Origin of the sequence: Algivirga pacifica, from assembly GCF_039543525.1 — a bacterium.
Classification (GTDB): domain Bacteria; phylum Bacteroidota; class Bacteroidia; order Cytophagales; family Flammeovirgaceae; genus Algivirga; species Algivirga pacifica.
The window spans coordinates 57672-173014 of the sequence record NZ_BAABJX010000024.1; the positions used below are offsets into that span (position 1 = coordinate 57672).

The following is a 115343-nucleotide window of genomic DNA, read 5'->3' on the forward strand; positions in this document are numbered from 1 at the left end:
CAGAAAGTGGTGCTGTATGGCTAGACCCAGAAAAAACTTCTCCATACAAGTTCTACCAGTTCTGGTTGAACGTATCTGATGAGGATGCAGAGAAGTATATCAAGATCTTTACCTTCAAAAGCCGTGAAGAGATTGAAGCACTGATCACAGAGCACAAAGAAGCGCCACACTTAAGAGTACTTCAAAAAGCCTTGGCTGAGGATATCACCGAGCGTGTACACAGCAAAGAGGACTTGGATATGGCGATCAAAGCTTCTTCTATCTTGTTTGGCAAGAAAGTAACGGAAGAGCTGAAAGCAATCGACGAGCGTACACTATTGCAAGTGTTTGAAGGAGTACCTCAAGTAGAAATTGCTAAGGATGCTTTAGCTGAGATGGATGCCATTGAACTGCTTTCTTCTGCTACAGAAGGAATGGTATTCCCTTCAAAAGGAGAGGCAAGAAAAATGATCAAAGGTGGCGGAGTAAGTGTCAACAAAGAGAAAATTGCTGACGACGCTATGGCCAAGGACTTTGAGCTTCTGCAAGGAAAATACATCTTGGCTCAGAAAGGGAAGAAAAACTACTTCCTGATTAAGGCCATTTAATTTTTAGGGTAGAATAATTAAGGTTAAATATTTATCCGTCATACTACTAACTGGCTTTGTTGAATCGTTGAATCGTTGAATTTCACCTTTGGTGAGTTGATTCGAGTTGAACTGTTGATTGAGATCTTACTAAAATAGTCAAACAACAATTCAACTCGAATCAACGATTCAACGAGTGAAGTTCAATTCAACGATTCAACAGAGCTAATTAGTAGTATGACGGTTATTTATTCAACCTTAATAACTTTACACTACCTTCTAACCTCAGCAGGTTGCTCAGCCACTTTTAGTGACTTATCTTTTTTAGATCGACTCACCATAAATATACCTATAATCACTACCAATGCCCCTAGTAGTTGAATAATACTTAAACGTTCTCCCAAAAAGATTGCCGATAAAGTAATAGTCGATACAGGACCTATACCTGCAATAATGGACATATTAGAAGCCCCCAAACGCTGTATTGCTTCTGAGATAATATAAGATGGAATTACTGTACAGAAAATACCCATTAATACCCCATATAAGTATACAGGTAACGGTAGATCAAATAAATGTTTGACATCCGCAACAAAGGCATTATGGATAATGACACAGATACAAGCCACAATCATGGCATAGGTCGTGAATGATATACTGCCAATTCGCTTAATCAACTCACCACTTCCCACCAAGTAAGAAGCATAAGTAAATGCGCTCAGAAAAATAAGTCCTGTTCCAAACCAGAAATTCTGGTTTTGGGTAAGGTCCAAATGCTCACTGAAGATAATAAACATCCCTAAGTAGGTAATGACAATCGCCATGGCCTGATAAGGATGAATACGCTGCTTAAGAAAGAGCGCAGAAAGGATCACTACAATGGTTGGATAGACAAACAAGATCAGGCGCTCCAAACTGGCAGAAATATATTTCAACCCCATGAAATCCAGATAAGAAGCCAGATAATACCCTATACAACCCAACAAAACAAGATGAAGATAGTCCACTGGACGAATAGACGTATTAGAGATAGAGTGCTTTTTTCTCTGTTGATACAAGCCTACAAGCGCATAGAGCGGTAATGCGGAAAGCATTCGGATAAGGAGCAAACTGATAGAAGAAACCTCATATTGGTAAGCCAACTTGATAAAGACCGCTTTGGCTGAAAAAAGAATTGCACCACTTAAGGCAAGGAAAATACCACTCGTACGTAACTTGGACAGTTTTTGGTTCATTTGTTTGTTATTAAAATAGAAGGGAATTATATAAATAAAAAAACCTCCTGAGCAGTATTATTAAACTACTCAGGAGGTCTTTTTATCCGGTAAATACCGATAGAAATTTATTGCATACCTCTCCTGAGTACTGTAGTACGTGACCATAGCAGTGATTTCAGGATAAGGACAATATTTCTGATCCTTGTATTCATAAAAGGAAGGTAGATATAATAATTTAATGACAATGAATTAGTTCAGTATTTTTTACTATAAAATCCTACTTATTTACGACTTCTAATAGTATTGGTATTTTCTTCTTTTCCCTCGTTTATACTCATACCATTGCCCTATAGGCTCATCATGATCATAATGCCCTTCGTACTGTAACTGTCCCTTAGGAGTATAGAATCTCCATAATCCTTGTCTTTTCCCTTCAAAAAACTTTCCCTCTTGTTCGGGTGTACCTTTTTCAGTCGCGAAGTACCAAGAACCGTGTGGCACACCATGTTGGTAGTGCCCTTTTTTTTCTATACTTCCATTAGCATAATAAAATATCCATTCTCCTTCATAGACTCCCTGTACATAGCGCCCTTTTTTGTGTAAACGACCATTGGAATGGTAGTAAATAGCTTCTCCATGCAATAGGTCATTTTGCCAGTATTCTATACTCTTAAGCTGTTGATTGGGATAATAGTAACGAACTTCTCCATGCAATTGATCATTCTTATAGGGCAGTTGTGCATTAATTTCTCCACTCGGGTAAAAATATTGCCATGTACCAATTTGCTTAGTCTCTACCAGAAGTCCTTTGGCTTTCAGCTCTCCCGCTTCATAATAAATATAGGTACTGTCCTGTGCCGATAGCCCCAATGAACTTAATAGAAAGAAAAATAGAACAATGATAGATGTTGAGAAGATCTGCATAGAAGGCGGTTATCGGTTATCGGTTATCGGTTATCGGTTATCGGTTATCGGTTATCGGTTATCGGTTATCGGTTATCGGTTATCGGTTATCGGTTATCGGTTATCGGTTATCGGTTATCGGTTATCGGTTAAGAAAGTTATTTACCCCTAAATGACCTACAATACCCTAAGGGCATTTTTTCAATATTTTTTTAAACGATAAGCAATAACCGATAAACCAACAAGACTACTCATAGTCCTCATCAGAGTCTTCAATAATATCTATATCAGAAATCAGTACTTTTTTAGCGATAGCTTGTCCTGTAAGCGTTGCCGCTAATCCGCCCATTGCGGTTTCTTTATAACGATCTTCCATACTGGCACCTACCTCAGCCATAGCATCTACGCATTCATCTACTGGAATAACGCCTCCTACACCTGCCAAAGCAATCTGTGCAGAAGAGTTGGCAATGGCTGCCGCACTAGCATTACGCACAACGCAAGGTACCTCTACCAAGCCTGCAACAGGATCACAAACCAAGCCAAGCATACATTGAATAGTAATGGCTACTGCATTAAATATCTGTTCAATACTTCCCCCTAAACAATAAACAATAGCCGCAGAGGACATGGCTGCAGCCGTACCGGTCTCCGCCTGACATCCACCAACAGCACCAGCTATTCCTGATTTCTTTTCCATGATCAAAGCCACTCCCGCAGCAACCAACATACTCTCTGTCATCGTACGGTCATCAATTCCATGAAGTTCTTGTAAAGTGACCAATACTCCCGGCATAATTCCTGAAGCTCCTGCCGTAGGTGCTGCCACCACCCTGCCCATACAAGAATTTACCTCCTTAGCTGCCAATGCACGGCTAATCAATTTCTGGAACTCAGGAGACAGTACGGTTATATTACTATTGTATACTTTCTTTCCGCCATTATTGATCATCCCTGAACGAGAGCTCATATCTTGTGTCAATCCGGTTTGAACGGCTTCTTTCATGATCTCATAAGCATGCAACAGTTGATGAAAAATTTCATCCTCCGTACGGTTGCGCTCACTCATTTCATAAGTGACAACAGGTTGGAAAATAGGAATCTGCTGCTGTTCACAGCATTGTACCCACTCCTGAAACGATTCAAATAAGATGTTACTCATACTGGTTAGTAGTTCAAGTTTCCCTAGCGATGTGTTGGCACAGGGAAAACCTATCAATTTTTGATTAGTCTATTTGTGTTTACCTACCATAAGACGACTGTCGCTATGGTTGTTATATGTGTTTTGTACTTGAATGGCAATATAGATAATTCTTTTAATCCAATTTACATTCTAGTCAAAAGCTTATTGGCCAATTGATTATCTTAACAATAGCTGTAAACTCAACTGTAGGCGATCACGTGGGAAGCTTCAGACGAAGGGCGACCACATGGGTTCGCCCCTACCTTTTACCTTTTACCTTTTACCTTTTACCTTTTTTTATCCTTATCTTTGGGTAATGCTATTTTTTGAGAAGATAAACCAATTAATAGCCTTTGTAGTTGGTACTTAGATTAATAAGAATATATACCTTATGCTAACAGACTTCGCATTTTTATTATTGTTCCTTTTAGGTGGAGCAGGGTTTGTACTGATGACCTTTACGGTATCCAGACTACTGCGCCCGGATCGTCCCAATGAAGAAAAAGTCACAACCTACGAAAGTGGAGAAGACCCTATCGGCAGTGCTTGGGGACGTTTCAATATTCGTTTTTATGTGATTGCCTTGGTATTTCTACTCTTTGAAGTAGAGATCGCTTTTCTTTTCCCATGGGCTACTGTTTTTGGACAAGAAAAATTAATCGAGGAGACAAATGGTCTTTGGGGCTGGTTTGCCTTGGCTGAGGTTTTCATCTTTGTCCTAATTCTAATTTTAGGACTCGCCTATGTATGGAAGAAAGGCTTTTTGGACTGGGTCAAGCCAGAACAGAAGCAATCGGACTATCAATCCAAAATTCCTGCTTCGGCTTATAAGAAGTTTATGGAATAGTCATTGGACGATCATAAAAGGCTTCTACGTGACTTAAAATAGTGGATGACCACAAGAATCATCCCTACCTTAATTTTAAATGACGGACGACCACAAGGGGCGTCCCTACCTTATACCTCCACCATGCTTCGTTCATTTTTTATTCTATTGTCTGTCATCGTCCTAAGCTGGGCTTGTACTCCTCAAAACGAACTGGTTTCGGGGGATGAAGACTTGCGTTTGAGCTTTTCTCAGGACACCGTTTTTTTTGACACCCTCTTTACCTCTTTACCGAGTACTACCCAACGTTTTAGGATCATCAACCCTAATGAAGGGGCCGTCAATATTGACCGTATCAGTCTTTCTGAAAACTCAGGAGTGTTCTCTATGATCATACACGGAAAAGAGGGGAATACTTTGGAGGATATTTATCTTAGAGGAGGAGATAGTCTTATGGTATTAGTAGAAGCCCGCATTTCTGCTTCCGAGGAAACCTTACCTTTTGTGATAGAGGAACAAGTCGTGGTGGAAGCCAATGGGCACAACAATACCTTATGGTTGCAAGCATGGGGACAAAATGCTTATTTCCACCGTATGGGTGAACGAATTTCATCAGCCGAAATATGGGCAGCAGACCGCCCACATGTAGTGATGGACTCCTTATTTATTGAAGAGACCGGAGCGTTGACTATAGAAAAAGGAAGCAAGATCTACTTCAACAATGATGCTTATATGCTCATTAGAGGCTCCTTAAATGTGGAGGGTACACCACAAGACACGGTGACGTTTCAGCACATCAGAAGAGAAGAAGATTATGATACGATTGCTGGACAATGGCTAGGACTTTACTTTACACCTTCCAGTAAGAATAATCGTATCAGTGGAGCCTACATCAAAAATGCTTACGATGGGGTCTATGTATGGTCCGATGAAATCCCTGAGACTCCTGCTATGATTATTGAGAATACCACCATAGAGAATATGGCCTCCTCAGGAGTGTTTTTAGCAGGCACTTATGCTAAGATTCATAATAGCATTATCAACAACTGTATCGGTTATGTACTAGCTTGTGCCTCTGGAGGGAAATATGAACTGATTCACAATACTATCGCCAACTATAATCACAGCTTTAGAATTGAGCAGCCTACCGTAGGATTTTCTAGTGCTTTTGTTCCCGGACGACAAGAAGATCCTTCTGTACGCTTAGATGATCTCTCCGTAAAGATGGAGAATAATATTATATGGGGTGATTTTGAAGAGATGATTATCCTAATTGAGGCTACCGATTACGGCTTCGATTTTGACGTCAATAACAATATCCTGCGTACTTCTGCAGACAATATTTTTGGAACAGAAAACTTTTATGAGTCTGACCCCGGATTTTATTACCTCCCCTTTGAACAGCAATTCTTCCTGGCGGAAGATGCTTTTGCTAGAGATAAGGGACTTCCTACTGAATTAACAACAGACCGCAGCGGAGAAGTAAGGGATAAAAAGCCTGATTTAGGTGCTTTGGAGTGGCGAATGCTGGAGGAGTAAATTGCTTTGTTCATGATGTTTAGTTGAGGTGGTGTAATATATATCCAAAACAACTAAACATTATGAACGAGCGAAGCTCAATTAAACATTATGAACAAAAGCTATTTTGTTTGCTCATTGATCGCAATAATCAAAGAAGCGATGGCCTTACTTCTTTCGGGTTCACCCAATTGAATCAAACGTTTACTTTCTGCTTTTAAGAACACTTGCTCTGCCAACTCTACAGCAAAAAGATTCTGTTGTTGCCTAACGATTCTAGTTGCTTGTTCTTGATATACTTTCAACATATCAGAAGCAATCTCTGGGGCATAGGAGAGATGTTTCAAGCGAGCATCTGTAATAATAACTCCATGGGCTGCTAGCTTGTCTCCCAATTGCTTTTGCAAAATATTAGCCAGGGCTTGTGTATTGCCTTTCATACTAATCTCTTGTTGATTCCCCATATTGTCAAAAACATAGGTTTCAGCCAATACTCTAAGAATGATATTAGTACTGCTTTCTACTTGTTGGGAAAGATCTTCTACCTCAAAAACAGCTTTAGCGGTATCTCCTATTTTCCAGGTTACGGAAGCCGACACATCTATCGGTAATCCTTTTTTATCATATACCCTAAGGATATCCCCATGAAAAACGCGCTCTTTCATAGAAATACTCTTACGTTGCATAAAAGGATTTGTCCAGTAAAAGCCTTCTTGAAGCACCGTTCCTTTATACTCGCCTAAGAACAATAATAAACGAGCCTCTCCGGGTTGTACTACCATATATCCACGGAAGTATACAAAAAAAGCCAAAAGCAATAACACGCCTGTTCCATCAAAAAAACCAGGGAGTGTTTGCCAGTCTCCTGCCAGAAAAAAAAAGCTTACCACAAGAATACCTGCCTGTAGCATAGCCGCAATCAGCCCTGCTTTTGGGTTCTCTACTTTTTCAATGATCATAGTATTTGCTAAAGTAACAAGGAAAATCGACCAACTGGTATTGAGTCTAAACACTAAGTTTTCTGATAAATATAAAGGTACTACTTCCAAATGGATAAAGGAGGAAGGATAAAGGAATAGAAGCTTTTACAAAATGATTATTTATCCTTCCTTCTTCCTTAAAAGTAGTCCTGACTTATAAGTTTACTTAGTAATCAATCCTCCAGTGTATTCCTCTTATTTGTTGAATTGATTCATGGTATGGGCAATTCCTATCGTACAGAAGGATAAGACCATATCCGCTGATTTATCAATATGTGTGCCTAAATCAATTTGTTCATCCGCCGTAAAAGCCCCCAATACATAATCTACTTGTCTTCCCGTAGGATAATCATTTCCAATTCCGAAGCGCAAACGAGGATATTTATTGGACCCCAGAACTTTCTCAATATCTTTTAGTCCATTATGCCCTGCACTAGATCCTTTTGGACGCATACGTAACGTTCCATAAGGCAAGGCCAAATCATCGACAATCACCAACATATTTTCTGGCTTTATCTTTAGCTCTCTTAACCAATGCCCTGCAGCCTTACCACTAAGGTTCATATAAGTGGTCGGCTTAATGAGATGAATCGTACGGCCTTTATGCTTTATCTCTGTAGAAAAAGCCAAGCGATCTGTTTTCCATGTTGCTCCAAACTTCTCCGCCAATGCGTCCAATACCATAAACCCAATGTTATGACGTGTATCCGCATATTCAGGGCCTATATTACCCAACCCTACAATCAAGTACTTCATAAAATTTGACTTCTCTTATAACAATAGAAGGTGAAAATATATTTAAATATATCGAAACTTCGTTCATCTTAAAAGACAAAAATACATATGAATATCCAAAAATTTATCCCTTTGCTGTCGATCATTTTCACATTCTTCTTTTCGACCTGTTCAGGAGCCGTAGGCAGCTATCCAACATCCACTCCTGTAGATCACTCTTCCTGGAGCAGACTCCTTCAAAAACATGTCCAGGAAAATGGTCGTATCAACTATGAAGGATTTAAAGAAGATGAGCAAGCCTTTCAGGAGTATCTAGACCTTCTCCGAGAAAACCATCCTAATCCTGAAACATGGAATGAAGCAGAACAGCTTGCCTATTGGCTTAATGCCTACAATGCTTTCACCATTGAACTCATCCTCAAAAACTACCCCTTGAAAAGCATCAAGGATATTAACACAGTCAATATTCCTTTCGTACATTCTCCCTGGACTATCAAGTTTATTGAGATTCAAGGAAAAAAATATAGTTTAGACAATATTGAACATGATTTCTTACGTAAAGAATTCGAGGAACCACGCATACATTTTGCCATTGTCTGTGCTTCTATTTCCTGCCCAAATCTGAGGCGTGAGGCTTATACTGCGCAGCAAATCAATCAGCAACTTCAGGAGGAAGCCATTGCATTTATTAATGATCCTTCTAAAAATAAAATTGGTAAAAACGAAGTACAGCTCTCCAAAGTATTTAGTTGGTTCAAAGGAGATTTTACTAAAAATGGGAGCTTGATCAACTTTATTAACCAATACAGTAAAATAAAAATCGAAGAGGGGGCAGAAATCGATTATCTGGATTATAATTGGGCCTTAAATGAATAAATGACCTAGGTTTTATACATTTCAAAGAATCCCCTTTATTTGATCAAGATTTCATTCTGAAACACGGAATGCCTTTCCACAAAGAGCGTCTTGGCACAATATTTAAGGTAAAGTATACTAAAAACCTCACCCTTTCAGTTAATTACCATAAGGGTAAGTCCCTTGATTTACTTACCCTTAAGGCTTTAAGAACCGCGAACTTTTATATATTTTTGCTGCTCAGCCGACAATGGAAATTGTTGCCAAACAAGATAAAGCTTTATGAAACATATCAATTATATTCTTTTTTCACTGACATTTGGCCTATTGTCTTCTACCTTATCCTTGGGTCAAGAAGTCTCGTCTTCTTCTTATGAAGAGGAGACTAACCAACATAGCATTAACCCGATTGAGAACTATCAGGTAATGTCTACCGTATCTCTTTGGATACGTATGAACCTGAGAGCTCCCGGTAATGAAGGCTTTTTCACCGAAGATTATGAGTTATCAAAAGTGATCATTGATGCAGTAAAAAACGATCGTATTTTACCTTATAAGGATGACTCCTTTAAAGAACGTATGAGTAAAGAGGAATTCTTCGCTAAACTACGTATACCTCAGACAGAGTTGGAAAACGATATTGCCAATCAAGCCTCTAATGACATTTTCAATAATGGAACTGCTCTTGCTTTAGAAGAAGAAGATAGCCTTTATGGCCCTCGCAATGTCTATTTAGTGGATGTGAAAATTGAAAGAAAGTTTGATCGTCAAAGAAGCTCCATGTACAATGATATCTTAGGGATGACTTTGATTATTCCTGCTACTGAAACAGGAGAAAGACAAGTAAATATTCCTGTGGGAGCTTTCTCTTACCGAGAGCTATACGAACAAGTTTTCCATCAAAAAAGAAATGGGGCACTTCAGGACAATCCTGAGGCAATCTGGTTCAACAACCGAAACCCTGCTCAAAATCAAAATCTGGGAGATGCCTTCGCTCTAAATTTCTATCAAGGAAGATTATTGAAGTACAGAAGTCCACGTACTGGAGAAATGGTCGATATAGAGGCTGGTGCTAAAGGATACTCTAAAGGTGAGCAAATCAAAGCATGGTTAATTGATCAAGAAAATTTCTTATGGGAATGGTAATCCATAAATTCCCAATTATTAAAATATATCCGTAAATCCTGAGAAGCATCCGCTTTTCAGGATTTTTTTATGGAACATATTTTTTAATTTCCCGTGATCAATTATAAAGAATATGTGTTCTTCCATTAGGTCGAGAATCATATAACGCTTTAGGCTCGTCGTCTTGTCTTATGTTTGCTTATCGCTTATCGTTTATCGTTTAATTATTATTGAGTACTAAACAATAAGCGACGACAAGACTTATTTGAATGCCTATATATGATCACCTACTCTGCTTTCAACGTTTTTAAACTATAAATCACTGTATCATGATACATAAACATCCTCCACTACTCCTGGCTACTCTATGCTGCTTTATACTCCCCTTACATAGCTTCTCCCAATCTTTTTTTATTCAAAGTAATGCACCCTATGTACACTTGGAGGATAGTCTGGTACTAAACCATTTGCAACAGGATAGTTTGTATGCCGTAACGTTCCATAACCGATTCCTCCCTGCCTTACCACCAATGACGACTAGAAGTGCCTCTCAAAATGAGTTTCTGGGAATCGATACCGTTTACAAGATTCCATCCAATGAATGGGTTTATATGTCGAGAGAGGGATTAGTTTTTTTTCAAGAAGATACTGCTGGCATTACAGGAAAAGGAATTATGGTCGTCTCTCCAGACTTTCCTAAATATCGACAGTATGAGGACTTAATCAAGCCTCTACGTTACCTTTCTACCAATAAGGAATGGAATACGCTAGAAATCTCAGGAAGTCCTAAAACAGCCTTCGAGCAGTTTTGGTTGAAAGTGGGACAAACCCCAGACAATGCCAGCGAGCTTATCCGCAGTTTCTACCGAAGAGTAACCTATGCCAACGAAACCTTTAGTACTTACAAAGAAGGATGGAAGACAGATATGGGAATGATTTATATTGTCTTCGGAAAACCAGATCGTATTGAAGACAACGGTACAGAAATCACGTGGCATTATACCAATTCTCCTTACCGAGAAAAAGTGGATTTTTTATTTATAAAAAGGAATAACATTTTCACTGAACATCACTATCAGCTACAAAGAAATAAAGATTACATAAAGCCCTGGAATGAAGCAATCAGGCAATGGCGTATTGGCAATCCACCTTTAGAATAAATATCGTCACCTGTCTCAGATAAAATGTGAAAGTACAAGCAGAAGTCCGTACCTTTGCAAAAAATATGACTACTCATGGAATACAAAAATAAAAAGAGACGATTCAACCAGCCCCCAAGAAAAAAATACTCTTCCAACGAAATGATCTACGGTATTCAACCGGTGTTGGAAGCGCTGGATGCAGGCAAGGAATTTGATAAAATTCTGGTGCTTAGAGAAACGTCCAACGAGCAGTTGGCCGAAATTACTAAGATTGCCAACACACTCAATGTACCTATCTCAAGGGTACCTGAAGAAAAATTAAATCGCATTACAGGAAAAAACCATCAAGGTGTCATTGGATTTATTTCTGCAATACAGTTTGCCTCTTTGGATAATATCATTTCTGAAACGTATCAGGAAGGAAAAATCCCATTTATTCTAGTACTGGATAGAGTAACCGATGTTCGTAACTTCGGAGCGATTGCCCGTACAGCAGAATGTGCCGGAATGCAAGCTGTTGTGATCCCTGCCAAAGGAGCTGCACAAATTGGTAGTGATGCCATGCGTTCTTCTGCAGGAGCATTAAACCATATTTCTGTATGCCGTACAGAAAGCCTGAATCAAACCATCACCTACCTACAGGAGTCTGGACTACAAGTGGTCGGATGTTCCGAAAAAGGAGGCGACACCATTTATGATGTGGACTATACCGTACCAACGGCCATCGTGATGGGTTCGGAGGAAGATGGTATTTCTGACGATATTATCAAACAAGCTGATACTCTGGCCAAGATTCCAATGGGAGGAAAAGTAAGCTCTCTTAACGTATCTGTAGCTGCCGGTATTATTATTTTTGAAGCATTACGACAAAAAAATAGCTGATACAATCGCTGTTTATGAAAAAAATTCTCATTCTAAGGTTCTCTTCCATAGGAGATATCGTACTGACTACTCCTGTGGTAAGAGCCTTGAAAACACAATTGGAAGCCGAAGTCCACTATGTTACTAAAGCCAGTTACAAAGGACTTCTGGAACATAACCCTTATATAGACAAAGTACACTGCCTGGAGGGAAGCCTTAACACATTGGTTAAAGCACTCAAGGAGGAACACTTTGACTATATCATTGATCTACACCACAACCTTCGTACTCGGATCATCAAATGGCGATTGGATGTGCGCTCCTTTTCTTTTGATAAAATCAATCTGGAAAAATGGCTTTATGTCAACCTTAAAGTTGACCGTATGCCCAACGTGCATATTGTAGACCGCTATATGGATACAGCGGCTCCCTTAGGGATAAAAGCCGATAATCTAGGTCTAGATTATTTTATTCCAGAAAAAGATGAAGTAGAAATGGAATGGCTCCCCGAAGCATTTCGGGAAAAATTTGTCGTTTATGGTATTGGGGGACAACATAACACTAAGAAATTGCCTCTCGATAAGATGATTGAACTTTGCGATAAAATCCATCATCCTATCGTGTTATTAGGAGGTCCTGAGGATAAAGAAACAGGAGACGAGCTTATGGATTTTTTCAGTCCAGAAAAGGGAGACCCTTCTTTCAATGAGGGACTTGAGAAGTTGAAAAAAAATAAGTTGATCTTTAACGGATGTGGTAAGTTTAACCTTAATCAGTCTGCCTCTTTGATCAAGCAGTCTTATGCTGTCTTTACCCACGATACCGGGGTAATGCATATCGCGGCAGCTTTTAAGAAACGTATTTTTTCTATTTGGGGAAATACTACTCCTAAGCTGGGTATGTATCCTTATCGTACACAGTTCACGATCTTTGAACGCAATGATCTATCTTGTAGACCTTGCTCTAAAATTGGGTATGACAAATGCCCTAAGGGACACTTTAAGTGTATGAAAGAGCAGGAGTTTGACTTTTACCTGCCTTAATTGTCGTTGAATCGTTGAATTTCACCTTCGGTAAGTTGAATTGAGCTTCGCTCGTTGATTCGAGTTGATATGTTGTATGAGTATAAATATATCCATCAACAGTTCAGCTCAAATCAACGAGTGAAGCTTGCTGCTGAAATTCGAGACGCCGTGTAACGGATTCAACAAATATTGCTATACAAAATTGACGAATATCCAGTACGTCAAGATACTTAAGATAATGACAAAGGACAGACGCATAATGATAGAGCTTCTGTCTTGTGAACGACTTCTGTTTGACGAGAAGCGAATACGCTCACGAATCCCCTCCATCAGCTCCTCACTCTTTTCTCCTTTTAATAAAGCCTCATATTCTTTTTTCTTCTGCTCCCTGCGCTCCTTTGCTTCATCATAGTACATGGGCTCATAGTCAAAGTGCCTATTATCAGGCAGTCTGAACATAAATTTAAATTTTCTCATGGGTGTATATCTTTATATCACTATTCACAAAGATAACAAATTATCATGAATTGGTTACACCGTGCCTTGATGCTAAATAGCCCTCACCTCTTTTTACTTTTATTTAGATATGTTGCTTAATTTTTTTTAAGTTTAATAACAAGCCTAAAATTGACTCCAAGACCTCATTACCTCTGTAACAAGAAGCCCCTTGTGCAGTTAGGTAATTAGTATAACCTATTTTTATCTGTACATTTCATAATTGATACGATACACCCATGACCCTTGGTAGATATCCCGTATACCTGATCCTTATTGCCTGTATAGGCATTTCTTCTCGTATAGCAGCACAGGAATCCTCCTCTGCATGGGTTGATACTACCCTTGCGAATATGTCTTTGGAAGAAAAAATCGCACAATTACTTATCGTACCTATTCAGACAGGGCAAGACGCTCAAACTTTTCGTGTTGAACGACTTATCGAAAAGTATGGTGTTGGGGGGGTCGTATTTCAGGATATAGAAAATGTTCATACCGATAGTATTCACCTTCTTCAAAATAAATCCACTATACCACTATTTATAGGACTAGATCCTATCAAAGGAATTCTTAACCGGAAGCATAAACCTTTTAATTACCCCAAATCCATTACGCTAGGAGCCATAGGAAGCAACCAAGCGATCTACCAATTAGGAGAAGCGATTGCAGAAGAGCACCAAGAATTACTTATTAATTTTAGTACTATTAATCTGGATAATAATATTCACAAAGATAATCCACATACTACTTGGGGAGATATCAAGGAGCTTATTGTTTCCAAAGGGAGTGCTTTTATTAGAGGTATACAACGTCGAAATGTTGCCGGTTGCTTAAAATACTTTCCCAAGTCAACTTCCAATCCCTTCTCTGCCGAACATCAAGATAAACTCTTTATCTATCGCAACTTGATTGCCGATAGTATCTCCTTACTGATGAGTGAGTACACCATAAAAGACCTACAAAGCAAGCAAGGGCAAACCACTATTCCACTAGTTGCGGGACATCATAATCCATTACAATTCTTAAGGGACTCTGCCAACTATGAAGGACTCTTTATGGCTAACCTGACGTCTCTCAATCCCTTAGTACAGTATCAATATGCCGGAAGTTCTGCCATACAAACCTTGAAAGATGGATTTAATATGGTGATCACTCCTTATGACATTCCAAGAGTTATTTTTGATATCAAACAAGCCATCAATGTAGGACAACTCTCTGAGTCGGTGATTGATCAAAGCGTACGAAAAATTTTATTGGTCAAAGAAAAAAAGATTATCGCACTTCCGGAGCGATCTCCTATTTATTATACAGAAAACCAAAAAGAAGCACTCGTACAACAAATTTATGAACAGAGTACGACTGTTATTCACGCTCAGGATAGCATCCTTCCATTCCTAAAAGTCAATCAACAAAAGGTTGCTGTTATCTCATTAGGGAATGATGATCCTAAAAACCCATTCTATCAGTATACCCAACATTATATTGAAGCAGAACATTTTCCACTATCTACTCAAAATATTTCCACGGCAGCAGTCAATGATTTGTATAATAAAACCAAAACATTCAACGCCGTTATCGTTGGTATATTTACCGACAGTAACAGTCCTATTGACCGTTACGGAGTAAGTTATGCCTCAGTCCAATTACTCAAAAAGCTCAGGGCAAGCAATACCAGGGTGATCACCGTGCTATTTGGTTCTCCTATGGGACTACAATATCTGGACTTTTGTGATAATCTTATTTGTGCCTATGAAACCTCTCCTATTGCACAACGCGTAGTGCCTCAAATTATATTTGGGGCCGTTGAGAGTACTGGACGATTACCAATCAACATCAGTACTACTATAAAAGGAGGGGTAGGAATACAAACCAATTCCCTACAGCGTATCAGCTATGGATTGCCAGAGATGAGCGGTATGGATAGCGAATACCTAAAAAAAGTAGATAGTCTCATAGAGCAATCTATCATACAAGAAGCTTTCCCAGGATGTCAGATTGTCGCTATACATCATGGACGGATGGTTTTCAATAAAGCTTATGGGCATCTCACCTATAGTAAGAATAAAGCAATCACGACAGAGACCCTTTATGATATCGCTTCTGTCACCAAGGTAGCCGCGACGGTCCAAGGGCTCATGTACTTGACCTCAAAAAATAAGTTTAATATCTATAATAACCTCGGGTATTATCTTCCTTCTCTTAGAGGAACGGATAAGTCATCCTTGAGAATCAAAAATATACTAACACACTGTTCGGCACTTAAAGGTGGGTACTTTTTCTGGGGACATGTGATGGATATCAACACGCGTTTATTCAATGATAATTATCTTGTCGATAAAGCGAAAGAGGGATATAATGTACAGGTCTCCCCCAATCTTTTTGCCAATGACAGCATTAAAGACTATATGTGGGATTGGCTAAAAGAAAGTAGTCTATCCAGAAGAAGACGATACCGAGGAGGACGTTATTCCTATCGCTACAGTGACCTGGGTTATTACTTCTTTCAACGTATTATCGAAAAGCAAACTGGTCAGCCATTAGATCAATTTCTGGAAGATAGTATCTATGCCCCCATGGGCTTACGTTCCTTAGGATACTTACCTTATCTCCGAAAAAAAGGCAGAGATATTGCGCCTACAGAATTAGACTTCCGCTACCGACAGGAACTCGTTACGGATGGCTTTGTTCATGATCCTTCTGCAGCCCTAATGGGAGGAGTGGCCGGACATGCAGGACTATTTAGTACAGCCCATGATTTAGGTATTCTGATGCAAATGAACTTGCAAAATGGTCGTTATGGAGGTAAAGAGTTTTTTACAGAAAAAACCCTTAATACCTTCAATAATCGTCCCTATAAAATGTACCGTAATCGACGAGGCTATGGTTGGGACAAACCTAACCCCTGGAAAAAAAGCGAAAGCCCTACTTCTCCAAAAGCCTCCACCTATACCTTTGGACATACAGGCTACACGGGTACTTGCGCCTGGGCTGATCCTAAAAATGAATTGGTCTATGTGTTCTTATGCAATAGGGTCTACCCTTATGCCAATAACCGGACGTTGATTGATCTAGATTTGAGGTCGGAGATACAAGGTATCTTTTATGAAGCTATTGAGGAGGTTGAATCGTTGAATCGTTGAATTTCACCTTTGGTGAGTTGATTCGAGTTGATTTGTTTACAGAACTCTCTCACAGTGTTAAATTGAACTTTGCTTGTTCATGCTGTTTAGTTGAAAAAATAACATATACTCCTCACCATTCGGTGAGTATTGGGAGTTGATTAGTTCAGACAGCTTGCACTGTCTATTGACACATAACTGATAACCTTTTTTTAATCATGAAAAATAAGTCCTTAAAATCAAGCTTGCAGACAGCCCTTAAAAATAGTATTAGTACACCTGATAATAATCGCACAACATTACCTTTGGGGTTTAGCCTTTCGAAAGCCCAGCTGCATCAGCTCAAAAAACTGGCAGATAAACAACAAAGAAGCCTGAACGAGGTCATCGATGAGGCTATTGGATTTTATCTCGAATTTCAAGTAGAGCTAGAAGATGAAGCGTTTATTGATAATGTTTAGCTGTTTTATTTTTTCAACTAAACACCATGAACGAGCGAAGCTCAATTAAACATTATGAACTCCATGAACAAACAACTTCTTATACTATCCTTCTTCTGTTGGCTTCCTGTACTAGGGTGGGGGCAAGCCAATACCTACGCCCTTATCCCTTCTCAACAAATTACCGTTACCCAAAAAGAGGATACCCAATTATCTCAAGCTTGGGCAGGAGGACTTAATGCTGTATACTTTCAAAGTATGGATCTTAATGAAGATGGGATGGAAGACCTTGTAGGTTTTGATAAGTCAGCCGGTCGATTATCCATTTTTATAAAAAAAGAAAATACTTTTCAATATAGCCCTGAGTATACGACTCTATTTCCGGAGTTTCTTTACTGGTTTGCCTTGGTCGATTACAACTGTGACGGACACAAAGACTTATTTACCGGAGACAATAATACTGTATATCTTTATCCCAATACTTCAAGTGAAAATCTGAGCCTTTTTGGTGAACGCATCAAACTGGAAACCACAAACTCTTTGGGGAATCCTACTTCCCTAAGAATACCTATTACGGACATTCCTTCCTTTACCGATATCGATGGAGATGGCGATATTGACGTTTTTACTTATGACAGCAATGGGAATATTCAATGGCATAAGAATTTTAGTATGGAAGAAAATAATGACTGTCAGCAAATACTATTGGCATTGGAAGACCGACAATGGGGAAACATACGGGAATGTGGAGATTGTGCTACCTTTTTATTTTCAGAGGAAGAAACCTGTGAGGGAAATAGTAATCTGCGCCCTGCCCATGCCGGAGGTAGTCTTTTGTTGGCAGATCTCAATCAAAATGGTGTTCGGGACCTGGTTAGTAGCGAAGTGGAATGTACAACCCTATTTCCTTTCTTAAACGAAGGGACTACGGAGATGCCTCAATTCTCAATGCTTAATGAAGAAGTATTCTCTGAAAATAGCAATAAGGTAGACTTGGTATTTCCTTCCTTATCGGCTATTAAACTGGATAACAAAATAACGCTTCTAGGAAGCAGTAACCTTTTTGTCGATGATCTTTATGCTATTGACTTCTCCCATTCTAGCTATCAATACGAATTATCAGAGAACAATACCTATACCTTGAAGTCGACTTCTTTTCTTCAAGAAGAAATGATTGATATAGGTGCTTTTTCTACGCTCAGTACGGCTGATATAGATAAAGACGGAGATACTGATCTATTAATAGGGCAACGTGGACAGAGTGAACGAGCAGCACAACTTTTTCTCTTTGAGAATATAGGAACAGACATCGCTCCTGAGTTCACTTTACAATCAGAGAACTACCTGAATCTATCTTCCCTTGAGCTGTACGACTTAACACCTCAATGGGCCGACCTCGATCAGGATGGACTTCTAGATTTACTCTTTTTGGGTAGGGATACACCATTTTCCTCCCAAACACAAGTCTATTACCTTCCTCAAACCTCTGAAGGTTGGAACCTTGACAACCTACAAACACTGGATATCCGCCTCTTTCCCCAGAGTACTTTAAACTTACAGGATATTAATGGAGATCAGCTACTGGATATTCTCTCTGGTGATTTCAATGGCACCCTCCATACCTATATTAACCAAGGAAACCTGAGTTTTGAAAAGCAATCCACTCCTTTTTTGGGGATTAATGATTTTCAGAATCGTTACCCTTCCATCTTATTGCTAGATTTTAATGAAGATGGGAAAGAGGATTTACTTTTGGGAGGAAACGATGGGAAACTAAAAATAGCTTACGACTATAAAAACCAAGAGACCCCAATTTTTCAGGAAGAACTCATGTATAATCCTCAAAGTGCACAGCTATATCCCTCTAGACTAGGCAGGCATTTAAGTCTTGCTCCTTTAGGGAATTTTATACTATCAGGAAGTGCTGCTGGAGGTATATTATTGTTTGAGAAAGGACTATTTGAGGTAACTGCTACGATAGAAGAAAAACAACCGACTACTCCGATTACCCTATACCCTAATCCAGCACAGGAATACCTCAAAATTGCTAATCAAGCCACGACTCCTGCTACTATTCGCATGATACAGGCAGATGGTCGACATAAAGCGACATGGCAAGTACCCGCCAATCAAACTAAAACGTTTGATATTTCCTCTTGGGGTAAAGGGGGTTACTTTTGTATGGTGGAAGTAGGAGGGGAGGTTTACAGGCAAAAAATTATTATAAAGTAGGTATTTATATGTATTGAATACAAACAGCGATACATAAAATGAAAATTTCTAGTGTCCTCTTTTAAAATAGAGTTGTCCTCTTGAAAAGAGGATTTATAAATACCATACGAATGAGGAAACTATTAACTTTTTGCAGCTTTATTTTTTTAATTACTTCCTGTGCTGACACTCCTTCTTCCATTATAAAGAAAGTAGAAGGAAAGTGGACTTTAGTCTCCGTAGAAGAGACAGATAATAACAATGGCATTCTCCTTAAAGGAGGTGAGTTTGACTTCTCTCAGCCTTGTGAAATAGAAAAGGATACCTTCACACAGTGCTCAGGGGAGATCATCACTTCTACAGGAAATAGAATAAGCTTTATCTATAATATAGCCATGGGTAGTGGGAAGAATAAGGATGTGATCAACTTTTATACGGAGGAATTCAGCGATGATAAACAGTTTACTTTAGCCCTGCACGGAAGTGGAGAAATCGAACACCTAGATGAAGAAGAGTTTACCTTTTACTCCCATGCGTATACCGCTATTCATGATTCTACCATTTTGAGCACAAATACATTTCCAGTAAAAATTACATTACAGAGACAGTAATTATTAGCCCGCTAGCTCAATCATACTTTTTTTATACAAACAAAATCAACCATGAAACTGACAAATATTCTTTTCGTAACTGCGTTAATAAGCTTTTTAATATCAGGCTGCAATCAAAATGAGCAACAAGTAATGGCCGATAAGACCCAGGGAAAGTGGGTTGTCGATAAAATAGAAGGAAGTACTTCCAACACTGGTTTGGAAGGTACACATTTTATATTTGAACCTTGTGATACAGATCCTTCCAGTACTACCGATTGTGATGGACTGTTTGTGGATAAGGATGAACAGGAGTATCCGTTTATATTTAGTGTTGTACCAATTGGTAATGCTTCGATTAATATGGAATTATATTACGGAGAAGCAAGTATATCAGACGGGACAGGAAATTCCCTCACTGGAGCCGGAGATGTCTTACTCCTTGAAGAGGATGACTTTGTATTTCAGACATATCACAATACTGGATTGATAACGATTTACTTAAAGCGTATTAATTAATTGGTTAAGCGTTTAAGAGCTTACCATATCATCAGTATCTCTATCGGAAAACCTGAAAAGAACCTTCCCGTTATCTTTATTCCATTGAAAAAGTATATTTTTGCCCCTATATATTTGATCAAAATCAGGGGCAAAATACACTATGGACATTAAAGACTTTATAGAAGCACACCTACAAGACGATCCTACACAGTTAATGCTACAAGCCAGCCGCTACCCCGATATTCCAATGGCTTACGTAGTCACACAAATACAAGGAAGACAGAAAGCCAAGGAAAAACTCCCTTCCTGGTACGACAATACGGCCTTAGAATACCCTGTAAAACTCTCTATGGAGCAATGTTCTTCAGAAGCCACTGGACTCTATAAAGCTTCCTTAATAAAAGGAAAACAGGGTATTGACTTAACCGGAGGCTTTGGGGTAGATACCTATTTCTTCTCTCAAAAATTTGAGTCTTTTGCTTATGTGGAACGACAAGAGGAGCTAGCTGAACTGGTCAAAAAAAACATGGAGGTCCTTGATGTAGGAAATGTCAACATACATGCACAGGATGGGGTTACTTATTTAAAAAATATTTCTGAGAGAGTTGACTTTATCTACTTAGACCCTGCCCGTAGAGATGAGTTCAATGAAAAAGTAGTAAGGATCGAAGAATGTGAGCCTAATATCAAGGAACTACAAGACTCACTCGTGGAAAAAGGGAAAGAGGTGATGATCAAACTCTCTCCTATGTTGGATATCAAGCAAACCATTCAAACGATTCCTTATATCCGGGAAGTACAAGTAGTCAGTGTCCAGAATGAATGTAAGGAGATCTTGTTATTACTCTCTAAAGAACTCCCTGAGGAACCCGCTATTGTCAGTATTAATATCTCAAAAGATGGTCGTAACCTCCAACGCTTTTCTTTCTTGTACTCGGAAGAGGAATATGCTGCCTCTACCTATGCTGAAAAAGCGGAAACTTATATCTATGAACCTAACGTGGCTATTCTAAAAGCAGGAGGGTATAAAACAATCGGGAATCAATACGGCTTAAAAAAACTTCACCCTAACAGTCATCTATATACCTCTGAAACTTTAATAGAAGATTTTCCGGGAAGAATATTCGAATGTGTCCAGCAATTTGGATTTGGTAAGAAAGAGATTAAAAAACATCTCAGTATGAAGAAGGCAAATATTACCGTGCGTAATTTTCCGTTAACGGTAGCGCAGATCCGAAAGAAAACTGGATTGCAGGATGGGGGAGAGGTCTACCTTTTTGCAACTACGGATATCAAGAATCAGAAAACCATACTTAAGTGTATTAAAAGTAAAAGGTAAAAAGTAATAGGTAAAAGGTAAAACCTCAAAACACCTATTACCTTTTACCTATTACCTATTACTTTTTCAACTGAATTGCTAGTTCCTTCAATTGCTCATCACCAGCTGGAGATGGCGCATCGATCATTACATCTCTACCAGAGGTGTTTTTAGGGAAAGCAATAAAGTCACGGATAGAGTCTACACCACCGAATAGTGCGCAAAGACGATCAAATCCGAAAGCGATACCACCGTGAGGAGGTGCTCCGTATTCGAACGCATCCAATAGGAAGCCGAATTGTGCCTTCGCCTCTTCTGGAGTGAATCCTAGTGCATCGAACATCTGAGACTGCTCTGTCTTATCGTGGATACGGATAGAACCACCACCAACTTCCACACCGTTGATCACCATATCATAAGCGTTTGCTCTTGCCTCCTGAGGGGCTGAAACCAGTTTCTCGCTGTCTTCTGGCAACGCTGAGGTGAATGGGTGGTGCATTGCGTGATAATGCCCTGTTTCCTCGTCTTTCTCCAATAGCGGGAAGTTTACAACCCATAGCGTAGAGAAAGTATTACGATCTCTCAAGCCTAGACGCTCTCCCATTTCCAAACGAAGCTCACACATCGCTTTACGTGTGTGATCCAAATCACCTGACAATACCAACAACAAGTCACCTGCTTTTGCTCCGGCTTTGTCAGCCCATGCTTTCAGGTCTTCTTGTGAGTAGAACTTATCAACAGAAGACTTAAAGCTACCGTCTGCGTTACATTTCACATATACCAAGCCTTTAGCGCCAATCTGAGGGCGTTTTACCCAGTCTGTCAATTGGTCTAGTTGCTTACGGGTGTAGTCTGCACAACCTGCTGCATTGATCGCCAATACTACTTCTGCGCTATCAAATACCTTGAAGCCTTTGTTCTGAGCGACATCATTCAGCTCCACAAACTTCATTTCAAAACGCGTATCAGGCTTATCAGAACCATAGTATTTCATGGCATCTGCATAGTCCAGATGAGGGAATTCTGTTAGGTCTACCCCTTTTACTGTTTTGAACAGGTGCTTGATCAACCCTTCAAACATCGCTAGGATATCGTCACGCTCAACGAAAGCCATCTCACAGTCAATCTGTGTAAACTCAGGCTGGCGGTCTGCACGAAGGTCCTCATCACGGAAACACTTTACAATTTGGAAGTAACGGTCCATACCGGCTACCATCAACAATTGCTTAAATGTCTGTGGCGACTGTGGCAATGCATAGAACTGCCCTGGGTTCATACGAGAAGGTACCAAGAAGTCACGAGCTCCTTCTGGCGTAGACTTGATCAATACTGGTGTTTCTACCTCTACAAATTGCTCATCACTCAAGTAGTTTCTGATCTCTCTAGCTACCTTGGCTCTTAGCTCCAGCTTTTCCCTTACAGGGTTACGACGGATATCCAGGTAACGATATTTCATACGAAGGTCTTCTCCTCCGTCTGTTTCGTCCTCAATCTTGAATGGAGGTACCTTAGACGCATTCAAAATCGTCAAGTCCGATAGTTTCACCTCAATTTCTCCTGTTGGGATATTCGGGTTTTTAGCAGTACGCTCTACTACAGTACCTGTAGCCTTGATGACATACTCCCTTCCTAGCTCACGCGCTTTTTCTGCTGTATCCGCATCGTTTTCGATCAAAAGCTGCGTAATACCAAAACGATCTCGAACATCAATCCAGATCAAACCACCTTTATCTCTTACGGTTTGTACCCAGCCACTCAAGGTTACTGTTTCTCCAATATGCTGGCTACGTAGTTCACCACACGTATGAGTTCTATGCATAATTTTCCTGTTACTTGTTGTTAGTGATTAGTGATGGTGATTAGTGTAAGTGATCAGTGCAAGTTAGACTCTTTACACCTGACGCTTATACCAACCCCTAAACACAGTAAATATAAGAACATGCAATTCGTAATTCGCAATCGCAAGCCAAAAAAAAAGTCCTGACTGTTGATACAATCAGGACTGATACTTAGTGCGGGTGGAGGGACTCGAACCCCCACGCCTCACGGCGCTAGAACCTAAATCTAGTGCGTCTACCAATTTCGCCACACCCGCGGTTCTGAATAATAAATGTCAAGCGGAAATAGAGCCAACGATGAGATTTGAACTCACGACCTCTTCCTTACCAAGGAAACGCTCTACCCCTGAGCTACGTCGGCCTTACTAAGTGCGGATGGAGGGACTCGAACCCCCACGCCTCACGGCGCTAGAACCTAAATCTAGTGCGTCTACCAATTTCGCCACATCCGCTTCATTCTTGACGTTTATCGTTCAGAAGCGAGTGCAAAGGTATGCACTTTCAGGAAACCTGCAATAGTATTTTCATTTTTTTTCAAAGAAAAATGATAACCCCTTGAAAAACAAATAGAAAGTTTTTAGCCATTTTTTGTCCGCTTGAGCCATTCCTGCCAAATATCAGAAGAAAAGAAAACGGGATAGTCTTCCGGAGGGCATAAAACTTCCGGTTCCACCGATAATTTTTCCGCTAGCACTAATAAGTTTTCTAGAAAAAATTTATGCTTTCCTCTCAAATAGTAACAGTCAAGCAATAATAATTCAGCTTCTGTCATCTCATTCTTCTCCTCTATAATCACTTTACAAAGCTTCTCTGCTTTTTTCAAGTCTCCTTTCGTAGCATAGCATTCTGCCTTCTTATACATCAAAAAAGCATCTCCCCCTATATATTCTTCCAGTATTTCCAATTCTTTAATGGCAGCATCCATCAGTCCTCTTGCTTTATAGACATCTGTCATCACCAAATGTACCCCTGGACTTTGAGGATATTTATCTTGGTACCTTTGTAATAAAGGTATTTCCTTATCGACTTCAATAGCCGACAACGCAATGATTGCCGACAATAAATAAGATTCCTTATCCTTATAGTACCTTGGCAGCGTCTGATACACTCTCCAACTCTCTTTAAAAGCTGTCATCTGATTATAATAGAATATACTATCTGCCAATGCATGATATTGTTGCACGTATCCACTTCTTACGGGATAAATATCTTCTGTTAAGTAGGACGTTCCAATACGGTCAGATAGATAGCTTCCAGATTCATAACTATAGATATCCTTAATCAGTAGCTTATCGCCTATCGTATGCAAGAGATATTCCTGATAATTAAGCCAACCATCAGAGTAAACCTGCCTGAACAACAAACTCTTTTCTCCATTAGCCTTATCCAACACCTTTACAAACTCATAGCGTCCATCATCCTCAACTAAAACGCCCAATATATCTTCCATGGAAATTTGCTCCCGAAGTTCCTCTTCAAAAGCCAAAGCCTCCTCTTCGGATACTTTAAAATAATGCAATGCCTTTCGGCTAAACACATTATAATCTAATAAGGGAGAAAGTGAGTGGTAGTCATGTTCATAGATACTACTATCCATATGAACTCCTAATGCAATGTATGGATCTAGCTTCTGAGATTGCCCCAAGGACGTATGAGTGACCATTAGGCTTCCCAGTATAAAAAATGCTATTCGCTGTATATGTATCATATCTTATGGTCAAGGTGTTTCGGGCAATATACCCTAAATTGATCATAACGTATAAGACGTCTATACATACAACGAACAAAAAGAGTGCTAATCTCAGTGTTTGTTGACAATGTTTAATTGAGCTTCGCTCGTTCATAATGTTTAGTTGAATCGTTGAGACAGCTTACGCTGCTTGTTGAATCGTTGATTTGAGTTGAACTGTTGGTTGATGTATATCAACAATTCAACTAAACATTATGAACGAGCGAAGCTCAATTAAACATTATGAACAAAGCGTGTAGCAATACGGTAAGTTTGAAAAACTACAGAACGACAGGCCCTTTCTGATTTACTCTTGATACGAATAGGTCTGATTCTATGCCATACTTGGCAAACATTTCTTTCTTAGCCAGACCTACAGCCGTGGCACTCTTTTCTCCTTTACATAAAGAAAATACAGAAGGTCCTGATCCTGATATACCGGCACCTAATGCTCCTTGCTCCAAGGCTACTCTTTTAACATCCTGATAGCCTGGGATAAGGATAGAGCGTACCGGTTCTATGATCACATCTTCTATGGATCTACCGATCAAATCATAGTCTTCCTGATAGAGTCCTGCGATCAGTCCTGCGAGATTTCCCCACTGCTGAATCGCTTGTTGCATGGGTACATTGGCCCTGAGAATGGAACGGGCATCTTTGGTAGGTACTTCCACTTTTGGATGTACAATCGCTGCAAAAAGGTCGTTAGGAGTATTCAATCGAATCACATCCAAAGGCTCATAACTTCTGATCAATACAAACCCTCCGTACAAAGCAGGTGCTACGTTATCAGCATGTGCTGCTCCACAAGCAATGCGTTCTCCTTCTATAGCAAAGGGTAATAACTCTTCTTGACGTAATGGTTTTCCAAGCAACTCATTCACGGCAAATACTCCCGCCACTGTACTGGCTGCACTGGAACCTAGCCCACTACCGAAAGGCATTTTCTTATGCAAGATAATATCAATACCCAAATCAGGTTGTCCTATATGTTCCAGATATTTCAACACAGAAACGCCCACCGTATTTTTGGCGGGGTCTTTCGATAAACGCCCATCGTCTCCTGTGATCTCAACGATTCGCACACCCTTGCCGTCGTTTTTCTCCATGATTACCTCATCTCCAGGCTCATCTACGGCAAAACCTAACACATCAAACCCACAAGCCACGTTGGCCACTGTTGCTGGAGCAAACACTCTTACACCCATCTCTATAACCAAATAAAAAAATAAATATATAAAGGAGTTAGATATTAGGGGTTAGGGGTTAGCAATATTTATTCAACTAATCTCTAACACCTAACCCCTAATATCTGCTCTCAAAAACTATTGTGCATGAGTCAGATAATTTCCGATAGTAATAATCTCAGCAAATACTCCTGCCGCTGTCACTTCTGCTCCAGCACCAGGTCCTTTGACGACCAACGGCTCACTGCAATAACGTCTTGTGGTAAATACCACCATATTATCACTTCCTGAAAGGTGATAGAATGGGTGATCTTCTGCCACAGCCTTCAATCCCACTTTTGCCTTTCCATCTTCCAATGAAGCTACAAAGCGCAGTACTTTTCCATCTTCTGCCGCTGCTACCATACGCTCCTCAAAAACGTGTTCATTATTAGTTAATGCCGTAAGGAACTCTTCTACGGTAGGGGCATCTACACACTCCTGAGGTAAAATATTTTCTACTTCAATCTCTTCCGGCTCGATGTCAAATCCGGCTTCCCTTGCCAAGATCAAGATCTTACGGGCTACGTCCGTTCCACTCAAGTCATCCCTTGGATCTGGCTCTGTAAAGCCTTTTTCCTTGGCATCTTTCACAATTTGAGCAAAAGAAGTACCCAGCTTGTAAGAGTTAAAGATATACGATAAGGTTCCTGAAAGAATTCCCTCAATCTTAAGAATGCGGTCACCACTATTCTTCAAGTCATTCAGAGGAGAAATAACTGGTAAACCAGCCCCCACATTGGTCTCGTACATAAATTTCACCTTGCGGTATGCCGCCACCTGCTGCAACTCTTTATACACTCTTAACGGACCTGAGTTGGCCAGTTTATTCGGTGTACAAATAGAGATACTTTCTGAAAGAATATCTTTGTAACGCTCTACGGCATCTTTACCAGCCGTACAATCTACAAAAACACTATTCGGTAAGTTAAGTGCTTTTACTCTTTCTATAAACTTCAAAGTATCTGACGACTCTCCTGCCGCAAGTACTTCTTCCTTGCTTAAAGAAAGGTCAATACCATTTTCATCAAAGTACATTTTAGAGGTGTTGGCCACCCCTACCACGTTAATCTTCAATCCTTGTTCTTCCTGAAGATACTGTGCCTGCTCTTTGATTTGCTTTAAAAGCGTAGAACCAATTAGTCCCCACCCTAACATAAATACATTCAGGGTCATTTTATTGGATAGGAAGAACGCTTCATGTAAAGCATTAACGGCTTTAGCTACATCACGTTGTGGAATTACCGCTGAAATATTAAGCTCCGAAGAACCCTGTGCGATCGCACGAACGTTGATTCCATTTTTCCCTAATGCGGAGAACTTAGCTGCTGCAATGCCCGGAGTGGCTTTCATATTCTCTCCGATGATTGCGATGACAGAAAGATCTCTTTCTGCTTCGATAGCATCAATCTTCCCTGCAGAAATTTCTCCTATAAACTCCTGATTTACGATTGTCTGTGCCTTTGATGCAAACTCCGGAGCTACTGCAAATGTAATTGAGTGCTCAGAAGAAGCCTGTGTTATCAATACCACAGATATATCCTCCTTAGCTAAGGCACCAAAAAGGCGAGAAGAAACCCCTGACACCCCTACCATACCACTACCTTTCAACGTCAGTAGTGCAATGTCTTTGATAGATGAAATTCCCTTAACGGGTAGATCATTATGTCCTGTCTCTACCGAAATCCTTGTTCCAATAAAAGATGGATTAAATGTATTTTTAATATATAAAGGAATCTTCTTTTGGAATGCAGGCTGCAGGGTAGGAGGATAAATCACCTTAGCACCAAAGTGAGACATCTCCATTGCCTCCTCATAAGAGATCTGACTTAAGGTAAAGGCATCTTTCACGACTCTTGGGTCTGCTGTCATCACTCCATCTACGTCTGTCCAGATTTCAATGCTTTCCGCATCCAACGCCGCTCCAAAAATAGCAGCAGAGTAGTCAGATCCACCCCTACCTAGTGTAGTGGTTTCCCCTTCCTCTGTAGACCCTATAAAGCCTGTAATGACTGGATATTCTTTAGTATCCTCAAAATAGCGTACAATATTAGCGTTGGTTTTCAAGAAATCTACCTTAGCATACCCAAAGCTTCTATTGGTCTTTACCACAGTGCGTGCATCCAACTGTATAGCTGGTACTCCTTCTTGAGTCAAGTACTGCGCAATGATGGCAGATGACATACGCTCGCCAAAACTTTGTACTGTATCCAAGCTACGTAAAGACAATTCTCTCAACATAGAGATTCCTCTCAACAAGTCTTCCAACTCATTGAGCAAACGTTTGACCTGTGCCAGCATAGGACTCTGTGCCGAAACCAAAAGGAGCTCACGAATCGCTGAAAAATGCAGCTCTTCCACTTCTTTTAATAACGTCAAGTAATGCTCGTCTCCCACAGAAGCCTTTTGACCCATGGCAATAAGCTTGTTGGTGACGCCACTCATGGCCGAAACCACGATTCCACAACGTTTCCCTTCCTCTTTATATGATTTGAGAATTTTGCATACTTCTCTGATGCTTTCCGCAGAACCTACTGAGGTTCCTCCAAACTTAAGTAATAACATAGGCTTTTGACTCTGGGTTACGACCAAAAAATGTACAGAGCTATTTTTAAGAATCTTACTATTTATAAACGATTTTTTACAATTTTCAGAATAATTATATAAAAACAAAGTCGATTTAATAATTATACCCACTTACAGTGATATATCCTCAAAATATCCGTTAGTGTAGAATAAGATTCTATTACCGATAATTCTCTTATATTTGCATTCTATTTGACTTTAATAGATTGATTATGAGTCTATAATAGGCTAAAAAATGGTCAATACAGATGACAATGCAAAACAAACAAACATTCAAAATAAAAGAGGTACCACAGGTAAAACCTATGAGTAAACCGTGGTTTATCAGCACGTTAAAGGCATTATTGGGCGCCAGTATTATTGCTTTCGGTTATGTCGCATTTTTCATTCCTCACAAAATTATCCCTGGAGGATTGTTTGGATTCAGTACCATTGTTGGTGACCTTACGGGTTGGCCTATCGGTATGATTTCTCTTGCCATTAACATTCCACTTTTGGTTTGGGCAATACTTTCTTTGGGGAATAGCTTTGGTGTGAAAACTATTCTTGCCATGCTATGGGCTTCTCTAGCCGTCGATGGTTTTGCCTGGTTATTGAGTGGTTATGTCTTTGCCGAAGACAAATTGTTATCGGCCATCTTTGGTGGGGTATTAATAGGTACGGGAGTAGCTTTTACCTTAAGAGAAGAGGCTACAACAGGAGGAACAGATACATTGGCTAAGATCTTATCTCATTACTTCAAGACTCCTGTCAGTAAGTTTGTATTATTGATTGATGGCAGTATTGTGGTTATGGGATTGGTGGTCTTTCAAGACTTCACGCTAGCCCCTTATGCCATATTATCGGTATTTACAATCTCCAAGACCATTGACTCTGTATTGGGTGGCTTCAACAGCAAAAATGTCGTCATGATTATTTCGCAAAAACATGAAGAAGTACGAGAATATATTCTTAATGATTTGGATAGAGGAGGAACTTACTTAAATGGACAAGGGCTTTTCTACAATCAGCAAGAACGTAACGTGATTCTTACTGCCATCAGCCGTAAGGAAATGGTAAGATTGGAGAACTATCTAAAAGTATTGGACCCTCAAGCCTTTTTGATGGTACTTCCAGCACATGAAGTGAAGGGTAGTGGTTTTCAGCCATTGCTTCAATAAATAAAAGCATAGCTTAGGCTATGCTTTTATTTTTATCCTATCTAAAATCCCTTTCAATTAGTAAGAGTATAAGTCATCATTTTGCTCCAGCAACTGATACTCATATTCGATAGCCTTTTTCAATTTATATCTTGGCATTTCTCCTCCTTTCACTTTTTCTGCCTCAATTACAGAGCGCTGCACTTCATCTTCTACCATTTGAGAGATCAAAGCATCATCATAATTATTAAACTTGATCAATTTTCCAGAGAAAATCATCAGTTCAAAAGCATCCATTATACTTCTATCCTCCGCCCTGTTATTGATATTTACCCAATAAGCTTTTTGTTCTGGAGATAAGTCCCTGTTGATATCCTTAAAAAGATACTTGAAGTCCTTATAATTGAAAGCAGCCAACGGGCGTTTTGTGCTGGACCCTGAGTCTCCATCATTCTTCTCATATAACAACGTAATACTCTTTATATCTCTGATCCATACACTCCTAGTCTTATCGTAGATCAAATCTACCTCTGCTTGTAGATAATGGAACATATCATCTCTGAAGCCCTCTACAAAATCTGTTTCTTCCTCCATCATAGAATAGTCATCAATGATGCCTATACCACCTCCAATAGGTGCCCCCAACATTTGGGCATCATCTGTACTGATTGCCTTCTCATAAAGCTCATTAAAATTATCTAGTTTTTTCAAAGGCTCTTCAGGATCATAAGGCACTAATACCGGAATCATGGCTCTCTTAATAATAGCCTCTGCCAAATAAAACTCCGTATTGTGAAAAGGTCGGTTAATTCTTTGCTCAAGGTCAATCTCATACCATACGGTTCTCTTGTTCATGACCTCGTACTTCTTAGGGTATTCATAAATAGAGTGTACAGGTTCTTCTTCCTCTCCGGGAGCATAGTTTTGTGCTAGGGATGGCGTCCATACTGCCAATAGAAGCAGTATGATCATTAGTTTGTTTTTCATGGGTTATATGGGGTTAGAATTGCTATTGTTAACACTTATTAAAAAACACAATTATTTTATTTTGAGCAATGTGTTTATTAAAAGTTAATCCAATTCTGTACCATAATGAGACGAAATGCATCATAAAAAAAAGGACTTGCCTGTAAATACTACATGCAAGTCCTTTTATAACAGGATTGATTTCTCACTTTTTAGTAAGAGTACAAATCATCATTTTCTTCCAGCAATCCATATTCATAGTCAATTGCCTTCTTCAATTTATAACGAGGAGCTTCTCCTGCTCTTACTTTATTTCTTTCAATCTCAGATCTTTCTAACTCGTCTTCCAGAATCTGAGAAATCAAAGCATCATCGTGATTGTTATACTTAATCATCTTACCAGAGAACAACATCAACTCAAAAGCATCCATAATACTACGGTCTTCTGCTCTGTTATTGATATTTACCCAATACGCCTTTTGCTCTGCAGAATTGTCTCTGTTGATATCTTTGAACAAATACTTAAAGTCTTTGTAATTAAAGGTAGCCAAAGGTCGCTTGGTTTTACCTGCATCATCCCCATCACTTTTCTCATAAAGAACCGTAATACGTTTGATATCTCTAATCCAAATACTTCTCGTTTTATCATAAATCAAGTCCACCTCTGCTTGCAGGTAATGGAACATATCATCTCTAAAGTCATCTCCTGCACCTTCAGTAGCTTCCGCCATTCCGCTACCTTCAGACATCAAGTCCGGTCCCCAGAACATTCCGCCACCAACTTCTGGTAACTGTTCATCAACTGCCGTTGCTTTTTCATACACCTCACGGAAGTTATCCATTTTACGGGTAGGATCTTCTGGATCATAAGGCATCAATACAGAAATCAAGGCACGTCGGATGATCGCATCAGCAATATAAAACTCTGTATTATGGAATGGACGGTTAATGCGTTGTTCCAAGTCCACTTCGTACCAAACGGTACGCTTAGACATTACTTCGTATTTCTTTGGGTACTCATAAACCGAATGTACGGGCTCTTCTTCTTCGCCCGGAGCGTAGTTCTGTGCTATAGCTGGGATAAGAGCCCAACTACAGATCAGTGTTAAAAATATTTTTTTCATAATTGCAGTAAGTGTCAAAACTGTAGCTGTAATGAAACAAAAATGAGATAAGCAGGACTCAACAACGGTCGCCTGTTTCGATTAAAGTAAACAATATCCAAGCCAAAAAACCGAAAGTTTGTTTGTACACTTATAACTCCCACTTAAAAAACGTAACGTACAATAAATTATTATTAGGATGCTAAAAAGGTACAAAAAAATAATGGTATAAAAATAGCCGCAGCAAAAGTTTCCTTTCACTGCGGACTATGAATATATCATCAATGATGAATCCTCAGAAATTAGTTACGTGACAAGTTAATGTTGAACGTAGCGTTCTTGATCACTACCTCATCTTGTTTTCTAAAGTTTCTACGGATACCTTCTTGGATCTCTACCAATACACGTGTTGCAGCTTTAAGATCTCTATTGTTAAACTTAACAACACCGTTTCTAGCTCTTTCAGACTTAAACACTGTGTTGTCAGAGTTTACCAAAGATACTTTTGCTGACTTGATACCATAGTTCAAGTCACGCTTCAAAGACTTAATGTCTTTTACTGAAGCATCTGGTACCAATTGCAGTGTAAATGCTCTTGCCTTGTTCTTCGCTAGTGTAGTTACCTCAAGTTGAGAGTCCTTCACAACAGCTTCTCTTCCTGCATAAATATTCACCTTTGGAGCTGGCAAACGTTTTACTCTAAACTTCTTAGAGTCGATTTTCATATCGCCACTATACACAGTCAATGTACCTCCTTTAGGAGAAGTAGGAAGAATTGTTGCTACCTTACCATTAGCAGACACACTACCTCCTGATACTCTAAACTTAGGAGAATACTGGCTACCCAATGAAGGAACGTCAATCTTCAACGTGTTTCCACAGTTTAGGTATAGGTCTGGAAGGCCACCATCACCTTCACTGATTACTACATCAGGACGAATAACATAGTATTTTCTTTCGATTGGCAACTGCTTCCATCCAGATCCAGTAGGGTATTCAATTACCCCTCTCCAGATTTTCTCAGCCTTACCATATTGATCGAACTCACTATCTTTTGCCATCGCTTTGAAGCTCAAGTGTCCAACACCGTTCTCAACATTAACAGCGGCACCATTTGCTTTCATTCTTGGCTGTAGAGAAGAACTTGAAGCACCTACCATCAACTCAGCTTCATAATTCGTTCCTTTAGGCACATAAATCGCCTGAGGGATTACGATTTCTTTATACTGGTCAATTTCTGGCTCTGCTTTCACTCTCTTCATCAAAACATCCATCACGCTAGCCTCTGCTTTTAGCACTTCTGCTTCTAGCTGAGTCAATACAGCAATTGCTGCAGCGTTTGGAGTTCCTTGAAACTGAAGGATAGCGAAATCCTTGTTCAACTGCTCTTTATTGAAAGTTCCTTGTGGATAGTCTTTTGCATCTTTTGCAATTACATCAATATCCGAAAAAGGAATTCTCTGCTTTGTAACTTCAAAGTTAGACTGAACATTCGCCTTAGCGATCTCATTCAAATCTTTCACGTAAGCATCTAGTTGCTTCTTTAGTTTGTAAGCTTCTCCAGACTTTGCATCGCCTGGACCTAACGTCAACTGCATCATTTTCTCAGATCCACTTTTATCCTGGATCTGACCAGTTTCATCTTTTCCTGCAATGGTTTTGATCCCTTGACGAATAGATTCAATCTGTTTTAAAACAGCATCTGTTTTTTGTTTTACTTCTTTTGCAGATTCTCTCACCTGCTTTGCCACCTCATTGGGTTGGTCTTCTTCCATTTTGGCCACCTCCTTGTCTACTGCCGCATAAATACTTTGCGTTTTTTGTTCAACAGTATTATTGGAGATCGTTAAAGCCTGATTAATGAAAATGAACTTATCTAGTACTGTATCACTAACTTGCAAAGCAAGCATGGCTAGCAATACCAAGTACATCAGATTGATCATCTTCTGTCTCGGGGTTTCTTTAGCTCCTCCTGCCATTATATTTTAGAGTTTTACTTTCAAGACTCGATTCTAAAAAAATTAAATACAAGAAAGGAATTATCCTTTCATTGCATTAAGCATTTTACCATAAATGCCGTTAAGTTGTGTCAGGTTACCTGTCAACTTAGAGATCTCTGTCTTAAAGTTTTCTGACTCTTTGCTAGCATCTGACATGTTCTGCATTGCAACGCTTAAGTTACCGTAGAACTTGTTCATCGCTTTCAGGTGGCTATTTGCATCCTTCAACTCCATTTCATACACAGCATTCAATGCACCAAGGTTCTTGCTTACTGCTTGAATTTGCTCGTGATAGTTTTTAGCATCTTTGCTAGCATCCGCCAATACAGTAACTGCTGTAGAAGCTGTTCCGAATGACTTTCCTAACTCAGTCGCTGACTTTGCTGCCACTTGCAAGCTGTTTGTGTACTCTTTAGAAGCTGCTGCTGTGCTAGAAATATCAGTCATGTGCTTCACAGAAGTTGTCAACTGCTTGATCCCTGCGTCAAAAGCTTTAGCAGTTGCCTCGTCTACTCCTAAGCTAGGCATAGAAGTATTTCCCGCTGCTTGAGGTACTTTCGCCATTTCAGCATTGGCATCCAGGATCGCAGGTCCATAAACCTTTTCCCAGTGGTAATGCTTCTCTGGAGGAGGTACTGGAGCAAAAAAGCCCAATAAGAATAGCAATGCCTCAGTACTCAAACCTGCTACCAACATATATGTTGCTCCAGGCCAGTGCTCTAGTTTGAACATCGCTCCGACAATAACAACCGCTGCTCCTACTGCTGTAACTTTAGGGACCCACACGCGGTTAAACTTCTCATTAAAAGTTTCCTTGTGATAACTCATCTTTGATCTATTGCTTTAAGTGTTATTAAAAAACTCTGTTATAATAAAAAAAAATCTTAATTCAATCCAGAATAACCACCCAAACTTACCATTACACATCTAAATCCAATGTAAGCTCTAGCGCGATCTTCAAACTCATAAGTTCTCGTTCCTGTCTCTGTATAGAATGAAATATCTTTCCATGATCCTCCTCTAACTACTTTCTTACGCTCACTAGGATTCAAGAAAATAGGGTTCAAATCCCATACAATAGGATATGCTGCAGGGTTGAAGGCATCTAAGCACCACTCTGAAACATTACCAGCCATATCGTACAAGCCATATCCATTTGGATAAAATTCACCTACCGGTGAGGTGTAAGAATATCCATCATCATAATAATTTCCTCTACCAGGTTTGAAGTTAGCCAAAGCACATCCTTTCCCGTTACGGATATAAGGCATTCCCCAAGGATACTTCGCACCTCTCAGACCTCCTCTTGCTGCGTATTCCCATTGTGCTTCTGAAGGAAGCGCAAACTTAGGCATCTCAGCATCACCGTTTTGCATACGGTAACTATTCATATGGTAAGTTCTCCACTTACAAAACTCTAGAGCTGCATTACGGCTAACTCCAACAACCGGATAACTACCAAAAGAAGGGTGACTAAAATAGTGTTCCTGCATAGGATCCCCCATATGGTTGGCAAAATCTTTTGTCCATACCGTGGAATCAGGGCGAAGCTCTTCCTGTGACATAAAATCTGGAATCGCTAATTCTTTATTTCCATCAACACCAATCACATACTTGTCATCTCCAGTAGGAGGGTTTGCACCTCTTTGTTGGTTCAATTCTCCCACAGCCAACCAGAACTGACGGTATTCATTATTGGTGATTTCAGTATCATCCATATAGAATGAACTGATGGTTACTTGTCGGTTCATGTTAATCTTGGAGTAGGTAGGGTCCTCGTCGGCCTGTCCTAAATGGAAAGTACCACTAGGAACTTCCACCATACCGTAAGGGATCACATTAGTCTCCCAGCTAGCTTCAGGAGCTCTACCGGTCAATTCTCCCTTGTCATCATTTCCTCCGTACGATTTACATCCTTGAAATGGCAGGTACAATGCCAACATTGACCACACAAGGTTCCTCAAAAGTGAAGAGTTATTCATAGTCTATAACAATATTTTCAAATTTGCTGAAAAGATACTTTTGGCAAAGAGTGTTTACTTTTTGTTCCAATACTGAATCAAAAGATTCTTCTTGCTAATGAGCAAAAATGAATCCAAAAGCGGTATTTATCAAGAAAGTGAAAAACTTTACCTTGAAATTCAAAACGCTCTTGTACAATCCTTTGATTAAAACTCTTAGAATAGCAACGAACAAATACAATAAAAAGTACAGCAAGCCTTAAAAAAGCCTCAGTTTATTTTTTGGTTTCATTATTCGCAGCTTGAGTCGGGTTTGAGGTCCTTCAACATATACCTCTATAACAGGAGGTAATCCGAAAAAATAAACCTATCTGCCACCATCTCCATTATAAGTATATTTCAAAACAATCAGTCAAGCCAAACTTAGTTAAAATGGTTTAAAGCTTAAAAGAATTTTAAAAAACTTTCCTGTAATAATCTTAAAATTAGCGTTAAAGCAATGAAATATACATAAAGGATCTCAATAGAATCTATTTTTTTGATCAAAAAAAATAGATTCTGTTTAAAAAAGAGCCTTAACGCTACCTAAATGCCTACATTTTAACGACTATACTCAATGTTAAAATCTAAACCTAGGTGTTCTCACTGTATTAGGTGGTGTCTTATCCGACATCCCAAAACGATATGATAACATCAACTCATGAGAGGTTGCTGACTTAGCACTTTTATTTTGCAACGTTAGATCGAAAGCATATCCCAACGTCAAGTTTTTACTTTTGGTTAAATTAGCTCCTGCTAAAATTGTCAAAGCTTCCACTTCTCTCATATTTACCCCTCCGTAAAAACTATTATTAATAATCGCCAACACACTTCCTTCAAAAGAATAGGCATTGAAGTCAGACTTCATAATTACTGAAGGTTGTATCGTCACTCCTTCTACTAAATCAATATTTGTACCTCCCATTACCGTAAGATGTCTTCTTAAAGTCATAATATTTCCATCACCTGAAGAAAACGTCGATTGCTGAAGGTGATTCATGGAAGCACTTAAGAATAAAGAAGGGCTGTCGAAATAAATTCCTGCTGCAAAATCAGGTACCAACTCGCTCACAGATCCATTCTCTCGGTTAATTACATCATTATCATCTACAAACGTCAACTTTTTATAATCTAGATAATAATGAAACAACCCTCCTCTGGCCCCCAAAGAAAGCGTAGAGTTACCAAATGAAATGTGATAAGCAAAAGAAAGCTGTATTTCCTGATTATTCACTGCTCCTAGATTATCATTTAAAAAGGATAACCCGATACCTCCGTTCATTTTAGCCAATGGAAGTCCTACGGTAAGCAACTGAGAAGTTGGCGCTCCTCCACTGCTGAAGTCAGCATCATAACCAAGCCATTGTGTTCGGTACAAGGCCCTTGCATCAATTGAACGGCTATCTAACCCTACTGCTGCTGGGTTATAAAAAGCCTGATTAAACATGTAATGGCTAAACTGAGGATCCTGTTGAGCAAACAACAACAGATTGAAAAACAGCAATATGGAAGTACTCAGAAGCTTTTTCATATGTGGTTATTAGTTTTAGCGAGAGGTTAATATTATAAAATAATATACAAAAAAAAGTAACAAAAAAAGGCTGTACAATATGAATATGTACAGCCTCCTTAATCAAAACTCTTCGCTTACCTTAATTGTTTTCCTTCATATACAATTCGATAGCTCCCGTCATCGATGGTGCATTAGGAAGAGGTGCTTCTACATCTAAATGCAATCCATGATCTCTAACAGCTTGAGCTGTTGTAGGACCAAAAGCCGCAATACGCGTATTGTTCTGCTTAAAGTCTGGGAAGTTATGGAATAAAGACTTAATCCCTGAAGGACTAAAGAAGGCGATCATATCATAATAAATATCTTTCAGATCAGATAAGTCACTCGCTACTGTTCTGTAGATAATAGCCTCTGTAAAGTTCAACTTGTTCTCTTCCATAAAACTAGGGATATCATCTTTTCGGATATCCGAGCAAGGGAACAAGAAAGATTCCTTTTTATGCTTCTTGATAATCTCTAATAGGTCCTTAGCCGTTTTTAGCCCCGTAAATACCTTACGCTTACGTACAACAATATACTTTTGTAGATAATTGGCTGTCTGGTCTGAAATACAAAAGTATTTCATATCGGCCGGCACATCCACTTTCATTTCCTTACAGATCCTAAAAAAATGATCGATCGCATTTCTGCTTGTAAAAATAACAGCGGTATGCTTTAGGACATCTACTTTTTGTCGTCTAAAATCCTTTACATCCACTGCCTGTACCTCAATGAAAGGGCGAAAATCTACCTTTATGTCATACTTCTTAGCGAGCATGTGGTAGGGAGAGTTCTGGTTTGCGGGTTCTGGTTGTGATACTAGTATGGATTTTACTGCTCTCTTCTCAACCGTTACATCCTCTGATTGTGTATTGTTTGCCATGCTAATTGATAATTTCGGTTCAGATATGACCTTTATAAAAGTATCTTCATTACCAACAAAGTTGGCAACAGTTCTGTGGCGCAAAAATAAGAAAATAAATATTTATTTCTAAATGATATTTGTCTGGAGGTCACAATAAACACCAAAATTGTCTTCAGCAAGAGGAAAAAGAAGAGAATTCCCGTAAACACTTTCACTGTAATTAACGTAGACTTGAAAACCCAAATACCTGCTATTAACAGAACTACAACCAGAAAAACCTGAGAAATATCGATAAACGCTTGAATGTGAATAGAAGTAACTTGTTTTAAGTTGTACGTTTTTCCAAGAATAGCAATTAACAGGAGCCATGCGGTCATCAAAATAACTGCCATAGAAAAATAGGAGAGATAAGCTTTTCCAAAAGTATACAAATCAACCTCTGTTAACACCTCTTCATTACCAAGAAGCAAGTAAAGAATCATCCCTCCAACCAATCCAAAGGATAATAAAAAACCACCTACTTGCAAAGTCGTTAACTTGTCAACATCTCCTCTTCCTCTAAAAACAACATTTGAAATCTTCATCAGGTTGGCACTTCCCAAGGATGCTCCAGAACCCCTCGAAATTAAAGCCAACAAAAGCAATATGAGTACATCAACCAATAATATATGATGTCCCAACATACCTTCTCTTCTTTGATTAGCCTCAAAGTAAGAAGCCTCAAACTGTTCCACCAAGGGTTTATCCAAAGCCCTTTTCACAATGGCAGCTCTAGGGTGTTCCTTAGTTGACTTTTCATTGTAAAATGTTAGAAGTAATGTTCCTTTCCCTTCTGCCTCCAATAATGAATCTAGTCCCAAAAGCAATACTTCTGAGTTTTTGACAGGAGACTTATAAAAAAGCTTATTATTCACAAATACACTGCTTTCTCCTGCAAATCGAAGGCGCAGCTTATATTTTCGATAAGGTGAAGCATCAAAGAAAAGATAGTGATTCATCACTCCTTCATGTATCTCTTCTATAAAAGGCACAAAACCCTCTGAAGAGTTATCATACACCAACCAATCATCATTCAGAGAGTGAATAATATTCTGTTTTTGTTCCTGTCCCATGGTTTGCCCAAAAGCCAACAACATTCCCAGAAAACTCAAAAAAAATACGATGTGTTGCCTGATCGATGCACTTATAAATACCATTGACTCTAATTATTATTATTCTAAAAAACACTCGTATACCTAATATGTAATTTGGCATTCCTCCATTCTAGAGACTCTCCCTGCCTTACTCCCATAGCATATACCAAATCCAGCTTTCCAGACTTGACACGGAGACTAAGCCCCCCTCCAATACTATAAGGCCATTGTCTAGATATTTCCCCTTGGAACTGTTCTTGTATCCATCCCATTTCTGTAAACAGAAAAAGATAAGAATACTTATCCATGAGAAATCGTAACTCATTTCCCAATATACCATAGGCTGAAGTATAGAAGGCCTGCTCTTCAAATCCTCTGAAAGTATTTATCCCTCCCAAAGGTCTCAATTCATTTTTGTACAGGGTTGGTGCATGCAAATAATATGCTCTACTAGAAATATTCCAAACAAAATGACGTCCTATAGGAGAATAAAATGCAAAATCACTATCCCACTCTAATTGTCCTACTCCTTCCTGCTCGGTTTGAAGTGTATTATCTATCCCTCGTTGTCCTACCGATAATAGTAATTGATACTCCAATCCACTGCGAGGAAACAATAAATCATCTAAACGTCTTTTCGCCCAACCAACACCTAAAAGAACTGACTGAATATTCGCTAATTCTTCCTCATGAGTAGCGAACGTCATACTTGACCTCCAATCCATTGCTAATGTCCACTTCCCTCCATAATCCGTTCCCTTTGACAAGGACAATCCTCTTCTGAGATTCAGAAAAGTGGAATCTTCTTTTTGCATCAAAAAAGAAAGTCCCACATCTAGCTTTGTCCCTAAAATAGCAGGATGACTATAACTAAAGTTAAGTTGTTGTCGATTGCCAGGTATACCTTTCCAGAATAAATCAACTTGTTTACCACTACCAAACAAGTTATTCATTACAATGTCTAACTGTCCATTAAAGCGAAAATCTCCTCCCTCATTATCTAGCCCGATGATCCCTTCAAAGGTATTATTTCGTCGTTTTTTTAATGGTAGTTGCATAACTACCCTACCTTGATCTGTATATATACCTGCTTCCCCTGTAAATGCAAGATAAGGCTGAGAACGCAAGCGATCTACAATATACTGCTCCTGCTTGGGTGTATAAATTGTTCCTGATTCAAATTGAATGAGACGGTGAAAAAAGTCTTTACGAACACCTATTTTCCCTTGACTCAAAACCTCCAGGGAATCCCAATAAAAAACAGTTCCTTCTTCTAAAGACAGCTTTCCTTTTAAAAAATTGTTATCTACACCAAGATACTGTAAGGTCACTTTTGGCTCTAAATACCCTTCTTCTGACAACTGCTTGATAATAGAGCTTTCTGACTCTTCCCAGCTTTGCAGAGATCGTTTTCCTTCTTTTACTCCCAAAGTATAAAGACGCTCTCTATGTTCCTCCTGAAAAGACAGATCTATTCCATCAAACTTAGGCCCTCGATATATAAAGGCACACAAAGTATCCTCTTCCCAATAAATACTATCTACCGCTCCAAGATAATATCCTTGAAAATGTAACTGCTGCACAATATCCTCAACCTTTTGTGTGAGTTGTGATTTTTCTGAAAAATTTTCGTTATCCCGAAAAACCCTCGGTTCACCTTCCTCTATATTGAGTTTCAAATGGTATTGCTCCTGTGCTTGCAAAGGTTTCAGCACCCCTCCCAATAGCAGTATTATTATATACCATCTTCCCATAATCCTGCCTCATAATCAATTACTATTCTAACAATAGGCTTTATATACTAAAAACCCTTTGCAAAATACCATATTAATTCCGCATAATAAACCTATGAGGAAAAAGGATGAAGGATAAAGGACTAGGAACCTATGGATAATAATCCTTCATCCTTCTTCCTTAAACTCCTTAAAAGTAGCACTTAACTATAAGTTTACTTGGCGTTCAGTCCACTAGCGATTCACTACTACGGTTCCAGTCCCGTGATAAGAATGATAACTTCCATCATACATGGCATCCGCACTTACAGGCCCTAAACTGAAGGTCCCGGAAGAGACCGCCCTTACCATATAATAAAAAGTCTTTTGTTTAGCCGTAGCTGTCGTAAAGAAATGTACTCTATCATCTCTAAAGTCCGTATGTTCTGCTGTATTTCCTTTAGCCCAAGAGATACCTGGCAACTCTCCAATACGAGGGTTTTCTACCTCAAAACCTGCAGGAAGCATATCTGTCACCACCACATTCTCTACCGAACGTCCATCAGATTCCAGCGTAATCTTCACGACTACCAAGTCATTCTGCTGCACCTTATTATTTTCAATCTCTCTTCCATAACGATCTAGAAAAGTCCTTCTCACCTTTAGATGCTTGTCTTCTTCCTCCACTTCTCCTGTTGCACTCAACCCATCCAATTCCCAGAAATAATAAAGATCTCCACTTCCCTCAGCTTCAATACTTACCTTTTCAGAAATAATTTCCTTGGTTAGGGTCACAATACCTTCCTCATAGGTACTTACCTTTTTGCCATCCACCAAGATCTCACCCTTCACTGGCATAGCATTAGTTTTTTTAGAAAGTTTTCCTAAAGCAAGGAAAGAGAACGCTTGCTCTTGTGTTGATAAGTGCCTTTCCTCCTTCACTGCTTTACTCAAGCTTTCTGCCAATACACCTACTTGCATATGCTCCGGATTAGTCTCCATCAATACATTAAGCGCAATTGCCTGATCTCGAACATGAGAAGCAAAACTTCCTCCGAATTCTTTACGAGACTTTTCCGACCCAAAACTTGGAGGTAATAATTGTCGGAATGAAGCTTGATCTCCAATTAATTGATAGGTACAAGCCAGCATATACTGTGCATCAGTTGTTAGTAAGTCAGGGTGCTCTTTGTAATAGTTCATCGTTGAAATTGATTTTTTCCCTGCCTGCGCCAATACGTACAAAGAATAAAACACTTCCCTTCTTGCGATTTCTCTACTCTTCAACTCTCCTGAAACATTATAGTAGTAATGATCTGCAGTCATACGCTGCCCTAATCGCTGGTTCAAATAGCTATACAATTTATCCATAAAAACCTTATCTACCGTAAATCCAGCCTTATCAGCTTCCTGCATAAAATGAGCTGCATACACACTTCCCCACCAACTCTCATAACTACCTCCTTGCCAGTATGACAAACCTCCATTATACATCTGCATCGTGTAGAGTTTCTTAATCGCTTCTCTCACATTAAATGCTGCTTCCTGGCTATTGGTCTCTTGATTTAGAGCATTCGATAAATCCGAAAAGTACAACTGAGGAAATACTGCTGAAACCGTTTGCTCCACACACCCATGCGGATAGCGTAACAGTTCGTCCAAGTGTTCTGCAAAGGTTATAACAGGAGATTTACTTACTAACAGTCTTCCTCTAGGTTTTAAATAATCCTTTTTCAAATCCAGCTCAACCTTATTGCCTGCTACCAACTTACCATGACCACTTTCCTTTACCAAAGAAGTAATAGGTCTTACGGTAAGGTCTGTTTCACTCTTAAAAACTTCACCTCCAGCTTCTGCAGTTACTGTCACCTTAGAAGCCCCAATCATCTTTTTGGCTCCCAACTCAAACAGTACTTGTTTCTCACTATTAGATGGAATACGAATACGATTACTCGAAAGCCCCTCGCTGTGTAGCACACCATCTGTTTTCAGCTTCAAGCTCACTTCCATCTCTTCGTCCGTTGTATTGGTCAAGGTAATTGGTGCCTTCAATTGATCTTCAGGACTCATAAACCTTGGTAAGGCTGTACTCACGACTAATGGATCTGCCACTTTTATATTCTTGCTGCTACTACCAAATGCATCTGCCTTGGTCGCCACGGCCATCACTCTCAAGCTTCCAGAAAACTCAGGAATATCGACCGTATACCTTACTTCTCCATCACTATCCGTTTTTAAGGTACCACTCCAATAAGATAATAGCCTTACGCGCTGATTGGTCAGTGGGTTCACCCTTCGCTCCATATCAAAAGCCCCAGCACCAAAACGATTGGCTTGTGGTTTCATATTTGGCAGAAGTCTTGGATATAGATCATAAGAGTCTACTTGTAGGGATTGCTTCTGGAAGAAGAACTCAAATGGATCGGGTGTCTGATAATTCTTAATTTGCAATATACCTTCATCTACTACCGCTACAGTTACTTCTATATCCTCTTCCTCTAGTTCAGAAGTAATTATAATCTCCTGTTTCGTATTCGATCGACTTCTTTCAGGAACATCAATATCCAATGCAATACGATTGGATGCTTTCACTACAGACAAAGAAGCTACACCATGTGCTACGGTCAATGGAATACGATCATCTTCCAATGGCTTAATCAAAGTAGCCGTCACATAAGCATTAGGCATATACTCTTCTTTCATTGGTATTTCTATCATAGCAGACTTCTCATCCGCCTCTACAAAGAAGTAATCCAGTAATTCATCCTTTTCTATAGTCACTAACATCTTTCCCGCAAAAGGAGCGTTCAGGAGTACTTTTGCCGTTTCTCCGACCTCATATTGCTCTTTATCTGATTTCACCAAAACATCTCCATCCTTATCCACCTCAAAAGAAGCGTTGGCCGAAGCACCCCAAGCATATGCATAGAACCATCTTCTCGTATAAGATTTTGCTCCCGGAAGGTATACCCTTACTTCATATTCTCCTGACTGCTCAGGAATAAATGAATACGTGGTAGATTTTCCATTCAAGGTGATTTCAGCACTCTCCAGTACCTGTTCTCTTTTTCTGGAAACATAACGATACCTTCCATAATCATTTTTTTCCAATACCGACTGCCAGTTCAGTTTAACAAGCTCAACCTTTGCATTAACTCCTTTCAATAACTTTCCTTCATGACTTACGGCTGCTAATGGCAATTGTACTGCACTTTTGGACTTAATATAGTGCTCCATCTCATGCACCCCTATAAATGCCTCTTGAGTAAGAATATCTACCTTACTCAATCGATGCACAGGACGTCCATTCTCATCAAACACGGTAGTATAAACCCTTCCTTCCAAAAGTCCTCGGTGATGATATGCTTCTGGAATAAAATAGCTTTCTTGAAATTGTCCTTCCTCTCCGGTAGTTCCCTCCACAATCACTTCCTCAAAAGAAATATTATCCATTCCATACAGAGAAAAATCATATTCATCCAACCCTTTAGGCTGAACTCCTTTTTTAACAATTTGGAAAGTAGTCTCATACTTACGTCCTGGTGCTGGAGGGCCAAACATATTCAACGCTTGTGCGCTTAACACCACCTCATCCCCTGCATTCACGGTTTCTTTATCCAATTGGACATTTACCTTAATACGATCAGGCATAAACTCCTCTACACTCACCTGATAGTTCCCCAATAAAATATTGTTGGTAGTATATAGCTCCACATTATAACTTCCTGTCAAGGCTGCCGCAGGAAGCGTAAAAGAGGTCTCAAAGGTTCCTTCTTCATTCAACGAAGTTTGTTCTGCAATCAAGCGGCTTCCTTCTGGGGTATATACTTTTAGTTTTACTGGAAAGCTCTTGGCGGCTGTCCAATCTTTATTTCTTACGATCCCTTTCAAGTAAACCTTTTCTCCCGGACGATATAGGTTTCTATCTCCGTATAAAAAGGCCATCATTCCTGTAGCATTATAACTTATGCCACCAATATCCTCACGACTATGATTAACCACTGTTTGTGAAAAGTGAAGATAATTGAAGTCATCCCCTTTAGAGGCTACTAGCATCTCCACTGTAAATCCAGGGGCTTTTTGTCTTACATTATCAAATACTGCTACCCCTTTATTATCCGTTTTTACAGTATAAACTTCCTGATTGTTACTACTTACTAGCGTAATTTCTACATCGGATAGCGTCTCTCCTTTTAGAATGGAGTTCGTAAAAACAGTAATATTATCTTTCCCCTTCTTGGTAATTAATCCAATATCAGACATAGAGATCACCTTCTGATCTTTGACATAACGCTGATCTGTACTTCTTACCGTAAGGACATAAATTCCATCAAACAACGTTTGGTCGGAGATTCCCAAATCAATCAAATAAGAGCCATTTGACTGCTCCAAAGAAGTTGTCGAAAGGGTATTCTCAAAAACCATATCTCCGTACTTGGAAAAATCTGCATACCCATAGTAATAATAGTCATCACCTCCTCTATCATATAACAGTCCATTATCCTTTAAATAAGCCAGGATATTGTTTCTGTATATTTTATGCAATGTCACCTCCACCTCAGGAACATTGACAATTTTGATCCCAACCTTCTTTGTTCCGGCTTTTGAGAGGTATTGGGCTTTCTTTTCATTGAACCTTATCGCCGGATCTACTCTTCCGAACAGAATATTCTGCGTGAACTCAAAGTCAAGCTCCTCATTGAATACTCCTTTCAAAGCCTTCTCAATTGTCAAATAATACTGTTGTCCTGTCTGAAAAGCACCTTTAAGAATAAATCCAAAATCTGTTTTTTCTACTTCTATATCAATCGTGGGAGATAGGTTAATATATCGCTCTATCTGCTGTGTACTTACCCCCTGATTGGTATATATATAAATGGAAGGCTTTCCTGCGTGAATACTAGTCTCAGCTCGTACAATTTTAAATTTCTCTCTGGAAGGGACTTTGGTATCATAGGATAGTTCTTTTGCTTTCATCTTTGTATTCGCAATAGACAATCCTTCTTGTACCTGTATCTTTAAGGCTGATTTTTGAGTAAGATCACTCCCTTTCAGCGCCAGTTGTATTTGCTTTGCTGGCACCGTCGTACTCATGGCAAATGATGTCTCTTTTCCTTCTGAAGTCACTTTCAGTTTAGAGGCTATTTCGGTAGGAACTACTTCATAATTGAAGTTTAACGTCAGACGAATTTCTGGCTCTCCTTGTTGCCCTACTTGCCAAAATGTATCGGTACGCTCTAATTGTAGGGAAGGGGTATGAAAAGTAAATTTTTCCTCTGTAATCTTGGGCTGATCCAGAAGCATTTCATAGAAGTCCTCTGTAAAGTTCATCGTGTAAGAGGTACTAGGAGCAAAGCCATTTTCTGGAGAAAACTCTAAGGTTTTCGTAGACTTCCACCTAAATTTCCCTGCCACTTTAGGAGTAATTTCCAACACTGGTTGTTCATACCAATGATTTACCTGAACAGGGTTGACCATATCCCGGTCAAATACCATGGTGATGTTTTGCTTCAGCTCAATTTCTTCCTGAAAGTTTTTGTAGGTAATATTTACATTACTCTTATTGGAGGAGCAAGCCTGAATAAGAAGTGATAAGCATAAAACAAAAAAAAGGGTTGAGCGTTTTTGTGTTAGCATTGTTTGTGTAGGTTTTAGTAGATTGAAATAGCACAGACAATAGTTTGTCACAGCCTTAACCAAAAGGTCCCTTGGAAAAATGTGATATCCCTTATGTTTTTGGCAAAAAATGGCTATTATCTTTTATTTATTACTCCCATTACAAATAAGCAATTATTTGAAGATTATTTAGGAGATTTTCAATAAATATTTACCCAAATCATCAACCTCCTACTTGATGCGTATCTATATCAAAGCGAACTTCTTACCCTTGCTCTTAATCATCTACTTGTTCCCTGCTATCACTAGAGCACAAGACGCACCATTAAGCAAGGAAGTACAAGAAGCATTAGAAGCAAAAAACTATACTCAGGCACTAGAGCTATTAGAAAAAAGCCTGACACAGGATGAAAGCAGTTTCCTTCTCCAATATTACTATGCAGAAACCCTGCTAGGGCAAGCACAAAGCACATTAAAAGAAAGTCTTCCTCAACGCTATTACCTTGATATACACCCAATATTATCACTATTATATCAGGCTCAAAAACACAGTGAGTTATCCATAAAATATTTTCAAGAGGCCACCCCTGACAGCAGAAGTAAAACCTTAGAAAAAACAGGTATATCAGATCGCAGTATCTTATACCAACTTCCTTATATCATCGAAAAAGAAGCCTTTGAAACGCTACATCAGGTTCCTTATCGCTTCAATACAAAGACACTAGGTAAAACAGGCTATTATAACCTCACTCAAGATGCCGATACGTTGGCTACCTTACGAGAAAGCTTTATCAAAGCTTGTCGACTATTTCAAAATAACTTTTCCTCTTCCCCTTATAAGCTAAAAATGAAACAAATGGCTCAGGAAATGTTAGGGGAGTATACACAGTTACGTTCTATTCGTCAATATGGAGATAGAAGTGGAAAAATGTATGAACGATATTGTGAGGAAGTACTTTACTTTTTTGAGGAAAAAGATCTAAAAAACTTATTTAAGGATTACTATAGTCAAGCGTTTTACTTCGACTCCCCAAGAAAAGACCTTACCTACCAAAAGCTACAAGAGCTAGGTAACAAATATGGACTTTCAGTTCTAGAGCTTCTCTGTCAACTCAATATTCACGACAGAGGGTGTTACAATGAAAATCTATCCTTATATGAAGAATTTATTACCACAATGGCTCCATCCGATATGGCATTTGTCGCACTTCGAAAGCTTGCGGCTCATCATATTGCTAAAGCAGATTACACTAAGGCTATTGAGATCTATAATAATTATAAAGAGTTATTTCCTACACAAAGAACACTCTTCGACCAAACAATTACTTTACTAGGAAGCACCTCCACCAAAAGAGAGTTAATTAATATAGGTACAAAGGTGAATAGTCCTTTGAAAGACTTTGAGCCAATTGCCTCCATGGATGGTAAATCTCTCTATTTTGCTCGTTTGTCACCTGACACAGGAGAGGATGTTTTCTACTCAGAAAAAAATAGTAAAGGGCAGTGGACTGTTGCAAAAAAACTCTCTGACAGAGTCAATACTGCCTCCCATGAAATTCCTACAGGAATAAGTGCAGATAACAGAAAGCTTTTTCTGTATGGCAATTACAATCAATCATCCCGATTCCAATATATTCGTCAAAGTGGCGTACCACTTGGTAAAGGAGACTTTTACTATACAGAGGTAGACTCTAGTGGACAATGGGGAAAAGTATACCCTTTTCCGTACCCTGTAAACACTCCGCATTATGAAGCAGGACTGTTCATGACAGCCGATAAGCAAGCTGTATTATTCTGTTCTGATCGCCCCGAAGACAACCCTTCTTATAATCCTAATTATGCACAGTCACTGTATTTTCATGGAGCTGGAGAATTTAACACCGACCTGTATGTATCCGTCAAAAATGAGGAGGGTGATTGGGAAACGCCTATTAATCTAGGGGAAATCATCAATACGCCTTTTGCAGAAAAAAAACCTTACCTACATCCGGACATGAAAACCCTATACTTCTGTTCCGATGGTCACTATGGCCTAGGTGGGTATGATATTTATATGTCCAAACGTCTGGATATGGATTCCTGGACCTCCTGGAGCGAGCCTGTCAACTTAGGCTTAAGTATTAACACGATTGGTGATGATGCTATCTACTTTACCATGGATGGCCAACAAGCATTTGTCGTTTCTGACCGTAAGGAAGATGGCTGGGGATCTGAAGATATTTATCAAATCAACATTCCTAAAGAAGTACGTCCTGAGCCTGTTGTTCTGGTACAAGGAAGAGTAGTTACTCATGACGGCAGTGGCCTACAAACCACTTTACGATTCGATCATGATCAAGATAGCTTAGAAAAACACATCATTTATACCGATTCAGATGGTTCATTTTCTATTCCATTGGAGCCCAAGCAGCGTTATACCTACTATGCAGAAGATAAGGACTTCTTTGGAAGTAGTGTAAAGATTTATACAGACACCAAGGATAACCCTATTACAGTAAATAAAATGGAACTTACGTCCTTAAAAAAAGAGGATGCTCCTCCTTTGGTCTTAAAGACTCTTCATTTCCATAGTAATAGTGATATTATTGAACGATCTTCCTATGAAGACCTTAATCGTCTCCTAACCTACCTAATCAAATATCCCAATATAAAACTTCGAATTGAAGGACATACAGACAATATTGATACGGCTAAATTTAATATGGATCTATCACAAAGAAGAGCTATAGCGGTCAAACGATACCTTAGCAAAAGAGGTTGTGATCCAAGTCGACTTGAAGTAGCAGGTTTTGGTGAAAGCAGACCTATTGCGAGCAATGAGGATGCAGCAGGGAGGGCCTTGAATAGAAGAGTCGCCTTTGTGGTCACTTCTACTATGCCATAAAAAAAGCTCCTATTGGAGCTATTTCTTTAAACAAGAAACGATGTAGTAAAAAAATAGTATCTCAAAGATTACTTCTAAAAATCACATCACACTTCATATCTTGTTCTTGAACAAATTTACATTCATTTACATAACAAATCCAAATAAATCTTCAATTTTTTATGTATCAAATACAAGAGATTACTCATTCATTTAAATAATACAATATGAGACCTCAAGTAAAACATGCATTGTTCATAAGAAAAAAGCCGATATTGCTATCGGCTTTCCAAGTTTATTTATGCAATGGCCTCACCCATTACTTCTTCTAAAGGTTTGTATGCCAAGTTGAAAGCATCTGCTACCGCTTTGTATACCACATCACCTTTGATGATATTCAAACCTTTCTTCAATTCTTCGTTCTCAGCGCAAGCTTTTTCCCATCCTTTATCTGCCAACTGAATCGCATAAGGAAGTGTTGCATTCGTCAACGCTAGAGTTGATGTATAAGGTACTGCACCTGGCATGTTAGCCACGCAATAATGCAATACGCCATCAATCTCATACGTAGGCTCTGCGTGTGTCGTTGCTTTTGTTGTTTCGAAACATCCACCTTGGTCTACCGCAACGTCTACCATTACCGTACCTGGTCTCATGTCTTTCAACATATCCTTAGTGATCAAGTGAGGTGCTTTTGCTCCTGGGATCAATACTGCTCCAATAATCAAGTCAACATCTTTGATTTCATTCTTGATGTTGTACTCTGAAGACATCATCGTTTTCACGTTGGCAGGCATGATATCATCCAGTTGTCTCAAACGAGGCAAGCTGATATCCATCATCGTTACATCTGCTCCTAGTCCTGCGGCCATCTTAGCAGCCTGTGTTCCTACGATACCACCACCAAGTACTAATACTTTCGCTGGCTTAACGCCTGGTACACCTCCCATTAGAATACCTCTTCCACCAAATGGTTTCTCTAGGTATTTCGCACCTTCCTGCGAAGCCATTCTACCTGCTACTTCAGACATAGGAATCAACAATGGAAGACTTCTGTCTACTTTCTCCACTGTTTCATATGCCAAACATACTGGCTTCTGCTCAATCATTGCGTTTGTCAAAGGCTCGTAAGAAGCAAAGTGGAAGTAAGTGAACAGCAATTGATCTTCCTTGATCAACTTGTACTCCGGCTCAATTGGTTCTTTCACCTTCATGATCATTTCAGCGATCGCGTAAGTCTCCTCAATCGTTGGAAGAATCTTAGCACCTGCTGCAATATACTCCTCATCAGAGAATCCACTCCCTTCACCAGCAGTAGCTTGTACATACACTTCGTGTCCTCTTTTTACCAACGTTTCAGCACCGCCTGGCGTCAACGCTACACGGTTTTCGTTGTTCTTGATTTCCTTAGGTACACCGATAATCATGGCAATAATAACTTTAAGTTTGTGACATATAATACCTAGTCTCCCTTTGTACTTTGGCCGCAGGGATTACATCTTTATAATAATGGACGCAAAGCTAAGAATTTGAATGACATTTAATAGGTTTTCAAGATAAAATTGTACTTCCTACGTTTATTCTCATTCTCAATGAATCCTATGACAATAAGACTTTTAGCTCCATAAATTGTACTCTTATTTAGGAAAAGATTTTTTCAAAAAAATTGCACTAATATTTACACTAAAAACATTATTCCGATTATTTATTAAAAACAATAAAAATATTAGGTTATTTTTTAAAAAATCAATAATTGAGGTTTTTGAAAAATGAGTAGAGAAACAAGGAGTTCAGCGTATTTCACGCCCGAAAAAAAAATTACTTTTTTTGTAAGAAAGTAATGGAAGAGCATAAAAAAAGGGATACACCTTAATGGTGTATCCCTCTTCACATTTCATCTCTATTTTTATTCTGAATATCCCAGTGATTGCGTTTCTCTAGAAGCTCTTTCCAAAAGAATAGCATACTGTTCAGGTGAAATATCTTTCGTAAAATATTTGATTGGATTAACCGCTCTCTTTTTGTAGCGCACTTCATAATGCAAGTGAGGAGCTGTAGAGCTACCTGTATTTCCAATTTCACCAATTTTTTGACCTCTTTTTACGACCTCACCGACCTTTACATCAAACTTGGACATATGAGCATAAAGTGTTTGATAACCGTATTTATGATCAATTGTAATATGCCATCCGTAACCTCTGTTGGATTTACGTGCTTTTACAACCTTTCCATTTCCTGTCGCATAAATCGGTGTCCCTTTCTTAGCAGAGAAATCAATCCCTCTATGCATTTTCTTTACCTTATATATAGGGTGGATACGCATACCATACCCAGAAGCTAATCGCTTCATCTTCTTGTTTTCAACTGGCTGAATCGCTGGCATAGATGCTAACATGTCTTCTTTTTCCAAGGCACGTTTAGCTACTTCATCATACGATTGAGTTTGTATAAACATCTGTCGCTTCAGGTTTTTAAGCTTCTGCTCCACCGTAACAATAGACTCTTCCTGAACTGCTCCATTCTCAAGCATTTCAAAAAGATTTTTACTACCTCCCGTTCCGGCACGTCTTACCTCCATAGCAATAGGCTCCGCACCTAATACCACACGGTAGATGTCATTGTCTCTTTCTTGAAGCACAGTCATCATCTCGTCGATAGAGGACATTTCCCCTTCTAACTTATCCAGTGCTTCCTGATAGACTTTTACCTGATTCGCTAAACGTTGTTCTTCTGCTGAAGGAAAGTATCGGTCATAGATTAATGAAAACCCAAATCCGAAGATAGAGCATAAAAAAAGTATACCTACAGCATTAAGAAAAATATCGAAGTTTGAAGTCTTTACTCTTTCATAACGACACGTTTCCGTATCGTAATAGTACTTGATTTTAGCCATACTAAATCTAAGTTCGTTATTCAATCCAACCCCTCCATCCTAATATTCACAATTTTGAAAGGCCCTAATGTACGAAATTGAAAACCTAAAAACCAAATATTGAGAATAAGGCTTTGAATAAGTATTCATTAATTCATTACCTATGTAAGGTAATACACTCACTGTAAAGCCTCTACAAGGCCCTTCTCCTTATGATAATATTATTTTGAAAGGTGGATTAACCGGTCAAAAACAGAAAAAAAGAAAAATTTTGGGAATCCCTCCTCATACTACACTAACGGATTTTTTCCAAACTTATTCCACAACCGCTAATTTCTTATAACTTTGCGGAGATAATTATATTAGCATAAGAAGAAATACAAATTTCCTACCATATTTTGTAAACAATGGATGCGAAAACAATAAGAAATACATTCCTCAATTTTTTTAAGGAAAAACAACACGAGATCGTACCCTCGGCTCCTATGGTTGTCAAGAACGATCCTACCCTGATGTTTACGAATGCAGGGATGAATCAATTCAAGGATTACTTTTTAGGCAATAAAATCGCTGAAAACACTAGAGTAACGGATACACAAAAATGTCTCCGTGTTTCTGGAAAGCACAATGATCTGGAGGAAGTAGGTATCGACACCTATCACCACACCATGTTTGAGATGCTAGGAAACTGGTCTTTTGGTGATTACTTCAAGAAAGAAGCCATTGCCTGGGCTTGGGAACTATTAACGGAACGTTATAATCTTCCTAAAGACAGAATGTATGTTACCGTCTTTGAAGGCGACAAAGATGATAACCTTGAAGTTGACGCAGAAGCTGCTGAATATTGGAAAGAATTTATCGAGGAAGATCGTATTCTACTGGCATCCAAAAAAGATAACTTCTGGGAAATGGGTGACCAAGGACCTTGTGGCCCTTGTTCTGAAATTCATATTGACCTGAGATCTGATGAAGATATTGCTAAAATACCAGGTAAAGAGTTGGTCAATGCAGATCACCCATTAGTTGTAGAAATCTGGAACCTTGTATTTATACAGTTTAATAGAAAAGCTGACGGTAGTCTTGTTTCCCTTCCTGCTAAGCACGTAGATACAGGTATGGGCTTTGAGCGTCTGGCAATGGCTATTCAAGGAAAACAGTCTAACTATGATACTGACGTATTCCAACCATTGATTCAGCATCTAGCAAAGAAAGCGGGAGTAACTTACGGAAATGACGAAAAACTGGATATTGCGATCCGAGTGATTGCTGACCATATCCGTGCCATCACTTTTGCTATTGCTGATGGTCAGTTACCGTCTAACAATAAAGCGGGGTATGTCATCCGCCGTATATTGAGAAGAGCCGTACGTTATGGCTATACCTTCCTACAATTTGATGCACCATTCATGTACGAATTGGTTGATATTTTGGCAGGACAATTCAATGAGGTATTCCCTGAGGTAGAAGCGCAGAAAGACCTTATCCAGAAAGTTGTAAAGCAAGAGGAAGTCGCTTTCCTTAGAACTCTGGAGAAAGGATTAAAAATCCTTAACGATCTGATGGATACACATAAAAGTGAAAAAGTAATCCCAGGTCGTGAGGCATTCGCCCTTTACGATACTTATGGATTTCCATTTGACCTAACCTCTCTTATTGCCAGAGAAAATGACTTTGGAGTAGATGAGAAAGGGTTTAATGAAGCCATGCAAGAGCAAAAGAATCGTTCCAGAGAAGATGCCGCTTCTGAAAGAGGTGACTGGATGGTTGTACATGAGGACGACGCTGTAGAATTTGTGGGGTATGATGCCACAAATTGCCATGCAAGAATCCTTCGTTACAGAGAAGTAACCGAAAAGAAAAAGACTATTTATCAACTTGTACTTGATCAAACCCCATTCTATGCAGAAGGTGGTGGACAAGTAGGGGATAAGGGTACATTAACCTCCGGAGAAGAGAAAATTGCCATTTTCGATACTAAAAAAGAGAATGACTTGATTATCCACTTTGCCAATAAGCTTCCATCTAACCTGGAGCAAGAAGTATATTGTGAAGTAGATACTGCAAGAAGAAAGCTGACTGAAAACAACCACTCAGCAACTCACCTAATGCACGCTGCCTTACAAGAAGTATTAGGAGAGCATGTCGCACAGAAAGGTTCTTTGGTAAACGATCAACTTCTTCGCTTTGACTTCTCTCATTTCCAAAAAGTAACGGACGAGGAAATCGCTCAGATTGAAAAACTGGTTAATGAAAAAATCAGAGAGAACATTCAACTGAATGAGCAACGTAGTATTCCTATTGAGGAAGCGAAAGCGATGGGAGCTACAGCGCTATTTGGTGAGAAATACGGAGATTTTGTTCGTGTGATTGCTTTTGACAAAGACTACTCTATTGAGCTTTGTGGTGGTACACACGTTGATGCTACCGGACAAATTGGTTTATTCAAAATCACTTCTGAAAGTTCTGTAGCTGCAGGTGTAAGACGTATCGAAGCGGTAACCGCTGAAGCTGCTGAAGCTTATATCAACGAACAGTTGGCATTGCTTAATGAGGTTAGAGAGTTATTGAAAAATCCTAAAGACCTTACAAAGTCGTTGACAGACCTTACAGAAGAGAAGGCTACTTTGACGAAAGAGGTAGAAGCGCTTCGTAACAAAGAACTACAAGCGATGAAAGCTGCCATTGTACAGGAGGCTGTTCAAAAAGAACAATACAACTTTATCGCTAAAAAAGTCAGCTTGCCTAATGCTCAAGCATTAAAACAACTGGCTTATGATATCAAAGCTGTAGTCGACAACGTATTTCTGGTATTAGCTGCCGATATCAATGGTAAACCACAAGTAGCCGTAATGATTGACGAGGAAGTTGTAAAAACAGCCTCTTTACATGCTGGACAACTTGTAAAAGAGCTTGCCAAAGAGATCAAAGGTGGGGGAGGAGGACAACCTTTCTTCGCTACCGCAGGAGGTAAGGACATCAATGGTCTTGATGCCGTGATTGAGAAAGCCAATGGCTTAGCTTAAACAGACTTTATAAAGAAGGCACACGATTTATCGTGTGCCTTTTCTCTTTATGTTGTATCTTGTTAGATATTCATCAAAATTGTTTTGACCGAAAGCTTATGTTTACAGGAATTATTGAAGCACTTGGAAAGCTGATCAGCATTGAAAAGGATCAAGAGAACTACATTCTAACCGTAGAGTCTTCTATCTCAAATGAACTGAAAATTGACCAAAGCCTTGCACACAATGGTGTTTGCTTGACTGTGACCAAGGTAGAGGACAATACCCATCAAGTAGTAGCTATATATGAAACACTACAAAAAACCAACATTGGTACACTCAAATCAGGTGATCTTTTGAACCTAGAAAGATGTACCCCAGCCAATGGTCGATTTGATGGGCATATCGTACAAGGGCACGTAGACCAAGTCGCCACTTGTATTGATAAGAAAGACGAACAAGGTAGTTGGAGATTCACCTTTGAATATGACCCAACCAAAGGCAATTTTACAGTAGAAAAAGGGTCCATTACTATCAATGGTACCAGCCTTACTGTTGTGGATGATAAAGAGGGACAGTTCAGTGTAGCTATTATCCCTTATACTTATGAGCATACAAGTTTTAAAAACATTGAAATCGGCTCCAAGGTCAATCTTGAGTTTGATATCGTAGGAAAGTATATTCAAAAGATGATGGCCAAGCAATCATCTTAAATCATAAACTGTAGGAATTATAATAATTCCTACACCTTTTATCCTTATTTACTTTATCGCTTACTATTGTAACATGAACTGTATTATCGTAGACGACGAAGAGGTATCAAGAATGATCATTAAAGACTTCGTACAAAGAACCCCTTCTCTCCAACTTATTGCAGAATGCGAAAATGCAATAGAGGCCTTTAATATCCTCAAAGAACAATCTATTGATGTTGTCTTTCTTGATATTGAAATGCCCGGAATGAGCGGCATTGAACTCGTACAGTCTCTAGACAGTTTACCTCAAATAGTTCTTATTACTGGACGAAAAGATTTCGGGGCTGAAGCCTTTGAATACAGCCTTACCGACTACCTTATCAAACCTATTTCTTACCCCCGCTTTCTCAAAGCGGTAAAAAAAGCAGAAGATAACCTAAAACAGGATATTCTGGATACTCAAGGAAGTGAAGAAACGATCTATATCAAATCTGACAATAAGATTGTTCGTATCCTACTGACTGATATCTACTTTGTAGAAGCCCTTTCTGATTATGTCATCCTAAACATGGAAAGCAAAAAGTATGTCATTCACTCTACTATGAAAGGGCTAATGGAGAAGCTTCCCCAAAACACCTTCTCTCGTGTACATCGCTCCTATATTGTCAACTTATCTAAAATCGACAGTATTGAGGATATGATGATTATTATGCCTCAAAAGGAAATTCCAATCGGAAACTCTTATAAGTCAAAATTCTTATCAAAACTGAATATCCTTTAATATAAATCAACGTTTTTGATTGATATAATAGATCAAATCAAAATATTATTCCGATTTCATTTAAAAATTACTAATACACAGCCCATATCTGTGTATTTTTTTATGCTTTTCATAAAAAAATACTTTGTTATTTGTTATTATGAAAACATTTAATCTTTTTATTTAGAATATTTGCAAAACAAACGATCCTTTATTTACTTTGTATCAACAAGAAAGGGAAATGATTAGAAGAATCGCAAACCCTACTACACTGTAAGGTGATGAAACTGGCAGACATGCCCTCCTGTCTCGAGGGTGGAGAGTCCAGAATAAAGACCTAAGGATTTGACAGTCCACTGCCAAATCTTTATTTCCTAACTGCTCCGTGGAGGTTCGAATCCTCCTCTTACAGCTCTATCGAAAACGATAGCTCTAAAAATACACCACACTGTAAGGTGATGAAACTGGCAGACATGCCCTCCTGTCTCGAGGGTGGAGAGTCCAGAATAAAGACCTAAGGATTTGACAGTCCGCTGCCAAATCTTTATTTCCTAACTGCTCCGTGGAGGTTCGAATCCTCCTCTTACAGCTCTATCGAAAACGATAGCTTTAAAAATACACTACACTGTAAGGTGATGAAACTGGCAGACATGCCCTCCTGTCTCGAGGGTGGAGAGTCCAGAATAAAGACCTAAGGATTTGACAGTCCGCTGCCAAATCTTTATTTCCTAACTGCTCCGTGGAGGTTCGAATCCTCCTCTTACAGCAAATACTTGTTTGGTTAATAACCCAAATACTATTTTATCTCTATACTGTGAGGTGATGAAACTGGCAGACATGCCCTCCTGTCTCGAGGGTGGAGAGTTTCGGGATAAAGACTTAAGGATTTGACGGCTCGCTGCCAAATCTTTATTTTCTAACCGCTCCGTGGAGGTTCGAATCCTCCCCTTACAGCAATATTTTACTCCCTGTAACTGAGAAATCCCTTGATATTATTTATGATATCAAGGGATTTTCTTTTTTAGTTCTTCTTTTACTTGACAAGAGATACCGCTTGCATCTGTTGATCCAGATAAGCCGCTAAATCCAACAAATACCTAGCAACCTCCTTATAAAATACCTTATCTATTTTCTCATACGTATCTGTGGTCTCATGATAATCTTTATGGTCTTCCACTCCAAAGTAAAGAAATGGGATATCCCTTTGATAAAAAGTCCCATGATCAGAAGCATTTAACCAATTGTCTTTTCCCTTATCCCTGGGAGTATCATGTCCAAACACCAATGTAAAAAGGGAAGGCGTAGGTCCCTCCTCTATGAGATTTTTCAAGGCTGGATATTGATATGTTCCCACTGCAAATAGTGTTGGACTTTCTGTTGCTCTACTTAACATGTCCATATTAATGTTGAGTAAAGTTTGCTTCATTAACCGTCCATGATCCTTTGCAAATGCTTTAATTCCCAATAATCCTTGCTCTTCGGCATCTGTTGCAATGAAAATTAAATGATGAACAGGAGGGTGAGTCTTAAAGTATGTCATTAAGGCCAATAGTACAGCTACCCCGGAAGCATTATCATCCGCACCATTATATATCTCAAAGCCCGCTTTCCCCAAGTGATCATAGTGGGCTGTAAATATGATATATTCCTCTTTTCCTGAAGTTCCTGGAATAAAACTTACGATATTCTTCCCTAGTATCTTTTTGCCTCTCCTTAAAACATAAGGAAAATGATGAAAGTAATCTTCATTCTTATAAGGTGATACTCCTATCCTCTTCATTCTTTGAATTATATAATCGGCGGCCATATCAGCACCAGCCGTTCCAGACTTTCTTCCTTCCATAGAATCACTGGAAAGAACTTCAACGTCACGAAAGAGTAATTCCTCATCTAAAGATTGAGCATTTAAATCAAGCGTAAAAAAAACAGCAACTGTTAATAGGTAGCGTTGTAGTAATGTCATAAGAGAAAAAGTTCAGGTTTTATCCCAATAAAATACTACTAATCCTCTCACAAATCAAATCGAAGATAGGGTTTAAGTTTCTCTAAAGCGGATTTTCTCACAGCCTTTACTTGTAATAATACCTTAAAGCTTGGGTAAGCTCCTTGTTTTTTTCTGTGTCGTATAATGCTTCCAGCTTCTTTGGCTGTAAGATAAGGGTGCTTTTTAAGCTGTTGATAAGAGCAATTATTAATAGAGATAGTATGTATATTTTTGACGGAAATCTGTGTTGCTTCTCTTAGCAGTATCAGGTGCTGCTCCTTTATTCCCCATACCTCTTTCAGTTGCTCTTGGGAATAATAGCTTCCACCCAATAAACGTCTATACTTTACAACTCTTTGAGCCAAGTACACTGGCAGCCCTATTTTCTGTAATTCATCAGCAGTAACCTGATTCAATAATACCTTTGTTTTACGTACTGGTATACTCATCCAAGGCTCCAGTAAGCGATATATAGAATCTGTCATACCATAAACACCCATCAATTGCTGTTTATAATTAAAGCTCCCTCCTTTTAATCTATAATCTACCAAACGATAGGCTAGTTTAGAGGGCACTCCTACCTGCTTCCAATCCCACACATCCATCGTATCAGGCAGAAAGTATTTCTTCTGTCTTTGATGAGATGACTTCGATGAATGTACTCTAGGCTCCTGCAATACTTGTTTCAGGCTATCTAGTTGGTTCTCTTCTAATGTTCCTAAAGAAACAGGCTGCGAAAAAAGAAAATGTATTCCTGTAGAAAGGATGACAAAAAGTATCGTCAACCCAACAATACCATTGATTTCCCTATGGGTCCAACCAAAAATCTTTTTAAACCAATACTGCATATGATACTTCTTTCACTTATAAATAGGATAGAGTATCAATAATTGTAAAAATATTCCTTTGGTCATCCTCTAAACCATAGGAAAAACATAACTTTGTAAGATTATCATGCAATTTCAGCTTAGTCAACAGAAATAATGAAACCATACATAATTGTAGGACTTGCCGGTGGAACTGGCTGTGGTAAAACCACCATTGCACAACGGTTGTTGGATATCGGAGAAGATGTCGTGCTCTTGGAACAAGATGCTTATTACAAAGACTTAAGTGACCTACCGATGTCTCAAAGAATTAATAATAACTTTGACCATCCTGAATCTTTAGACTTTGACCTTCTTATTGAACATGTTAAAACGTTGAAAGAAGGAAATGCTGTCGATTGCCCCACATATGACTTCTCTACACACTCCCGTCAAGCTGAGACAAAAGCACTCGCTCCTTCTAAGATCATTCTCGTAGAAGGGATTCTCATTTTTGCTATTAAGGAGCTACGTGACCTGATGGATATGAAGATATTTGTCGATACGGATGATGACGAACGTTTATTACGTAGAATTGAGAGAGATATCCAAGAAAGGGGACGAACATTTGAGTCTGTTCGAGACCAATATTTAAGTACGGTAAAACCCATGCACCTGGAATTTGTTGAGCCTACCAAAAGATATGCGGATATCATTATCCCTAGGGGAGGAGAGAATAGAGTGGCAATTAATATGGTCGTAGCCAAACTTAAACGAATCCTTAAAAAAGGACATATGGACTAGTTCAGTTTATCGCTTATCGCTTATAAACAATAAGCGATAAGCGATAAGCGATAAGCGATAAACTAAGTTTAATTTTCTAAAGCCCTAATACGCTTCATTCCTATCTTATCATACTGCATAAGATTATTTTCTTCTATCAATTTGATAATCCTTCGATGATACTCCCTATTCGTAGCATACCCTGCCTTTTTTAATCCTATAGCCCACCCTTTATAATCTGTAATCTTTAACTCAAACAAGGCCGCATAACGCCTGTTGTTCTTCAAAAAAAGGGCGTGATCCATATAGGAGTCCAATACCGAGTCATATTTTCTGAAACGATCATCCGGGCGATCATCCGAATGAATTACGTAAGGACCTGTCCACCCTCCATATGTCTTGATTCCAAAGTGATTGTTGGCTGTTTTAGCCAGCTTACTATTTCCATCTCCTGACTCAAAGATTCCTTGTGCCAACGTAATACTGGCCGGAACCTTATGCTTCACCATATTCTCGATCGCATAATCCTTAAAGTACTGAATATATTCCGCCCTGCTAAGCTTTCTATCTGGAGGGGAAATCACTCCTTGTCCTGAAGTGGATTCTTCTATTTTCTCTACAACTGTTTTTGAATCGTTCTGAACAGAAGTCGTTGACTCTGTCTCCGGTGAGGGTGTTAATACTTTTGCCTTGGCCATATCCGCAATACGGCGATCCTGCATCGCATGACGCTCTTCATAAGTCAAATGCATGAATTGCTTACAGGATGAAAACAGAGACAATGTCAACAAAAAATATAAGGTCCTTTTCATGTTGGCAATAGTTTTTAGTTAGTGTGTTCTCTCACAAGAATAGTACCCTAATCCTGTAGAACAAGCCTAAATAATTGGCTATTAGTAGTAAAGTCCAACTACCGTATTCCCAAAATTATATATTAAGCAGTATAAAAAATGTATTTGATGTTATTGCTATAATGATAGCACGATATACTACCCTACATTTTCCAAAATATTATTCAGTAATAATGAAAAAAGGGAAAAGGAATACTGTCTATCAACAAGACCTCAATTCCTTCTCCCCTTATCGCCTTTTATTTACTGTTTTATGATACTATAAAACAACAAGACTTATTTCAGTTCTTTCAAGAGATGTCTCAAAGAAACTTTCTCCCCGATAAAAGCGTGTAATTCGCTGATTGGCATACGGAACTGCTCCATAGTATCACGCTCACGTACTGTCACTGTATTGTCCTCCAAGGTCTGGTGGTCAACTGTAATACAGTAAGGAGTACCTACCAAGTCCTGTCTGGTGTAACGCTTACCTATCGCATCCTTCTCCTCGTACGTAATATTGAAGTCATACTGTAGCTCTTGCATCACTTCTGATGCCTTAGCTGGCAAGCCATCTTTTTTCGTCAATGGGAATATCGCAGCTTTCACTGGAGCCAACGCAGGGTGGAACTTCAAGTAAGTTCTTTCTTTTGTCTTTTCTCCATCCTGAACAGTCTCTTCCGTATAAGCACCTGCCAATACAGACAAGAACATACGATCCAATCCTACTGAAGTTTCGATCACGTAAGGAACCACATTCTGGTTCATATCATTATCAAAATACTGTAGCTTTCTACCTGACAACTCTTGGTGAGCACCCAAGTCAAAGTCTGTACGAGAGTGAATACCTTCCAACTCTTTTGTACCAAATGGGAACTTAAACTCAATATCTACAGCTGCATTCGCATAGTGTGCTGTTTTCAAGTGGTCATGGAAGATATAGTTATCTTTATTCCCCACTAGATGATGCCACTTCATACGCAGGTCTTTCCAGTACTCGTACCACTCCATCTCTGTACCTGGCTTCACGAAGAATTGCATTTCCATCTGCTCAAACTCACGCATACGGAAAATAAACTGACGTGCTACGATCTCGTTACGGAATGCCTTACCGATTTGAGCGATACCAAACGGAGGGCGCAAACGAGAAGTGTTCATCACGTTCAGGAAGTTCACAAAAATACCTTGAGCCGTTTCTGGACGAAGATAGATTTTTGCAGCGTCTCCTGATACCGCCCCTAGCTCTGTAGAGAACATTAGGTTGAATTGTCTAACGTCTGTCCAGTTTTTAGTTCCACTAATAGGACAAGCAATTTCACAGTCCTCGATCAATTGCTTCAATGCTGCCATATCCTCGTTCTCAAGGGCTTCTTTCATTCTGCCCTCAATCTCCTCGATTTTCTTTTTGTTACGAAGAACGTTAGGGTTCGTTTCCAGGAACTGCGCTTCATCAAAGTCGTCCCCAAAACGCTTTCTACCTTTAGTTACTTCCTTATCAATTTTCGCCTGATATTTAGCGATATGATCCTCCAGCAATACATCTGCTCTGTAACGCTTTTTAGAATCTTTATTGTCAACCAATGGATCATTAAAGGCATCCACGTGTCCTGAGGCTTTCCATACCTGAGAGTCCATGAAAATCGATGAATCGATTCCCACAATATTAGGATGCATCTGCACCATCGCTGCCCACCAGTAATCCTTAATGTTTTTCTTTAGGGCTGCTCCATTGGGACCATAATCATATACTGCCTGTAAACCACCATATATTTCACTGGAAGGAAATACGAAACCATACTCTTTAGAGTGTGCTACTATTTTCTGAAATACGTTTTCCTGATTCTTGTCTTTTGCCATTTTGGATCACTTAGTGATAATAAAATAATTATAGAACATGCAGTAATACATACACTACTTCCGAATCGTTTAAACAAGGTATTTTCCTAATGATATACCATTCCTCTCCTCTATCTCCCTTCTGCTATTCCCTGCCTGATCTCCTCCAAAAACCTGTTATGAATTGTTGTCGAAAGCACAAAAAAAGTGATTCATTACTACAAATTGCATTTACCTTAGCAAAGATATAAAAATACAGAAATAAACAGTAATTCAATACATTTTCCCCAATACAACATCAGTGTAATAGTCCCTTAAAGCAGCATTCGAAAAAAAGGAATAAAAAAATATTAGATAACAAAAAGCATCCCTTTTTTTGAAAAAAATTATAATATTCAAATAAATCTACCCGAAGAAGATACTATGAAACAACACACCACCACCAACGTCAGTAGAGAAAACATCAAACTTATTATTCTTGATGTAATAATGCTATGCGTTCTGGGTTGTAATTTATTATTTATCTTCTTCCATGATCTTTTCCGAAGCCAATGGGTACGGGAATTTGTTTATGATCTGTCTCCTGCCTTTCATGACTTTTATGCCAAAACACTTTATGAGAATTTTGACTTGATTGATGGCGTTTTCGTCTTAATATACCTTAGTGAATTCTTTTTTAGTTGGTATCAGGCTGTACGCAGCAAACGTTACAGCAAATGGTTCTTTTATCCTTTCCTTCATTTTTATGACTTACTAGGAAGTTTACCTTTCGAAAGTTTGCGCTGGATGCGACTATTTAGGGTCGCTGCCATTATCTATCGCTTACATATCGCCAAAGTTATTGACTTACAAAAAAGTGAACTATTTCGTACCGCCTATTATTACTATGAGGTAATCATGGAGGAAATCTCTGACCGGGTAGTAATCAATGTACTTAAGGGCGTAAAAACAGAAGTGCGTAGAGGCAATCAACTTTTTGATGAAGTGATCACCAAGGTTGTCTACCCCAACAAAAGTGAATTGATTAGCTACGGAGCTCAAAAAATTAGTCGTGCCGTACACACCACTTATCAAATCTACAAAGAGGATACTTCCGACTATGTAGAAGGGTTAGTCAAAGATGTAGTACAGCATAATGATGAAGTCAAAAGCCTGAAACTCGTTCCTATTGCGGGAAACTACGTAGCACACCGTATCGAAATTGCTGCCCATGAAATTGTTATGACAGTTATTGAAGAAATCCTAAATGACCTCTCTTCCCCAGAAAAAGTCAAAAAAGTGGAAGAAGTAGCCGATCAGGCTATTGAGACTTTCTTGAGAGACAAGGGCGGCCCTTCTTTGGACCTTGAAGTTACGGATATTGTTTGTCAGGTCATTGACTTACTCATCAAGCAAGTAAATGTCAAGCAATGGAAGCTAAGAGACCCTGATCTTCCTGACAGTGCTGAAGAAGTTTAATCAATCTTCTGTTTCTTTTTCTTTACGCTGACGTTGATCAATCATTAGCATATATACTGATGCAATCAATAAAGAAGAAGTATAAGCCAAAGCCATAGGGGAAGGATCTCCTATCCAATACAAGTACACAGCAATGACTAGGGCGATGAGTAACAGTGGCCATCCCACACTACTAAAATTAATTAAAGGTCTTTTTTGAGACTCCCGAACGACTCTCTCTAGTTCTTCTTCATCAATTTTCCGAATAGCAGCACTAATTTCTTCATCTGTATAGCCTTCATGGACCATAGATCGACGAATTTCAGGGTATGTTGAGCCTGAAGCTCTCAGGTTTTTAAAATGATGGAGGTCAAGTGGTGGTCTGGTGTTCATGGGTTAGTAATTTAGTGATCGATAGGTTAGTTATTAGTCAAGGCAAGACAACCACAAGGGTAGCCCTTCCTTTCTCCTTTTAAAATAGAGATCACATCAAACAATCAAAACCTGAACTCCTTTTCATCCAAGATGTTCTTTCTTGTATCCCTTATTTTTTCAGAATAATCACCATAATTGGGGGTGGACTATTAAATATTATTTAATCACCTTGTAAATCATACTTAGGACTTTTTTGTAAACAATAAACTATTCAACTTATGGCTAACTATACATCCATATTTTCTTTGATTAAGGGAAAATACATTTTACATGAAAATGTATCTATTGTGATGAAAATACAAGGGATTACAATCCATCCGAATGGCTCTAGCATGAGTCTGGAATGTATTGATGAAGATCAGAACATTCACCTAGTAGAATTTAATAGTAAATCTGTGATGGGATACCACTTATTCAATAGAAGTTTACAATTCTTCGACAACCTGGAAGAAGCTCAATTATTTGCTTCAGAGCAATTGGCATTTGAAAACTAAAACTGACCATTTAACTCCCATACAACACTGCAAAACCCCTAAATCATTAACCCAACACTTACACTTGTCTCATGAATCTCTTAAAGGGAAAGATCCATCGATGGCTTGCTATAATATTCATTATGGCATTCTATACCACACCACTACAAGCTCAAAAAAATCCTGAGTTTCAAAATGAACAAGGAGAGGTTACGCATAAGGACTCTCTAAGCATCTATGGAGCTGTAAATACACTTGTCGCTCGTCTAGGTGAAGGAGAGTATGAAGTTCTACAAAACGTACCGAGATGGGGATTTTACCTGCAAAAGGCTTCTACTCGTACCCGTATTTCTATGATTGCACGTATGGAGTGGGGCGTCAATATGATCGAGAACAATACGGTCATCAATCCTGATGCTACGACCGCAGAAGACTTTCTACAAGATGGCATCGATGCTTTTACCACTCGTCAAGGCTATATCGGCGTATCTCACCCAGTATGGGGTACCCTTACCATTGGTAAACAATGGAGTGTATACTACGATGTCTCCAATGTTACCGATTACTTTAATGTTTTTGGGAGTGCAGGGTCTGGTACCTATAACTTCTTCACAGATGGAGGTATAGAGGGCACTGGACGAGCAGATAAAGCGATTATTTATAGAAATAAGTATAAAGGATTCTCTTTAGGGCTGCAAAGTCAATTATTGGGAAATGTTTATCACTATGCCGCCTCCTTACGATATAAATTTAAAGAATTAGGGGTCACACTCGGAGCAGCCTATAATCGTGCAAATACCACTACTGATTTTGAAGGTATTGGGATTATCTTTCCTGACAAGACACTGGACTCACATGTATTATCGGCTTCTTATGATAAAGGGGCTTGGTATTTTGGGTTATTGTACGCCAATCAGGACAGTGAATTTTTCAGCAGCAATCAACAAGTAATTATCCCTGACAATCCCACTGAAGAGCCTACTGAAGCTAGTATTTTAATAGAAATGCCCGCTATCGGTGTAGAACTTTATGGTCGATATCGGTTCAAGAAATTCTTTAATCTCTATGGAGGGTTCAACTTACTTATCCCAAGGGCAGACAACGACTTGCCTCCACAAGTAGACAGTGACTTTCGTACATATTTCTGGACAACTGGTCTAGAATTTCGTACTGCTAAAGGTGCTGCGGCCTATTTTGAAGCCAAGTTGGACAATAGTATTAATGATAAGGGAAATGAAGTAAACAACCTTTATGCTTTAGGCCTACGTTACAATTTCAACTTTGACTTCCTTACGCTTATTGAGCGATAGGTCAGTTTATCCCAACACATGACCTCTGTTAATTGAATTTCATTCGTTTATTATGTTTAGTTGATATTCTTGAATCCGTATTTAATAATTTAAAGAATTCAACTAAACATCATAAACACCTATTGCCTTTCAATTGTAATTAAACAATATGAGCAGAGTCTAATCTATGGTCTTCTTTTCGAGCAAATGGTATTCAATACAAGAAATATGCTAAAAAAATGATTTTCCATCATTTTTCCTGCATAATTTTTGCTAGTAGCTATGATATTTATCACATCATAGCCAACACCATGAAAAAACTATTTACTCTACTCACTCCTGTAGTGCTGCTATTGCTATGGGGAAACACTGCGTATGCCTCTAAATGGAGAGTCAACAGCAATCAAAATATCGACGCTCACTTCCATAGTATAGGAGAGGCTTGTCATTCTTCTAGTGTGCAATCAGGAGATACTTTATACGTTGAAGGTTCTTCTTTTTCTTATGGAGATGTAACACTCAACAAATCACTCGTATTAATAGGTCCTGGCTACTTTTTACACGATAATGAAAACACCAGTGCCTTTCCTCTAGAAGCCCAGTTCAGAAACTTCAAAGTGACAGAAGAGGCTGCACACTCTGTAATTATGGGACTTTCTATTTATGGTACTTTTTATTTAGGGAGCTCAAATATTGCGTTATCCAGAAATCTTATACAATACCTGTCCATTGGACACAATGGTACCTCTCATATTTCAGCTAGTAACTGCCTTATCAGTCAAAATTATATCGACGGAGAAGTTTATATCAACAGCAAGCCCGCAGATGGTATTATCATTACCAATAATATTATTAAAGGAAATCTTTCTGCCTATTATGCCAATTATAGTCGTTCACAGTCTGCCGTTATTGCTAGATATAATTATGTGGGAGAGTATATTATGTTGAACAATTCCATTATCGAATACAACATCGTAAAAGGGCACCTTAACAGTATGCAGGTGGCTTCTGCTACCAATACCTCTATTCTGGAAACTACCTCTAAAGGCTCTTGTCACAACCGTATTACCGCTAACTTCTGTAGTTGGGAAAATGGACGAGAGAATAGTGTTAATTGGCAAAGAGTATTTGTTGCTAAGGTACCTAAGATCGACCGTGAATTTGAGTTTTCACAGAACCCTTTCCAGGGAAATATTGATATAAAAAAACTAGGTCCTTTCGGAGGAAAGTCCCCTTATGTCCTATCAGGACTACCGCCTGTTCCTGTTATTTATCATGCTGAAATTGCTCCTGTAGGGACTAAAAAAGAAGGTCTTTCTGTTTTCTTACAGATCAAAACACAGGACTAAATTTTTTCATACTTCATAGCGGGCTTCATCAAAGCCCGTTTGCTTTATTTACTCACGGCTTGGGCAAGTTCCACAAGCTAAATCACTCAAAAACCAATGAGATTTACGTTGCTGATCTGCTGCTTATTGGCCATAACCTTGCGCCTTGAAGCACAAAATCAACTGGAGTTCTTTTTTGATAAAGACCCCGGCTATGGGAAGGGTACCATTTACCAATTAAAAAAAAGTAAGGAACACCACCTCTTGCTGGATATCCCTATCAAAAACCTCCACGAAGGGGTTCATACGGTCTATTTTAGAAGTAGAAACCAAAAAGGACTATGGGGGCAAACTATACAGCAAACGTTTTTGTATCGTACTGTACAAAGCGAGATACTTTGGGCGCAAGAAGCCGAGTATTTCTTTGATAAGGATCCTGGTTATGGAAAGGGAACTTCTCTTCAACTTGATCATAGCAATACGCTTGACGTATCTCGTCTTATTGGATTACAAGATCTAGCAGAAGGAATGCATACCTTAACCCTACGTATTAAGGATAATGACCAACAATGGAGTCACTCCTATAGCTTTCCATTCATTAGCATTAATGCAGACACTCCTCAGCAGACTTCCTATCCTCTAGAGTATTTTTTTGATAAAGACCCTGGATATGGAAAAGGAATACAACTAAAAGCAGTCGAGCAAAGAAACTTTACGATTCCTCTTAACAATATCAACCCTGGAATACATACTTTATTTATTAGAGCTAAATCTACTGACGATACCTGGGGGATCACTCAACAAAAAGTAGTCCTTATCCAAAATGGATCTCAGCACACTTCTTCTTTGAAAGCTGAATACTACATTGATACTGACCCTGGAGTAGGGAAGGGGATCCCTTTAAAGGTTCCTAATAGTCAAGAAATACATCATACCGTAAACCTTGAAAACATTCCCTATGGATTCCATACGCTATACTTTAGAGTTAGTGATCAATATGACAACTGGAGTCAACTCTATCAACAAAGTTTTGTCCATCTATCAGTACCAGAACCAATCGTTTATACCGAATACTATATTGACAAGGACCCTGGTTATGGCAAGGGAAAACCTATACCATCCACAGAAAAAGAGGTCTTACATACTGTAGATCTATCAGAGGTAGAAGGAGAAGAGCATACGATCTTTATAAGAAGTAAAGACTTCGATGGACACTGGAGTAAGCAAATGCAAAGGAGTTTTGTCTATTGTGCTACTCCAAAAGCTCCTTCTATTTCAGGGGAACATATCATTTGTAGCTCAGAAAAGTCTTGGTTTCAGAGTAGTATTATTGAAGAACTTGAACTCTATGAATGGGAACTATCTCCAGCATATGCTGGACAAATTGTTCACCAAGGAAAAAGCCGTACACAAATTACTTGGAACCCCTCCTTTAACGGCGCAGCTACACTAAAAGTTAGAGCAATGAAAGAATGTGTGGCAGGCGATTACTCCGAAAACTTCTTAGTACAAGTTTACAATAAGGAAATCCCTCTAAACTTTGAAGACTATCAAGCAGAAAGACAGCAAGGAGCAACTACACAATCGATTGCTGTTACTCCTCATCACAATATTACAGAGTACTCTTGGAGTATTTCTCCTTGGTGGGCCGGGAAAATTCAGGAAGAGGGCCCTAAAGCAACTATTTTATGGAAGGACAGTTACCACGGAAAAGCAACAATTACTGTGAAAGGAAAAAATCTATGCAATACCTCTAAAAAGAAAAATATACAAATTATGAGTCGCAGTATAGAGAATTAAAAAAGGAGTGATAAAACTATCACTCCTTTTTTTTGCAGAGAGGAAGGGATTCGAACCCTCGAGACATTGCTGTCAACACGCTTTCCAGGCGTGCGCCTTAAACCGCTCGGCCACCTCTCTGTATGAAACGGCTACAAATATAGGGAGCAAAAGTTCTTGTTCCAAAGAAACACTCTCTAAAAAGTTCCATTGACTCACAAAAAAATCCAAAAGAGGCAGGTAAACACTGCCCCTTTTGGATTTACCTTATTTTCATGCTTACCGATACCTCTAAAGATATCAGTCACCTATCAAAAACGATTACTTTACTTCTTCGAAGTCAACGTCTGTTACGTCGTCATCGCCACCTGCGTTAGCATTAGCGCCTGCACCCGCATCAGCACCTGCTCCTGCAGCACCAGCGGCACCTGCATCAGCTCCACTTGCTTGATACATCTCCTGAGAAGCGGCTGTCCATGCAGCGTTCAATGCCTCCAAAGCAGTATCAATCTTCGCCAAGTCTTCTGCTTGGTGTGCTTCTTTAAGGTCTTTCAAAGCAGCTTCAATCGCTGTTTTGTTTCCTTCTGAAAGCTTGTCACCGTACTCAGACAATTGCTTCTCTGTTTGGAATACCATTGCATCCGCATTGTTCAGCTTCTCTACGCGCTCTTTTGCAGCGTTATCCGCATCTGCATTTGCAGCTGCTTCATCCTTCATCTTTTGGATTTCTTCCTCAGTCAATCCAGAAGAAGCCTCGATACGGATCGATTGCTCTTTATTTGTTCCTTTATCTTTTGCAGAAACGTGGATCAAACCGTTGGCATCAATATCAAACGTTACTTCGATTTGAGGTACACCTCTTGGTGCTGGAGGAATTCCGTCCAAGTGGAATCTACCAATCGTTTTGTTGTCCTTCGCCATTGGGCGCTCTCCCTGCAATACGTGAATCTCTACTGAAGGCTGGTTATCTGCCGCAGTCGAGAATGTTTGTGATTTCTTTGTAGGGATCGTTGTATTGGACTCGATCAATGTTGTGAATACACCACCCATTGTTTCGATACCCAATGAAAGAGGTGTTACGTCAAGAAGCAATACATCTTTTACTTCTCCTGTCAATACACCACCCTGGATCGCTGCACCCAAAGCAACTACCTCATCAGGGTTAACACCTTTAGAAGGCTTCTTGCCGAAGAACTTCTCTACTTCTTCCTGTACTTTAGGGATACGTGTAGATCCACCTACCAAGATTACCTGATCAACATCTGAAATTGACAAGCCTGCATCTTTCAACGCTTCCTGACAAGGTTTCAAAGAACGTTGTACCAAAGAGTCTGACAATTGCTCAAACTTTGCTCTTGACAAGCTCTTTACCAAGTGTTGAGGTACCCCGTCTACTGGCATGATATATGGCAAGTTGATCTCTGTAGAAGTAGAAGAAGAAAGCTCAACTTTTGCTTTTTCTGCTGCTTCTTTCAAACGTTGCATTGCCATAGGGTCTTTTCTCAAGTCAATCGTTGGATGATCTTTCTTGAACTCCTCTGCCAACCAGTCAATGATTACTTTATCAAAGTCATCACCACCAAGGTGCGTATCACCGTTTGTAGAAAGTACTTCAAATACGCCATCACCCAACTCAAGGATAGAGATATCAAATGTACCACCACCAAGGTCAAATACGGCTACCTTTTGGTCTGTATCTTTCTTATCCAAACCATACGCCAATGCTGCAGCTGTTGGCTCGTTGATAATACGTTTTACTGTAAGACCAGCAATCTCGCCTGCTTCTTTAGTTGCCTGACGCTGTGCATCATTAAAGTATGCTGGAACTGTAATAACTGCTTCTGTTACCTCTGTACCCAAGTAGTCCTCTGCTGTTTTCTTCATTTTCTGAAGTGTTACTGCAGAAACCTCCTGAGGAGTAAACATTTTATCATCAATCTTAACTCTAGGGGTGTCATTCGGCCCTTCTACAACCTTGTAAGCAATTTGCTCCAATTCTCCCGTCACCTCAGAATACTTTCTACCCATAAAACGCTTTACAGAAGATACTGTATGCTGTGGGTTAGTAATTGCTTGACGCTTTGCAGGATCTCCTACTTTTCTTTCCCCATTCTCCAAATATGCCACAACAGATGGTGTTGTTCTTCTTCCTTCTGCATTAGGGATAACTACAGGCTCGTTTCCTTCCATTACGGAAACACATGAGTTTGTAGTCCCCAAGTCAATACCTATGATTTTACCCATGATTATTATTTTTAGATGATATGATTTTCTTTTTTCTCAATAACTAAAGGTGTAAGTCCTTTGTCGTTGTCCTTACGATAAACCTTTGGACAACCCTTGTGCCAAGTGAAATTTTATGACATAATGTCACTTTTTTCATTTCGCAAACTGACAAACACGCAAGAAAAAAATGGAAAAGTGACAAAAGTGAATTGCCTACAGAGAAAAATGGAAAGCAATAAAAGTAATAATGAACACCTCTCATTTTCCTAGCTGCCGAAGACTTTCCAATGGTCCTTTATACACATTGAGATCTACGAACTCTGTAATGCCTTTCACTTTCCCCTTTTCCGAGAACTGCCAAAAGCTCCAGGAATGGGCATAAGGCTCATCAATATAGTTGTAATTGGCTATCCAAAGAGGATATTGATCAAAACCATAGTCTTTCAAGTGACTATTATAAAACTTATCTCCTGTATAGATAATTGGTTTTACTCCATAATGCTGCTCTACTTTCTGCAGCCATCTTTTTAACCCTTTTCTAAGATTATCCATAGACTGTACAGTCGGACGTGCTTCTATATCCAATACTGGAGGTAGATCTTTTGTTTTATCAAATCCTTGTACTTGTTGAATAAAGCTCTCTGCTTGCAGTAAGGAATTTTCATCGGGACGATAATAATGATAAGCTCCTCTCAATAATGAACTCTTTCGGATCTGCCGCCAATTTCTTCTAAAGTTAGCATCCTTATCACCACCCATCGTAGCTCGAATAAAAGCATATTGTATCGGCACATTGATTTGCTGAGCCTCTTTCACACGACTCCAATCAATCGTTCCTTGATAATGGGAGACATCTATTCCAAAAGTATATTGCTGATATTTTTTTTCGATACGGGATATCTTTTCTTGCTCTGCCAAGGAGGCTTCCAAAAAACGTGTTCTCGAAAAGTTAGATTTAATATAGTAACGTACCTCTCGTCTAAAACTCACCAACCCCACCATCGAACCCATCATCAGAAAAAGAATCACATAAAAGCCCCAAGCCAGCTTCTTCTGAACCTTCTTTTTTTGTTGATCCGTCATAAAACAATTTAAAAATGATGATTTGGTAAGAACACCTGAAACAGTGCCCTGCAAATACAATTTTGTTCATGTTGTTTAATTGAGCTTCGCTCGTTCATGATGTTTAGTTGAATCGTTGAATTTCTCCTTCGGAGAGTTGAATTGAGCTTCGCTCCATTATATGGCGTCTTGATTCGAGTTGAATTGTTTTCTGAGTTCAACTCAATTCAATGATTCAACTAAACATTATGAACGCAATTGCCCGGCAATTGCAATTAAACAGCATGAACAATACTATGAATTACTTCAATACTTCTTTCCAGCCTTTAGCTTCTACATTTTCCGCACTGTCCAACACCTTTTGCTTCATTTCCTTCTTGAATACATCAAGGTTCTTGGCTACCGTCTCATCAAAAGCTCCGACAATCTGAGCAGCAAGAATTCCAGCATTTTTTGCGCCATCCAAGGCTACCGTAGCCACCGGAACACCTCCTGGCATTTGCAAAATTGATAATACAGAATCCCATCCATCAATCGAGTTTCTTGATTTTACAGGAACGCCAATTACTGGAAGGCTAGTCATGGAAGCAACCATACCTGGCAAGTGGGCTGCACCTCCTGCTCCTGCAATAATTGCCTTAATTCCATTTTCTCTTGCGGTGGTTGCATACTCATACATACGCTCTGGAGTACGGTGAGCAGATACAATGGTCAATTCATATGCTACTCCTAATTGTTCCAGTACTTCAGCTGCCTCTGACATCACTTTAAGGTCAGACTGGCTCCCCATAATAATTCCTACTTTCATAGTTATTTTTTTAATTGATCTACCGTATATGGATACTTCTTGTGTAAAAGAAAATAATAGGAAGAACCCCCGATTGTCCGTATAGTTTCCTAATATTTACGTCTATTTACAGGCAAAAGTAAGGAAAAGATTAAGAAGGTGCTCAAAATCATATTCTCATATCCATACATCAAGCTGGTGATTTACATTCGCTAATTATAGAGTTATACAAAACCTACGTATATTTGCCCGTATTACGATTTGTCATAGAACGATTGTAATACCTCCATTTTTAACTAGAAACTGTTGAATTCGTGAAAATAGTAATTGCAGGAGCAGGAGATGTTGGCTTCCACCTAGCACGGCTCCTTACCAACGAGGACCAGGACATTACGATCATAGACGTTGATGCTGATCGATTGAACTATGCAGCACAACATCTAGACGTAGCCACGGTCAAGGGCTCTTCTACCTCCTTTGAGACCCTTGAAAAGGCCAATATAAGCAAGGCCCACCTTTTGATTGCTGTTACTGCGGCTGAAGACACGAATTTACTGACTGCCTCTATCGGCAAGCAATTGGGAGCTAAACGTACCATTGCCCGTATCAGCAATAGTGAATTTCTACAGAACAGAGATAAGTTCGATTTGCGTAACCTGGGAATTGATGAATTAATTTCTCCAGAACTTTTAGCAACCAAAGAGGTCAAGCGATTACTTAAAGAGGCTGCGATTACAGATACCTTTGAGTTTGAACGTGGCTTACTTTCTCTGATTGGTATTACCATTGATGAGGAAGCAGACCATCTTAGTAATAAAACGCTAAGAGAAACGGCCTATCTGAATCCTAATTATGATTTCCTCACGGTAGCGATTCTACGTAACAACGAAACCATTATTCCTAGAGGAGACACCCGTTTTGAGACAGGAGACCATGTCTATTATATTGCTAAACCAGAAGGCGTAAGTCGTGTTCTTAAGCTTACAGGAAAGCAAAAGGATAAAAAAATCAGAAGCATTATGATTCTAGGAGGTAGTCGAGTAGGCTTCTATGCTGCTCGTTCCCTCAGTAGCAAGTATAATGTGATCCTTATAGAGAAAGATAAAGATAAATGTTTCGAGTTAGCCGACCTACTTCCTAACACCTTAGTAATTAACGGTGATGGTCGAGATGTAGAGCTATTACAAGAAGAAGGGATAGACAATATTGATGCCTTTATTGCAGTGACAGGAGACTCGGAAACCAATATTATTTCCAGCTTGGTCGCTAAGAATCATGGAGTGGACAAAACCATTGCCTTGGTAGAAAACATCGATTATATACACCTTTCCCAAAATATGGGGGTAGATACACTTATCAACAAAAAGTTGATTGCAGCTAACTTTATCTTCCGTTATATACGTAAAGGACAGGTATTATCCCTAACGAGTCTTCACGGAGTAGATGCAGAGGTTCTGGAGTTTGTCGTTAATGAAGGTGCTCCTATTACACGTGCTCCACTATCAGAACTGGATATTCCTAAAACTGCCATTATTGGTGGTATCATCCGTAAAGGAAAATCCTATGTCCCTAAAGGAAGCTTTACCTTTAAACCTTACGACAGGGTGGTGGTACTCTCCAGACCGGAATGTATCCATAAAGTAGAATTTTTCTTCAAGTAAGAAGATCTCTATTATTTGTAAAAGCACTATAGAAAAGACTATAGTTATTTTTTTCAAAAGGAGTCATGAGAAAAACCAAATTATTCAATTACCACCTGATCATTTCCATTATAGGGATCCTACTGGTGATCAACAGCATGTTTATGCTCTTTTGCCTTCCCTTTTCTTTGTATTACAACGAAGATAACTGGGTTGCTATCACTGCTGCTGCTCTAATCAACGGGATCATTGGAGGAGGATCATTTTACTACTCCCAGAAAAAGTCTCCATCCAAAGACCTAAAGAAAAAAGATGGTTACCTGATCGTTACCCTTGGGTGGATCTTTATTTCTTTTTTTGGAGGACTTCCTTACTTGCTCAGTGGAGATATTCCATCACTCACTGATGCTTTCTTTGAGACACTGTCTGGCTATTCTACCACAGGGGCCTCTGTACTAACCGATATAGAAGCCGTTGGTAAAGGAATCTTATTATGGAGAAGCCTTACTCAATGGATTGGAGGAATGGGAATCATCGTACTGACTGTAGCCATATTACCCATCTTGGGTATTGGAGGAATGCAGCTTTTTGTGGCAGAAGCACCCGGCATCTCTCCGGATAAATTACAGCCAAGAATCAAAGAAACGGCGAAACGACTTTGGTGGGTATACCTTGGGCTTACCTTTACTGAAATGATCTTACTCATGATCGGTGACATGAGTTTTTATGACGCCTTGAACCATGCGCTCACGACGATGGCTACCGGAGGATTCTCTACTAAGAATAGTAGTGCCGCCGCCATGTCTCCCTTTATTCAATATGTCATTATCATTTTCATGTTTATAGCGGGGACCAACTTCACCTTGAACTACTACTTATTTAAGGGGCGATTCAAGGATATCTTAAAAAACGAAGAATTTAAATATTACGCCAGCATTGTAGGAGGCAGTACCCTATTACTCTCTTGTATCGTATTCTTTGCGCTTTCTACAGAAGGAGGAAAAGACTTCTGGGAAGTAATTTATGCAGAATGGGGGAGCAGTATAGTCTTGCTAGAAAGAGCCGAGAAATCTTTCCGTGATGTATTATTTCAAGTTATCTCTATCATCACAACAACAGGATATGTCTCTGCGGATTATACAGGATGGACCACCTTTGCTACAATGTGGATTTTTGTCTTGATGTTTATTGGAGGAATGGCTGGATCTACCGCTGGAGGTGTCAAGATCGTTCGCCATATTATTCTCCAGAAAAATAGCTTTCTGGAGCTTAAAAGACAACTTCACCCTTCTGCAATTATACCGGTAAGGTTCAATCATATGGCCGTGTCCCAATCCATTACTTATAATGTCTTGGGCTTTATTATTGCCTATTTCCTGACTTACGCCTTAGGGATATTGGTTATGGCTGCTATGGGACTAGACTTACTTACCGCTATGGGTTCTGTAGCTACTTGCTTGGGAAATATTGGTCCGGGACTAGGTACCGTAGGACCTGTTGACAACTTTGCACATCTTCCTGATGGTGCCAAATGGTTCTTATCCTTTATGATGCTATTGGGACGTTTAGAACTCACTACCGTGATCATTATCTTTACGCCTTATTTCTGGAAAAAAGTCTAACTATAAGAGAAGGTTTGTTAATTGTGAACTGAAATTGTTCTAAAAATAAGGAGAAAGAAATAGCACATATATAAAAGCTATTTCTTTCTCCTTATTCATTATGAGTATTTTCAGATACTTTTAACTTTTTAGCAGCTAGCTAAAAGTCCCCTATCTTATCTTTTACACTATAGTCATTTCGATGTGGGTTGTTCAATGAAATCAACTCTCCCAAGAATCCTGCTAAGAACAGTTGTACCCCTATAATGATCAATACCAACGCTAGATAAAACAGTGGTTGATCGGTGACCTCTCTTCCAATCGGCAAATGCATAAAGGAGCGGTATACCTTCTGGGACAAAATCCAAACTGAAAAACCACCTCCCAAGAAAAAGGAAATGACCCCCAACAAACCAAAAAAGTGCATCGGCTTTTTCTTGAAACGAGACACAAACATAATGGACAGTAAGTCCAATAGCCCATTGACAAAACGCTCTAACCCAAACTTTGTATATCCGTACTTTCTGGAACGGTGCTGTACCACTTTCTCACCAATTCTGGTAAAACCTTCCCATTTGGCAATCACAGGAATATAGCGATGCATCTCCCCATATACCTCTATATTTTTGATTACCTCATTTTTATAAGCCTTCAAGCCACAGTTGAAATCATGCAAATAAATTCCCGAAGCCATACGCGTAGCAGCATTGTAAATTTTGGTAGGAATAGTCTTGGTAATAGGGTCATACCTTCTCTTTTTCCATCCAGATACCAAGTCATAGCCTTCATCCATAATCATTCGATACAGCTCTGGAATCTCATCAGGACTATCTTGCAAATCGGCATCCATAGTAATTACGACATTGCCGGAAGCATGTTCAAAACCAGTATTTAAAGCGGCTGACTTTCCATTATTTCGTTGAAAGCTAATCCCTTTAATGTTATTATTTTTTTGATGCAGTTCTTGTATCACCTTCCAGGAATTGTCTCGGCTACCATCATTGACCATGATTACTTCATAAGTATATTGATGCTCTTCCATCACTTTTTTGATCCATGAGGCCAACTCGGGAAGAGACTCTTCTTCATCCAACAAAGGAACCACGACAGATATATCTACTGCTTTCATTCAATATGTGTTTTCTAGCGTTTTTCTCTCAATTAAGAATTCTGAGGAACTGTTCTAAGTAAAAAAGCTAACAAGAAAGAGGACATTACCCCTGCAATTGTTAATGAAATATACGTCAAAAACTGTACTGCACCCCAAATAATCCCTAAAAATAAGCCATTATTCTTCAGGGTTTCCAGTTCATTCAATATACCCTGTCTTTCTATAGCCGTAAGGTTGTCCATCTGTTGGACTTGTTCTACCATTACTTTCATCTGCTCCACCTGCAAAGGTTCCAAAGCACTCAAAAATGTAGTAGCGTTCCAAAAACCATATATTGTATTCAAGAGACTCCCCAATCCCATACCAAAAAGTACAATCAGAGCCCCCATCTGAATCCCTTTTCCAAAATTAAATTGGTAATGGTTGGCTTTTTTATAATCAAAAAAAGCAATCAATAAAGCCGCTTCCATCACAACGTACAATACGGTCATTCCATCCCCTTCATGTACATATCCATAGACAGATACGGTAAAAGAGATGTACAGAAAATAAAAAATGCCCAAAATAAGTCCATATTTCAGGACAAAATTGAATATCGATAAACTCTTCATACCTAATCTTTTTGCAATATTTCCTTCAATTGATGTACGGTATAATCAATCTCTTCTTTTGTAGTCATCTTACTGAAAGAAAAACGAATATTGATTCTATTCAAATCAGCGTTAATACCTGCCAATACATGAGAACCTTGTTGTGCCCCTGCCGAACAAGCACTTCCTCCAGAAGTGGCAATTCCTTTCATATCCAGCATAAACAAGAACATATCTTTTTGAGGAGTCTCAGGGAAGCTCACATTCAGAACTGTATATAGCGTATCCTCCAGCTGATCAGAAATCCCATTGAAACGTACTCCTTCAATCTCTTGCTGTAAGCGCTCAATCATATACTGCTTCACCCCCTTCACCTGTGCTATATGTTCTTCTTGCTCATTCACTGCAATTTCCAATGCCTTAGCAAAACCTGCAATTCCATATGCATTTTCAGTCCCACTACGCATTTCTCTTTCCTGTCCTCCTCCTGTCAGTAAGGAATCCATTTTAGTCCCTTTCCTTAGGTACAAGAATCCTACTCCCTTAGGACCATGCAACTTATGTGCTGACCCTACTAATGCATGTACCTTCAGTTTTTTTACATCGATCGGATAATGCCCCACAGTTTGTACTGTATCTGAATGCAGGATTGCACCATACTCTTCACACAAATTACCTACTTTCTCCAAATCAAGTAATGTCCCAATCTCATTATTGGCGTGCATCAAGGTCACCAGTGTTTCTTTTCCCTTGTTTTCCAATAAGCGCTCCAATTGCCCATAATCTATTTGCCCTCCATTATCCAAGTCAAGATAAGAAACGTTGACAATTCCCTTTCTTTCCAATTCTTCTACCGTATGCCCTACAGCATGATGTTCTATTTTGGTAGTAATAATATGTGTAAGATTATTTGCACTCACTAATCCTCGAATTGCCGTATTGTCTGATTCTGTACCTCCTGAAGTAAAGTATATCTCTCCAGACAGTGCATTCAACTTTTCGGCTACTTTTTTACGTGACTGTTCAATCACTGCCTTGGTTGCACGACCAAAAGCATGAATAGAAGAAGGGTTTCCAAATGTATTCCCCATTATCGATGTCATCTCTTCTATCACTGCAGCATCCATTGGTGTAGTCGCTGCATTATCTAAATATACTTTCTTCATGGTTAGTCTATTCTTCGAGTAAGGTTTATCGCTTACCGGTTATCGTTTAATTAAGCTTGAATAAAAACCTTCTAATGATTATGCCTTCCTAAATCAGTATTTCAAATAATACTCTAAAAGGTAATCACTTTAATTCATTATAAAAGCTCTAAGATAAGTACAAAAATACCGATATAAAGTTAAAAAATGTAACCTCTTGAAAAAAGAGAGGCATTCTGATGAAAGTACTTCTTTCACCAAAATGCCTCTAAGATGGAATACGTATCCATCATGTTGCTAACTCGCTCTGTTGAATCGTTGAATCGTTGAATTGAGCTTCGCTCGTTGATTTGAGTTGAATTGTTTTTTGATGGACTCTACTGGTATCCTCAATCAACAGTTCAACTCGAATCAACGATTCAACAAAGCTAGTTAGCAGTATGACTATTATTAATTCAACGAAAATTAGATTCCTGCTACTTCTTTAATCTCTTCGATCACTTTCTTCGCCAATACATCTGCACTCTCAATAGAGGACGACTCTGCATAGATACGAATAATTGGCTCTGTATTAGACTTTCTAAGATGTACCCATTCTTTCTCGATATCGATTTTCACCCCATCCAATGTGTTCACAGGATATGCTTGGTATTTCTCTTCCATCGCCTTTAATACAGCGTCTACATCAATCTCCGGAGTCAATTCAATCTTGTTTTTAGAGATAAAATACGCAGGATAAGAAGCTCTTAGCTCGCTGGCTTTTCCACCAAAGTGTGCCAAGTTAGACAAGAACAAAGCAATTCCTACCAAAGCATCTCTTCCATAGTGCAATTCAGGATAGATCACACCACCATTCCCTTCTCCTCCGATGACTGCATTTTGCTGCTTCATCATCGTTACTACGTTCACTTCTCCTACTGCAGAAGCAAAATATTCTCCTCCTGCTGCTTCTGTTACATCTCTTAGTGCACGAGTAGAAGACATATTGGAAACTGTATTTCCTTTACGTTTCTTCAAGATATAATCTGCTACTGCGACCAAAGTATATTCTTCACCAAATGCAGATCCATCTTCGTTCATCAAAGCCAAACGATCAACGTCTGGGTCTACTACAATCCCCAAGTCAAAATCACCTGACTTCAGGGTTGATGCGATCTCTGTTAAGTTCTCTGGCAAAGGTTCAGGGTTGTGAGGGAAGTGGCCATTAGGCTCTGTATATAATTCCTCCACTTCAACACCTAAGGCTTTTAATAGCTTTGGCACTGCAATACCTCCTGTAGAGTTTACACAGTCTACTACTACCTTAAAGTTTTTTGCTTTGATAGCAGCTACATCGATATCATCCAATCCCAAGATCATATCAATATGCTTATCAATATAAGAATCGTCCTTTGTATATGTACCCAATTCTTCTACTGCAACATAATCGAAATCCTCTTTGTTGGCTAGTTCAACAATGCGCTTTCCAACCATATCTGAAATAAACTCTCCTGTTGAACCTAATAGTTTAAGAGCATTCCAGTTTCCGGGATTATGACTTGCCGTAAGAATAATTCCTCCGTTAGCATTTTCTTCAACCACTGCTACTTCAACTGTAGGAGTTGTAGAGAGTCCTAGATCTACTACGTGAATTCCTTGAGCCATTAACGTACTGACCGCAATATTGGAAATCATTTCTCCGGAAAGACGTGCATCTCGTCCAATCACTACTTTAGCAGACTTTCCTGCCGCATCTTCCAGAATCCATTTTCCGTAAGCAGAAACAAATTTCACTACGTCAAGAGGTGTCAACGACTCATCTGGGCGTCCTCCGATCGTTCCTCTAATTCCAGATATTGATTTAATTAATGTCAAAACAAAAAAAGGTTTATATGTATATCAATAATGTCAATCGACCAAAAAAATTACAAGGTGGAAAGATAGGGCATATCCTATACTTTATCAATAGAGTTTATCACGGTTAATTGTCTATGAATAAGAAAGGCTACTCAACTAGCTATAGAGTGTATTAATTATTGAAAATTAATCATTGATCATTGAAAATTATAAAAGCTATAGCGTACCACTGACCTATCTCAAAAGCTGAGAGTTTTCTGCTTGTACTAAATTAACTGTGATAAAGTCTAATGAATTAATTTTATAATTCTCCCTATACTTACAAATAATAATCCAACTGAAAATAAAGTAACAATAAATATATACCAGCAAAATAATACCATCGCCTCTGATGAAGTACTATCGCAATAAGTAAAACTAGAATATACAAAAGCCCTAACTGCACACTATTAACCTTTAGCTCTATAGATGCATAGGATAGTCGACTAATTATTTTCACTAAAGAATTCATTCCATCAAGTAATTGAGTCAAAAGTATAGCCCCCTTGATTGCTCCCCATTCCCATATATACATCATTCCAATTGTAACCACTCCTCCCCATACTAATAACGTTACCAGTAAAATGACTGGAATATTGGCCAGTAAGAAGTAAGTGGGAAAGAGTCCAAAATAATAAAGAGAGAATGGAAATGTAGCTAGCTGTGCCGCTATAGATACAGCAGTCAGCTCCCATAAGTACTTTAATACTAAAGATGAAGGCGACCACAACTTCTTTATTCTCGGTTGCAAACATACAATCCCCACGACAGCTGTATAAGAAAGTTGAAAGCCTACCCTAAATAAGTGATATGGATCAATTAGAAGTAACATAACAGCTGAGCAAGCAATCGTATTCAAGATGTTTGCCTTTCTTCTAAAACAGAGTCCTATTAAGATCACGGAATACATCAAGGCAGACCTACTGACTGAAGCTGCTCCACCCGTTAACAATACATACCCCCACAATAACAATAAGGCTGTAACGGTAATCCCTATACACCAGTATATCCGCTGTTGATAATACCTTAGCAGATAAAAAAAGATCGACAGTAAAATACCTACATGCAAACCAGAAACAGCTAATACATGCATTACTCCTGTCGTTGCATATTGATGTTTTAGCTCTTTTGATAACCCTGTTTTATCTCCTAACAATAGGGCCTTCAATATTCCTTCAACATTTTTATTTGGAAAATATTGATGTATACGCCAAAGTATATCACGTTTCAATTGCAGTACTTTTACCTTCAAAGAAATCGTATCTCGTTGCAACAATATATAATCTGTGGGGTAACTCCATTGTTGTAAATAAATATGATTTCTTCGTTGATATGCCCCCCAGTCAAACCCTTCATTATTAAATGATACAAACGGTTTAGGTTTTCCTTTTAATAAATATTCTCCGCCCATCACCGGAAGGCGGCTATCATCTGAACATGCCACACGCCACTGTATCTTACCCGTTGCTTGCTCCCATTGACCATAACAATAGACGGCTGTTACCTCCAACAAGGATTCTACATATTTATCCTTATGCTTTACTTCATCAATCACACTTCCCTTATAGTAAAGAACACTATCCTTTAAAGCAACATGCCTTGTCCCTTCAATAGGTTTATAGCTATTGATACGGGTTCCTATCCATCCCACCATCACACCCGCGATCCCTAAATAGATTAAAATCCAATACCCCCTTCTATATCGAAAAGAGCTGATTGCTAAAGTATACCCAATAAATAATGACAACAGACCTATACCATAGATATAAATAAAAGAAGCTATAGGGAGTGAAAACTCATCTACTACAAAAATCAAGAGAATCAATATACCTGCTAAACGGACAAAAGGAAACTGATACCATACATTCATATTTATAGCTTTTGTGATTTAATACAATCACAAGCTATCGTGTCTCAGGACAATATTTTTAGCTTTTGACTCTTTTAGCCCTATTATTCTAACACGTTATCTTCTCTTTTCTTACATGCAGATACTAGCTAATGTTTTTCATTTTTCCATGTCAGGACTTTAATTATAGATATGGATAATTCTTTATCATTTCTATTAAAAAATACAAAATGAACATTTTTTAAACATTTTGAGTTAATAAAAATGAAATAGATTATTAAATTATCAATACACTTAATCAGTAATCCAATATACCCTAGGTGTATATAGAGCTCCTTTTAGCTTTATAAATACCAAAATTCATTTGTTATCGTACATGTCAATTGCTATGTAACGCTACTCAGGCAATTATTTGACAACAACTACATTCTTTTACTTCATACCCTTTTTATACACCATGCTTGTAATCAAAAGAGACGGACGAAGAGAAAGTGTCCGGTTTGACAAGATCCTCAAACGAATTGAAAACTTATGCCAAGGACTAGACAGCAAGTTTATTGACCCTGTAGAGATCTCCAAGAAAGTTATCATGGGACTCTATGATGGAGTAACCACTACCGAACTGGATAATCTAGCCGCTGAAACTGCTGCCGCACTCGCTACACGGCATCCAGACTTCTCTAAACTCGCAGCCAGAATTTCTATTTCCAACCTACATAAAACTACCAGTCAATCCTTTTCCAGTACTGCAAAAAGACTCTATAATTATATAGATCCGAAAAATGGAGAAAATGCTGCTTTAATCTCGAAAGAGGCTTATGAGGTAATTCGGGCCAATGCCAAACGATTAGACGAAGCCATCGACTACCAAAAGGATTATGACTTTGACTACTTCGGATTCAAGACACTGGAACGCTCTTATTTATTCAAGCTCAACGGAAAGATTGCAGAACGCCCTCAGCACTTATTTATGCGGGTGGCTGTCGGTATTCATTTAGATGATATTGATGCCGTGCTTCAAACCTATCAGTTGATGTCTGAGAAATGGTTTATTCATGCAACTCCAACACTTTTCAATGCCGCAACACCAAAACCTCAAATGTCCAGTTGCTTCTTGGTCGCTATGAAGGATGATTCTATTGAAGGAATTTACGACACCCTCAAGCAATGTGCTCTCATATCCCAATCTGCAGGAGGTATCGGTCTCAGTATTCATAACATTCGGGCCACAGGCTCCTATATCAAGGGTACTAATGGGTCTTCTAATGGTATTATCCCTATGCTTAGGGTATTCAATGACACCGCAAGATACGTAGATCAGGGAGGAGGGAAGAGAAAAGGAGCCTTTGCTATTTACCTGGAGCCTTGGCATGCCGATATTTTTGCCTTTTTGGATTTACGTAAAAACCACGGAAAGGAGGAATTGCGTGCCCGTGACTTATTCTATGCTTTGTGGGTTTCTGATTTATTTATGAAAAGGGTGGAAAATAATGAAGAATGGTCACTCTTCTGTCCGCATGAAGCTCCGGGACTTGATAATAGCTATGGGAAAGAATTTGAAATGCTTTACCAAAAATATGAAAAGGAAGGAAGAGCCAGACGTACGATCAATGCGCAAGAGTTATGGTTTGCTATACTGGAAGCACAAGTAGAAACAGGTACTCCTTATATCCTGTACAAGGATGCAGCCAATGGAAAATCCAACCAAAAGAACTTGGGGATTATTAAGTCCAGTAATTTGTGTACTGAAATCATCGAATATACTTCTGAAGATGAAACTGCCGTTTGTAATCTAGCTTCTTTGTCTCTTCCTAAATTTGTACATAATGGCACTTTTGACCACCAAAAGCTGTACGAAGTCACCAAAGTAGTTGCCCGTAACCTAAATAAAATCATCGATCGTAATTATTATCCTGTACCAGAGGCTCGCAATTCTAATATGCGCCACCGACCTATCGGTATTGGAGTACAAGGATTAGCGGATGTATTTATGATGCTTCGTATGCCTTTTGATGGAGAAGAAGCCAAAGGGCTCAATAAAGATATCTTTGAAACACTCTACTTTGCTGCCATGACTTCATCCATGGAACTAGCCAAAGAGCAAGGTGCCTACGAAACGTTTAAAGGATCTCCTGCTTCCAAGGGAATTTTCCAGTTTGATATGTGGGGAGTGACGCCTTCTTCCGGACGTTGGGATTGGTTCTCCTTAAAGCAGCAGGTCAAAGAGCATGGCTTACGCAACTCTCTATTGCTTGCTCCTATGCCAACAGCGAGTACCTCTCAGATCTTAGGAAATAACGAGTGCTTTGAGCCTTTCACCTCTAATATTTATAGCCGAAGAGTCCTTTCTGGTGAGTTTACCATTGTCAACAGGCATCTATTAAAAGACCTAATTGCATTAGGGCTATGGGATAATACTATGAAGAACGAGCTTATCGCTCAAAATGGCTCCGTACAGAATATCCAAAAGATACCCCAGCACATTAAAGATCTTTACAAGACGAGTTGGGAGATTAGCCAAAAAGTGATCATTGATATGGCTGCAGACCGGGGGGCGTACATTTGCCAAAGCCAAAGTCTAAATCTGTTTGTGCCTAATCCAAACTTTGGAAAACTAACCTCTATGCATTTTTATTCCTGGAAAAAAGGGCTTAAAACAGGGATGTATTACCTCAGAACCAAAGCTGCCACAGAAGCTATTAAGTTTACCGTGGATACTCAGCAGCTACAAGATAAAAAACCTGATACAGCACAAGAAGAGGGGGGAAGTTGTTCTTTGGATGATCCTGACTGCTTGTCCTGTCAAGGATAGTTGTTAATTTTCAATGATTAATTTTCAATGATTAATTTTCAATGATTAATTTTCAATTAAAATGAATCATCCAAAAAGGCTACTGAACTAGTTCTCTCTGAACTGGTTCAAGAGTTCAAATTCCGAACGAGGTACGAGTAAGGAATTGCTCTTGGACCAAGCGGTTTACTACATCGGTTAAGGTTTATGCGTCCTATTTTTGAAATAGGAAAACACGGACATAAAAAAATGAATCATTCTTCTGAAGAAGAATGATTCATTTTTTTATGCTTTTTATCTGATGTAAGGTCGATCACAAGAGTCGCCCTTAACTTTTACCTTCCGTAGCTACTGCTTGTTGCGCCTTCATTTTAGACTCGTGAGCGGCAAATTTATTTTGGAAGATCAAAATGATCACTACTCCTATAAAAATCGCAGAATCTGCAATATTGAAGACTGGGCTAAAAAAGATAAATCGATTACCACCTACAGAAGGTATCCACTCTGGATATACTCCATGAACCATCGGGAAGTAAAGCATATCAATTACCTGTCCATGGAACCATGGTGTCGGGGAATTCGGAATTACGTTTCCGTCAATCATAACCCCATAAAATACACAATCAATTGCATTCCCTAATGCTCCTCCCAAAATCAACGCCAAGGAGATCAATAGTCCCCAATGAGCTTTTGATTTCAATAGATAATAGATAGAGTAAGCTATTGCACCAGAAGCAATAATTCTGAATATCGTCAACAAAACTTTTCCATATTCAATATCAAATTGCATCCCAAATGCCATTCCTGGATTCAATAAGTAATGCAAACGGAACCAGTCTCCAATGACATTGATCTCCTCATGCATCTGCATATTAAAATGCACCAAGAGCTTTGAACCCTGATCAATCAAAATCACCAGTAGGGTCACCAGGTAAAATTTCCACACTGTTTTCATCTAAAAAAATATCTATGCCTTACGCTATTCTATTGTTATTACTAAACTTCTTACAGCTCAAGAAGGACCCTGAATAGTATTTAGTCACCACACAATCCCTTTATTTACTGCAATGAGTCAACAATATAGAAAAATATTAATAGTTCAGTATGTTCCACACTTAGTTAATACACTTGTATCTGTGGTGTTTAACATTTTGCAACTTTCTATTGTCATTGATTAAGCTTCGGTTTCATTCTCGGTCCCCTTATTCGCCAACTGTCCACAGGCTGCATCGATATCTTTTCCACGGCTTCTACGCACGTGTACATTTACGCCTTTTTTACGAAGGTAATCCGCAAACTTATCTAGGCGGTCAGCCTCTGTATTTCGGAAATTCGCTTGATCAATTGGGTTATACTCAATGATATTTACTTTACAAGGTAAATGGCGTGTAAACTGATACAATTCCTCCGCATCTTGCAACGTATCATTAAAATTATAGAAAACGATATACTCATAGGTTACCGGATTCTTTGTCTTGGAGAAATAGTATTTTAAGGCATCTCTTAGAGCAGGTAAACTATTATGCTCATTAATCGGCATAATGGTATCTCTTTTCTTATCATTAGCCGCATGCAAAGACAAAGCAAGATTAAACTTCACTTCATCATCTCCCAATTTTCTGATCATCTTGGCAATACCTGCTGTAGATACTGTAATTCTCTTGGAAGACATTCCCAACCCTTGGTCTGAAGTAATCAGTTCTACAGACTTCAATACATTAGCATAGTTCAACAAAGGCTCACCCATCCCCATATATACAATATTGGATAGTTTTGCGCCAAAATGCTCTTGTGCTTGCTGATCAATAGCAACTACCTGATCATAGATCTCGGCAGCATCCAAGTTTCGTTCACGATCCATATACCCTGTAGCACAGAACTTACATGTCAATGAACAACCCACCTGTGAAGAAATACAAGCCGTCATACGTGGCTCTGCCGGTATCAATACCCCTTCTACCAAATGCCCATCGTGCAACTGGAATGCGGACTTCACGGTACCATCGTTACTTTTCTGAGCGGTATGAACAGCGATAGGAGCAATATAAAAGTGCTCATCCAAAAGCTCTCTGGTCTTTTTTGAAAGGTTAGTCATCACCTCAAAAGAATGGGCAGACTGTCTCCATAACCAATCCTGTATTTGCTTGGCCCTGAATCCTTTCTCTCCATGTTCCTCCAAAAAAGTCTTTAACTTTTTGAGATCTAACTTTCGTATATCCTGTTTCTTACTGTTGCTTGCTATCTTCTCTGCCATTGAAATCTATCGTTATCTTGAGACTACAAAAGTAATCTTTTCTGTATAGGTTAAAAAGACTCCTTTGCACATAAAAAAAACCTGAACTGTTAATAATAGTTCAGGTTTTCTTCAAATATGATTAAATGAACTTGAATTAGTTCAATGCATCAGCCTTTTTCATTGCAGCTTCTGCATCGTCATATTTCTTCTGTAGAGAATAAATTTGCGCTAGTAGGTTCCAGTTTCTGCTGTTGTCAGCATCCAACTCTACTACTTTCTTCGCTACCTCTTCCGCTTTAGTTGCAAGGTCGTTGATTTGCGCCTCGTATGCTTTTGCTTTCTTAGCGTCCTTGAATGACCCAGTTGCTGTTCTTGGTAGATCCTCTTTCTTAGAGTTAATCTTTCTTGCAGAGTTGTAATACAATGCACCAAGGTTGAACATACCATCTACGTGCTCAGGGCTTACTTCCAATAGTCTATTGTACTGTGCAACAGCTTTATCATAGTACTCTTTTTTAGCAGCCTCATCCTCCGCTTTGTCGCTCATTTGGTCGTACAATACTGCCAAGTTGAAGTTCAAACGCTCATCGTTAGGATTCTTTTCCAACTGCGCTTCGATAGAAGCAACCGCATCGTCCAAACGATCTAGTTTCGCATAATATGTAATCAACTGGCTGCTCAATACTTCGTTGTCTGGGTACTTTTCAGCACCTTCTTTCACGATAACCAAACACTCTTCGTAAATTTTGTTGGCCTCTGCTCTTGCTTCCGCATTGTCAGACTCCATCTTTGCAACCTTAGCTGTCAACTCGTCCAATTCTTTCTTGTACTGTGTTGCTTGCTTGTTGTACTTTCTGTAACGTGCCTGAGCAGAAGAGCTCTTGTAACGCTTATTCGCATCAGCTCTATCTTTAGCAGTCTTGTACTTCTCCTCTAGAGGCTTTATTTGTCTCTTAGAAGGGTTCAACTCGTAAGCATTGTCAGAGATTACTTCCTCAAATGGCTCTGCTTTCTTTGCTACTACTCTTACGTGTTGTAGGTAAAGCTGAACATCAGAAGTATCATAAGGAGTTTTCTTTAGTTCCTCGATGATTGCCACCAAGTTTTTCTCTGTTTCTTCCGATTCTTTCTCATCGTGTACGAATGCCGCTGAGTAGAATGCCAACTTACCAGTCAACGTATCACCCTTGATTCTGTACGCTTTTTCGAAGTTGTCATATGCCATCTCGTAGTCTTGTCCTTCCCAAGCAGGAACACCTCTGTTCCAGAAGATATCATAAAACTGGTCATACTCCGAACGCTGCATTTTCATCAAGTTAGAAGGTGCTTCCGAGTTAAAGATCTCTTCGTACGTTTTGCTTCCTTCTTCCTCTTGTGCTTTAATTTGGTCATATACCGCAATCGTTTTACCGATATACTTTTCTACTTCCTCCTCAGAGATATCCTCACGTCCTGCAAGTCCAGCATATACCTGTGCTTGAGCACGAAGGGTCTTAGTTTTTACCACTTCTGGCTTACCTTTCTTCTTTAGCTTTTCAAGCTCATAAGCTACAGCTGCATCAATTTCTTCTTCAGCCATCGCATAGTCTTGTGCTTCCAAATAAGAAAGAGCTTTCTTGGCGCTACCTTTTCTAGTTTGTGCTTGTGACATTGTTACCATAGATAGCGATAGCAACAATAGCAAAGTTAATCTTAACGCTTTCATAAAATTATAACTTTCAATAAACAGATTGCATTTTGGAATGTATCCTCGCAAAGCTAGTAGAAAAAATATTAACATTTGGTGACAAAGGGCATAATTTTCTAAGATATACTGCTATGATTTGCCATATATTTTGTTAGAAAATGTGAAAAAATAAAAAGCCAGAGGAGCAATACTCCTCGGCTTTTTCCATCAGTGACTTAGTAATTAAACTAATTACTAAAACTTCTGCTTACATCTATGATTTTAATTAGCACTCTCAGAACTGTTTATCTATCGATCATTGGGTTTTTTGATCTGTTTTCTCTTCTGATGCTGTCGACAACCTCAACGTGGCAAATCGATGAGGTGCATGAAATACCTTTAAGTGCATATAATCAAAGTATTCATAAGTCTCTGTAACTGAATTCTTATCATTTACACACAAGGTCATACCAAGTGCCGTATCTTTTTTAGGCTTAACTCCCAGTTCATCCCAGCTCACGGCCATCTCTACCGTATATCCCCAATCAGCACTCTTCTCCTCATTCAATGTTCCTTTCACCTTTACAGCCGTTATTGCATTTCCCGTCCAGGAAGCATCGTATTGCTCTCCTTTCATTCCTTTCTCATCCATGATAATATTCGCTGCACTTACATGGTAAGCAATATCATCTTCCTGCCATTCGGCCGATCGGTGATGAAGCGGGTCAAACAGCACCTCTATGCCGTCGTCCTCCCACAATTTTGCCCCATCGCGTTCTTGCTGTACTGCCGTCACATCGCTGTCTTTTACTTTAAAAGCCAAGTACAAGTGTTGTTTATCCCATCGCAAAGCATACCATGCAGAATCTGCTTTATACCATCCTCCTGTATACTGTGCTCCATTAGTGAATACTTGCCAGTCTGCTTCTTTCCACTCTTCCAGTACTCCATCTACGGTAATATCTTTTCGTGTTCTATAAGCCATCAACTGTCCAGCCTTCACCTTTAGAATTCTTTCCATAGCCGTGACCACAGGTAAAGTAGCTCTACTTCCTCCCTTCGCCAGTGACTGCTTTTCTACCTTCAAAAACTCTTTGGTTGTCGGGCCATCAAAGCGTGCCTGATCAATGATATCCAATCGCTCACGATACCATTCATAGGAAGGTTGCTCTTGCAGTTGTAACGCCTCCAAGGTTACACGAGCAGCTTCCGATAAACGATACGACAGATTTTCAATATCCTCCAAGGCTGGTGATTTATTGATCAATTGTTGTATAGCTATATGGTTCCCTTGCCACTGCGCCAATAAATCGGCAATTGCTTGTTCTTTAGACAAGTCGCCACCATCCAAATACGCCTCTACCCATTCATTAAAATCGCGAGCATCCCTTGCATCTGGTCCCAATGCATCGACAAATTGTCTATAGGAAGAACCATAAGTCGTATACATCCATCCCATAGAATTTCTATTATAGAATCGAAGGGGAACTGCTACTCTTGCCAATACTTTTAACGGTTCGATATCATATCCTCTAGCCAGGTTTCTGAATAACTTCTCCTGATAGGTCAAATGCTGTAGTCCCAACTCTTCCAACTGCCAATTAATGACTGACAAACGACGATACATATCTTCGACATCTTTCACTTCTGCTGGAGACCAAAGGCGTTCTGCGATTGCAGCCGTACGAGGCCATATACGCGAGTCTACCGTCTCAGGAGTCACCAACTCTGACCACATGGTTGCTTCTCCACCCAATACATTTTTTGCCTGCTGCTCAGTTAAGTCATGATTATCCGGTAAAGGATCTTGTAAGTAATGATGTTCCGCAGGATGCATTAAATCAATATAATATCCATTGGACAACATCACTTGATATCCATCCTTAGCCGCTTGTGCCAAAGATTCCTTTCCTCTCCAAGATTGAATCACTGCATTCTTCGGCAGTCCATCTACCAAAATCTCATCCCAGCCTACCATGCGTTTTCCATTGGCTTCCATCATTTTCAGCACTCTCTTGTTGAAGTGATTTTGAAGCATATGGTTATCCGCTATGTTATGCTCTTTCATGAATGCCTGAATTTCTGGATTAGCATCCCATTGTTTTCCTTCATTCTCATCTCCTCCAATATGCATATAGACATCCGGGAACAATGCAGCCATTTCGTTCAAGAAGTTCCCTACCACCTCATAAGTTTTCTCATTGGTAGGATCTAATGTAGCATCAAAGATTCCTGCATTACGCTCAATATGGTAAGGTGCAGTCTTAACATTCAGGTCCATCATGCCTTTCTCATCCAGTATGGCATCAGCCATATACTGATAAGGAGCACTTGCCAGTTCAGGAAAAGCAACACACCAAGCAGTAGCATGTCCCGGCAAATCAAACTCAGGTACTACACGTATGCCACGCTCTGCCGCAAAAGCGATCACTTCCTTAATTTGCTCTTGTGTATAATACATCCCATCCGATGCCTTTTCATGCAACTGAGGATATACCTTGCTCTCTACACGAATTCCATGGTCGTCCGTCAAGTGCCAATGAAAGACATTCATCTTTACGGCGGCCATAGCGGCTATATTTCTTTTGACTACCTCAAGCGGTAGAAAATGACGGGATACATCCAACATCAACCCACGCCAAGGAAAACGTGGTTGATCTTCAATCTTTGCAGTTGGCAAATAAAACCCTTCTTTTCCAACTTCCACCAACTGCAATAAGGTCTCCAGTCCTCTGAGCGCTCCTATATCGGTTGACGCCTCTAAAAGGATCTTTTCATCTGTGACCTGAAGCGTATAACTTTCATCCATATTCAAGGCCAAAGTTCCTTCCTTCTCCACCTTAACCAATAACCCATTGGGAGAAGGCATTCCATTGCCCTTAATAAAATCTTGCGAAAATGATATCCCCGTACGCCCTCTCAAACGAGCAACAAAACGGGTAGCCGCTTTTTGCAAACGGATGGTACTGCTCCCTTGCAACTCTACGGTAAAATCTTTATTGATGGAGTAATGACTGTTCGCTAAGGTCACCTTGGCCGGTACAGGCATCAAGTTGATTGTAGACAAATTCTCTTGCGCTCTCAGACTACTCACACACAGGAAGCATAATAATAGACTCCCTAAAAATCTGGTATACATAAGTTATTACGGTTTAATATGGTATCCTCCTTTAATAAAAAAGAGTACCTATAATCAGAGCTGTAACGAAGTAAAAAGCTAATTATAATGACCAATAGCGCCTCTTCTATGAGAGCGGCATGTTCACTGAAGTAAAGATTATTGATAATCACACGATTGCCGTGCAGGTGTTTTTATTCTATAGCTGGAATTAACAGAAAAATGCACTTTAGGTATTAATGACAGATGGGTACCATTAAGGAAACCAGCAGGGCTACAACTAGCCCTGCATGGTTTATATTATTATTGCCAGATGATTATTTCAATTAATCAACATCCCACCAAAGTGCCGTACCTGCGTGGTCGTCTCCACCAAGAGCCGATACCCCTGCCTGATAAGCTGCAGCATTGTTTTCTGCTTCTTCTGGAGGATAAGGAAGACGAAGTGCTCCTTTCTCTGTATCCACTTTTCCACCACTCTTATTATGAGCTACAGGGAATAGTTTAGGATATCCGGTACGACGAATCTCAGACCATGCTTCCATTCCCTCAGGGAAGTTAGCAATCCACTTCTGCGTGATGATTTTCTCTAATTTCTCTTCTGCAGAAGCTTCATCACTCCAAGCTACTGTTACCATACTAGGCGATGCGATATCATACGCCTCATTTTGAGGATCTGCATACGCTGCCGGCATAGAAGTCGCATCAGCAATGTACTCTGAAGCTCCTACTGCTCCTAGTTGATTGAAAGATGCTGTAATACCTGCCTCATATAGCTCCTGAGCAGAACCTCCTGCATTCCATCCTTTCACGGCAGCTTCCGCTCTCAAGAAATATACTTCCGCTGCATTCATTACTCTCAAAGGAGAATCCTTTCCACTGAAACCAGGATTTACGTTTGAGTAATTTACGTAAGTTCCTGATCCTTTGTCTGGCAACTCAGCACCGTGACGGATACCTACATACTCTCCTACAGCACCACTTCCTTCTGCCGCTGGCGTAAAGTAGATAGAAAGACGAGGGTCATTCAAACCAAGTAGGTAAGAACCAATCGCCGCGTTCATTCTAGTATCACCCCATACTTGAGATACCTCTCCTAATGGGTTGTTGATCACTCCACCAGAAACCTGTGCTACATCACCATCTACGAATACACCTGAAGCGATTGCTTGCTCAGCATACTGCTTTGCTTTTGCAGGTGCTACGTTAGAGATACGCATTGCCAAACGTAGTTTCAATGAGTTGGCAAATTTCTTCCATGCTGCGAAATCGCCTTGGAAGAAGTCATCATTTGCTGAGAATGCCTGCAATGGGTCCTGATCTGCCTCCAATGCTGCGATTGCCTCATTTAACTCACTAAAGAAAGCATCATATACTGCCTCCTGAGAGTCATAAGTTGCTCCAGCCTCACCATATTGTGTATAAGGAATTGGTCCGTAAGCATCAGTTACCCTATGCATCCCTGCCACTTTCAAGATCAAGCCAACTGCATATAGTTTAGGGCTGATCTTCTCTTTTGCTTGCTCCAAGCTATACGCAGGACCCATGATGTTCTCGTAAGCGACGTTAAACGCCCACCCGTTCCATCCAAAGTCATAATGCGTATCGTTAGAGTTACCACGGAAAGGTGTTGGAGGTGCCAAGTACCCTGAGAATACATCCGCATTCAAGTTCTGAACGATTTGCCATTTCCAGTTAGACTCATCATAGTTGAAGTAAATCGAACGAGTCAACTGAGGGAAACTTACCATCGCAAACTGGAAATCACCTTCTAGTAACTCTTCGGTTACTGCGTAATCATCCGTGTTGATCTCCTGGAAGTCATCTGTACAAGCAGGTAGTAGAGAAGCTACTACAGCTGCTGGAAGCATATATTTTTTTATGATATTTTTCATAATCAATTAATAGGGTTTTAGTTAAAAACTAAACTTAACGTTCATACCTACACTTCTTGTTGCAGGGATTCCGAAGAAGTCCAATCCTTGCATACCGTTACCTGCTGAAGGTGTGATATCTGGATCATAAGGAGCATTGTTGTAGAAGAAGAACAAGTTTCTACCTACTGCTGAGATCGTCAGGTCTTTGAACGCTCCTGCCTCAGGGAATGTGTATGAAAGCGATACTTCTCTCAATCTAACGTTTGTAGCATCATACATGTAGTTGGCTGTTACACCGTCACGTCCTGCAGTTTTAGCCATCAACGCCTCAGCATCAAACTCTTGTCCATCAATTGTTACCGTAGAACCTTGTGCATCATACCATGCTTGAGAAGTTTGTCTGTCGTCCATGATTGCTTGCGTGAATGACATTACCTCACCACCGAACTTACCGTCAACCAAGATATTTGCCGTAAAGTTGTTCACTTTCAAGGTATTGTTCCAACCTAGGATAAAGTCAGGGTTAGGGTTACCTAGCAACACAGGAGTGTTTGTACCATTTGGCAATCCATCCTCTCCAATCACTAATGCACCGTTCTCATCTCTCTCATAGTCAAATCCGTAGATATCACCGAATGAACCCGATTTCTCCACACCTAACGAATAACCTGCATTACTTCCATCTGTTATAAATTCAGTCTTTTCTCCACTATCTTCAAACAGAGCAAGAATTGTATTTACGTTTCTAGAAAAGTTCAACGTTGTACTCCAAGTAAGATTTCCAGTAGATACCGGCACTGCAGTCAGTGCGATCTCAACACCTTCATTTTGAACATCACCCGCATTAATATACTGCTGAGAGTAAGCAAACCCTGCAGGAGCATCTATTCTCAATAACTGATTTTTCGTGTTGGTCTTATAGTAAGATGCATCTACATAGAATACTCCGTTATAAAGTTCCAACTCAGCACCCAATTCGATAGAAGATGAAAGCTCAGGAACAATATCAGCAAACGGCCCTACAATTGCTCTTTCTGGACTACCAGTGACAGGGTTCATCGTATAATTTTGATTAGTTATTCCAATTGGCACATCATTACCCAATACTGTATAAGCACCTCTTACTTTCGCCAAAGAAATCGCATCTGGAAGGGTTACCATTTTGTTTACTACCGCTGTCAAACCTACTGAAGGGTAGAAGTAGCTATTGTTTTCTGCTGGAAGGGTAGAAGACCAGTCATTTCTACCTGTCAAATCCAGGTAAACCATTTCTTTGAATCCTACTTGAGCAGTACCGAATACAGACTGCACTTGCTTTCCGTACTGAGAGTAAACAACCTTAGAGCTTGTCAAACCTGCAGGAGAGAAGAAGTTAGGGAAAGTAAGTCCTTTGTTACCTGAGTCAACTTTCTTCAAGTTATAATCCTCTGTTCTAATTGCTGTACCTACTGCTGCTGAAATTGCGATATCACCAAATGTCTTGTTGTAGTTCAACATTGCCTCACCGTATGCCTGGCTCAACTCATAGTCATCTCTGTAGTAAGCACCATTCGTACTTGCTTTCACAGTGTTGGAAGAAGCATATACTTTACGCTCCCAAACATCCGCAGTGTTATCCAATGATACACGACCTCTTAAAGATAATGCCTCACTAAATTTCCAGCTTGCTGTTCCTGCTACGATAAAACGCTTTCTAGTTTCCTCAGCCATGTTTCTGTTCAACACCCAGTATGGGTTGTCTGTCAAGTACTGCGTATCACCAGTATATGCCCAGTTCTGAACATTAATATTTCTGTTAGGATCAAATACCTCATAAGTTTCCATATCCGAAATATTTGCTCTTCTTGGAGAAAGCAAAGCACTTGCAATAGCATTGTATGGAGTACCTACACCTGGTCTGTTTTGTGCAGACTGGTCGATATAGTTTACGGAAGAGCTCAATGTCAAACGATCATCGAAAAGACTTCCCGTCTGACGAACTGTAAAGTTATTTTTAGAGAACTCATTGGTAGGAAGAACACCTTGTGCTGTAGTGTTCGCATAAGAGAAATAAAGTTGTGTTTTATCTCCACCATGTGTTGCTGAAATCGCATTAACGAATGTCAATCCTGATTGGTAGAAATCCTCAGCTGTCAATGCGTTTGCATTCTCAACTAAACTACCGCTCTCATCCTTATAGAATTTCGTCATTTCAGGAAGCAACATTGGCATGTCTGCTGTGAAGTTAGAAGAGAAGTTTACCTTAGAAACACCCTTCATTCCTTTCTTTGTTGTAATCAATACAACACCGTTAGCTGCTTGAGAACCATAAAGTGCAGAAGCCGCAGCACCTTTCAATACGTTGATGCTCTCAATATCTTCTGGGTTAAGGTTAGAGATACCATCACCACCGTCACGACCAGCATCTTCCAAAGCGTTTGCTTGTGTGGCACCTGAACCAGCCAAAGGAATTCCATCTACTACATAAAGAGGAGAGTTGCTTCCTGATACTGAACGGTTACCTCTAAGGTTTACCTTTACAGAACCACCTGCACCAGAACCACTTCTTGAGATTTGAAGACCTGCCACTCTACCAGAAAGGCTGTTCATCAAGTTAGGATCTTTCACGTTTGTCAACTCCTCAGCTTTTACTTCCTGAGTAGAGTAAGTCAAACTCTCTGCGCTTCTCTCGATACCCATTGCTGTCACTACCACTTCTTCCAACTGCTCCGTATCTGCCTCTAAAGCAACATTAAAAGTTGTCTTATTACCAACAATAACTTTCTGGGATACATACCCTACATAAGAGAATACCAATACGGCATCATCTCCTACTTTCAAGGTAAACTTACCATCAAAATCTGTTGTGGTACCTGTAGATGTTCCATCAATTCTGATGTTTACACCCGGTAGTGGAGCGCCAGATACTTCTTTTACTTGACCACTCACTACCCTGTCCTGCGCCCATGCGCCAAACGTGATTAGCATTGCACCAATCAACGAAAGTAATTTCATTTTCATATTTATTTGGATAGGGTTTGATTAATAGGCAAAGTGCCTAGAAAACATTTTAATATTATTCTGTGAGGGTAAATGTATAGAAGACACTTAACAAATATTAATATATTAGCTAAACGACATGATTTCTGGGCTAAATGACAAAACCAAGAAGACAAAGTGCATTTAAGTGTGAAAAAATTGTAAAAAAGCGTACTTTTGACACGGGTCATCTAATAATATTCATTCTCAGGGAGAAAGCATCTAAATAGGAGGTAACGGGCTAACTGCCTATTCAATGAAAACATCAACTTTACTGTGCTATATCCTATAACTATGAAGACTGACCTTATCTCTATACCGTTATATTCCGTTACTCCGAAAATTACTTACAATAAGATTATGAAGCTTAAAGAGCGTCACGTTACATACCATATCCTATTCTGGATCGTATACTTCACGCTGAACACCTTGAGGTGGGGGGCTTACTTTAATTCTTACAGTTATTCTTTTAACTCTAACCTTCTGGGATTTTCCATACATATTTCCCTGGCGTACTTTCATGCCTATTTTTTACTGCCCAAGTTTATTCCTAACAAAAAATATGGATTATATGTACTCTCCTTGTTGAGCTCATTAGCCGTGATGCTCTCATTGAAGTTAGTCCTGACCTATTTATTTATTAATCAAAATGTATGGCCAGAGGCTTCCTCTCAACAGCAGATTCTTGGATTCAGTCACGTGATGGAGTTGGTACTGGGGGAACTATACGTTATGGGGATCACAACATCCATCAAACTAACTATTGATTGGATACAGCAGCAGCAAAAAAATAGAGCTTTGGAGCGACAGCAAATGGAAACGGAATTGAACTTATTGAAATCTCAAATCCAACCCCATTTCTTTTTCAACACCTTAAATAACTTGTATTCCCTTACACTGGTGAACTCTCCTATGGCCTCAGAAACGGTACTAAAGCTATCGGAACTGATGAGCTATATGCTGTACCAGAAAAAACAAAAAGTAGCTTTATCGGAGGAAATACGTTACATACAACATTACCTTGATCTGGAAAAGCTTCGCTTTGGCAACCGCCTAAAACTTGATTTTGAGATTAATGGTGATCTAAGTGCCTACGAAGTGACACCATTGATTTTTTTACCTTTTATCGAAAACACCTTCAAACATGGCACTAAAAACAGAATAAACAATATAAACATTAACATGAAATTGGATTTAACCAAAAAAAGTATAACTTTTACTTGTGAAAATCCTATTCCATCAAAAACTAATGAACACGCATTCCTAGAGGCTAACACCAACAGTAGTTTTATCAAGGGTGGCCTAGGTATACAGAACGCCAAAAGGCGTTTGGATTTACTTTATTCCGATAAATATGAGTTGGACATCAGCGAATCGTCCGACATCTATAAGGTTACACTAAAACTTCCGTCTACATGAAAATAAAATGTCTTATTGTGGATGATGAACCACTTGCTATACAAGTTATAGAGACCTATTTAAAAAACTTACAGGAATTTGAAATAGTCTCCTCATGCAATACTGCAGTAGAGGCACTCAATATTCTACAAAATCAAAAGATTGACCTACTTTTTTTGGACATCAACATGCCCATGCTCAATGGTTTGGAACTCTTAAAAACCTTGGACAAAGGACCTGAAGTCATTCTTACAACTGCCCACAGAGAATATGCCCTAGAGGGGTTTGACCTCTCTGTTGTGGACTATCTACTGAAACCTATTTCATTTCAACGCTTTCTCAAAGCGGTCAATAAGGTCAATCGGGTAATACACCTTAACAGTCTGGAGAAGTATAAAAACAATACTCCCGTTATCAACTCCAACTTCAATAAACAGCCTTCTTCTCGTCCCCATATATTCTTAAAGGTCGACAAGAAGATGGTCAAGGTTTATCTGGATGAAATTCTCTATATCGAAAGTTTGAAGGATTATATTCGAGTATTCACAGAACAAGAAGACCTGATCGTTCATCAGACCTTGAGCAAGATCGTAGAGATGCTTCCTTCTGAAGAGTTTATTCGTATTCACCGCTCCTTTGCCGTAGCATTGCGCAAAGTCTCTGCGATTGAAGGAAATCAAGTAGAAGTGAAAGGAAAAGCCTTGCCAATTGGAAGACTTTATCAGCAGAATGTAAAAGAAGCCATTTACAAACGAAGTGTAGCGAGTGCCTAGTTGCTGTTGATGATGTTTAATTGAGTTTCACTCGTTCATGATGTTTAGTTGAATTGTTGATTGAAAAATGTAGTAACGTTCAGTCAACAACTCAACTCAGCTCACGGAAGACGAAACTCAAGACGCCATGTAACGGATTCAACAAAGTCTTTATAGGTAGGTTCGAAAAGCCGCAAAAGGACGACGAGACAAATAGCTTAAATCTTTTTCCTGTTCATAGGCTTCCCGCTCAAAGCAGATATTACGATAGGCTTCATAACGATTTCTGTACTTCCACAGATTATAATAGTAGTTAAGGAGATAAAGCACATAAAAAGGAATCACGAGTAATTCCCGTTGCTGACGGATATGAATATACTCGTGATTCATAATGACAGGATCTGCCTTTATTTTTTTGTCTCGAACGATAATGAAGGGGTAAAGTGTAATTCCTAGTATTCCCCAAAGGTTACAAAAACGCTTACTTACAATAACAATTGGCATAGTATAGGGCTAAGTTGATTGGTTATCGCTAACAAGCGATAACCAATCAATAATTACTATTCACGCTCAGTAGCATGCTTGTACTGCACCTCATATAAGTTGGCATAGAAGCCTCCTTTTTGCAATAACTCATCGTGAGATCCTACTTCCTTGATCTCCCCATGATCTAATACAATAATCTTATCTGCATTTTTGATGGTTGCCAGACGGTGAGCAATCGCAATAGACGTTCTGCCTTTCATCATACGCTCTACGGCTTTCTGAATCATCTCTTCCGTTTCGCTATCTACAGAAGAAGTTGCTTCATCCAGAATCAAGAGCTTTGGATCATACACCATTGTTCTAACAAAAGAAATCAATTGTCTTTGTCCAACCGATAAGGTCGCCCCTCTTTCCATCACGTTATAATCCAGCTGTCCTGGCAACTGCTTAATAAAGGTATCTGCCCCAACCAATTCAGCTGCTTCCATGATTTGCTCATCGGTAATATCCTTATTTCCTAAGGTAATATTTTCTCGTATAGACGAAGAGAATAAAAATACATCTTGCAGTACCAACCCAATATGTCCCCTCAAGCTTTCCAGTTTATAACTACGAATATCTTTCCCATCTATATAGATATTGCCTGACGTAATTTCATAAAAACGATTAATCAGATTAATAATCGAGGATTTTCCAGCCCCCGTAGCGCCAACAAAAGCAATAGAGTCTCCTGCTTTCATTTCAAAGGAAACATCTTTTAATACCTTTGTTTCTCCATCATAAGCGAAATGAACATGATCAAACTGCACTTCTCCTTTCATATCCTCCAATAGCTCTGTTCCTTCATCTTTAATGAACTCCTCTGTATCCAATATTTTCAAGACACGGTCAGAACTTACAATCCCCATCTGTAGGGTGTTAAAGCGATCTGCAATCATACGGATAGGACGGAAAAACAAGGAAATATACATAATAAAGGAAACAAGAACCCCTAACGTAATTTCTTCATTCAACACTTCTCTAGCGCCATACCACACCAATAGACCTGTTCCTGTAGCAGCAATCACCTCTGCTACGGGGTAGTAAATAGAATAATACTTTACTGTGCGAAGTTGTGCTTTCTTATGCTCTATGTTGATATCCTTAAACTTATCGTATTCTCTATCTTCACTATTGAAGATCTGTACGATATTCATTCCCGTAATATGTTCCTGAACATAAGTATTCAGGTTGGACACAGCTGTACGTACTTCGTTAAAAGCATCCTTTATTTTATTCTTAAAGATATACGTTGCTCCGATCAAAATCGGTAATGTCGCTAAACTGACCAATGTCAATCGCCAATCGGTATAAAGCATTACAGCCAAAATGAAGAAAAGCTGCAATAAATCGCCCATCAAAGCTGCGAGTCCATTGGTAAATACTTCCGAAAGTGTTTCAATATCAGATACTGCACGGGTTACCAAACGTCCTATAGGTGTTTGATCATAGTAACGCAGTTTTAGTTTTAATAAGTGCCTATACAAAACCACTCGCATATCCCTAATCACATACTGCCCAATCCAACCTGAGAGGTAAGTATGTGAAAACTGTACCAGTGATTGTACCAATGCCATCGCAATCAATAAGAGGGTCATTTTCCCTAAACCATCCAGATCACCAACAACGATATAATTATCAATAGTTTGTTCAATTAGGTAGGGTCTAACTGGAGCTAATACTCCCAACAAAACAGTCAAAAAAACCAGTAAAGAAAAATGCCCTGTGTAGGGCTTAATAAATTTGGAGATCCTTTTAAGGACCTGCCCGTCAAATATATTTCCGCTATTGTGAAATTCTTTCGAACTCATAGAGTTTATATCAATGGTTGAAGATGTTATGTATCATGAGGTACTGTAGCACCTAACATCAAAGTATAACAAAAGTACAAAGGTATTGTTCAGGAAGGGATATATCATGAATTCTTATAAAAAACTCTTTGAATAAGCCCAAACATAAAAAATAGTGTACTATTAACACTTTAATTTTTAATAAATATATATTTCGATAGTACCGCCATATTTAAAACATTCATTCTTGTACATGATGTTAACCAATACTTTTCATTTAAAAGTCCTTCCATTACCAAAAAATCAACCAAATCTACTTTACTTCCTTTAAAAAAGGAATGCAATAAAAATGGAATATTTCAATTACATTTGTTCACCAATTCTTGTTAATCATTCGGTAATCAAGGGATTACCATGATCTGGTATTAATCAAAATCACCGAACTGCGGCAAGGACTTACCAACTAAATCAAAGCAAACTTAATTGCCGCATTAAAGCGCACTATACAATGGAAGACGTATCTGTATTCGAACAAGTGTCGGACATGGGACACGAGCAAGTGGTTTTCTGTCACGACAAAGCCAGTGGACTAAAGGCTATTATCGCCGTACACAACACTGTACTAGGTCCTGCCCTAGGAGGTACTCGTATGTGGATGTATGAAAACGAGCAACAAGCCTTGAACGATGCCCTTCGTTTGTCAAGAGGCATGACGTTTAAAAACTCTATTGCTGGTCTTAACCTTGGAGGAGGAAAAGCAGTAATCATTGGCGATGCACGTAAACACAAAACAGAGGCCCTTCTAAGAGCATACGGTAAATTTGTTCGCAATCTGAATGGTAAATATATCACTGCTGAGGACGTAGGAATGAACTCTAGTGATATGGAGCATATTGCTGCAGAGACCAAGCACGTGAGTGGTATGCCTGAGTCCAGGGGAGGACTAGGGGACCCATCTCCATTTACCGCTTATACGACCTATATGGGTATGAAAGCTGCCGCTAAAAAAGCTTACGGTTCAGACTCTCTAGCAGGAAAAAGAATCTCTTTGCAAGGCGCAGGACACGTTGGAGAATTCTTGATCCAACACCTTGTAAAAGAAGGTTGTGAAATCTTCGTTTCTGATTACTATGAAGATCGTGTAAAAGAAGTTGTAAGCCAGTATGGTGTAAAAGGAGTAGGACTAGATGAAATCTATGATCTAGACGTAGACATCTATTCTCCTGCCGCTTTAGGAGCAACTGTAAATAACGAAACGTTATCTCGTCTGAAATGTGATATCATCGCAGGATGTGCCAACAACCAGCTTGCTGATGAGAAGTTACACGGGGATCTTTGTACTGAAAAAGGAATCATCTATGCTCCAGACTTCCTAATCAACTCTGGTGGTGTAATCAACGTATACGCAGAAGTTATCGGAGCGGGTACTGATTGGACAAAATACAAATGTGAGCAGGTTTATGACCAAACACTAAGAGTATTCAATCAAGCAGAGGAAACAGGTAAGAATACACAAGAGGTGGCGATCGATATTGCCAAAGAGCGTATTGACAGCGTAGCTGGTATTAAGGCTACTTTCTAATCGGAGAGTCCTCTATATATTGGAAGCACTACGGTCCATTGCGACTGTAGTGCTTTTTTTGGTGATTGGTGATTGGTGGTGACTACCTTAATAATAAACGGTCGGGTGCCCACAAGGGGCACCCTTTTACCTTTTACCTTTTACCTTTTACTTTTTAATCCTTATTTTCACGCCTTTAGTATTCAGGAGAGTTTCCTTTTTCACCTTAAGCATTCGGTATGAGCTTCGAGATTAAAATTCCACTTTTTGAAGGGCCATTTGACCTCCTTTTATTCTTTATTCAGCGTGATGAGCTGGATATTCATGACATTCCTATCGCCCAAATCACCAATGACTTTTTGGGTTATATTGAGCAATTGGAAAAAATGGAGATGGAGGTAGCCAGCGAGTTTATTCTTGTGGCTGCTACACTGATGCGTATCAAGGCTAAAATGCTCCTTCCAAGAGTAGAAGTGGATGAGGAAGGCAATGAGATTGACCCAAGGGAAGAATTAGTCAAACACTTACTGGAGTACAAGAAATATAAATCCGTACTGGGTATTCTGGAAGAATGGGAAGAGGGGATGCTACAGCGTGAAAAAAGAGGTAATATTCTAGAAGAAGTCCATAAACTGGAAGAGGCTCGTGGGGTAGAAGCCGAACTACAAGACGTTGATTTATATAAAATGCTTAAGGTCTTTCAACGCGTTATGGAACGTTTTGAGGTTGCCCAAAATCGCCCTAATCACGAGGTGGTTCCTTACCCTTATACACAAGAAAACCAACAGCGGCGTATCACAGCACTTCTTTCTTTCAAATCTAAGATATCCTTTAAGGAGTTGATTATGGAGGAATTCAATAAAGTATCTGTGGTCTTTAATTTCCTTGCAGTATTGGAACTCCTATCAATGGGTGAGATTCGAATTGAAGTGGGAGAGGGGTATAATAATTTTGAAATATATCCCATTGAAAATAAGTAGCTTTTTAATTTTCAATGATTAATTTTCAATTTTCAATTTTCAATAAAAAGTAAGGGGAGCCACTTGATGGCTTCGTGAAAAGCTGAAAAACAGTCAAGTATTACTTCTATACAGTTAAAGGAGAAAGGATGAAGGAATAATAGCCTTATACATAGGTGTTAATCCTTCATCCTTTCTCCTTCATCTTTTTTCGGGGTGACCACAAGGGTAGCCCTTACTATCTTTTTCTTACGCCTCGATTGTCGGGCGACCACAAGGGTCGCCCTTACTTATCTAGGCTTCTGTATTATCATTTTCTTCTGAGCCAGTCGCTGGATTCACTTCTGTAGAAGCTTCTCCATCCACTACTTCAGCATTTTCAATAAGCTCTTCAGTGATTCCTGCTACCTTCTCAATAGAAGAGATTTGGTCTGCATCATTCAGGCGAATTAGTTTCACACCTTGTGTTGCTCTACCCATTACTCTCAACTGATCGACTGCGGTACGGATCAGGATTCCCTGACGTGTGATAATCATCAAGTCATCTCCATCAACTACACCTTTGATGGCAACCAAGCTACCGGTTTTCTCCGTTACTTGAAGGGTTTTTACCCCTTTACCACCACGGTTTGTGATACGATACTCATCCAACGCTGAACGCTTACCGTAACCATTTTCAGAAACGACCAATAGGGAAGTATCCTCATCTGCTCCTACACAAACCATACCTACTACACGGTCATTCTCTCCAAGGCTGATGGCTCTCACCCCTGTAGAAACACGTCCCATAGAACGTACCTTCTCTTCGTTGAAGCGAATCGCCAGTCCAGAGTTTGCCGCTACGATTACATCATGATTACCATCCGTCAAGGCTACATTCAATAGTTTGTCTCCCTCGTTGATGTTAATCGCCATGATACCGTCACGTCTTGGTCTTGAGTAAGCCTCCAGTACCGTCTTCTTAATCACCCCTTTCTCCGTACACATCACCAAGTATTGGTTATTGATGTAGTCTGGGTCATTCAGGTTCTTCACGTTGATCACTGCCTGAATCGTTTCCTCAGGTTTAATCTCGATCAAGTTCTGTAATGGACGTCCTTTAGAAGTCTTACTTCCTTCAGGTAAACGGAATACCTTCAACCAGTATACCTTACCCGTATTCGTAAAGAACAATAGGTAATTGTGGTTGGTCGCAGAAAATAAATGCTCTGTATAGTCATCCTCCTTGGAAACAGCTCCACGAGAACCAACACCACCACGTCCTTGCTGTCTATATTCTTTTAGAGGCGTACGCTTGATGTATCCTTCCTTAGAAATTGTAATCACCATTTCCTCATCCGGAATAAGGTCTTCAATCTCTAAGTCATCCGCATTCATCTCAATGGTAGAACGACGCTCGTCACCATATTTTTCCATTAGTTCCAATAGCTCTTCCTTGATCAGCGCCATACGCTTCTCCTTGCTTTCCAACAAGTCTTTCAAGTAAACTACTGTTTTCGTTACCTCATCGTGTTCAGACTGAATTTTCTCAATTTCCAGACCTGTCAGACGTTGTAGACGCATATCCAGAATTGCTCTTGCCTGAATCTCCGAGAAGTCAAAACGCTCAATCAGTCCAGCACGTGCAATATCTCCATCCTTAGAAGAACGGATCAGTTCAATTACCTCATCCAGGTTCTGTAGGGCTTTCAGATAGCCTTCCAAGATGTGTAATCTTCTTTCTGCCTCATCCAGTTCAAACTGTGTTCTACGTACCACTACCTCATGACGGTGATCAACATAATGTCTGATCAAGTCATACAAGTTCAAGGTCTTCGGTTTCCCGTTCACCAAGGCTACGTTGTTAATACTGAATGCTGTTTGTAGCTGAGTGTGTTTGAATAGGGTATTCAAAACCACATCCGGCATCGCATCTTTTTTCAACTCATAAACGATACGGATACCTTTACGGTCAGACTCGTCACGAATTGCGCTAATGCCTTCAATCTTTTTATCGTTTACCAGCTCAGCCGTCTTCTCAATCATGGAAGCCTTGTTGACCTGGTAAGGAATCTCAGTCACGACGATTTGCTCGCGACCTGATTTAGTTTCCTCAAAATGTGACTTGGCACGCATCACTACACGTCCACGTCCTGTTTCGTACGCCTTCTTTACACCATCATATCCGTAGATAATACCCCCTGTAGGGAAATCTGGAGCCTGAACATACTCCATCAGCTCACTTACGGTCACCTCTGGATTATCGATGTAAGCCACCACACCACCAATAACCTCTCTCATATTGTGTGGCGCCATATTGGTCGCCATACCTACGGCAATACCTGATGCTCCATTCACCAAAAGGTTAGGAATCTTTGCAGGCAATACCGACGGCTCTTTTAAGGAGTCGTCAAAGTTAGGGGTAAAGTCTACCGTATTTTTCTTAAGGTCCGCCAGCATCTCACTAGAGATCTCTTTCATACGAGCCTCCGTATAACGCATTGCAGCTGGGGAATCTCCATCAATGGAACCGAAGTTACCCTGCCCATCTACCAATGGATAGCGCAAAGACCACTCCTGTGCCATACGTACCATAGTATCGTATACAGAAGAGTCACCATGAGGGTGGTACTTACCAAGTACCTCACCGACAATCCTTGCCGATTTCTTGTATGAACGGTTATAGCTTAGTCCTAATTCTGACATACCATACAAAACTCTTCGGTGTACGGGCTTTAAGCCGTCACGTACATCCGGAAGTGCTCTGGAAACGATGACCGACATTGAATAATCAATGTAGGCTCCCCTCATTTCGTCTTCGATATTAATCGAGATAATGTTTTCTCCTTCTGCCATCTCTTGTTATATAAGTTTTCGAATTCTCTGCCAAAGGGTGGCAATTTCGTGATGTTACTTCCAAAAGTCCTATTAAGAATCTTCCGCTTTTTCTATAGAAAAAACACGGAATGTCCTAACAGTAAAAAAAGGCCTTTGAAGAGCCTCTTTTTCGCTAAATAATAGAGATGCAATTTACAAAAATAGGCCGCAACAACCAACTAAAATCTTACACTAAAACGGTGATTTAAGGGAATAATGGTAAAGGTTTTTATGGGAATAGTTCTACTTGAAAACCTGTTCATTTATCTTTAACATTTTTTAATGAAGCATCCCGCTTCCCCTTTGATTATTATTGCATAATGAATAATAAATTGTAGTTTACTTTTTCGATATAGGACCTCCATTAAAAATCATTGGATCTATGAAAACAACGACCGAGCAACCGCCTTTACAAAGCGATCGCTCCAACCATATACTTATGAAAACGTTTAAAACCTTCAACAACCTCACGGGGTGGGCCGTATTTTTGATCTCGCTGATCGTCTATACCCTCACATTGGAAGAGACCGCCAGCTTCTGGGATTGTGGTGAGTTTATCGCCGTATCCTACAAACTAATGGTACCACACCCTCCGGGAACACCTTTTTTTCAGCTAATTAACCGTATGTTCTCCTTCCTTGCTTTAGGAGATACATCACAAGTAGCTTTTTGGGTCAATTTCTCCTCCGCATTTTTCAGTGCCTTGACGATTATGTTCTTGCACTGGACCATTGTCTTATTGGGAATGAAAATTATCCCTGCCTCTTCAGAAGGCTATAGCAAAGGACAACGCTTTGCCTTGATCGGCGCAGGCTTGGTAGGAGCATTAGCCTATACGTTCTCTGACTCTTTTTGGTTCTCAGCAGTAGAAGCAGAGGTATACGCCATGTCTTCTTTCCTAACGGCCTTTGTTTTCTGGGCTATTCTAAAGTGGGAACACATCCACACAGAAGCAGCCTCTAACCGTTGGTTGATCCTGATCGCTTTTGTCATTGGTTTGTCTATGGGGGTTCACTTATTGAACCTAGTAGTATTGCCTGCAATGGCGATGATTTACTATTACAAGAAATATCCTAAAGGAGACTGGAAAGGGTTAGTGATCGCATTAGGTATTGCAGGCGCTTTGATCCTGATCCTAATGATTGGTACGATACAAGGATACCCTGCCATGACCTTCTGGTTCGATAAATTGTTTGTCAATACTTTTGGCGCTTCATTTGGTACGGGTGGTTTAGTATTCACTGTTCTTTTGGTGGCTGGAGTTGTTTATGGAATCTATTATTCCCACCAACAACAAAACCCTACGCTGAACACTATCTTCCTGAGTATTGCATTTATTCTGATTGGATACAGTACGTATGCGCTTATCCTGATCCGTTCTAACCAGCAAACACCTATCAACGAGAATGCTCCTGACGATCTTTTGAGCTTTGTATCTTACCTGAAGCGTGAGCAATATGGTGATCGTCCGTTGCTTTACGGACGTAACTTCACGGCCAGTCCTTCGGGATCAGAGCAAGGAGCGCCTGAGTACCGTCAAGCAAAGAGAGGGGGTAATGACTTCTACGAAGTATATGATTACAAAAGCTCTCAAGAGTACGATGCGAAAGACAAAATGTTACTTCCTCGTATGTATAGTAAGCAGCCCGGACACGATCAGTTGTATCAAAAATGGGCCAACCTTGCACCAGGAGAAGCGCCAAAGATGGCTGATAACCTATACTATATGATCCGTTACCAAATTGGTCATATGTATTTCCGTTATTTCATGTGGAACTTCTCTGGTAGAGCAAGTGACTATAAGGATGCGGAATGGGTAAGTATTTTTGATACACTAGACACTGAAGAACTTCCTTCTATTATTGAAAACAATAAAGGAAGAACCAACTTCTTTATGCTTCCTCTGATCTTGGGGCTATTAGGTTTCTTCTTCCAAATGAATAAAGACAACAAGTCGTTCCTAACGACGCTCATGTTGTTCTTCCTTACTGGATTGGCCTTGGTACTATACCTGAACTCCCCTCCAGTAGAACCAAGAGAGCGTGACTATATCTATGTCGGTTCCTTCTATGTATTTGCGATCTGGATTGGATTCGGGGTATTAGCCCTGTATGATACCTTAGGTAAATTCCTAAAAGGGGCTTCTCCATATGCCGCTACTGCACTAGGGTTAATTATTCCAGTAGTCATGGCGACACAAGGATGGGCGAGTCACAACCGCTCCGACCGTTTCCACTCTATTGACCAGGCTAGAAACACCCTGGCTAGTTGTGCGCCAAATGCCATTCTATTTACTGGGGGAGATAACGATACCTTCCCATTATGGTATGTACAAAATGTAGAAGGCTTCCGTACAGACGTTCGTGTAGCCGTATTGAGCTACTTCAGCACAGACTGGTACCTGGAGCAAATGAGACAGAAGCAATATGAGTCAGAGCCATTACCTCTAGGTATGGATCAAGAGACTTATCGTGCTGGAAAGAACGAGTATATTCCTTTCGTAGGAGAGGATAACAACGGAGCGATGAATACGGAGATCTACCTACGTCTATTAGACAAGGATGATCAGCGTGTACAAGTAAGGCTATCCGATGGCTCTAACACAGGAATGCTACCTTCCAAGAACTTCTACCTGGATATTGACCAGCAAAAAGTACTGGACCTAGGATTTATTCCTGAGAACAAGAAAAATGCTGTCGTAGACCGTATGGTATGGAAGCTAAGAGATGGTAAGCGCCATATCTTCAAAAATGAGCTTGCTTTACTGGACCTTATTGTCTCCAACCAATGGGAGCGTCCGATCTACTTCAACAACACGTCTGCTAATACCCTAAGCATGGATCTTCGTCGCTACATGATGATGGAGGGTATGACTTACCGTCTAATGCCGGTACAGACAGAATTTGACGGGGACGTAGGAGAAGTAAACACGGATCAAATGCTGGAAAACATCAAGAAATTCCAGTTCCGTGAGCTAAACAACCCGGACGTTTACTATGACGAGGAATACCGTAAGTTCGGTGCCAATACCAGAAACAACTTCTTCCGTCTAGCGGACAAACTTTACAGAGAAGACCGCAACGAGGAAGCATTAATGGTAATGGATACCATCTTGCATTATATCCCGGATGAGACTATCCCATACAGCTTCTACGCACCAAGATATATCGATTTGTATCACCGCCTGGATGAGCATGAAAAGGCTGAAGAAATCGCTAAGGTAATCAGTGACCGCGCGGTAGAAGCCATCCAATATGTCAATAAGACGTATACCGCTGACCAAAGTATACAGCTTATGGCACAGAGAGGACAGATGATTATCCGTCAACTAGCGGTATTATACCAACGCCGTGAACAAGAGATTCAGGAGCAACTGAAGATATACCAAGCGCAAGCGGATAAAGTAATCAATTCGGAAGGAAGTCAGTTCCAACAAGATGTTGATCTACTGCAGAAGCAACTAGATATCTATAAAGCTAATAAGGAAAAGTATATTAAGCTTTATGAAGAGGTCGCTCGATAGACTTACTTGATTTCCTTTGAAAGAAAAAGGGGCTTTCTCATTTTGAGAAAGCCCCTTTTTTATGGTATGGCCGCGCCAGTGGCGCGGCCATACCTTTATTCACCTGATAATACGGTACGAATTGCCTTTGCTTTTAACAAACACTCCTCATACTCTTTCTCAGGACTCGAATCAATCGTAATCGCACTTCCAATCTGAAAAGATAGGTATTCCTTTTCCTGATTATAGAGAATACTTCGAATCACAACATTAAAATCGAAATCTCCCTCTGGTGTGATATAACCAATCGCACCAGAATATAGTCCCCTTTTGGAGTGTTCGTAACGTTCGATCAATTCCATACTCATCACCTTAGGTGCTCCTGTCATACTTCCCATTGGGAAGGCAGCCTTAATCGCCTGTATCGGATGAATATGATCTTGCAATTCCCCCTCAATACTAGAAATCATCTGATAGACCTGTCGGAATCCGTAGATCCCAAAAAGCTCCGGTACTTTTACGGTACCGATCTTACAGGTACGGGAAAGATCATTACGCACCAGATCAACGATCATCATATTCTCGGCGATCTCTTTCTCATCGTTTCGAAGTTGTTCTTTTAAACGTAGATCTTCCTCCTCCGTCTTGCCTCTACGAATCGTTCCTTTGATTGGTTGGGAAAGTAAACGAGCACCCTCTTTTCGGATAAATCGCTCTGGGGAAGCCGATAATACAAAATGCTCTCCCAACTGCAGGTAAGCCGAAAAGGGCATAGGGGAAACCTCATTTAACTGTCGATAAACAGAAAGGGGATGTATTTTGGCTTGCTCTGCAAAAAACTCCATACAAAAGTTCAGCTCATATACATCTCCTTCAATAATATGTTGCTGAATTTGCTCTACCGTTTGTATATAAGTATCTCTGGAAACCTTCTGTTGAATGGCTAAAGGCTCTATAGGTTCATTACTCTTTACTTCCGTCAGTTCTATTTGGTGAATCACCCATCCGGCATCATGCTCTTCTGCCTTCAGTACCTCTACTTCCTCATCTGTAAAGCGAAGTAAATAAGTCGGCTCATAAAAATAAATATCAGGCAAGGCTACGTCATCCGTATTATTAGAAGATAATAGCTCCACCTCATTTTTGAGATCATACCCCCAATAGCCAAATAGCCAAGTTTTACGTTGTTGATGGAAACGTTGTATGGATTCAAAGGATTGCCCCGTTTCTATAGGACAACGTCTATATTCTCCTATCGCCAATAAAGCCTGAAAGCCTCCTTCCGGATAGGGAATTTCATTATTGTCTAGCCAAGTACATACGTTATGGGAAGAGGCCCATTGCAAGGCTCTTTGCCTGAACTCTTTTAAAGAAGAAGGACGATAGGTCAGTAATACCTGATCTTGTCCGGATGATTGATTAAAAGAAACCATGGAAGGTAAGAGGTAAAAGGTAAGAGGTAAAAGGTAAGCGGGTTAGCAGTGTGACGGTTTGTCACACTAAGAGCTTGTTTGGAATACTGATTCAGAAAGAAAATTCCTCTAATCGCTATTCAAATCAACTCATATTTTCATCAAATAGAACCACTATTATCTTCAAATCTGACTCGATTTGAACAGGTTATAGAAATTTTCTCTATCTAAATCAGTATTCCAAACAAGCTCTAAAAACATATTGATTACCCGTGAATACGGTCTCCTCTGGTTTCCAGGTTCTGAATAATCTCTGCCTCAATCTTGAGCCACTCTTCCCAACGAGCATCAACTACAGCTCTATCCTCATACTTACGAGCCAGATCAATAAACGTCACATAGTGCCCTGCTTCAGAAACCATTAGCTCATAGTAAAACTTCTGCAGTTCCTCGTCGCCAATATTTTTCCATAGGAGTTTGAAACGCTCACAACTTCTGGCTTCAATTAAAGCCCCTACCAATAGACGATCAATCAGATTTTTCTTTCGATCTCCCTTTCGGATATGTTGAAAAAGTTTGTTCACATATTCATCCTTGCGCATTCTACTTAGGGAATAGCCTCTTTTGTTCAACTGCTCAATCACCCGCTCAAAATGATTCCATTCCTCTGCAACAATAGGGGTAAGGGTATCCACCAGTTCTTTGTGATCAGGAAAAGTCACAATCAATGAAATACAAGAGGACGCTGCCTTTTGCTCACAATAAGCATGATCCACCAATATTTCTTCAATACTAATTTCTGCAAGGTTAACCCATCGAGGGTCTGTAGGGAGCTTCAGATGAAGCATATGGCCTTGTGCGCTCAACTCTTCCATTTCTATCTATTTTCAATATTCTTACTCAGTCTCTTGATATAAGATCTATAATCAAGAGACTCAGCACGTTTAATTACAATTTTGCGCAAAAATAATGAAAATATTTTCCCTAAAAAATGAAAGAAGAGAGGTTACTCTTCCTCATCAACTAAAATCTCTGCATTCAGGACATATTGCTCTAACCAATCACGATCTACCTGCCCCTTCAGGTATTTTTCCATTACCAAACTGGCAATAGGAGCAGCCCAGGTTCCTCCAAAGCCGGCATTTTCCACATAAACGGCAATGGCAATCTTAGGATCATGTACTGGTGCAAAAGCCATAAAAATAGAGTGGTCTTTTCCATGTGGGTTTTGGGCAGTACCTGTTTTACCTGCGATAGGAATATCATTCATCATGGCCAATGGAGCCGTTTTTACACCTGCCATAGCCCTAGCAGTATAATCAAAGTATGATCGATCAATACTTACCCTATTCTTCTCCTTATAGATTTCTTTAGGGCCTTTTCCTCCCACATCTTTGATAATATGTGGCGTATAATACCATCCACGATTAGCAATTGTAGCAGCTAGATTTGCTAATTGTATAGGCATAGCCAATACCTCTCCTTGTCCGATACTGATAGAGTAGATATTACTAATCTTCCATGGTCTGCCTCCATAAGCACGAGTATAGAAATCAGGCCCCGGAACCAAGCCTCCCTTCTCAAAAGGCAAATCGATTCCCAATCTTCTTCCCAAGCCAAATTCCTGTACTTTCTCTTTCCAGTGACTTAGGCCATAATGCAGATCTTCCTGAGCATCGACTTTCTTGTCTTGCAAAATGATTTTTCTAATTGCCTTATAATACCAAGGGTTACAAGAATGCTGTAACG

General features: G+C 39.5%; 80 protein-coding genes and 4 tRNA genes (2 of these 84 cut by a window edge). 33 read left to right on the plus strand and 51 right to left on the minus strand.

Going from position 1 to position 115343, the window contains the following annotated elements:
- Positions 1–587: the 3' portion of a tyrosine--tRNA ligase gene (gene tyrS / locus ABD985_RS08020; RefSeq protein WP_345370738.1), read on the plus strand. Its footprint begins 706 nt before the window's first position; 587 of the gene's 1293 nt are visible here — the last part of the coding sequence; its start codon lies off the left edge, out of view; the stop codon is at positions 585–587.
- Positions 588–838: 251 nt separating this feature from the next.
- On the opposite strand, the gene ABD985_RS08025 is transcribed toward tyrS, so the two are convergent.
- The 3 genes from ABD985_RS08025 to sdaAA all read right to left on the minus strand — a co-directional run bounded on the left by ABD985_RS08025 (position 839) and on the right by sdaAA (position 3848).
- The gene (locus ABD985_RS08025) at positions 839–1801 is read right to left on the minus strand and encodes a DMT family transporter (RefSeq protein ID WP_345370739.1); all 963 of its coding nucleotides are present in this window, start codon (positions 1799–1801) and stop codon (positions 839–841) included.
- 276 nt (positions 1802–2077) lie between these two features.
- Positions 2078–2707 carry a toxin-antitoxin system YwqK family antitoxin gene (locus ABD985_RS08030; RefSeq protein WP_345370741.1) on the minus strand — a complete coding sequence of 210 codons (630 nt, stop codon included), beginning with the start codon at positions 2705–2707 and terminating at the stop codon, positions 2078–2080.
- A gap of 226 nt (positions 2708–2933) precedes the next feature.
- On the minus strand, positions 2934–3848 hold the full coding sequence (gene sdaAA / locus ABD985_RS08035; protein WP_345370743.1) for an L-serine ammonia-lyase, iron-sulfur-dependent, subunit alpha: 915 nt from the start codon (positions 3846–3848) through the stop codon (positions 2934–2936).
- 412 nt (positions 3849–4260) lie between these two features.
- Between sdaAA and ABD985_RS08040 the strand changes: the two genes are divergently transcribed.
- Both ABD985_RS08040 and ABD985_RS08045 read left to right on the plus strand, forming a co-directional pair.
- Positions 4261–4716 carry an NADH-quinone oxidoreductase subunit A gene (locus ABD985_RS08040; RefSeq protein ID WP_345370744.1) on the plus strand — a complete coding sequence of 152 codons (456 nt, stop codon included), beginning with the start codon at positions 4261–4263 and terminating at the stop codon, positions 4714–4716.
- Positions 4717–4761: 45 nt separating this feature from the next.
- Positions 4762–6234 (plus strand): right-handed parallel beta-helix repeat-containing protein, encoded by a 1473-nt coding sequence (locus ABD985_RS08045; RefSeq protein WP_345370745.1) that lies wholly within the window; start codon positions 4762–4764, stop codon positions 6232–6234.
- Positions 6235–6335: 101 nt separating this feature from the next.
- On the opposite strand, the gene ABD985_RS08050 is transcribed toward ABD985_RS08045, so the two are convergent.
- Together ABD985_RS08050 and pth are read right to left on the minus strand one after the other, a co-directional pair.
- Positions 6336–7172: an SPFH domain-containing protein gene (locus tag ABD985_RS08050; protein ID WP_345370747.1), complete on the minus strand. Its 837-nt coding sequence runs from the start codon at positions 7170–7172 to the stop codon at positions 6336–6338.
- A 216-nt stretch (positions 7173–7388) separates the two neighbouring features.
- Positions 7389–7949 (minus strand): aminoacyl-tRNA hydrolase, encoded by a 561-nt coding sequence (pth, locus tag ABD985_RS08055; protein WP_345370748.1) that lies wholly within the window; start codon positions 7947–7949, stop codon positions 7389–7391.
- Positions 7950–8036: 87 nt separating this feature from the next.
- On the opposite strand from pth, the gene ABD985_RS08060 reads away from it, so the two are divergent.
- The 5 genes from ABD985_RS08060 (at position 8037) to ABD985_RS08080 (ending at position 12954) form a co-directional block, all read left to right on the plus strand.
- Positions 8037–8804, plus strand: coding sequence for a DUF547 domain-containing protein (locus ABD985_RS08060; RefSeq protein WP_345370750.1), 768 nt, complete (start codon positions 8037–8039; stop codon positions 8802–8804).
- A gap of 261 nt (positions 8805–9065) precedes the next feature.
- Positions 9066–9929, plus strand: a complete 864-nt coding sequence (locus tag ABD985_RS08065) for a hypothetical protein (protein WP_345370752.1) — start codon at positions 9066–9068, stop codon at positions 9927–9929.
- Positions 9930–10237: 308 nt separating this feature from the next.
- The gene (locus ABD985_RS08070; protein WP_345370753.1) at positions 10238–11068 is read left to right on the plus strand and encodes a GWxTD domain-containing protein; all 831 of its coding nucleotides are present in this window, start codon (positions 10238–10240) and stop codon (positions 11066–11068) included.
- A 75-nt stretch (positions 11069–11143) separates the two neighbouring features.
- Positions 11144–11932: a 23S rRNA (guanosine(2251)-2'-O)-methyltransferase RlmB gene (gene rlmB / locus ABD985_RS08075; RefSeq protein WP_345370754.1), complete on the plus strand. Its 789-nt coding sequence runs from the start codon at positions 11144–11146 to the stop codon at positions 11930–11932.
- A 14-nt stretch (positions 11933–11946) separates the two neighbouring features.
- On the plus strand, positions 11947–12954 hold the full coding sequence (locus ABD985_RS08080) for a glycosyltransferase family 9 protein (protein ID WP_345370755.1): 1008 nt from the start codon (positions 11947–11949) through the stop codon (positions 12952–12954).
- A gap of 174 nt (positions 12955–13128) precedes the next feature.
- Here the strand turns inward: ABD985_RS08080 and ABD985_RS08085 are convergent, their stop codons facing one another.
- Positions 13129–13413: a hypothetical protein gene (locus tag ABD985_RS08085; protein ID WP_345370756.1), complete on the minus strand. Its 285-nt coding sequence runs from the start codon at positions 13411–13413 to the stop codon at positions 13129–13131.
- Between the two features lie 257 nt (positions 13414–13670).
- Here ABD985_RS08085 and ABD985_RS08090 point away from each other — a divergent pair, with 257 nt between their 5' ends.
- The 6 genes from ABD985_RS08090 to ABD985_RS08115 all read left to right on the plus strand — a co-directional run bounded on the left by ABD985_RS08090 (position 13671) and on the right by ABD985_RS08115 (position 21631).
- Entirely contained in the window at positions 13671–16571 is a 2901-nt protein-coding gene (locus tag ABD985_RS08090; RefSeq protein ID WP_345370758.1) for a serine hydrolase, read from the plus strand.
- A 197-nt stretch (positions 16572–16768) separates the two neighbouring features.
- Complete coding sequence (locus tag ABD985_RS08095; protein ID WP_345370759.1) at positions 16769–17011, plus strand: ribbon-helix-helix domain-containing protein; 243 nt, start codon at positions 16769–16771, stop codon at positions 17009–17011.
- Positions 17012–17074: 63 nt separating this feature from the next.
- The gene (locus tag ABD985_RS08100) at positions 17075–19222 is read left to right on the plus strand and encodes a T9SS type A sorting domain-containing protein (RefSeq protein WP_345370761.1); all 2148 of its coding nucleotides are present in this window, start codon (positions 17075–17077) and stop codon (positions 19220–19222) included.
- Between the two features lie 110 nt (positions 19223–19332).
- Positions 19333–19812, plus strand: a complete 480-nt coding sequence (locus tag ABD985_RS08105; protein ID WP_345370763.1) for a hypothetical protein — start codon at positions 19333–19335, stop codon at positions 19810–19812.
- 51 nt (positions 19813–19863) lie between these two features.
- The gene (locus tag ABD985_RS08110; RefSeq protein WP_345370765.1) at positions 19864–20310 is read left to right on the plus strand and encodes a hypothetical protein; all 447 of its coding nucleotides are present in this window, start codon (positions 19864–19866) and stop codon (positions 20308–20310) included.
- A 142-nt stretch (positions 20311–20452) separates the two neighbouring features.
- Positions 20453–21631 carry a THUMP-like domain-containing protein gene (locus tag ABD985_RS08115; RefSeq protein ID WP_345370767.1) on the plus strand — a complete coding sequence of 393 codons (1179 nt, stop codon included), beginning with the start codon at positions 20453–20455 and terminating at the stop codon, positions 21629–21631.
- Between the two features lie 58 nt (positions 21632–21689).
- Here ABD985_RS08115 and aspS read toward each other — a convergent pair whose 3' ends face one another.
- The 7 genes from aspS to thrA all read right to left on the minus strand — a co-directional run bounded on the left by aspS (position 21690) and on the right by thrA (position 28968).
- On the minus strand, positions 21690–23429 hold the full coding sequence (aspS, locus tag ABD985_RS08120; protein ID WP_345370769.1) for an aspartate--tRNA ligase: 1740 nt from the start codon (positions 23427–23429) through the stop codon (positions 21690–21692).
- A 194-nt stretch (positions 23430–23623) separates the two neighbouring features.
- A tRNA-Leu gene (locus tag ABD985_RS08125) sits at positions 23624–23705 on the minus strand.
- Positions 23706–23737: 32 nt separating this feature from the next.
- A tRNA-Thr gene (locus tag ABD985_RS08130) sits at positions 23738–23809 on the minus strand.
- Positions 23810–23818: 9 nt separating this feature from the next.
- Positions 23819–23900 (minus strand) — tRNA-Leu (locus ABD985_RS08135).
- Positions 23901–24025: 125 nt separating this feature from the next.
- Entirely contained in the window at positions 24026–25156 is a 1131-nt protein-coding gene (locus tag ABD985_RS08140) for a tetratricopeptide repeat protein (RefSeq protein ID WP_345370771.1), read from the minus strand.
- Positions 25157–25458: 302 nt separating this feature from the next.
- A complete protein-coding gene (locus ABD985_RS08145; RefSeq protein WP_345370773.1) occupies positions 25459–26385 on the minus strand; it encodes a homoserine kinase in 927 nt (308 codons plus the stop codon).
- A 117-nt stretch (positions 26386–26502) separates the two neighbouring features.
- Entirely contained in the window at positions 26503–28968 is a 2466-nt protein-coding gene (gene thrA / locus ABD985_RS08150) for a bifunctional aspartate kinase/homoserine dehydrogenase I (RefSeq protein WP_345370775.1), read from the minus strand.
- A 326-nt stretch (positions 28969–29294) separates the two neighbouring features.
- Here thrA and ABD985_RS08155 point away from each other — a divergent pair, with 326 nt between their 5' ends.
- Positions 29295–30149, plus strand: a complete 855-nt coding sequence (locus tag ABD985_RS08155; RefSeq protein ID WP_345370776.1) for a YitT family protein — start codon at positions 29295–29297, stop codon at positions 30147–30149.
- A gap of 57 nt (positions 30150–30206) precedes the next feature.
- Here the strand turns inward: ABD985_RS08155 and ABD985_RS08160 are convergent, their stop codons facing one another.
- The 10 genes from ABD985_RS08160 to ABD985_RS08205 all read right to left on the minus strand — a co-directional run bounded on the left by ABD985_RS08160 (position 30207) and on the right by ABD985_RS08205 (position 47096).
- A complete protein-coding gene (locus ABD985_RS08160; RefSeq protein WP_345370779.1) occupies positions 30207–31115 on the minus strand; it encodes a hypothetical protein in 909 nt (302 codons plus the stop codon).
- A gap of 191 nt (positions 31116–31306) precedes the next feature.
- Positions 31307–32218 carry a hypothetical protein gene (locus ABD985_RS08165; RefSeq protein WP_345370780.1) on the minus strand — a complete coding sequence of 304 codons (912 nt, stop codon included), beginning with the start codon at positions 32216–32218 and terminating at the stop codon, positions 31307–31309.
- A 281-nt stretch (positions 32219–32499) separates the two neighbouring features.
- Positions 32500–34176, minus strand: coding sequence for a type IX secretion system motor protein PorM/GldM (porM, locus tag ABD985_RS08170; protein WP_345370781.1), 1677 nt, complete (start codon positions 34174–34176; stop codon positions 32500–32502).
- A gap of 60 nt (positions 34177–34236) precedes the next feature.
- Positions 34237–35025, minus strand: coding sequence for a type IX secretion system motor protein PorL/GldL (gene porL, locus ABD985_RS08175; RefSeq protein WP_345370782.1), 789 nt, complete (start codon positions 35023–35025; stop codon positions 34237–34239).
- A gap of 56 nt (positions 35026–35081) precedes the next feature.
- Entirely contained in the window at positions 35082–36179 is a 1098-nt protein-coding gene (porK, locus tag ABD985_RS08180; protein WP_345370785.1) for a T9SS ring complex lipoprotein PorK/GldK, read from the minus strand.
- A 598-nt stretch (positions 36180–36777) separates the two neighbouring features.
- Positions 36778–37728, minus strand: coding sequence for a PorP/SprF family type IX secretion system membrane protein (locus tag ABD985_RS08185; protein WP_345370786.1), 951 nt, complete (start codon positions 37726–37728; stop codon positions 36778–36780).
- A gap of 121 nt (positions 37729–37849) precedes the next feature.
- Positions 37850–38632 (minus strand): uroporphyrinogen-III synthase, encoded by a 783-nt coding sequence (locus tag ABD985_RS08190; protein WP_345370788.1) that lies wholly within the window; start codon positions 38630–38632, stop codon positions 37850–37852.
- Positions 38633–38664: 32 nt separating this feature from the next.
- Positions 38665–39810 carry a DUF4271 domain-containing protein gene (locus tag ABD985_RS08195; protein WP_345370790.1) on the minus strand — a complete coding sequence of 382 codons (1146 nt, stop codon included), beginning with the start codon at positions 39808–39810 and terminating at the stop codon, positions 38665–38667.
- A 20-nt stretch (positions 39811–39830) separates the two neighbouring features.
- Positions 39831–41501 carry a BamA/TamA family outer membrane protein gene (locus tag ABD985_RS08200; protein ID WP_345370792.1) on the minus strand — a complete coding sequence of 557 codons (1671 nt, stop codon included), beginning with the start codon at positions 41499–41501 and terminating at the stop codon, positions 39831–39833.
- 213 nt (positions 41502–41714) lie between these two features.
- Positions 41715–47096: an alpha-2-macroglobulin family protein gene (locus ABD985_RS08205; protein ID WP_345370794.1), complete on the minus strand. Its 5382-nt coding sequence runs from the start codon at positions 47094–47096 to the stop codon at positions 41715–41717.
- A gap of 217 nt (positions 47097–47313) precedes the next feature.
- Between ABD985_RS08205 and ABD985_RS08210 the strand changes: the two genes are divergently transcribed.
- Entirely contained in the window at positions 47314–49959 is a 2646-nt protein-coding gene (locus ABD985_RS08210) for an OmpA family protein (protein WP_345370796.1), read from the plus strand.
- Positions 49960–50237: 278 nt separating this feature from the next.
- On the opposite strand, the gene ald is transcribed toward ABD985_RS08210, so the two are convergent.
- Together ald and ABD985_RS08220 are read right to left on the minus strand one after the other, a co-directional pair.
- Positions 50238–51365, minus strand: coding sequence for an alanine dehydrogenase (ald, locus tag ABD985_RS08215; protein WP_345370798.1), 1128 nt, complete (start codon positions 51363–51365; stop codon positions 50238–50240).
- Positions 51366–51844: 479 nt separating this feature from the next.
- Positions 51845–52831, minus strand: coding sequence for a M23 family metallopeptidase (locus tag ABD985_RS08220; protein ID WP_345370799.1), 987 nt, complete (start codon positions 52829–52831; stop codon positions 51845–51847).
- A 386-nt stretch (positions 52832–53217) separates the two neighbouring features.
- On the opposite strand from ABD985_RS08220, the gene alaS reads away from it, so the two are divergent.
- The 3 genes from alaS to ABD985_RS08235 all read left to right on the plus strand — a co-directional run bounded on the left by alaS (position 53218) and on the right by ABD985_RS08235 (position 57288).
- Positions 53218–55833, plus strand: coding sequence for an alanine--tRNA ligase (gene alaS / locus ABD985_RS08225; RefSeq protein WP_345370801.1), 2616 nt, complete (start codon positions 53218–53220; stop codon positions 55831–55833).
- Between the two features lie 98 nt (positions 55834–55931).
- The gene (locus ABD985_RS08230; protein WP_345370803.1) at positions 55932–56525 is read left to right on the plus strand and encodes a riboflavin synthase; all 594 of its coding nucleotides are present in this window, start codon (positions 55932–55934) and stop codon (positions 56523–56525) included.
- A gap of 73 nt (positions 56526–56598) precedes the next feature.
- Positions 56599–57288: a LytR/AlgR family response regulator transcription factor gene (locus ABD985_RS08235; RefSeq protein WP_345370805.1), complete on the plus strand. Its 690-nt coding sequence runs from the start codon at positions 56599–56601 to the stop codon at positions 57286–57288.
- Positions 57289–58300: 1012 nt separating this feature from the next.
- Here ABD985_RS08235 and ABD985_RS08240 read toward each other — a convergent pair.
- Both ABD985_RS08240 and ABD985_RS08245 read right to left on the minus strand, forming a co-directional pair.
- The gene (locus tag ABD985_RS08240) at positions 58301–59230 is read right to left on the minus strand and encodes a M28 family peptidase (RefSeq protein WP_345370807.1); all 930 of its coding nucleotides are present in this window, start codon (positions 59228–59230) and stop codon (positions 58301–58303) included.
- Between the two features lie 47 nt (positions 59231–59277).
- Complete coding sequence (locus tag ABD985_RS08245; RefSeq protein ID WP_345370809.1) at positions 59278–60099, minus strand: helix-hairpin-helix domain-containing protein; 822 nt, start codon at positions 60097–60099, stop codon at positions 59278–59280.
- A gap of 135 nt (positions 60100–60234) precedes the next feature.
- On the opposite strand from ABD985_RS08245, the gene udk reads away from it, so the two are divergent.
- Positions 60235–60861: a uridine kinase gene (udk, locus tag ABD985_RS08250; protein WP_345370811.1), complete on the plus strand. Its 627-nt coding sequence runs from the start codon at positions 60235–60237 to the stop codon at positions 60859–60861.
- Positions 60862–60929: 68 nt separating this feature from the next.
- Here udk and ABD985_RS08255 read toward each other — a convergent pair whose 3' ends face one another.
- Together ABD985_RS08255 and ABD985_RS08260 are read right to left on the minus strand one after the other, a co-directional pair.
- On the minus strand, positions 60930–61652 hold the full coding sequence (locus ABD985_RS08255) for a glycoside hydrolase family 73 protein (RefSeq protein ID WP_345370813.1): 723 nt from the start codon (positions 61650–61652) through the stop codon (positions 60930–60932).
- A gap of 315 nt (positions 61653–61967) precedes the next feature.
- Positions 61968–63527 carry a glycine--tRNA ligase gene (locus ABD985_RS08260; RefSeq protein ID WP_345370814.1) on the minus strand — a complete coding sequence of 520 codons (1560 nt, stop codon included), beginning with the start codon at positions 63525–63527 and terminating at the stop codon, positions 61968–61970.
- Between the two features lie 402 nt (positions 63528–63929).
- Here ABD985_RS08260 and ABD985_RS08265 point away from each other — a divergent pair, with 402 nt between their 5' ends.
- Positions 63930–64964, plus strand: coding sequence for a hypothetical protein (locus tag ABD985_RS08265; RefSeq protein WP_345370816.1), 1035 nt, complete (start codon positions 63930–63932; stop codon positions 64962–64964).
- Here the strand turns inward: ABD985_RS08265 and ABD985_RS08270 are convergent, their stop codons facing one another.
- Positions 64965–65336 carry a hypothetical protein gene (locus ABD985_RS08270; RefSeq protein WP_345370818.1) on the minus strand — a complete coding sequence of 124 codons (372 nt, stop codon included), beginning with the start codon at positions 65334–65336 and terminating at the stop codon, positions 64965–64967. It abuts the gene before it with no gap.
- 260 nt (positions 65337–65596) lie between these two features.
- Between ABD985_RS08270 and ABD985_RS08275 the strand changes: the two genes are divergently transcribed.
- The 4 genes from ABD985_RS08275 to ABD985_RS08290 all read left to right on the plus strand — a co-directional run bounded on the left by ABD985_RS08275 (position 65597) and on the right by ABD985_RS08290 (position 70268).
- A complete protein-coding gene (locus tag ABD985_RS08275; protein ID WP_345370819.1) occupies positions 65597–65872 on the plus strand; it encodes a hypothetical protein in 276 nt (91 codons plus the stop codon).
- A gap of 122 nt (positions 65873–65994) precedes the next feature.
- Positions 65995–67161, plus strand: coding sequence for a porin (locus ABD985_RS08280; RefSeq protein ID WP_345370821.1), 1167 nt, complete (start codon positions 65995–65997; stop codon positions 67159–67161).
- A 290-nt stretch (positions 67162–67451) separates the two neighbouring features.
- Positions 67452–68489: a right-handed parallel beta-helix repeat-containing protein gene (locus ABD985_RS08285; protein WP_345370823.1), complete on the plus strand. Its 1038-nt coding sequence runs from the start codon at positions 67452–67454 to the stop codon at positions 68487–68489.
- A gap of 96 nt (positions 68490–68585) precedes the next feature.
- Complete coding sequence (locus ABD985_RS08290) at positions 68586–70268, plus strand: hypothetical protein (RefSeq protein ID WP_345370825.1); 1683 nt, start codon at positions 68586–68588, stop codon at positions 70266–70268.
- Positions 70269–70303: 35 nt separating this feature from the next.
- Here the strand turns inward: ABD985_RS08290 and ABD985_RS08295 are convergent.
- The 4 genes from ABD985_RS08295 to purE form a co-directional block, all read right to left on the minus strand.
- Positions 70304–70388: transfer RNA gene (locus tag ABD985_RS08295), tRNA-Ser, on the minus strand.
- Positions 70389–70568: 180 nt separating this feature from the next.
- Entirely contained in the window at positions 70569–72491 is a 1923-nt protein-coding gene (gene dnaK / locus ABD985_RS08300) for a molecular chaperone DnaK (protein WP_345370827.1), read from the minus strand.
- A gap of 240 nt (positions 72492–72731) precedes the next feature.
- Positions 72732–73556, minus strand: a complete 825-nt coding sequence (locus ABD985_RS08305; protein WP_345370829.1) for a glycoside hydrolase family 25 protein — start codon at positions 73554–73556, stop codon at positions 72732–72734.
- 280 nt (positions 73557–73836) lie between these two features.
- Entirely contained in the window at positions 73837–74349 is a 513-nt protein-coding gene (gene purE, locus ABD985_RS08310; RefSeq protein ID WP_345370896.1) for a 5-(carboxyamino)imidazole ribonucleotide mutase, read from the minus strand.
- A 287-nt stretch (positions 74350–74636) separates the two neighbouring features.
- Between purE and trkA the strand changes: the two genes are divergently transcribed.
- Positions 74637–75983 (plus strand): Trk system potassium transporter TrkA, encoded by a 1347-nt coding sequence (gene trkA / locus ABD985_RS08315; protein WP_345370831.1) that lies wholly within the window; start codon positions 74637–74639, stop codon positions 75981–75983.
- A 65-nt stretch (positions 75984–76048) separates the two neighbouring features.
- Complete coding sequence (locus tag ABD985_RS08320; RefSeq protein ID WP_345370833.1) at positions 76049–77584, plus strand: TrkH family potassium uptake protein; 1536 nt, start codon at positions 76049–76051, stop codon at positions 77582–77584.
- A gap of 139 nt (positions 77585–77723) precedes the next feature.
- On the opposite strand, the gene ABD985_RS08325 is transcribed toward ABD985_RS08320, so the two are convergent.
- The 5 genes from ABD985_RS08325 to ABD985_RS08345 all read right to left on the minus strand — a co-directional run bounded on the left by ABD985_RS08325 (position 77724) and on the right by ABD985_RS08345 (position 84154).
- Positions 77724–78692 (minus strand): glycosyltransferase family 2 protein, encoded by a 969-nt coding sequence (locus ABD985_RS08325; protein WP_345370835.1) that lies wholly within the window; start codon positions 78690–78692, stop codon positions 77724–77726.
- A 32-nt stretch (positions 78693–78724) separates the two neighbouring features.
- Positions 78725–79285: a hypothetical protein gene (locus ABD985_RS08330; RefSeq protein ID WP_345370837.1), complete on the minus strand. Its 561-nt coding sequence runs from the start codon at positions 79283–79285 to the stop codon at positions 78725–78727.
- Between the two features lie 2 nt (positions 79286–79287).
- Entirely contained in the window at positions 79288–80430 is a 1143-nt protein-coding gene (locus ABD985_RS08335) for a cysteine desulfurase family protein (RefSeq protein WP_345370839.1), read from the minus strand.
- Between the two features lie 444 nt (positions 80431–80874).
- Entirely contained in the window at positions 80875–82263 is a 1389-nt protein-coding gene (gene glmM / locus ABD985_RS08340; RefSeq protein ID WP_345370841.1) for a phosphoglucosamine mutase, read from the minus strand.
- Positions 82264–82564: 301 nt separating this feature from the next.
- Positions 82565–84154: a ComEC/Rec2 family competence protein gene (locus ABD985_RS08345; protein WP_345370843.1), complete on the minus strand. Its 1590-nt coding sequence runs from the start codon at positions 84152–84154 to the stop codon at positions 82565–82567.
- A 436-nt stretch (positions 84155–84590) separates the two neighbouring features.
- On the opposite strand from ABD985_RS08345, the gene ABD985_RS08350 reads away from it, so the two are divergent.
- Complete coding sequence (locus tag ABD985_RS08350; protein WP_345370845.1) at positions 84591–86945, plus strand: ribonucleoside-diphosphate reductase subunit alpha; 2355 nt, start codon at positions 84591–84593, stop codon at positions 86943–86945.
- A gap of 307 nt (positions 86946–87252) precedes the next feature.
- Here ABD985_RS08350 and ABD985_RS08355 read toward each other — a convergent pair whose 3' ends face one another.
- The 6 genes from ABD985_RS08355 to ABD985_RS08380 all read right to left on the minus strand — a co-directional run bounded on the left by ABD985_RS08355 (position 87253) and on the right by ABD985_RS08380 (position 98821).
- Positions 87253–87879 carry a lipoprotein signal peptidase gene (locus ABD985_RS08355; protein WP_345370847.1) on the minus strand — a complete coding sequence of 209 codons (627 nt, stop codon included), beginning with the start codon at positions 87877–87879 and terminating at the stop codon, positions 87253–87255.
- 219 nt (positions 87880–88098) lie between these two features.
- Positions 88099–89178 (minus strand): dual-specificity RNA methyltransferase RlmN, encoded by a 1080-nt coding sequence (gene rlmN / locus ABD985_RS08360; protein WP_345370849.1) that lies wholly within the window; start codon positions 89176–89178, stop codon positions 88099–88101.
- 136 nt (positions 89179–89314) lie between these two features.
- A complete protein-coding gene (locus ABD985_RS08365) occupies positions 89315–90865 on the minus strand; it encodes a tetratricopeptide repeat protein (protein ID WP_345370851.1) in 1551 nt (516 codons plus the stop codon).
- Positions 90866–91142: 277 nt separating this feature from the next.
- Entirely contained in the window at positions 91143–93965 is a 2823-nt protein-coding gene (locus ABD985_RS08370) for a family 20 glycosylhydrolase (RefSeq protein ID WP_345370853.1), read from the minus strand.
- A 305-nt stretch (positions 93966–94270) separates the two neighbouring features.
- Entirely contained in the window at positions 94271–95839 is a 1569-nt protein-coding gene (locus tag ABD985_RS08375; RefSeq protein ID WP_345370855.1) for a RagB/SusD family nutrient uptake outer membrane protein, read from the minus strand.
- A gap of 21 nt (positions 95840–95860) precedes the next feature.
- Complete coding sequence (locus tag ABD985_RS08380; protein WP_345370856.1) at positions 95861–98821, minus strand: SusC/RagA family TonB-linked outer membrane protein; 2961 nt, start codon at positions 98819–98821, stop codon at positions 95861–95863.
- Between the two features lie 312 nt (positions 98822–99133).
- Here ABD985_RS08380 and ABD985_RS08385 point away from each other — a divergent pair, with 312 nt between their 5' ends.
- Positions 99134–100258 (plus strand): sensor histidine kinase, encoded by a 1125-nt coding sequence (locus ABD985_RS08385; protein ID WP_345370857.1) that lies wholly within the window; start codon positions 99134–99136, stop codon positions 100256–100258.
- On the plus strand, positions 100255–101010 hold the full coding sequence (locus tag ABD985_RS08390; protein WP_345370859.1) for a LytR/AlgR family response regulator transcription factor: 756 nt from the start codon (positions 100255–100257) through the stop codon (positions 101008–101010). The genes ABD985_RS08385 and ABD985_RS08390 overlap by 4 nt, the downstream gene beginning before the upstream one ends.
- A 150-nt stretch (positions 101011–101160) precedes the next feature.
- On the opposite strand, the gene ABD985_RS08395 is transcribed toward ABD985_RS08390, so the two are convergent.
- Together ABD985_RS08395 and ABD985_RS08400 are read right to left on the minus strand one after the other, a co-directional pair.
- Positions 101161–101493 carry a hypothetical protein gene (locus ABD985_RS08395; protein ID WP_345370861.1) on the minus strand — a complete coding sequence of 111 codons (333 nt, stop codon included), beginning with the start codon at positions 101491–101493 and terminating at the stop codon, positions 101161–101163.
- Between the two features lie 56 nt (positions 101494–101549).
- Complete coding sequence (locus ABD985_RS08400; protein WP_345370862.1) at positions 101550–103325, minus strand: ABC transporter ATP-binding protein; 1776 nt, start codon at positions 103323–103325, stop codon at positions 101550–101552.
- 487 nt (positions 103326–103812) lie between these two features.
- On the opposite strand from ABD985_RS08400, the gene ABD985_RS08405 reads away from it, so the two are divergent.
- Both ABD985_RS08405 and ABD985_RS08410 read left to right on the plus strand, forming a co-directional pair.
- Positions 103813–104886 carry a Glu/Leu/Phe/Val dehydrogenase dimerization domain-containing protein gene (locus tag ABD985_RS08405; protein WP_345370863.1) on the plus strand — a complete coding sequence of 358 codons (1074 nt, stop codon included), beginning with the start codon at positions 103813–103815 and terminating at the stop codon, positions 104884–104886.
- Positions 104887–105104: 218 nt separating this feature from the next.
- The gene (locus tag ABD985_RS08410; protein ID WP_345370865.1) at positions 105105–105845 is read left to right on the plus strand and encodes a segregation and condensation protein A; all 741 of its coding nucleotides are present in this window, start codon (positions 105105–105107) and stop codon (positions 105843–105845) included.
- Between the two features lie 273 nt (positions 105846–106118).
- Here the strand turns inward: ABD985_RS08410 and gyrA are convergent, their stop codons facing one another.
- Positions 106119–108659 carry a DNA gyrase subunit A gene (gene gyrA / locus ABD985_RS08415; RefSeq protein ID WP_345370867.1) on the minus strand — a complete coding sequence of 847 codons (2541 nt, stop codon included), beginning with the start codon at positions 108657–108659 and terminating at the stop codon, positions 106119–106121.
- Positions 108660–109119: 460 nt separating this feature from the next.
- Between gyrA and ABD985_RS08420 the strand changes: the two genes are divergently transcribed.
- A complete protein-coding gene (locus tag ABD985_RS08420; protein ID WP_345370869.1) occupies positions 109120–112203 on the plus strand; it encodes a protein O-mannosyl-transferase family in 3084 nt (1027 codons plus the stop codon).
- Positions 112204–112298: 95 nt separating this feature from the next.
- Here ABD985_RS08420 and pabB read toward each other — a convergent pair whose 3' ends face one another.
- The 3 genes from pabB to mrdA all read right to left on the minus strand — a co-directional run.
- Complete coding sequence (gene pabB / locus ABD985_RS08425) at positions 112299–113615, minus strand: aminodeoxychorismate synthase component I (protein ID WP_345370871.1); 1317 nt, start codon at positions 113613–113615, stop codon at positions 112299–112301.
- 245 nt (positions 113616–113860) lie between these two features.
- On the minus strand, positions 113861–114469 hold the full coding sequence (locus ABD985_RS08430) for a MiaE family protein (protein WP_345370873.1): 609 nt from the start codon (positions 114467–114469) through the stop codon (positions 113861–113863).
- A 131-nt stretch (positions 114470–114600) separates the two neighbouring features.
- Positions 114601–115343 carry the 3' end of a penicillin-binding protein 2 gene (gene mrdA / locus ABD985_RS08435; protein WP_345370875.1) on the minus strand. The gene runs 1075 nt beyond the window's last position, so only the last 743 of its 1818 coding nucleotides appear in the window; its start codon lies off the right edge, out of view; the stop codon is at positions 114601–114603.

Excerpts from the sequence above, each read along its gene's own strand:
- ABD985_RS08025 (WP_345370739.1), bottom strand. The coding sequence starts at position 1,801 with ATGAACCAAAAACTGTCCAAGTTACGTACGAGTGGTATTTTCCTTGCC.
- ABD985_RS08030 (WP_345370741.1), bottom strand. The coding sequence starts at position 2,707 with ATGCAGATCTTCTCAACATCTATCATTGTTCTATTTTTCTTTCTATTA.
- sdaAA (WP_345370743.1), bottom strand. The coding sequence starts at position 3,848 with ATGAGTAACATCTTATTTGAATCGTTTCAGGAGTGGGTACAATGCTGT.
- ABD985_RS08040 (WP_345370744.1), top strand. The coding sequence starts at position 4,261 with ATGCTAACAGACTTCGCATTTTTATTATTGTTCCTTTTAGGTGGAGCA.
- ABD985_RS08045 (WP_345370745.1), top strand. The coding sequence starts at position 4,762 with ATGACCACAAGAATCATCCCTACCTTAATTTTAAATGACGGACGACCA.
- ABD985_RS08050 (WP_345370747.1), bottom strand. The coding sequence starts at position 7,172 with ATGATCATTGAAAAAGTAGAGAACCCAAAAGCAGGGCTGATTGCGGCT.
- pth (WP_345370748.1), bottom strand. The coding sequence starts at position 7,949 with ATGAAGTACTTGATTGTAGGGTTGGGTAATATAGGCCCTGAATATGCG.
- ABD985_RS08060 (WP_345370750.1), top strand. The coding sequence starts at position 8,037 with ATGAATATCCAAAAATTTATCCCTTTGCTGTCGATCATTTTCACATTC.
- ABD985_RS08065 (WP_345370752.1), top strand. The coding sequence starts at position 9,066 with ATGAAACATATCAATTATATTCTTTTTTCACTGACATTTGGCCTATTG.
- ABD985_RS08070 (WP_345370753.1), top strand. The coding sequence starts at position 10,238 with ATGATACATAAACATCCTCCACTACTCCTGGCTACTCTATGCTGCTTT.
- rlmB (WP_345370754.1), top strand. The coding sequence starts at position 11,144 with ATGGAATACAAAAATAAAAAGAGACGATTCAACCAGCCCCCAAGAAAA.
- ABD985_RS08080 (WP_345370755.1), top strand. The coding sequence starts at position 11,947 with ATGAAAAAAATTCTCATTCTAAGGTTCTCTTCCATAGGAGATATCGTA.
- ABD985_RS08085 (WP_345370756.1), bottom strand. The coding sequence starts at position 13,413 with ATGAGAAAATTTAAATTTATGTTCAGACTGCCTGATAATAGGCACTTT.
- ABD985_RS08090 (WP_345370758.1), top strand. The coding sequence starts at position 13,671 with ATGACCCTTGGTAGATATCCCGTATACCTGATCCTTATTGCCTGTATA.
- ABD985_RS08095 (WP_345370759.1), top strand. The coding sequence starts at position 16,769 with ATGAAAAATAAGTCCTTAAAATCAAGCTTGCAGACAGCCCTTAAAAAT.
- ABD985_RS08100 (WP_345370761.1), top strand. The coding sequence starts at position 17,075 with ATGAACAAACAACTTCTTATACTATCCTTCTTCTGTTGGCTTCCTGTA.
- ABD985_RS08105 (WP_345370763.1), top strand. The coding sequence starts at position 19,333 with ATGAGGAAACTATTAACTTTTTGCAGCTTTATTTTTTTAATTACTTCC.
- ABD985_RS08110 (WP_345370765.1), top strand. The coding sequence starts at position 19,864 with ATGAAACTGACAAATATTCTTTTCGTAACTGCGTTAATAAGCTTTTTA.
- ABD985_RS08115 (WP_345370767.1), top strand. The coding sequence starts at position 20,453 with ATGGACATTAAAGACTTTATAGAAGCACACCTACAAGACGATCCTACA.
- aspS (WP_345370769.1), bottom strand. The coding sequence starts at position 23,429 with ATGCATAGAACTCATACGTGTGGTGAACTACGTAGCCAGCATATTGGA.
- ABD985_RS08140 (WP_345370771.1), bottom strand. The coding sequence starts at position 25,156 with ATGATACATATACAGCGAATAGCATTTTTTATACTGGGAAGCCTAATG.
- ABD985_RS08145 (WP_345370773.1), bottom strand. The coding sequence starts at position 26,385 with ATGGGTGTAAGAGTGTTTGCTCCAGCAACAGTGGCCAACGTGGCTTGT.
- thrA (WP_345370775.1), bottom strand. The coding sequence starts at position 28,968 with ATGTTATTACTTAAGTTTGGAGGAACCTCAGTAGGTTCTGCGGAAAGC.
- ABD985_RS08155 (WP_345370776.1), top strand. The coding sequence starts at position 29,295 with ATGAGTAAACCGTGGTTTATCAGCACGTTAAAGGCATTATTGGGCGCC.
- ABD985_RS08160 (WP_345370779.1), bottom strand. The coding sequence starts at position 31,115 with ATGAAAAACAAACTAATGATCATACTGCTTCTATTGGCAGTATGGACG.
- ABD985_RS08165 (WP_345370780.1), bottom strand. The coding sequence starts at position 32,218 with ATGAAAAAAATATTTTTAACACTGATCTGTAGTTGGGCTCTTATCCCA.
- porM (WP_345370781.1), bottom strand. The coding sequence starts at position 34,176 with ATGGCAGGAGGAGCTAAAGAAACCCCGAGACAGAAGATGATCAATCTG.
- porL (WP_345370782.1), bottom strand. The coding sequence starts at position 35,025 with ATGAGTTATCACAAGGAAACTTTTAATGAGAAGTTTAACCGCGTGTGG.
- porK (WP_345370785.1), bottom strand. The coding sequence starts at position 36,179 with ATGAATAACTCTTCACTTTTGAGGAACCTTGTGTGGTCAATGTTGGCA.
- ABD985_RS08185 (WP_345370786.1), bottom strand. The coding sequence starts at position 37,728 with ATGAAAAAGCTTCTGAGTACTTCCATATTGCTGTTTTTCAATCTGTTG.
- ABD985_RS08190 (WP_345370788.1), bottom strand. The coding sequence starts at position 38,632 with ATGGCAAACAATACACAATCAGAGGATGTAACGGTTGAGAAGAGAGCA.
- ABD985_RS08195 (WP_345370790.1), bottom strand. The coding sequence starts at position 39,810 with ATGGTATTTATAAGTGCATCGATCAGGCAACACATCGTATTTTTTTTG.
- ABD985_RS08200 (WP_345370792.1), bottom strand. The coding sequence starts at position 41,501 with ATGGGAAGATGGTATATAATAATACTGCTATTGGGAGGGGTGCTGAAA.
- ABD985_RS08205 (WP_345370794.1), bottom strand. The coding sequence starts at position 47,096 with ATGCTAACACAAAAACGCTCAACCCTTTTTTTTGTTTTATGCTTATCA.
- ABD985_RS08210 (WP_345370796.1), top strand. The coding sequence starts at position 47,314 with ATGCGTATCTATATCAAAGCGAACTTCTTACCCTTGCTCTTAATCATC.
- ald (WP_345370798.1), bottom strand. The coding sequence starts at position 51,365 with ATGATTATCGGTGTACCTAAGGAAATCAAGAACAACGAAAACCGTGTA.
- ABD985_RS08220 (WP_345370799.1), bottom strand. The coding sequence starts at position 52,831 with ATGGCTAAAATCAAGTACTATTACGATACGGAAACGTGTCGTTATGAA.
- alaS (WP_345370801.1), top strand. The coding sequence starts at position 53,218 with ATGGATGCGAAAACAATAAGAAATACATTCCTCAATTTTTTTAAGGAA.
- ABD985_RS08230 (WP_345370803.1), top strand. The coding sequence starts at position 55,932 with ATGTTTACAGGAATTATTGAAGCACTTGGAAAGCTGATCAGCATTGAA.
- ABD985_RS08235 (WP_345370805.1), top strand. The coding sequence starts at position 56,599 with ATGAACTGTATTATCGTAGACGACGAAGAGGTATCAAGAATGATCATT.
- ABD985_RS08240 (WP_345370807.1), bottom strand. The coding sequence starts at position 59,230 with ATGACATTACTACAACGCTACCTATTAACAGTTGCTGTTTTTTTTACG.
- ABD985_RS08245 (WP_345370809.1), bottom strand. The coding sequence starts at position 60,099 with ATGCAGTATTGGTTTAAAAAGATTTTTGGTTGGACCCATAGGGAAATC.
- udk (WP_345370811.1), top strand. The coding sequence starts at position 60,235 with ATGAAACCATACATAATTGTAGGACTTGCCGGTGGAACTGGCTGTGGT.
- ABD985_RS08255 (WP_345370813.1), bottom strand. The coding sequence starts at position 61,652 with ATGAAAAGGACCTTATATTTTTTGTTGACATTGTCTCTGTTTTCATCC.
- ABD985_RS08260 (WP_345370814.1), bottom strand. The coding sequence starts at position 63,527 with ATGGCAAAAGACAAGAATCAGGAAAACGTATTTCAGAAAATAGTAGCA.
- ABD985_RS08265 (WP_345370816.1), top strand. The coding sequence starts at position 63,930 with ATGAAACAACACACCACCACCAACGTCAGTAGAGAAAACATCAAACTT.
- ABD985_RS08270 (WP_345370818.1), bottom strand. The coding sequence starts at position 65,336 with ATGAACACCAGACCACCACTTGACCTCCATCATTTTAAAAACCTGAGA.
- ABD985_RS08275 (WP_345370819.1), top strand. The coding sequence starts at position 65,597 with ATGGCTAACTATACATCCATATTTTCTTTGATTAAGGGAAAATACATT.
- ABD985_RS08280 (WP_345370821.1), top strand. The coding sequence starts at position 65,995 with ATGGCATTCTATACCACACCACTACAAGCTCAAAAAAATCCTGAGTTT.
- ABD985_RS08285 (WP_345370823.1), top strand. The coding sequence starts at position 67,452 with ATGAAAAAACTATTTACTCTACTCACTCCTGTAGTGCTGCTATTGCTA.
- ABD985_RS08290 (WP_345370825.1), top strand. The coding sequence starts at position 68,586 with ATGAGATTTACGTTGCTGATCTGCTGCTTATTGGCCATAACCTTGCGC.
- dnaK (WP_345370827.1), bottom strand. The coding sequence starts at position 72,491 with ATGGGTAAAATCATAGGTATTGACTTGGGGACTACAAACTCATGTGTT.
- ABD985_RS08305 (WP_345370829.1), bottom strand. The coding sequence starts at position 73,556 with ATGACGGATCAACAAAAAAAGAAGGTTCAGAAGAAGCTGGCTTGGGGC.
- ABD985_RS08320 (WP_345370833.1), top strand. The coding sequence starts at position 76,049 with ATGAGAAAAACCAAATTATTCAATTACCACCTGATCATTTCCATTATA.
- ABD985_RS08325 (WP_345370835.1), bottom strand. The coding sequence starts at position 78,692 with ATGAAAGCAGTAGATATATCTGTCGTGGTTCCTTTGTTGGATGAAGAA.
- ABD985_RS08330 (WP_345370837.1), bottom strand. The coding sequence starts at position 79,285 with ATGAAGAGTTTATCGATATTCAATTTTGTCCTGAAATATGGACTTATT.
- ABD985_RS08335 (WP_345370839.1), bottom strand. The coding sequence starts at position 80,430 with ATGAAGAAAGTATATTTAGATAATGCAGCGACTACACCAATGGATGCT.
- ABD985_RS08345 (WP_345370843.1), bottom strand. The coding sequence starts at position 84,154 with ATGAATGTATGGTATCAGTTTCCTTTTGTCCGTTTAGCAGGTATATTG.
- ABD985_RS08350 (WP_345370845.1), top strand. The coding sequence starts at position 84,591 with ATGCTTGTAATCAAAAGAGACGGACGAAGAGAAAGTGTCCGGTTTGAC.
- ABD985_RS08355 (WP_345370847.1), bottom strand. The coding sequence starts at position 87,879 with ATGAAAACAGTGTGGAAATTTTACCTGGTGACCCTACTGGTGATTTTG.
- rlmN (WP_345370849.1), bottom strand. The coding sequence starts at position 89,178 with ATGGCAGAGAAGATAGCAAGCAACAGTAAGAAACAGGATATACGAAAG.
- ABD985_RS08365 (WP_345370851.1), bottom strand. The coding sequence starts at position 90,865 with ATGAAAGCGTTAAGATTAACTTTGCTATTGTTGCTATCGCTATCTATG.
- ABD985_RS08370 (WP_345370853.1), bottom strand. The coding sequence starts at position 93,965 with ATGTATACCAGATTTTTAGGGAGTCTATTATTATGCTTCCTGTGTGTG.
- ABD985_RS08375 (WP_345370855.1), bottom strand. The coding sequence starts at position 95,839 with ATGAAAAATATCATAAAAAAATATATGCTTCCAGCAGCTGTAGTAGCT.
- ABD985_RS08380 (WP_345370856.1), bottom strand. The coding sequence starts at position 98,821 with ATGAAAATGAAATTACTTTCGTTGATTGGTGCAATGCTAATCACGTTT.
- ABD985_RS08385 (WP_345370857.1), top strand. The coding sequence starts at position 99,134 with ATGAAGACTGACCTTATCTCTATACCGTTATATTCCGTTACTCCGAAA.
- ABD985_RS08390 (WP_345370859.1), top strand. The coding sequence starts at position 100,255 with ATGAAAATAAAATGTCTTATTGTGGATGATGAACCACTTGCTATACAA.
- ABD985_RS08395 (WP_345370861.1), bottom strand. The coding sequence starts at position 101,493 with ATGCCAATTGTTATTGTAAGTAAGCGTTTTTGTAACCTTTGGGGAATA.
- ABD985_RS08400 (WP_345370862.1), bottom strand. The coding sequence starts at position 103,325 with ATGAGTTCGAAAGAATTTCACAATAGCGGAAATATATTTGACGGGCAG.
- ABD985_RS08405 (WP_345370863.1), top strand. The coding sequence starts at position 103,813 with ATGGAAGACGTATCTGTATTCGAACAAGTGTCGGACATGGGACACGAG.
- ABD985_RS08410 (WP_345370865.1), top strand. The coding sequence starts at position 105,105 with ATGAGCTTCGAGATTAAAATTCCACTTTTTGAAGGGCCATTTGACCTC.
- gyrA (WP_345370867.1), bottom strand. The coding sequence starts at position 108,659 with ATGGCAGAAGGAGAAAACATTATCTCGATTAATATCGAAGACGAAATG.
- ABD985_RS08420 (WP_345370869.1), top strand. The coding sequence starts at position 109,120 with ATGAAAACGTTTAAAACCTTCAACAACCTCACGGGGTGGGCCGTATTT.
- pabB (WP_345370871.1), bottom strand. The coding sequence starts at position 113,615 with ATGGTTTCTTTTAATCAATCATCCGGACAAGATCAGGTATTACTGACC.
- ABD985_RS08430 (WP_345370873.1), bottom strand. The coding sequence starts at position 114,469 with ATGGAAGAGTTGAGCGCACAAGGCCATATGCTTCATCTGAAGCTCCCT.